Source organism: Streptomyces resistomycificus (assembly GCF_001514265.1).
Lineage (GTDB): Bacteria > Actinomycetota > Actinomycetes > Streptomycetales > Streptomycetaceae > Streptomyces > Streptomyces resistomycificus.
In genome coordinates, this window is record NZ_KQ949005.1 from 20,160 (window position 1) to 133,367 (window position 113,208).

Here is a 113,208-nt window from a genome sequence, read left to right on the forward strand (position 1 = left end):
CCCGCCGTGCGCGGGTGCGGGTACTCCCGGAGGGACGGTCGGCTGCCGTGTGGGGGTGGGGTTTTGGCCGACGGGGCGTTGGTAAAGGGGGGTGCGGGGCGGGCGTAGCGTGGGGGTATGACGACGTACGGAACCTTTCCCGGCACGCGGCCGAGGCGGCTGCGGACCACCCCCGTCATGCGGCGGATGGTTGCCGAGACCCGGCTGCACCCTGCCGACTTCATCCTTCCGGCCTTCGTGCGGGAGGGCGTGAGCGAGCCGGTGCCGATCGCGGCGATGCCGGGGGTCGTGCAGCACACCCGGGACACGCTGAAGAAGGCGGCCGCGGAGGCGGCTGCGGCCGGGATCTCCGGGATCATGCTGTTCGGTGTGCCGGAGGAGTCGAAGAAGGACGCGGTGGGGACGCCGGGGACCGACCCGGACGGGATCCTGCAGGTCGCGATCCGGGTCGTGCGGGCCGAGGTCGGCGACGAACTGCTCGTGATGTCCGACCTGTGCCTCGACGAGACCACTGACCACGGGCACTGTGGGGTGCTCGACGCCGAGGGACGGGTCGACAACGACGCGACGCTGGAGCGGTACGCCGAGATGGCGCAGGTCCAGGCCGACGCCGGGGCGCACGTGGTGGGGCCCAGCGGGATGATGGACGGGCAGATCGGCGTCATCCGCGACGCCCTTGACCAGATCGGGCGGGAGGACGTCGCCGTCCTCGCCTACACGGCCAAGTACGCGTCCGCGTTCTACGGGCCGTTCCGGGAGGCCGTCGGTTCGTCGTTGAAGGGTGACCGCAAGACGTACCAGCAGGATCCGGCGAACGTGCGGGAGTCCATGAGGGAGTTGGCGCTCGACCTCGAAGAGGGCGCCGACATGGTCATGGTGAAGCCGGCCGGGCCCTACCTGGACGTCCTGGCGCGGGTCGCCGACGCCGTGGACGTGCCGGTCGCCGCGTACCAGATCTCCGGCGAGTACTCGATGATCGAGGCCGCCGCCGAGAAGGGCTGGATCGAGCGGGACCGGGCCATCCTCGAGTCGCTGACCGGGATCAAGCGGGCGGGTGCGCAGAACATCCTCACCTACTGGGCCACCGAGGTCGCGCAGCGCCTGGTGTGACGGGACGCGAACGGGGCGGCTTCGGGTGCCTGCGGACGGCAACGGTTGGAACTCGGTCTGGCTACGGCTGGAACTCGCTCCGGGGTATGGCCGGTGGGTGATGCGTGGTCATCCGGTGCCGCGAGCGGTGGGCTTCTGTCGGTCTGTCCGGTAATCGACCCTCCGGGGTGGCGGGGTTTGGCCGTGTGCGCCAAGTTCTGGTCACGGAACTACGCCGATGTAACGAATTGACGAGTTCCCGTCAGCGTCCATATCTTCTGCGCCTGGCCTGATCCGTTCGGAGGGGTCTCACGTCGATCCCTGGGGGGACGCAATGAGCTGGTTCATCGAGGCACTCAAGAAGTACGCGGTATTCAGTGGGCGTGCGCGCCGCAAGGAATACTGGATGTACACGCTGTTCGTGTCGATCATCTACATCGTGCTGGCGATCGTCAGCGCCGCGGCCAAGCAGCCGCTGATCGCGGTCGTCTTCTACCTCGCGATCCTCCTGCCGAGCCTCGCGGTCACCGTTCGCCGGCTGCACGACACCAACCGCACGGGCTGGTGGGTGCTCATCGGCCTGGTCCCGCTGGTCGGCGCCATCGTGATGCTGGTCTTCCTGTGCAGCGACAGCGAGCCGGGTGCGAACAAGTACGGCCCGAACCCGAAGGAAGCGCCGGTTCTCGTCTGAGACCGATGTCGTTGAGGGCCGCCCGGCTGCTGCCGGGCGGCCTTTCGGCGTTCAGGGCGCCGACGCGGCGGGGGAGACGGTCGACGGGCCCTCGTCGCGCACGCCCGTGCCGTCCTTGCAGCCCGTCAGCACGAGCGCGAGGAGCGTGAGGGCGGTGGCCGCGAGGAGGCGGCGGCGGGTTCGGACGGACATGGGGGGCCGGCCTTCCGTGAGGGGTGGGGGTGACTCGGTACAGCTTGTGGGGTGGGGCGGAGGGTGGTCCACGGTTTGCCGGGGATTCGGGACGCCGGGAGCCCGGGATGGGGGCTGACCTGCGGGGACGTTCCGATTGAGGGATGCCGCGTGGGACGTCGTACCCGCGGATTCTGTGAAAAGTGGCCGTGGGCACCATCAAGTGCCGCCGGGAGTTAGGTTGTTGACCTCTCTGCCGCCGACTCCCCGAGGAGACGCCCATGTCCGGTGACGCCCTCAGCCAGGATCCCGCCGAGCTGAGAAGGAGGATCGACACCACCAAGGCGCACCCGGCCCGGGTCTACGACGTCTTCCTCGGCGGCAAGGACAACTACCCCGTCGACCGTGCGGCGGCCGCCGCCGCGCTCGCCGCCAACCCGCGCGGCTACCTCGACGTACGCCACAACCGCGACTTCCTGCGCCGGGCCGTGAACACGCTCGCCCGGGAGGACGGCATCCGGCAGTTCCTCGACATCGGCACCGGCCTGCCCACCGCGGAGAACGTGCACCAGATCGCCCAGCGCGTGGTGCCGGACGCGCGGGTGGTGTACGTCGACAACGACCCGGTCGTGCTCGCGCACGCGCGGGCCCTGCTGACCAGCGGCGCCGAGGGGCGAACCGACTACATCGACGCCGACTTCAGGAACCCGGCGCAGATCCTCGAACAGGCCGCGAAGACCCTCGACTTCGACCAGCCGGTCGCGCTGTGCCTGGTCGCCCTCCTGCACTTCGTCGAGGACGACGAGGCGTACCCGATCGTGCGCGGCCTCATCGACGCGCTGCCCTCCGGGAGCCGGCTGGTTCTCAGCCATCTCACCGAGGACCTCAACCCGGAGAACATCCGGGCGGTGCAACGGACGTACACCGAGCGCGGGTTCACCTTCGTGCTGCGGTCGAAGGCGGACGTCGAGCGCTTCTTCGGCGAGAACGCCCTGCGGCTCACCGAGCCTGGTGTCGTGCCCGCCCACCGGTGGCGCGCCGACGGGGCGGCACCGGTGCCCGAGCAGCCGGAGGCCTCGTACCTGGCGGGGCTCGACGACATCGAGAAGGTGCGCTACGCCGACATCAACGACGTGACGGACGCGGACATCAACGTCTACGCGGCCGTGGGGCAGAAGGCGTGAGCGGCGGCGGGCGTGGCTGATTCCGTCCGTATCGCGGAAACCTGCTTGTAGGCGGCACTTACTTCCTTAGGCTGCGCGGCACGAGTTGCGTCCGTCGCAGTCGAAGGAGCGTGCCATGACGGTTGTCGAGTCCGTATCCACGTCCGCCCCCGTGCCGCCGCCGGCGGCGCGGGCCCGCTCGGTCGGCGGTTCTCCCGTACGGGACATCCTCGCCGTCACCGCCCGACCCGAGGTCATCAACTTCGCCGGCGGGCTGCCGGCGCCGGAGCTGTTCGACGCGGACGGGATCGCGGAGGCCTACCGGGCGGTCCTCGCCGAGGAGCCCGCGAGGGCGCTGCAGTACTCCACGACCGAGGGCGAGCCGGGACTGCGGGGCGCGCTGGCCGTGCGGATGTCGGTGCGCGGACTGCCGACCGACGCCGACGACGTCCTCGTGACGACCGGCTCGCAGCAGGCCCTGTCCCTGCTCGCGACCGTGTTGCTGGAACCCGGGGACGTGGTCCTCGTCGAACGCCCCTGTTATCTCGCGGCACTTCAGGCCTTCGGTTTCGCGGGGGCGCGGGTCGTGGCGGTGCCGGGGGACGAGCGGGACGGGCTGGACCCCCAGGCGCTGGAGGAGCTGGTGGTGCGGGAGCGGCCCAAGCTGCTCTACACCGTGCCGACCTTCCAGAACCCGACCGGCCGAACGCTGCCGGGCGGGCACCGGGCCGCGATCGCGGCCGTGGCCGCCCGGCACGGGCTGTGGATCGTCGAGGACGACCCGTACGGCGAGCTGCGGTTCGAGGGCGAGCGGGTGCCGTGGATCGCCACCCACCCGGGCGCGGAGGACCGTACGGTCCTGCTCGGTTCCTTCTCCAAGGTCATGGCCCCCGGGCTGAGACTGGGGTGGCTGCGGGCGCCGGGTGAGCTGCGGCGGGCGTGCGCGGTCGCCAAGCAGGCCGCAGACCTGCACACACCGACCGTCAACCAACTCGCCGCGGCCCGGTATCTCGCCGACCGGGACCTGGACGCCCATGTCCGGCGGGTCGCCGCGGTGTACCGGGAGCGGCGGGACGCCATGCTCGCGGGGCTGTCGGACGCACTGCCGGAGGGGGCGTCCTGGAGCCGTCCCGAGGGTGGGATGTTCCTCTGGGCCCGGCTGCCGTCGGCGTACGACACGACGGAACTGCTGGCGCGAGTGGTCCGCCACGACGTGGCCTACGTGCCGGGGGCGCCCTTCTACGCCGGTGAGCCGGACCGCTCCACCCTGCGGCTGTGCTTCGTCACGCAGACGCCGGAGGAGATCGGGGAGGGGCTGCGGAGGCTTCGGGCGGGGCTGAGGGGCTGAGGGGCTCAGGGCGGGGCTGAGGGGCCGAAAGGGGCTGAAGGGCGGAGGCCCGCGTCTACGGTGAGGGGCATGTCCGACATCGAGCACAGCGAGCAGGGCGTGCGGGCCGGGGAGAGCGCGGAGTTCGAACTCGACGCGTATCTCGAGCGGATCCGGTGGGAAGGGGAGCGGCGGGCCGACGTGGGGACGCTGCGGGGCGTGCATCTGGCGCACATGCGCGGCATCCCCTTCGAGAACCTCGACGCCCTGCGCCGCCGGGCCCCCTCCCTCGAACCGCCCGACCTCATGGCCAAGCTGGTCCACAGCCGGCGGGGCGGCTACTGCTACGAGCACAACACGCTGTTCTCACTGGCCCTGGAGAGGCTGGGCTTCCAGGTGACCCGGCTGGCCGCCCGGGTCGTCGTGGGCGCCGACCGGATCGAGAGCCGGCCGCGTACGCACATGGCCCTGCTCGTCGACGTGCCGGGCGAGCCCGGGCCGTATCTGGCCGACGTCGGCTTCGGGGCCCTCGGGGCGCTGCTGGAGCCGGTGCCGCTGGTGGCCGGAGAGGAGTTCCGCGGCGCGGGGCGGCGGCACCGGCTGGTGCACGCCGCGCACCGGGGACCCCTGCGGATGTGGGTGCTCGAGGCGCACGCACCGCGGCAGGGCGAGGCGCGGGGACACTGGCAGGCGCAGTACGCGTTCACCCTGGAGCCGTTCGAGAAGCCCGACTTCGAGGTCGTCAACTGGCACGTCGGCACGAACCCGCGCTCCCCCTTCACCCAGCGCCTCTACGTGCAGCGGGTCACCCCCGACCGCCACCTCCTGCTCCACGGCCGACTCCTCACCGAGACGCGGGCCGACGGCACCGCCCGGGAGCGGGAGGTGACGGACGAGGCACAGGCACGCCGGATCCTGGAGGAGGAGTTCGAGGTCGAGGCTCCGGAGGGGATGACGCTGCTGCCGTGAGGGGCACGCAGGGTCAGTCCCACCAGAAGGCCCAACTGTTCTCGCCGATCAGCTCCTTGGCGTACGCGCGCAGGTCGTCCGGGCCGTTCTGCGTGATGTTGTCCGGGCAGAACGCGAAGTGCTCGGCGGCCACCGCCTCCGCCTCGGCGGGCGTGGTGGGCGGGGCCGCGACGGACACGACCAGCACGTCCGACGTCAGCGCCACCACCCGTATCCCGAACCGGTCCTCCCAGGAACGCAGGACCGCGCACAGCCGGGCCACGTCGTTGTCGTGGTTCAACGGGCCCATCCAGCCGATCGCCGCCGGAATGTCGGCGGAGCGGCGCGCCGGGACCAGGGCCAGACGCGGGTGGTCGAAGGCCGACTCCCGGCCGCCGCGCACCAGGTCGGCGACCTCGGCCGCCCGCACGTCCGGATCCGCGCCGTCCCGCCCGGCCGGGGCGAGGCCGGGCCAGTCCGGGCCGAAGGGGGCGATCGTGTCGTCGTACCCGGGCTGCTCGCCGAAGTGCTCCTCGACCGCCTCCCGGACGGAGGGGGCCGCTTCGGCGCCGAGTTCGTCCGCCGTGTACTCCTCCCAGAACTCCGCGAGCACCTCCTCGGCCTCGTGGTCCCCGGGGTACGACATCATCTCGGGCCGCAGCTCCCAGGTCTCCGGACCGCCGCCGTGAACGCCCTGGGTGTTCACGAGCACGGGCAGCAGGCCGAGCCGGGCGGCCGGTGCCGCCAGTGCCGCCCAGTCGCCGGGGGACGGCGGCCCATCGGCGTACCACAGCAGCGGTTCGTGGCGGCGCCCCTCGGGCGTCGCGTCGACCACCCTCCCGGGCGGGAGGCGGAGGCCGAGGGTCGCAATCCTCGGCAGCGGGTTGGGAAGTGTCGCCATGCCGGTGACTGTAGGGGTGGGCACTGACAGTCGGTTCGCGGTGGTCGGCGTGCCGGGCGCGGGCGGCCGATAACGTGTGGGCCGAGGACGACCCGGGCCGGCCGACGGGGGCGCGCGGGTGGGACAGGGGGAGGATCCGATGGCCGAGGGACCGGTGCTCGCGCGGCTTCACTTCGGGCGTGAGGACGCCGAACGGGACGTGACCGACGGGCTGTTGCTGCGCGGCGGGTTCCTGCCCAACGCCGCGTACCGGGGCGCTCTCAGCGGGCGCAAGATGCTGATCATCGGGCGCAAGGGGTCCGGGAAGAGCGCCGTCTGCATGCGGCTGATGGCGGCCGACGCGCACGCTCCCGGCGGCGGTCAGGTCCTGGTCACCCCGGACGAGACGGCCGGGGAGGAGATCCGGCGCTTCGAACTGCAGGGGCTGCCCGGGGACTCCGCCAAGGCACTGATCTGGCGGTTCGTGTTCGCCGTCCACGCGGCCCGCCATGTCGTGGCACACGCCAGGGACGGTCACGCCGGCGGACACCGACTCGACTCGGTGAAGGCGCTCGGCCGGTTCCTGAAACACAACGGCGAGTCGGCGGACGGGACCCCGGGCGGTGGCGGCCGGCTGGGAGAACGGCTGGCGCGCGGCGCCCGGGGTCTGCAGACCTCGCTGTCGCTGGAGGCGTTCGGCGTCAAGGCGGGCGTGGACCTCGCGCAGTCCCCGTCGGAAGGCGCCCGCGCCGCACGGCAGTTGGAGGTCGTCGAGCAGGGCGTCGCCCGGGCCTTCGCCGACCTGGGCTGCGGCGGCGAGGTCCACGCACCGCTGCTGCTGATGGTCGACCAGCTGGAGCAGGTGTGGTCGGCCGAGCCGGACAGCAACTCGATGGTGATCGGGCTGCTGCTGGCGGCGAAGCACGCGGCGAGTCTCTACGGGCGTTCCGTACGGCTGCTGCTGTTCCTGCGCGCCGACATCTACGACTCGCTCTCCTTCGGGGAGGGGGACAAGTTCCACGGCGACGAGCTGCGGATCGCCTGGACGGAACAGGCCCTGCGCGACCTCGCCCTGGCCCGCGCGCGGGCCTCCGCCGGTGCCGAGCTGACCGAGGAGCAGCTGTGGCGGGAGCTGTTCCCGGCGACGGTGGACGGGGAGGAGACCCCCGGGCACCTCTTCCGCCGCTGCCTGCCCCGGCCCCGCGACGCCATCCAGTTCCTCAACCTCTGCCAGGAGACGGCCTGGCTGCAGCACGGCCGGGACCGGATCACCGAGGCGGACGTGGAGCAGGCGGGCCGCCAGTTCTCCGCCTGGAAACTGAAGGACCTGACCTCGGAGTACCTGGTCGCCCACCCGTTCCTCAAGCACCTCTTCCCGCTGTTCCAGAACACCGGGTACGTCGTCACCCGCGCCGCGCTCGCGGGCCGCTTCGAGGCGGCCGCCGAGTCGATCCACCGCAACTTCCCCGCCTACGCCGACGCCCTGACGCTCCCCGGGATCATCGACGTCCTGTACGGGGTGGGCTTCCTCGGCGTGCGGCGCGGCAACGACGTGGTGTTCGCGGGCGACGACGACCTGCCGGTCCAGCCGCACGAGACGGAGTTCCACGTCCACCCCTGCTTCCGGGCGGCGCTGGGCGCGACCAGCGCCATCGAACTGCGGCGCTACCAACCGCAGCTCGCCGACGGACGGATCGCCTCGGGAGGCTTCGGCCCCGCCGTCACCGGGACCACCGCCCTCAACCGGGACGACCGGCTGCTCCAGCAGCTCGCGCGGTCCTGCCACTCCATCCTCGCCCAGGTCGGCCGGGCGGTGACGCTCACCCAGGACGCCCGGGACGAGATCACCCAGCAGGTCAACCGCGTCCTCGACGACGTCAACCGCATACCCCCGGGTGCCGGTTCGTCCGCCGGCGTGGACGCGGACGAACACGTCCTGGCCGCCGCCCACTACTTCACCACCCTCGCCGCCCAACTCCTCGCCAGCGGACTGGACGACACCACCGGCGCCGGAGGCGTCGCCCACCGCGTCGAGGAGGAGGCGCGGCGGCTGCGCCGCCTGGCAGGCGGGTCGTACGGCAGCTCCGGCGACTCGTCCGGGCCCTGACCGGACCGACGCAAAGGATGGGGGGAACAGGGGAGTTCGCCGCGCGACGGGAGGGCCATACTCGTAGCAGGGTTCCGGGCCAGACCGTCGTGCGACGGTGGAAGTGCGCCGACGGGAGAGGGAACCGGTGCTGAACGAGGTGCTCGCCGGGCGGTACCGGATCACGGACCTGCTGGGGTCCGGCGGCATGGGGCAGGTCTGGTCCGCGCAGGACGTGCGGATGCGGCGGGACGTGGCCGTCAAGGTCGTCCACCCGCAGCACGGCACGGCGACGGACGAGGAGACCCGGGCCAGGTTCGAGCGCGAGGTCCAGCTGGCGGGGCGGCTGGCCCACCAGAACATCGTCACCGTCCACGACTGGGGAGAGGTCCAGGTCGACGACCGGCGCACCACCCTCTTCCTCGTCATGGAACTGGTCCGGGGAGACTCCCTGCACAGGCTGCTCAAGGGGGCCGCGCCGACGCCCTGGCCGCTCGCCGTCGGCTGGGCGGCCCAGATCGCCCAGGCCCTCGAGGCGGCGCACGGTCAGAGCGTCGTCCACCGGGACATCAAGCCCGCCAACGTGCTGCTCACGGGGGAGGGGGCCGTCAAGGTCCTCGACTTCGGCGTCGCGAAGTTCATGGGCGAGACGCTCAACGCCCGCGACCTCACCGTCACCGGTGCCCCGCTCGGCTCCCCGATGTACATGTCCCCCGAACAGGCCGAAGGCGCCCGGCAGATCGACCACCGCAGCGATCTCTACTCCCTGGGCTGTCTCCTCTACCACGCGGTGACCGGCCGGCCGCCCTTCACGAGCGACGTCCAGTGGGCCGTCCTGCGCATGCAGATGCAGGACACCCCGACCGCGCCTGCCACCCACGTCGAGGGGCTTCCGGCCGCCCTGGACGACCTCGTCCTGAACCTGCTCGCCAAGCGCCCCGAGGACCGGCCGGCCGACGCCGCCGCCGTCCACGACAGCCTCACCACGATCCTGGCCGACCAGGCCGTCACGCTGTCCGGCGGACAGTTCCCGGACCTCGCCCGGCTGGGGCACGACGGCTCCGTCGCCGGGCGGATCCTGGGGAAGGCGCGGGAGCGGTGGCAGCGGACCGAGGCGGAGAGCCGGGCCCGGCACGAGGAGGCCACCCTCGCGATCACCACGGCCCGTGCGGAGGCCGACCGGCTGCTGGCCGAGGCACGTGAGCGGGCCGAGCGACGGTACGCCGACGCCGCGGCCCGGGCGGACCGGCTCGTCGGAGCGGCCGAGGAGGCCGCCGCCAGGTCCCTCGCGGACGCCGAGTCCGTCAACGAGCAGCGCACTCGGGCGGCCGAGGCACAGGCGGCCGCGATGGTCGACGAGGCCGCGCACGAGGTGGACACCCACAGGGCGCTGGCCGAGCGGATCGTGTCGGACGCCCGGAGCGAAGCCGCCCGGATCGTCGCCGACGCCCGGACCGAGGCCCGACGGATCACCGCCGAGGCCCCGCGGATCACCGTCGAGGCCCCGTGGATCGCGGACGCCGCCCCGCGGATCACGGGCGGCGCCGCGCTTCCCGCCCCGGTGTCAACTCCGGCTGAGGCCCCGGCCGGGGACTCAGCGGCCGGCCAGACCGATGCGCGTGCGGGTTCCCGTTTCGACGTGGTGCGGCAGGGCTACGACACGGGGCAGGTGGACCTGTACTTCCACGCCGCCGAGAACGCGCTGGCGACGGCCGAGACCCTCCTCGCCCAGCTGGAGCAGTACATCGTCGACACGTGGCTCAGGGAGGCCAGGACCACACAGTCCGCCATCCACCTGATCGCGATCCAGCACAAGGTCGTCATGGGCCGTATCGCCGATGCGTACGACGCGGCGGACCGGGGGGAGTTCCCCTCGAACACGGCGCCGACGCCCGCCGCTTCCCAGATGTTCGCGACCGTGCCGAGCGGCTACCACCGCAGGCGGGTCGACCGGCACCTCAAACAGCTCGGGGCGGACCAGCACCGCACCGGCGCCCGCATCTCGGCGCTGAGACAGCTCCTGGAGTCGATCCGCCCCCGCCCGGAGCTGCCTCAGCCCTGACAACGGACCGCTCAGAGGCGCTCGGGGGTCCTGATGCCCAGCAGGGCCATGCCCCGGTGCAGCGTCCGGGCCGTCACGTCGCACAGGAACAGACGGTTCTCCACCTGCTGCGGCGTCTCGGCCTTCAGGACCGGGCACTTGTCGTAGAAGGTCGTGTAGAGGGACGCCAGCTGGTAGAGGTACGCCGTCAGCTTGTGCGGGGCGTACTCCGCCGCCGCCTCCGTCACCGCCTCCGCGAACGCGTCCGCGTGCAGGCCCAGCGCCCGCTCCGCCTCGTGCAGGTCCAGCTCGGGGTGCGCGGCGGGGCGGACGTCTCCTGCCTTGCGCAGGATCGACTGGATACGGGCGTACGCGTACTGGAGGTAGACGGACGTGTCGCCGTTGAGCGAGACCATCTGGTCCAGGTCGAACTTGTAGTCCCGGTTCGCCGACGTCGACAGGTCCGCGTACTTCACCGCGCCGATGCCCACCTGGGCACCCCGCTCGGCGATCTCCTCCTCGGAGAGGTCCAGCGCCTTCTCGCGGACCACCGCCGAGGCCCGCTCGACCGCCTCGTCCAGCAGGTCCACCAGCCGGACCGTCTCGCCCTCACGCGTCTTGAACGGCTTGCCGTCCTTGCCGAGGACCGTGCCGAAGGCGAGTTGGACCGCGTGCACGTCCTCGCCCAGCCAGCCGGCCCGCCGCGCGGTCTCGAAGACCATCTTGAAGTGCAGGGACTGGCGGGCGTCGACGACGTACAGGAGGGTGTTCGCCTTCAGGTTGAAGACGCGGTCGCGGATGGCCGACAGGTCGGTCGCCGCGTAGCCGTAACCGCCGTCCGACTTCTGGACGATCAGCGGGACCGGGTTGCCGTCCGGGCCCTTGACGTCGTCGAAGAAGACGCACAGGGCGCCCTCGGAGCGGACCGCGACGCCGGACTCCTCCAGGAGGCGGCAGGTCTCCGCGAGCATGTCGTTGTAGCCGGACTCGCCGACGATGTCCGGGTCGCGGACCTCCATGTCCAGCTTCTCGAAGACGGAGAAGAAGTAGATCTTCGACTCGTCGACGAACCTCTGCCAGGTGGCGAGCGTGTGCGGGTCGCCTGCCTGGAGGTCCACCACCCGGCGGCGGGCCCGCGTCTTGAACTCCTCGTCGGAGTCGAAGAGCCGGCGCGCCGACTTGTAGAGGCGGTCGAGGTTCGACATCGCCTCCTCGCCGGAGACCTGCGCGTCCTGGGCGTCCTTGTGGTCCAGCTCGTGCGGGTGCTCGTCCAGGTACTGGATGAGCATGCCGAACTGGGTGCCCCAGTCGCCGATGTGGTGCCTGCGCACCACCGTCTCGCCGGTGAACTCCAGCAGGTGGACCGCCGCGTCGCCGATCACCGCGGACCGCAGGTGGCCGACGTGCATCTCCTTCGCCACGTTCGGCTGGGCGTAGTCGATGACCGTGGTGCCCGGGTTGTCGGCGTACGGCACGCCGAGCCGGTCCGGGTCCGCGTACCGCGCGGCCAGGTTCTCGGTGATCGCCTTGTCGGTGAGCGTGATGTTCAGGAAGCCGGGGCCGGAGACCTCGATGTCCTTGATCACGTCACCGGTGACCACCTGGGAGACGACACCGGTCGCCAGCTCTCTCGGGTTCGCCTTCGCCTTCTTGGCGAGGGCCAGGATCCCGTTGGCCTGGAAGTCGGCCCGGTCGCTACGTCGCAGCAGCGGGTCGGCGGAACCGGCCTCCGGCAGGGCAGCCGAGAGGGCGGACGCGAGACGCTCGGTGACGGAGGCGCTGAGGGACGTGACCGGGGCCATAGGAGTGGGTGCCGTTCTCCTCGTGGGAATGTGTGGGCCCGCCCAGTATCCCACGGGGCGTAAAGCGGTTTTCCTGGGCGCGAGGTGGTCTGGGAGAATGAGGAGTCAGCCGTGCGACCGTACCGGCTGCTCGTGTGGAACCTTCAGAAAAAGAGGACGTGCCGATCGTGGCTCAGAGCACCGAGACCACCGACTGGGTCTCCCGTTTCGCGGATGAGGTCATCGAGGAGTCGGAGCGTCGGGCCCCGGGCAAACCGGTCGTCGTCGCGTCCGGGCTGTCCCCGTCCGGCCCCATCCACCTGGGCAACCTCCGCGAGGTCATGACCCCGCACCTCGTCGCCGACGAGATCCGGCGGCGCGGTCACCAGGTGCGGCACCTGATCTCCTGGGACGACTACGACCGCTACCGCAAGGTGCCGGAGGGTATCGACGGGGTCGACAAGAAGGCCTGGGCCGAGCACATCGGCAAGCCGCTGACCTCCGTGCCCGCGCCGAAGGGGTCGTCCCACCCGAACTGGGCCGAGCACTTCAAGGCCGCCATGGTCGAGTCGCTGGCCGAGCTGGGCGTCGAGTTCGACGGCATCAGCCAGACCGCGCAGTACACCTCCGGGGTGTACCGCGAGCAGATCCTGCACGCCATCAGGCACCGCGCCGACATCGACGCGATCCTCGACCAGTACCGCACCAAGAAGGCCCCGGCCAAGAAGCAGCAGCAGAAGCCCCTCGACGAGGCCGAGCTGGAGGCCGCCGAGGGGTCGGGCGCGGCGAGTGAGGACGACGGCAGCTCCGGCTCCGCCGGGTACTTCCCGTACAAGCCGTACTGCGGCAACTGCGAGAAGGACCTGACGACGGTCACGTCGTACGACGACGACAGCACCGAGCTGACCTACACCTGCACCGCCTGCGCCTTCTCCGAGACCGTCCGGCTGAACGAGTTCAACCGCGGCAAGCTGGTCTGGAAGGTCGACTGGCCGATGCGCTGGGCGTACGAGGGCGTGATCTTCGAGCCGAGCGGTGTCGACCACTCGTCCCCGGGATCGTCCTTCCAGGTCGGCGGGCAGATCGTCGGGATCTTCGGCGGGAAGCAGCCGATCGGCCCGATGTACGCCTTCGTGGGCATCAGCGGCATGGCCAAGATGTCGTCGTCCCGCGGTGGCGTGCCGACCCCCGGCGACGCGCTGAAGATCATGGAGCCGCAGCTCCTGCGCTGGCTGTACGCCCGCCGCCGGCCCAACCAGTCCTTCAAGATCGCCTTCGACCAGGAGATCCAGCGGCTCTACGACGAGTGGGACAAGCTCGACGCGAAGGTCGCGGACGGCTCCGCGCTGCCGGCCGACGTGGCCGCGCACTCCCGCGCGGTGCGCACGGCCGGCGGCGAGCTGCCCAGGACGCCCCGCCCGCTGCCGTACCGGACCCTGGCCTCCGTAGCCGACATCACCGCCGGACACGAGGACCAGGCCCTGCGGATCCTGTCCGAGCTCGACCCGACGCACCCGATCGGCGCCCTCGACGAGGCCCGGCCGCGGTACGACAAGGCCGAGGCGTGGATCAACACCCACGTGCCCGCCGACCAGCGGACCATCGTGCGGGACGAACCCGACGCCGAGCTGCTGAAGTCCCTCGACGAGCAGGCGCTGGGCTCGCTGCGGCTGCTCCTGGACGGGCTGGCCTCGCACTGGTCGCTCGACGGACTGACCCACCTCGTGTACGGCGTGCCCAAGGTGCAGGCCGGGTTCCCCGCGGACGCCACGCCGAAGGAACTCCCGCCGGAGATCAAGACCGCCCAGCGGACGTTCTTCGCGCTGCTCTACCACCTGCTGGTGGGCCGTGACACCGGTCCGCGTCTGCCCACGCTGCTGCTCGCGGTGGGACAGGAGCGGGTGCGGGCTCTGCTCGGGGACTGACACGCCGCGGTACGACGGAGGGGGCGCCCGGTGTTTCGCCGGGCGCCCCCTCCGTCGTACGCGGACGGGTCAGGCGATGTGGTCCTCCTCCAGTTCCGCCGCGTGGCGGTTCTGGAAGCGCATGACCATGCGCTTGGCCTCGGCGTCCAGCACGGGGGCGCCGAAGGTCGCCTCCACGTCGTCGCTGAACTGGCTCGGCGTCGGATAGCCGCCGCTGCTTATCGACTGCTTGAAGACCTGGTAGTACGACTCCTCGTCCGGCTCGGCGACCGGGGTGCCGCCGCCCTCGCCCAGCTCGCGGCTGCGGCCCGGGCCCACCGGGATGGGGAAGGAACCCGTCTCCTCCGGGGAGGGCTCCTGGACGGGGGGCTCCTCCTGGTACTGGTCCTGGTACTGCTCGGCGTGCTGCTGCTGCGCGTACCACTCGGCGTACTGCTCCGACGGGTCGTACGTCGGGTCGTAGCCGCCCTGGTAGGCGATCTCGTGCGGCGACTGGAACCAGGGGTTCTGATCATCGTCGAGCGGTGGGCCGACCGGCTCCGCCTGCTGTTGCTGTTGCTGTTGCGGCTGAGGCTGCGGCTGTTGTCGCTGCTCCTGCTTCTGTGGCAGGGGGGCCGGTGGCAGCTCGTTCGGCTCCAGCCGGGAGGTCTGTGCCGGCGACGGGGTCCGTTCCTCGACCGGCACCGGGGGCAGCAGGACCGGCTCGATGCCCGCCGCGGCCAGGCCGGCCGGGGCCGTCTGCGCCAGCGGGACGCCGTACCGGGCCAGCCGCAGCGGCATCAGGCTCTCCACCGGGGCCTTCCTCTTCCACGCCCGGCCGAAGCGCGAACGCAGGCGGGCCTGGTAGACGAGACGTTCCTGCTCCAGCTTGATGACCTGCTCGTAGGAGCGCAGCTCCCACAGCTTCATACGGCGCCACAGCAGGAACGTGGGCACGGGGGACAGCACCCACCGGGTGAGGCGGACGCCCTCCATGTGCTTGTCGGCCGTGATGTCGGCGATCCGGCCGACCGCGTGCCGGGCCGCCTCGACGGAGACCACGAACAGGATCGGGATCACCGAGTGCATGCCCACGCCCAGCGGGTCCGGCCAGGCCGCCGCGCCGTTGAAGGCGATCGTCGCCGCCGTCAGCAGCCAGGCCGTCTGGCGCAGCAGGGGGAACGGGATGCGGATCCAGGTCAGCAGGAGGTCGAGGGCGAGCAGGACGCAGATACCCGCGTCGATGCCGATCGGGAAGACGTAACTGAAGTTCCCGAAGCCCTTCTTCAGGGCCAGCTCACGGACGGCCGCGTACGATCCGGCGAAGCCGATGCCGGCGATGACGACCGCACCGGCGACGACCACGCCGATCAGAATCCGGTGCATCCGTGTCAGCTGTAGTGGCGCGGCCACCCGTACTCCCCTCCCGATGCGTGTTGTTGCGCGCAACAGAGTGGCACATGTGTACGGCGCACGGGTGGCCGGTGCTCTTCGTCAGCTCTTCTTCGCAGCCGACTTGGTCGGGGACGCCGACTTCGACTCCGACTGCTCGGGGGACTGCGAGGGCGACTTGGACGCCGACTTGGACGGAGAGGGGCTGGTGCCGGAGCCCGAGCCGGTGCCCCCGCCGGAGCCCTCGCCGTTCGCCGACGACACCGAGGCCACCGCCTCCTTGGCCGCCTTCTCCGCCAGCTTCGTCAGCGTGGCCGCGCTCGGGGTCTTCTCGCCGGCCAGACCCGCGCCGTTGTAGTCGAGGCTGACCACGACGTTCTCGACGCGCGTGACGACCGTCTGCTGCTTGAAGGACCCTTCCTTCTTCTTCAGGTCGTACGTCACCGTCGTCGCCGCGTCGCCCGTCCCGGACAGCGGCTGCGACTTGGCGTTCTTCGCGCCCTCCGACGACTGGGCGTCCTGCACCTGCTTCTCGTAGTACGCCTGTGCCTGGTCCTCGCCCGAGCCGCGCGAGGTGTCCGACTCGAAGCGGAGCAGGGAGATGTTCAGCCAGCGGAACTGGGAGCCCTTCACGCCGTTGTTGTCGAGGCTGCTCCAGGAACAGCTGCCCCGCGTCGACGTGTCGTCCGACGTGCCCTCCTTGCCCGACTTCGAGGCCTTCGGCACCATTTCACCCAAGGTCTTCTTCGAAAGCACCCCACACGGCTCCGGAAGCGACTTGTACGCCGCCGCCTGCACCGTCGGCGAAGCGCTCGCGGACGCCGCCGCCTCCGGACTGCCCGAGCTCTTGGCGCCGGCGTCTTCGGAGCCGGAGTCCGAGGAGCAGCCGGCGGCGATCAGCATCACGGGTACCGCGGCCGCGCCGACAAGGACACGGTGCAACCGCTTCGCACGCCGGTCTCGCTCGTCACGCTGGTCTACCTGTGCTGGTCGCTGCATGGTTCCTTCACTCATGACGCTTGTGGTTCCTGACGTCGGATCTGGTCCGAGGGGCCACGGTACGCGGTGAGGGACTCGCGCGGCCTCGCTTCGGCCGCTTTGTGCGCGGGCGTGAGAAGCGTGTGAAGGGGTCCTACTCGGCCAGTGCGTCCGCCAGCTGAGCGGCCAGTTTCCGGGCCTTGTCCTGCATTTCTGTGCTGTCGGGCACCACGCCGACCGTCGTCGGCTGCTCCTCGTACGCGATCGTCACGATCACGTTGGACGTGCGGAACGCCACAGTCACCGTGCGCTGCTGGGCCGTCGAACCGGAACTGCTCAACGCGTCGTCCAGGAACGCCTCGTCGCCGAGATCGTCCAGCAGCCGGGGCTGCACGTCGGTCGGCGCCGCCGAGGCCGTGGCGGACGGCGAGGAGGTGCCCGAGGCGGAGGCGGAAGGGGCGGAGGACGCGGAGGTGGAGTCGGACGGGGCGGCCGTTGGGCTGCCGGTCTCGCTCTCGACGTCGGACACGGCGCTGGAACTCGCCGCCTCGGGAAGGTCCGCCGCCTCCTGCCTGGTCGCGAACAGCTCCTGCGCCTGGGCGTCGTCGCTCACCGACGTGTCGTACGAGACCACGCGCTCGAAGTCGACGAGCAGACGGTCGGTGGCGTCCGTGGACTCCACGTTCCAACGGCAGCCGTTCTTGCGGTCGGTGTCGTAGGTGATCGTGGCCTCACCCTCGTACGCCTTCTCCCGCTGCTCCTCGTCGGTGAGTTCCTGGATGCCGGGCAGGAGGGAGTCGAGGGTGCCCTGGCTGACAGCGCCGCAGGGTTCCGGGAGGGTGCGGTACTTGCCGGGCTGGGCCGCGGCGGAGGCCGTGCCGGCCTCGCCGGGGTTCGAGTCGTCCGTGGTGCCGCCGCTGTCCGAGCTGCCGGTGCAGCCGGCCAGCAGGGCCGCGAGGAGCGCGGCGACGCCGGGTACGTACGCCTTCCGGTGCACGGTCAGGCTCCTCTCGACGGTGGCTCGGTGGCCGGGTTCTTCAGTGTCCCCGCTGGTTAATCGCTTGCCGCACGGGGGCGGGCCCTGCAGACAATGTGTATCGCACGCATGGCCGTGGCCGCCGGTCCGTTGTCCCTTACGTCGACCTTGGCGCCGGTTTTTGCGATGTCAGACTTCTGTTGTGATTCCGGGGGAAAGAGGACGATATGTCGTACGTGGAAATGCCGGGTGCGAAGGTTCCGATCCGCATGTGGACCGATCCGGCGACCGTCGAGGAGGGCGCGCTCCAGCAGCTGCGGAACGTGGCGACCCTGCCGTGGATCAAGGGTCTGGCGGTCATGCCGGACGTCCACTACGGCAAGGGGGCGACGGTCGGTTCGGTCATCGCGATGCGGGGTGCGGTGTGTCCCGCGGCGGTCGGGGTGGACATCGGCTGCGGGATGTCGGCGGTGAGGACGTCGCTCACGGCGAACGACCTGCCGGGCGACCTCTCGCGGCTCCGGTCGAAGATCGAGCAGGCGATCCCCGTCGGGCGGGGAATGCACGACACCGCCGTCGAGCCGGGACGGTTCCACGGGCTGGCCACCGCCGGCTGGGACGACTTCTGGGGGCGGTTCGACGGGGTGGCGGAGGCGGTGAAGTTCCGGGCGGAGCGGGCCGCTCTGCAGATGGGGACGCTCGGCGGCGGCAATCACTTCTGTGAAGTATGTGTGGATACATCCGGTTCGGTGTGGCTCATGCTCCACTCCGGTTCCCGGAACATCGGCAAGGAACTGGCCGAGCACCACATCGGCATTGCCCAGAAGCTCCCGCACAACCAGGGGCTGGTCGACCGCGACCTCGCCGTGTTCATCGCGGACACCCCGCAGATGGCGGCGTACCGCAACGACCTGTTCTGGGCGCAGGAGTACGCCAAGTACAACCGCACGATCATGATGGCGCTCCTCAAGGACGTGATCCGCAAGGAGTTCAAGAAGGCGAAGCCGACCTTCGAGCCGGAGATCAGCGCACACCACAACTACGTCTCGGAGGAGCGGTACGACGGAATGGACCTGCTGGTCACTCGCAAGGGAGCGATCCGCGCGGGTTCAGGCGAGTACGGGATCATCCCGGGCTCGATGGGCACGGGGTCGTACATCGTGAAGGGCCTCGGGAACGAGAAGGCGTTCAACTCCGCGTCGCACGGCGCCGGTAGGCGGATGAGCCGTACCGCGGCCAAGCGCCGGTTCTCGACGAAGGACCTGGAGGAGCAGACGCAGGGCGTGGAGTGCCGTAAGGACTCCGGCGTCGTGGACGAGATCCCGGGTGCCTACAAGCCGATCGAGCAGGTCATCGACCAGCAGCGCGACCTCGTGGAGGTTGTCGCGAAGCTGAAGCAGGTCGTGTGTGTGAAGGGCTGACGCCCTGGTGGGAGGGCCCGAGGTGACTCGGGCCCTCTTTCGCGTCACACCAACCGCTTCTCCAGCAACGTCACCGCGTACGGGCTGCCCGAGCCGGTGTTCTTCGCCGGCTGTTCGCCCACGACCTGGTAGCCGGCCGACTCGTAGTACGTGCGCAGGCGGGGGTTGGTGGAGAGGCAGTCGAGGCGGGCGTAGGGGCGGCCGGTGGCGCGGATGCGGGATTCCGCCTCCCGCAGCAGGTGGCGGCCCGTGCCCGGTGGGGCGGTGTGCGGGGTGGTCATCAGGCGGTGGATGTAGCCCGCGTCCGGTGGGCGCGGGCCCCAGGCCGCGGGGTCGTCCCACCACAGTTCCCAGGCGCCGGACAGGTGGTCGCCGGCGTGGGCCAGCCAGACCTCGCCGTCGGTCATGCGGGCGCGGAAGTGGGTCTCGTCCTTCTCGCCGGGCAGCCACTGGGTGATGCCGCGGGCCAGTTGCCACAGGGCGGCCGTGTCGCGGAGGCGGACCAGGAGGGCGGCCTCGTCCGGGACGGCCTTGCGGTAGGTCAACGGCGGGTGGACGGTGGGGGGTTGTTCGAGGAGGTGGGCGCGGAGGGTCTCGGTGAGGGGAGCCGGCGAAAGGCCCAGGGCCTCGGAGACATACGCCTCCACCGAGCCGTGGCGGGCCGTCAGGGCCGCCAGGAACAGGCGCATCCCCGAGGCCGGCGCGCGGCCGAAGGCCGGCCAGGCCGGGGGGTGTCCGTCGTTGCGGGCGATCCAGTCGGCCAGGAGGGCCGGGGCCGCGAGCTCCGTGAGGCTGTAGTCCTCGACGATCGTCTGCTCCGGGACGCCGAGCAGGGACAGGACCAGGGCGGCCAGTTGGCCCGTGCGGTCCTTGCCGGAGGCGCAGTGGAAGACCAGGGGCGTCTCCGATTCCGCCGACCGCGCTATCAGCTCCAGCGCCCCGCGGATCTCCTTCGTGCCGTCCTCGGCGACCTCCATGTAGCGCTCGGCCAGGTACGGCCCGGGGTCCACGTCGGCGGTCAACGCGGCCTGGTTGTACGGGCGGTGCTCGATGCTGAGGTTGTGGTACGTGAAGGAGGGGTGCGAGGGGACGCGGCCCCCGGCGTCGGCCTCCCACGGGTGGCGCAGGTCGATGACCGTGCGGATGCCGAGGGACAGGAAGCGGTCCCAGTCGGGCGTGCCGGGGCTCAGCCTGCCGAGGGAGTCGGCGCGGTAGAGCCGGCCGGGGCGGACGCGGAGTCCGTCCGGGGTCCGGTAGCCGCCCAGGTCGCGGAAGTTGTGCAGCGCGGAGAAGGGTAGGTGTCTGTCCACGAGGTGGGACCCTACCGACGTTCCCGGCCGGGACTGTTCCTATTTCGGCGCATGCGTCACCGCGTAGATCATCACGAACGCCACGATGTGGATGCCGAAGAGGAAGTAGGCGAGCCACCACCACATCTGGCGTTCGTCGTGCGGTCCCTTGTCCGGCATCACAGGTCCCGGTGGACCTTGGTGTTGGAGGCCTGGGCGCGCGGGCGGACGACCAGGAGGTCGATGTTGACGTGGCTGGGGCGGGTGACCGTCCAGGCGATGGTGTCGGCGACGTCGTCGGCGGTGAGGGGCTCGGCGACGCCCTCGTAGACCTTCTCGGCCCTCTCCTTGTCGCCGCCGAAGCGGGTGAGGGCGAACTCGTCGGTCCTGACCATGCCGGGGGCGATCTCGATGACGCGGACCGGGCGGCCGACGATCTCCAGGCGAAGGGTCTCGGCGAGGACGTGGGCGCCGTGCTTGGCGGCGACATAGCCGGCGCCGCCCTCGTAGGTGCCGTGGCCGGCGGTCGAGGAGACGACGACCACGGTGCCGTCGCCGCTCGCGTCCAGCTTGGGGAGCAGGGCCTGGGTGAGGTTGAGGGTGCCGAGGACGTTCGTCTCGTACATCGTGCGCCAGTCGGCGGGGTCGCCGGTGGCCACCGGGTCGGCGCCGAGGGCGCCGCCCGCGTTGTTGACGAGGACGCCGACGGACGTGAAGGCGGTGGCGAACTCGTCGACCGCCGCCCGGTCGGTGACGTCGAGGGCGTAGGCCGTGGCCTGGTGGCCGGCCGCGTTGATCTCCTCCGCGAGCGCCTCGATGCGGTCCTTGCGGCGGGCGGTCAGCACGACGCGGTAGCCGGCCTCGGCGAGGCGGCGTGCCGTGGCGGCGCCGATTCCGCTGCTCGCACCGGTGACGACGGCGATGCGGGAGGCGGCGGACGGGGCTGCGGTGGCCATGGGTGCTCCTCGGACGTGGTCAGAAACCTGTTCGGCCAGGATAGGCAGGCCCGGCGCGCGGGCGGCCGGCCATCTCGTTCTCCGGTCTGCCCGTGCGGGGGAGCGGTGGGACAATGACAGGGGTGATCCCCTGGCTTCTTCCGGAGGTGGATCATGGGACAGGCGCGCGAGGTCATGGACCGGCTCACGGACGCGCTGACCGAGCATCAGGACATCAAGGTCATCGCCGACCTCTATGCCGACGACGCGGTCGCCTTCACTCCCGACGAGGGGGAGATCCGCGGCCGCGAGGGCATCGTCGAGTACTGGCGGCAGATGACGGAGGCGATGCCCGGGGCCAGGTTCGAGACGCTGCACGCGTACGAGGTCGGCGACACCGCCATCGACGAGGGGATCTTCAGCGGCAGGAACACCGGGCCGCTGCAGTTGCCCAACGGGGAGACCCTTCCCCCGACCCAGAGGGAGATCAGTATCCGGGGCGTGGACATCGCCACGGTGGCGGACGGCCGGATCGTCGACTACCGGTTGTACTTCGACGAGATGGACTTCCTGGGGCAGCTCGGCCTGCTGGACGAAGGGCCGTCGTCCTGAGTCGTTCAGTCGCCTCGCGGGGCGTACATGATCAAGGCCATCCCCGCGAGGCAGACCAGCGCGCCGGTGACGTCCCAGCGGTCGGGGCGGTAGCCGTCCGCGGCCATGCCCCAGGCCAGTGAGCCGGCGACGAAGACACCGCCGTACGCGGCGAGGACGCGGCCGAACTCGGCGTCGGGCTGGAGGGTGGCCACGAAGCCGTAGGCGCCGAGGGCCAGGACGCCCGTGCCGATCCACGACAGGCCGCGGTGCTCGCGCACGCCCTGCCAGACCAGCCACGCGCCGCCGATCTCGAGGAGGGCGGCGACGAGGAAGAGGGCGACGGACCGGAGGATGAGCATGCGGGCAGCTTCGCACGCCGGTTTCGTCACGCGGAGCGGCGCCGGGGGCAGGGGCCGGGGAGCGGGGGGTGTGCCGCGGGGCGTGTGCCGCGGTGTGCGTGCCGCGGTGTGTGTCACCTGTTGGGCTGCGCCTGTGGTGCGTCGCGTGTGGGATACATCCCGGTACGACCACGGCTGACGGCCGACTGAGGAGTGGTGGCATGCGGGAGCGGGTTCTGCGGGGGCTTGCGGTGTGGGGAGCGGCCGTGGTGGCGGTGGGCGGGGTCGTTCCGGTCGCTTCCGCCGACGACAGGCCCGAGGCGGACCTCGCCTATCACGGGTCCGCCACCATGAGAGCCGGTCTGGTGGACGTGCGGTTCACGCCGCTCAACCACGGGCCGTCCGCGGTGTCGGACGCGACGGTTCGGCTGCGCTGGTCGGAGGCGTTGGCCTACCGCCCGGAGTTGCCACAGGGGTGTGCGCGGTCCGGGCCGCGGGTGGTGGTGTGCCGGGTGGGGGCGCTGCCCGCGGACGGGCTGGGGGAGCGGGTCGAGCTGGCGGTACGGCTGCGGGGCGCGTCCTCGGAGGTGGTGCTGGAGATCGACACGGTGTGGAGCGGCGGGGCGGTGGACCGCAACCGGGCCAACGACCGGCAGCGGGTGCTGGTCCTGGACACGGGGGACGACTACTACTTCTGAGGCCTTCGCGTGGGCGTGGGCACTGTCCGCGTCGCGTCGCCGGGCCGGGACCCTCGTCGGCGGCGGCCCGCGTCGTACGATCTCTGCGTGGCGCAGAGGAGAGGTGGGCGGCATGGTCGGCGAGGCGACGGTCGACGAGGCGCGTGAGGGGCTGCTGGAGGAGCTGTCCACGGTCTCGCGCCGCTACATGGCGTCGTACGCCCTGTTCAACCAGGCGGTCGCCGACCACCTCCGGCTGCACCCCACCGATCTGCAGTGTCTGAACCTGCTCACGCTGGAGTCCGGGCCGGTGACCACCGGCCGGGTGGCCGAGCTGACCGGCCTGACGACCGGATCGGCGACGCGGCTGGTGGACCGGCTGGAGCGGGCCGGGTACGTCGTGCGTGAGCGCGACGCGTCCGACCGGCGGCGGGTGCTGGTGACGATGGTGCCGGAGCGGATCGCCGAGTTCGGGCAGGTGTGGAGGCGGCTGGGCAAGGGCTGGTCCGCCCTCTTCGACGACCTCGACGACTCCCAGCTCGGTCTGATCATCGACCACATGAGGCGTACGACGGAGTTCAGCGCGGCCCAGGTGGCGCGGCTGCGGGCCGGCGAGGTGTGAGGCCGGAGGCCGGGGCCGCGTCGTGCGGTTCCGGTGGCTCCGGACCTCACCTCCTCCGTGGAGGGCCGTGCCCGGTTCGGGTCAGGCGCCCACGTACGCGGCCAGGTGTTCCCCGGTGAGGGTGGGGCGGGTGGCGACGAGGTCGGCGGGGGTGCCCTCGAAGACGACGCGGCCGCCGTCGTGGCCGGCGCCGGGGCCGAGGTCGATGATCCAGTCGGCGTGGGCCATGACCGCCTGGTGGTGCTCGACGACGATGACCGACTTGCCGGCGTCGACGAGTCGGTCGAGCAGGCCCAGCAGCTGCTCGACGTCGGCGAGGTGGAGGCCCGCGGTCGGCTCGTCGAGGACGTAGACGCCGCCCTTCTCCGCCATGTGGGTGGCCAGCTTGAGCCGCTGGCGCTCGCCGCCGGACAGGGTGGTGAGGGGCTGGCCCAGACTGAGGTAGCCGAGCCCGACGTCGACGAGCCGTTGCAGGATGCGGTGTGCGGCGGGGGTGCGGGCCTCGCCTGCGCCGAAGAACGCCTCGGCCTCGGTCACCGACATCGCGAGCACCTCGCTGATGTCGCGGCCGCCGAAGTGGTACTCGAGCACCGACGCCTCGAACCGCTTGCCCTCGCACTCCTCGCAGGTGGTGGCGACGCCGGCCATCATCGCCAGGTCGGTGAAGACGACGCCGGCGCCGTTGCAGGTGGGGCAGGCGCCCTCGGAGTTGGCGCTGAAGAGGGCCGGCTTGACGCCGTTGGCCGTCGCGAACGCCTTGCGGATCGGGTCCAGCAGGCCGGTGTAGGTGGCCGGGTTGCTGCGCCGGGAGCCCTTGATGGGGCTCTGGTCGATCGACACCACGTTCTCGCCGGCCGGGATCGAACCGTGGACGAGGGAGCTCTTGCCGGAGCCCGCCACGCCGGTGACCACGCAGAGCACGCCGAGCGGGATGTCGACGTCGACGTCCCGCAGGTTGTGGGTGGAGGCGCCGCGGATCTCCAGGGCGCCGGTGGGCTTGCGTGCCGTGTCCTTGACCTTGGCCCGGTCGTCGAAGTGGCGGCCGGTGACGGTGCCGCCGGCCCGCAGCCCCTCGACGGTGCCCTCGAAGCAGACGGTGCCGCCGGCCGTACCGGCGCCGGGGCCGAGGTCGACGACGTGGTCGGCGATGGCGATCGTCTCCGGCTTGTGCTCCACGACCAGCACCGTGTTGCCCTTGTCCCGCAGCCGCAGCAGCAGGTCGTTCATCCGCTGGATGTCGTGGGGGTGCAGTCCGATGGTGGGCTCGTCGAAGACGTACGTCGTGTCGGTGAGCGAGGAGCCGAGGTGGCGGACCATCTTGACGCGCTGTGCCTCGCCGCCCGACAGGGTGCCCGCGGGACGGTCGAGGGAGAGGTAGCCGAGGCCGATCTCCGTGAACGAGTCGAGGGTCTGCCGCAGTGTGGTGAGCAGCGGTGCCACCGACGGCTCGTCGAGGCCGCGGACCCATTCGGCCAGGTCGCGGATCTCCATCGCGCAGGCGTCGGCGATGCTGACCTTCTTGATCTTCGACGACCGGGCGCCCTCGCTGAGCCGGGTGCCCTCGCACTCGGGGCAGGTGGTGAAGGTGACCGCCCGCTCCACGAACGCCCGGATGTGCGGCTGCATCGCCTCCTTGTCCTTGGACAGGAACGACTTCTGGATCTTGGGGATCAGCCCCTCGTAGGTGAGGTTGATGCCGTTGACCTTCACCTTGGTCGGCTCGCCGTAGAGGAAGTCGTGCATCTCCCGCTTGGTGAAGCTGCGGATGGGCTTGTTCGGGTCGAGGAAGCCCGACTGGGCGTAGAGCCCCACGGTCCACTGGCTGTCCGACTTCCAGCCGGGGATGGTGAACGCGCCCTCGGCGATCGACTTGGAGTCGTCGTAGAGCTGGGTGAGGTCGATGTCGGAGACCGAGCCCCGGCCTTCGCAGCGTGTGCACATGCCGCCGGTGCGCTCGAAGGTCGCCTTCTCGGCCTTGGTCTTGGAGCCGCGCTGGACGGTGATGGCCCCGCTCGCCCGCACCGAGGCGGTGTTGAAGGAGTACGCGCTGGGCGGGCCGATGTGCGGCTTGCCGAGCCGGCTGAAGAGGATGCGCAGCATGGCGTTGGTGTCGGTGGCGGTGCCGACGGTGGAGCGGGGGTCGGCACCCATCCGCTGCTGGTCGACGATGATCGCGGTGGTCAGTCCCTCGAGGACGTCGACCTCGGGCCGGGCCAGGGTCGGCATGAAGCCCTGGACGAAGGCGCTGTAGGTCTCGTTGATCAGCCGTTGCGACTCCGCGGCGATGGTGTTGAACACCAGTGAGGTCTTGCCCGAGCCGGAGACGCCGGTGAACACCGTCAGGCGGCGCTTGGGGATCTCGATGCTCACGTCCTTGAGGTTGTTCTCGCGCGCCCCGTGCACGCGGATCAGGTCGTGGCTGTCGGCGGCGTGCGGCGCGGGCGACCCCGTGTTCGTCCTCGGCGTCGTGCTCATCGTGTCTCCCTCTCTCGGGCGGGGCCGCCTTCGCGGTCTCCGGTGCGTCGCCTGGCAGAAGTGGCGGTACGGCGTGGCGATGTCGTCGGGTGAGCCGGTCGCCGGACGGCTCAGCGCACTTGCTGGATGCGGATCAGGTTGCCCGCGGGGTCGCGGACGGCGCAGTCACGGACGCCGTAGGGCTGGTCGGTCGGCTCCTGGACGATCTCGACGTCCGTGGCCTGCAGCCGGTCGAAGGTGGCGTTGACGTCGGCGGTGGCGAGGAGGATGCCGGCGTAGGTGCCCTTGGCCATCATCTCGACGATGGTGCGGCGCTCGTCGTCGGTGACGCCGGGGTCGGCGGCGGGCGGGTGCAGGACGACGGACGTGCCGGGCTGGTCGGCGGGGCCGACCGTGATCCAGCGCATCCCCGCGTATCCGACGTCCTTGCGGACCTCGAAGCCGAGGGCATCGCGGTAGAAGGCCAGGGCGGCGTCCGGGTCGTCCTGGGGCAGGAAGCTCGCGTGAATGGTGATGTCCATGGCTTCACGCTAGGTCTGGCCCTGGGTGGGCGCTTCTCGATTCCTGACCGGTCTGGTCACCTGTTTCGCGACGCAGGAGGGCATGCCCGCGGTCGCACTCGCGGACTGGCGCCGGTAGACGCTGGGGGGCACTCCGACCAGCTCGGTGAAGCGGGTGCTGAACGTGCCGAGCGACGAGCAGCCGACGGTGAAGCAGACCTCGGTGACGCTGAGGTCGCCGCGGCGCAGCAGTGCCATCGCGCGCTCGATGCGGCGGGTCATGAGGTAGCCGTAGGGGGATTCGCCGTAGGCGAGCCGGAACTGGCGGCTGAGGTGGCCGGCCGACATGTGCACGCCCCGGGCGAGTGCCTCGACGTCCAGCGGTTGTGCGAACTCCCGGTCGATGCGGTCGCGGACGCGGCGCAGCCGTGCGAGGTCGCTCAGGCGCTGCGCCGCGTCGGGTCTGCTGCTGGTCACACTCGCGATCGTGCCATGCGGCGCGGAAGGCGCGGGAGGTTTTGGGCGCAGCCGGTCTCCCACCCCGCTCGGCGCCTGCGTTTGCGCCCGCGCCCGTGCCTGTGGCTGTGGCTGTGCCTGCCGCTGTGCCTGTGGCTGTGCCTGCGGCGGAGGTGGCGTGCGGCGGGTGCGGGCCGGTGCGGAAGTGGTCATGACGACGCCGCCAGGGCCATCGCGGCGACTACCGGGGCGGCGTACACCAGCGGGTAGGGGAGGTGCGCGTACCAGCGTGCCCGGGCCACGGTGACGGCCGCCCCGGTGAAGTAGAGGATCAGGCCGATGCCGGCCGCGGTCCCGATGACCGGCGCGAACAGTCCGGCCAGGAGGCCCAGCGCCCCGGCGACCTTCGCTGCGCCGAGCCAGGGCCACCATGCCTCCGGTACGCGGTAGTCGGTCAGTGCCTTGACGATCCACTCCGCCCGGGTCAGCACGACCGCTCCGGAGTAGCCGGCCATGGCGGCGGCCAGCAGGGTGACGACGGTGTGGGCGACGGACATGCGGTGCTCCTCGGCGACGGGGTGGGGCGCGGCCGGTTCCGGCGCGCTCACCGGGTTGACGGGGAGCGGGGCGCGAGTGTGACAGGCCGGCCGAGGTTTTCCGGCGGCTGCGGCGGCTGCGGTGGCTGCCGTGGCCGTGGAGATGGCCGGACCGCCGCGGTCGGGCGCGGCGCGCCAGGGGGTGCGCCGCCTGGACCCCCGGCGCGCCCGGGGTGCGCCCGCCTGGGCTCCGGCGTTCATCGGGTTCCCCCGGGACACCTCTCCAGGGAGTGTCCAGGGTTCCCCCGGGACACCTCCGTGGCGTATCCGCAAGGTCCCGCCTGCCCCGCGACCCCCCGTACGCAGTCTCGCCGCACCGGGCGAACACCCGAGTACGACCAGTACGCGGGCGTCCGTCCGGCATGCCGTGAGCACGCACCGGACGCCGCAGGGCCCGCCCTCCGGGCGGACGACGTGATTCTGCGGGCACCCCCTAAGGTGCGGTCATGAAGATCATTGACCTGGAGCCCGGCGATCCGCGCCTGGCCGACGAGATACTCCCCGTCCTGCGCGAGCTGCGCCCGCACCTGACCGCGGAGCTCTTCGCTCAGGTGTACGCGGAGGGGCACGCACAGGGGCTGCGCTTCACCGCCGCCTACGGCGAGGACGGTTCCTGCGTGGGTGTCGCGGGCTGGCGGGTGGTCGTGAACACCAGCGCCCTGCGCAAGCTGTACGTCGACGACCTGGTCACCGCCGAGGCCGCCCGCTCCGGCGGGGTGGGCCACGCCCTCCTCGCATACCTGGAGGAGCGGGGCCGCGTGCTGGGCTGCCGCAAGATCAACCTGGACTCCGGTACCCAGCGCACCGACGCGCACCGCTTCTATCTGCGCGAGCGCATGGACATCAGCGGGTTCCACTTCGTGAAGCCGCTGGACTAGAGGCGGCGGAGTAGGCGGCGCAGTAGGCGGTGGGCGGGGCACCGACCGTCGCGGTGAAGTCGCGGACCAGGTGGGCCTGGTCCGCGTAACCGAGGTCGGCGGCCAGGGCAGCCCAGTCCACCGCCGCCTCCGCCTCGGCCCGCTCCAGGGCCTCGTGGATGCGGTGGCGCAGGACGACCCACTTGGGGCCGACGCCCACATACCCGGCGAACAGGCGCTGCAGCAGCCTCACGGACATGCCCTCGGCGCGCGCGAAGTCGGTGACGCGGCGGATGGAGCGGTCGGCGCCGATGCGCTCGACCAGGGCCGTGGCGAGGTCGGCCTGCGGGTCGGGTCGCGGGTCCAGGGCGAGCAGGAAGGCGTCCAGGGCGGCGACCCGGGCCGCGTCGTCGTCAGGGCCGAGGACCGTGGTGGGGTCGGTGTCCGGGAAGACCTCGGGGGAGCGGATCCGGCGGCCCGTCCACCGCGTCACCGGGTGCTCCGGCGCGAAGGGCCGGTAGCCGCCCGGCCGGAACTTGACGCCGCACACCCGGCCCCGTCCCTCCAGCTTCTGCGCGAAGAGGCCGTGCTGGACGCCCGCCACCTCGACGAACGGCTCCTGGCCCGCGAACCGCTGGAAGACGATGTTGACCGCCGGGTGCGGGACCACATGGGAGACGTACGGCTCGGAGAGGTCCCAGTCGATCAGCCAGTACTGCTCGACGTACCGGCGCAGCGGCTCGGCGGGCTCCACGCGGCGGAAGTCGACCTGCGTGAAGAGCTCCGCGGCGTCGACGATGCCTCGGGTGTCACGGCGTACGGGGGCCATACCGAAAGCGTAGGCCGGGGTACTGACAGCCGGGGGAATAGCGGCGGCGGGGAGTTCGTTCCAGAGGTATAGTTGAACGGTCAACAACTTTGGAGGTTGAGCGACCATGCAGTTCGGGATCTTCAGCGTCGGCGACGTCACGCCGGACCCCACCACGGGCCGTACGCCGACCGAGCGTGAGCGCATCAAGGCCATGGTCGCCATCGCGCTGAAGGCCGAGGAGGTCGGGCTCGACGTCTTCGCCACCGGCGAGCACCACAACCCGCCCTTCGTGCCCTCGTCGCCGACGACGATGCTCGGCTACGTCGCGGCGCGGACCGAGAAGCTGATCCTCTCCACCTCCACCACCCTCATCACCACCAACGACCCGGTGAAGATCGCCGAGGACTTCGCGATGCTCCAGCACCTCGCGGACGGCCGGGTGGACCTGATGATGGGGCGCGGCAACACCGGGCCGGTCTACCCGTGGTTCGGCAAGGACATCCGCGAGGGCATCAACCTCGCCATCGAGAACTACGCCCTGCTCCACCGGCTGTGGCGCGAGGACGTGGTGAACTGGGAGGGCAAGTTCCGCACCCCGCTCCAGGGCTTCACCTCCACGCCCCGCCCGCTGGACGGCGTGGCCCCGTTCGTCTGGCACGGCTCAATCCGCTCGCCGGAGATCGCCGAGCAGGCCGCCTACTACGGCGACGGGTTCTTCCACAACAACATCTTCTGGCCGGCCGACCACACCAAGCGGATGGTCGAGCTCTACCGCAGCCGGTACGCCCACTACGGGCACGGCACCCCCGAGCAGGCGATCGTCGGGCTCGGCGGCCAGGTGTTCATGCGCAGGAACTCCCAGGACGCGGTGCGCGAGTTCCGCCCCTACTTCGACGTCGCGCCCGTCTACGGGCACGGGCCGTCGCTGGAGGAGTTCACCGACCAGACCCCGCTGACCGTCGGCTCCCCGCAGCAGGTCATCGAGAAGACCCTGTCCTTCCGCGAGTACGCCGGTGACTACCAGCGCCAGCTGTTCCTGGTGGACCACGCCGGACTGCCCCTGAAGACCGTGCTGGAGCAGCTCGACATGCTCGGCGAGGAGGTCGTGCCGGTGCTGCGCGAGGAGTTCGCGAAGGGCCGGCCGGCCGAGGTGCCGCAAGCGCCCACGCACACGTCCCTGCTCAAGGCCAAGGAGGCCGCCGTATGAAGCTCGTCGTCGTCTCGGCCGGACTGAGCGTCCCCTCGTCCACCCGGCTGCTCGGGGACCGGCTGGCCGCCGCCGTCGGCCGGGACGTGCCGGCCGAGGTCCAGGTCGTCGAGCTGCGCGACCTCGCCGTGGAGATCGCGCACCACCTCACCAACGGGTTCCCCGGCAAGCGGCTGGCCGCCGCGATCGACGCGGTGACCGGCGCCGACGGACTGATCGTGGTCACGCCGGTGTTCTCCGCCTCGTACAGCGGGCTGTTCAAGTCGTTCTTCGACGTGATCGACAAGGACGCGCTGACCGGGAGGCCGGTGCTGGTCGCGGCGACCGGCGGCACGGCCAGGCACTCGCTGGTGCTGGAGCACGCGCTGCGCCCGCTCTTCGCCCACCTGCGGGCCGTGGTCGTCCCGACCGGCGTCTACGCGGCCTCGGAGGACTGGGGCGCGGAGGGTCTTGACGGGCGGATCGAGCGGGCGGCGGGGGAGCTGGCGGCCCTGATGAGGGGGCTGTCGACGGCCCGGGTGCCCGCCCGCGGGGCCGACGGGTTCGAGGTCGTGCCGTTCGAGGAGCGCCTCGCCGCGCTGCGGGCGTGAGGGTCCGGCGGGGCCGTGTGACGGTGAGATCCCAGTAAGAAGGGTGACCGTAAGACCGCTCGCCCGGCCCAACCGCCGAAGGTGTTGGCAGACTGAACGGGTGTCCCGAACTGTGCTGCTCGCCGAAGACGACCGCGCCATCCGTCACGCCCTGGAGCGCGCCCTGACCCTGGAGGGGTACCGGGTCACCGCGGTCGCCGACGGCGTCGAGGCGCTGGCGCACGCCCACAAGAACCCTCCGGACGTGCTCGTGCTGGACGTGATGATGCCCGGGATCGACGGGCTGCAGGTCTGCCGGGTGCTGCGCGCGGAGGGGGACCGCACGCCGATCCTGATGCTGACGGCGCTGGTGGAGACCCAGGACCGGATCGCCGGCCTGGACGCGGGCGCCGACGACTACGTGGTGAAGCCCTTCGACGTCGAGGAGGTCTTCGCCCGGCTGCGCGCGCTGCTGCGCCGCACCAGCCCGGTCGACGCGCTGACCGGCGCGGCGAAGACACAGCCGCAGCCGCCCCGGCAGTTGCCCGAGGGCCGGATCGAGGGGCGGATCGAGGCGGCCGGGCTGCGGATGGACGCACAGGCGCGGCGGGCCTGGCGCGGGGGGCGGGAGCTGGAGCTGACCCGTACCGAGTTCGAACTCCTCGAACTGCTGGTGCGCAACGCGGGGATCGTGCTCGACCACTCCACCATCTACGACCGCATCTGGGGCTACGACTTCGGGCCCGGCTCCAAGAACCTCGCCGTGTACGTCGGCTACCTGCGCCGCAAGCTCGACGAGCCGGGGGCGCCGCAGCTGATCCACACGGTCCGCGGTGTGGGTTACGTGCTGCGGGAGGACTGAGCGGTGGGCCGCCCCTGGCGGCAGCCGGTAGGCCGGCGGCTCCGGCTGGCCTCGCTGCGGACCACCTTCGCCGTGTCCTTCGCGGCCGTGACCGCCGCCGTCACCCTCCTGGTCGGCGTGCTGTCCTACAGCGCCGCCGCCCGGCTGGTGAGGGTCGACCAGGAGTCCGTGTTCGACGAGGTGGTGCAGGACCTGCGGGACGAGGTGCGCACACACCGGATGACACCCGACGACTTCTCCTCCTCGGCACCGGGCCACGACCTCGTCCGTCCCGCCCGCACGGACGTGCAGGTGCTCGCGCCGGACGGCTCCGTCGCCGACCCGGGCCGGCCCGGGCTGCCGGTCACCGCGGGTGACCGGCGGATCGCGGCCGACGCGGTGGCCGGGACGATGGTCGAGCACAAGGACGTCGACGTCGGCGACGACGTCTACCGCGTCGCGACCGTCGCGCTCGGCGGCGGGCGGGGCGCGGTGCAGGTGGCGCAGGAGTTCAGCGACACCGAGGACCTGCTCCGGGCCCTCCAGCAGCGGACCCTGATCCTGATGTCCGCGGTCGTGATCGCCGCCGGTCTGTTCGGCTGGTGGCTGGCCCGGCGCATCACCCGCCGCCTGGTGATCCTCACCTCGGCCGCCGAGGACGTGGCCCGCACCCGCCGCCTGGGCATCCAGGTGCCGGTCGCCGGCCACGACGAGGTCGGCCGCCTCGGCCGGGCCTTCGACCGGATGCTGGGCCGGCTCGCCCAGTCCGAGGAGGACCAGCGGCGACTGGTCCAGGACGCCGGGCACGAGCTGCGGACACCGCTGACCTCGCTGCGGACGAACATCTCCCTGCTGCGCCGCATCGACGAACTGCCCCCGGACACCCGGGCCGAACTGGTCGCCGACCTGGGCCAGGAGGCCCGCGAACTGACCGACCTCGTCAACGAGCTGGTCGACCTCGCGGCCGGGCAGTCCGACACCGAGCCGCCCCAGCGGGTCGACCTCGCCGACATCGCCGAGGAGGTCGCCGGGCTCGCCCGCCGCCGTACCGGGCGGAGCGTCTCGGTCCGGGCCAGCGGGGACACCACGACCGACGGACGGCCGGGCATGCTGACCCGCGCGCTGTCCAACCTCGTCGAGAACGCGGCCAAGTTCGACCGTGACGGCACCGGGCCCATCGAGATCAAGGTCAGCGGTCCGGCCCGGCCGGGGCCGGTGCGCGTCGAGGTCCTCGACCGGGGGCCCGGCATCGCCGAGCCCGATCTGATCCGCGTCTTCGACCGCTTCTACCGCGCCGCCGACGCCCGCTCGCTGCCGGGGTCGGGCCTCGGTCTGTCCATCGTGCGCGAGGTGGCGCTCGCGCACGGGGGGTCGCCGTTCGCCGTGCGGCGGGAGGGCGGCGGGACGGTCATCGGGTTCACGGTGGGCGGCGACTGAGACGGTCGGCGGACCGGGCCCGCCCTCCGGGGTTCGTTTGTGGTGCTTCAGTGTGTTCGGTCCGGGTTGACGTGTTCGACGGGTCGACCGGCGTAATGCCCCGATGCGGTGAGAGCCGCCTACATATCTGGCGCCCGGGTCACGTGTCAACCCGGCTCGGCGCATGCCTCGCCGAACGCATCCGTGCGCTTGGCGCGCGCCCCGTCATGTTCCCGCAGTGCGGGTTCCGGCACCCTTGCTGATCTTGAGGGGGCGGTGGGAGCTGGGTCAGGCTGGCTGAGGCCGCGCGACGGGCTGTGAACAGCACCGTACGGAGCGTGGCTCGCTCGGCCCACCCCACACCTCACCCAGAGAGGCAGTACCACCGTGCTTCGCCGTCTGCTGATTCCGGCCGCCGTCCTCGGGGCCGTCCTGCTCACCGCCGCGTCCGCGCAGGACCCCGACATCGGCTGGGACGCCGTTCGGGTCGGCGCGCCGACTGCCGCCTGAGGCCCTCGTCCGCGCCGACTGCCGTCCGGGGGCGTCGTCCGCGCCGACTGCCGTCTGAGGCCGTCTTCCGCGTCGGTCGTCCGAGGCCGTCGCCCGCGTCGGCGGGCGAGCCGCCGTTCGAGCCGGTCGTCCAGGGTCACCGCCTGAGGTGCCGCCCGCGGCCGTCCGTCGCCGCCGCCTCCGGGGCCGCCGCTCTGCGCCCGCCCCTCGCCCGCCGTCCTGTCCGTCGTCCGAGTACGTCGTACGTGTCCGTCGTACGTGTCCGTCGTACGTGTCCGTCGTCCGTGTCCGTCGTCCGTGTCCGTCGTCCGTGTCCGACGACCCATCCGTCGTCGAGTCCGTCGCCTGAGGGGGAGACCCGAATGACCACCACCGTTCAGCCCTACCTGCACATACCCGCCGCCGAGACGCTCGGTGCCCTGGCCGCTCACTCCGAGGAGGAGCTGAAGGCCTTCCGGGAGACCTGGGAGGACCTGCCCGTCGACGCCTACCTGAAGGGCGGCGCGGACTTCCGCCGCCGCCGGTACGGCTCGTTCCGCGGCGTCGACCGCATGGAGCCCGACGAACAGGGCGCCTTCCACCAGTCCGTCGAGGTCAACGCCCTGGCCGGCGGCATCGACCGGCACTTCCCGCCGCTCGCCGAGGAGTTCGCCACCTCCGCGGTGCTGCGCACCCTCGTCGCCGCGCTCGCCGACCGCCTGCCCGGGGCGTTCGACCGGGACAACGGGGGCGTCGGCCTCCACCAGATCCGCATCACCGCCACCCGCGACGCCGAGGGCCTGCCCGCCCCCGAGGGCGTCCACGAGGACGGCCACCACTTCGTCGCGCAGGTCTTCATGGGCCGCACCGGAGTCCAGGGCGGCGCCTCGCAGATCTACGACCGGGACATGCGGCCCCTGCTGCGCACCACGCTGACCGAGCCGTTCGAGACGATCATCATCGACGACCGGCGGGTCTTCCACGGCGTCGACGCCGTCGAACCCGCCGACGGCCACCGCGTCGGCGTCCGGGACATGCTGCTCGTCGACTTCTTCCCGCGCAATGACGGCTGACGTCTCGCCCCGCGCCGCGGCCGGTGTCCCGCAGGACTTCCTGCGGGAGCTGGCCGACCGGCTGCCCGCCGCCCGCACCGACGCGCTCACCCGGTCCGCCTACACCGCGGACGCGTCGATCTACCGGGTCGTGCCGGGCGCCGTCGTCGAACCCCGGGACGCCGAGGAGGCCGCCACCGCGGTGGCCGTCGCCGCCGCCCACGGGGTCGGTGTGACCTCGCGCGGCGGCGGCACCTCCATCGCCGGCAACGCCATCGGGCCCGGCCTGGTCCTGGACTTCTCCCGGCACATGAACGAGGTCGTGGCGATCGACCCGGACGCCCGTACGGCGACCGTGCAGCCCGGCGCGGTCCTCGGCACCGTCCGGGCCCGCGCCGCCGAGCACGGGCTCACCGTCGGCCCCGACCCGTCGACGTACTCGCGCTGCACCATCGGCGGGATGATCGGCAACCACGCCTGCGGGCCGCACTCCGTGGCCTGGGGCACCACCGCCGACATCACCGAACGCGTCGACGTGCTGCGCGCCGACGGGCGGCTGCTCAGCATGGGCGCGGGCACCACCGGCGACCAGGAACTCGACGCCCGGCTGCACGGCCTGCGCGACGCCAAGCTCGCCGAGATCCGCACCGAACTGGGCCGCTTCAGCCGCCAGGTCTCCGGCTACGGGCTGCACCGGCTGCTGCCCGAGAACGGCTTCCACGTGGCCCGCTCCCTCGTCGGCTCCGAGGGCACCTGCGGCATCGTCCTCGGCGCCACCATCAGCCTGGTCGAGGTGCCCGCCGCCCGCGCGCTGCTGGTCCTCGGCTTCCCCGACGTCTACGACGCCGCCTCCGCCGCCCCCGCTCTGGCGCGGGCCGGTGCGCTCACCGTCGAGGGCATGGACGCCGCCCTGGTCGACGCGCTGCGCGCCCGGCCAGGCCGTGCCGCGGGCGTCGACCTGCTGCCGCCCGGCGGAGCCTGGCTGTACTGCGAGATCGGCGGCACCGACCCGGCCGACGCCGAGGCCCGCGCCCGCCGCGTCGGACGGGAGACGGGCGCCCGCTGGGAGGTCTTCGCCGACCCGGCACGCACCGACGCCCTGTGGAGCATCCGCCGCAACGGCGCCGGCATCGCCACCCGCATGGCCGACGGACGCGAGGCCTGGCCCGGCTGGGAGGACTCGGCGGTGCCCGCCGAGAACCTCGCCGGATACCTGAAGGACCTGCACGCCCTGATGGCCGAGCGGAATCGGCAGGGCACCATCACCGGCCACTTCGGCGAGGGATGTCTGCATCTGCGCGTCGACTGGGACCTCACCTCCGACGCCGGCATCGCCGACTACCGCGCCTTCATCGAGGCGGCCGCGGACATCGCCGTCTCGCACGGCGGCTGCGCGTCCGGCGAGCACGGGGACGGGCGGGCCCGCTCCGAACTGCTCACCCGCACCTACTCACCCGAACTCCTCGCCGCGTTCCGTGAGTTCAAGAACATCTGGGACCCCGGCGGGCTGCTCAACCCGGGCATCCTGGTCGACCCGGCCCCGCTGGACGCCTCCGTGCGGCCGGGCCCCGGGCACGACCGGCACGCCCTGCCGCTGCTGACCCTGTCCGCCGACCGGGGCTCGATGGCGGGCGCGGTACGCCGCTGCATCGGCGTCGGCAGCTGCCGCAACGCCACCGGCGCGATGTGCCCGTCGTTCCAGGCCACCGGCGACGAGGTGCACTCCACCCGCGGCCGGGCCCGGGTGCTGGGCGAGATGCTGCGCGGCGAGACCCTGCCGGGCGCCTGGCGTTCGGACGAGGTCCGTGAGGCGCTCGACCTGTGCCTGTCCTGCAAGGCGTGCAAGAGCGAGTGCCCGGTCAACGTCGACATGGCCGCGTACAAGGCGGAGTTCCTGCACCAGCACTACAAGGGGCGGCTGCGGCCGCGCGCCCACTACGCGCTCGGCTGGCTGCCGCTGCTGGGCCGGATCGCCTCGCTCGCACCACGCGCCGTCACCGCGCTCACGAAACGGCCGCTGATCGCCCGGGGGTTGTTGCGGATCGCCGGTCTGGAGACCCGGCGCGACCTGCCGGAGCTCGCGCCGCGCACCTTCCGGCAGTGGTTCCGCGCACGCCGCACGTCGGCCACCGTCGGAAGGGCGCCGGCCGGCCGCGACGGCACGGTCGTCGAGAGGGAGACGGTCGTGCTGTGGCCCGACACCTTCTCCAACTATCTCGACCCGCAAGGCGCCCAGGACACCGTCGAGGTGCTGGAGGCGCTCGGCTACGACGTCGTCCTGCCCGACGGCCCCGTCTGCTGCGGCCTGACCTGGTACTCCACCGGTCAACTGGGCGTCGCCCGAGCCGTGCTGGACCGCTCCCTGAAGTCGCTGGAGCAGCACCTGGCGGCCGGCCGCACGGTCGTCGGCGTCGAGCCGTCCTGCACCCAGGCGCTGCGCGAGGAGTCCGTCGAGCTGCTGCCCGACTCCGACACCGCGCGCCGCCTCGCCGCCCAGACGACGACCCTCGCCGAACTCGTCGCCCGGCACGAGGGCGAGTGGCCCTTCGGTGCCCTCGACTCCGACGCCGTACTCCAGCCGCACTGTCACACCGAGGCGGGACCGGGGCACGGAGCCGAGCTGGAGGTGCTCGCGCGCCTCGGTGTCGACACCGACGTCGTCACCGCGGGCTGCTGCGGACTCGCCGGCAACTTCGGCTTCGAGCCCGGTCACTGGGAGGTCTCCCAGTCCTCGGCGGAGCGCGAGCTCTACCCGAAGGTACGGGCGGCGGACTCCGGCACCATGATCGTCGCGGACGGCTTCTCCTGCCGTACGCAGATCTCCCAGGGCACCGAGCGCGGGGCCACACATCTGGCGGGGCTGCTGCGCAGGGCGCTGACGACGGGCCGCGACACACCAGCACAGCGAAAGAACGGATGACGCATGCGCATCGTGAGGTACCAGGAGACGGAATCCGGGGAGGTGTCGTACGGCGTCCTCGGCGCCGACGAGCTGATCACCCCGCTCGACGGCGACCCGTACGGGGAGCGGCGGGCGTTCGACCGGCCCGCCCGTCCGCTCGCCGAGGTGACGTTGCTGGCCCCCGTCGAGCCCTCCAAGGTCATCGCGGTCGGCCGTAACTTCGCCGCCCACGCGGCCGAGTTGGGCAACCAGGTACCGGAACGGCCGCTGATCTTCCTCAAGCCGTCCACCAGTGTGGTCGGCCCCGGGGCGCGGATCGTCTTTCCCGAGTACACCGACGAGCTCCACCACGAGGCGGAGCTGGCGGCCGTGATCGGGGTCCGCTGCCGCGACCTGAAGCCCGACGAGGTGCCCGGGGTGCTGCTCGGCTACACCTGCGCCAACGACGTCACCGCCCGCGACCTGCAGAAACCGGACGGGCAGTGGTGGCGGGCCAAGGGCTCGGACACCTTCTGTCCGCTCGGCCCCTGGGTGGAGACCGAGTTGGACCCGGCCGGGCTGCGGATCACCGCCACCGTCAACGGCGAACTCCGGCAGGAGGGCGGCACCCACCAGATGGTCCGCCCGGTGAACGAGCTGATCGCCCACATCAGCGCGGCGATGACCCTGCTGCCCGGCGACGTCGTCCTCACCGGCACCCCGGCCGGCGTCTCGCGCATGAGTCCCGGCGACACGGTGACGATCGCGGTCGAGGGCGTCGGCGAACTCACCAACACCGTGGTGCGTGCGATATGACGGCCGCCGTCCTCGGAGTCTTCCTCGTCCTCACGCTCGCGTCCGTCATCCGTACCACCGCCGGCTTCGGGTTCTCCCTGGTCGCGGTGCCGCCACTGACACTGCTGCTCGACCCGGTGACCGCCGTGGTCGTCGCCGCGATCATGGCGGCGCCGCTCAGCCTGTGGATCGCCGTACGGGACTGGCGGCACGTCCACCAGCGGATCACCGCCGTCGCGCTGGGCGCGGGGCTCGCGGGCGTGCCGTTCGGGGTGTGGCTGCTGCACTCCCTGCCCGCGCGGGCGCTGTCGCTGGTCATCGCGGTCGTGGTGCTGATGTGCACGCTGATGGTGTGGCGCCGGGTCACCGTGCGCGGCGGGATGGGCGCGGTCGCCTGGATCAGCGCGTTCTCCGGTGCGTCCTTCGCCTCGACCGGCATCGACGGCCCGCCCATGGTCGCCGCGATGCAGAGCCTCAGCCTGCCGCCGCGCGTCCAACGAGCCACCCTGGGCGTCGTCTTCTCCGGCACCAGCCTCGCCTCCCTGGCCGGGTTCGGCATCAGCGGCCAACTCACCGCCGAGGTCGGCTGGGCCCTCCTGGCCGGTGTCCCCGCCCTGTTCATCGGCATCTTCGTGGGCGAACGCATCTTCGCCCGCTTCGACGCCGAACGCTTCCGCCGAGCGGTACTCGGACTGCTCGTCGTCAGCTCGGTCTCGGTGCTGGCCGGCGTGGTCGCGGGCTGAGGGTGCCGGGGGCGGGGAGCGGGGTGGGTCCGCCTGGCTTCCGTCGCCGAGCGGCCGCGCCCGGTCCCGCCCGAGTCCCCGGCCCCAAGCAGCCCCCACATCCCCCTACAGAAAGGAGCCCTCCCATGCGCCTGGCCGCAAGGGCGAACTCCGTGACCGGATCCAAGACGTCCGGTACTCGCAACAAGGCCGAGGCCCTCCGGGCCCAGGGCGTCGAGATCGTCAACTTCGCCGCGGGGGAGCTGGATCTCGCGCCGCCGGCCGAGGTGCTGCGGGCCCTGCACGCGGCTGCCGACTCCGACACCCACCGGTACACCGACACCGCCGGACTGCCCGCCCTGCGCGAGGCGTTGGCCGAGCGGATCAGTCGGCTGTCCGGGGTGTCGTACGGGCCCGCGGAGGTGATCGTCACCACCGGTGCCAAGCACGGCCTGCACCTGGCCGCCCTCGCGCTGCTCGACCCGGGCGACGAGGCGCTCGTCCCCAACCCGGGGTGGGGCACCTTCGCCGCGCAGATCAGGATCGCGGGCGGCGAACCCGTCGCCGTGGAGACCTCGGACACCGGGTTCGTGCCGGACGTGGACCGCCTGGAGGCGCTGCGCACCGACCGCACCCGCATGCTCGTCCTCAACACCCCGAACAACCCGACCGGCACGGTCTGCCCACCCGAGCAGCTGGCCAGGATCGCCGCCTGGGCGGTCGCCCACAGGGTGTGGATCGTCTTCGACGAGTGCTACGGCGAACTCGTGCTGCCCGGCGTCACCCACGCCCACCCCGCCGCCCTGGTCCCCGAGGCACGCCAACTCACCGTCGGCATCGGCTCGTTCTCCAAGAGCTTCGCCGTCACCGGCTGGCGGGCCGGCCATGTGCACGGACCCCGCGCGCTGATCGACGTACTGAAGAACCTGCAGAGCCACACCGCGTCCCACGCGACCAGCGTCGTGCAGCACGCCCTGCTGCCCGCCGCCCGCGGTGAACTCGACGGCTTCACCGCTCAGGCCCGCGACATCCTCGCCCACCGCCACGCCCGCGTCGCCGAGGCCCTCGCGACCGTCGACCACATCCGGCCGGCCGCCACCCCCGAGGGCGCCTTCTACTACTTCCTCGACGTTCGCGAGGTCCTCGGCCGCAAGGTCGGCGGCGTGCCGGTCCCGGACACCGACACCCTCACCGGGGTCCTCATGGAGCAGGCCCACATCGCCGTCACCCCGGGCACCGCCTTCGGCGCCGAGGGCTTCGTACGGCTGTCGTACGCGATCGCCGAGGACCGGATCGCCGCGGGGCTGCGGTCGCTGCGGGAGGTGATGTCCGGTGTCGAGTGACGCCCGGGCCGCCGAACGCCCCCTCGTCCTGTACTTCGGCGCAGTCCAGCGCCCGGAGTTCTACGCCGGGTTGCTCGACACGGACTCCGGCACCGACATCGCCCTCGGCCTGCTGCGGGACTCCGACAGCGTGCACACCCTCGAACCCGAGGAGTTCGACCTCGTCGAGCGGACCCGGTTCGCGGACGGCGCCGACGCCGTCGTACGGCACATCGAGGAGATCGGCCGGACCTGGCGGATCGACGCCGTGCTGAACGTCGACGAGACGCTCGTGCCGCTGTGGGCGGAGGTGTGCGGGCGGCTGGGGCTGCCCGCGATGAGCGGCGAGGCCGCGGCGGCCGTGCGCAGCAAGAGCGAGATGCGCCGACGGTTCGCCGACTACCTCGGAGAGCACGCCTCCGCCCGCTCGGCCGTCGTCACCGACGAGGAACAGCTGCTCGCCTTCGCCGCCACCACCGGCTACCCGGTGGTACTCAAGCCCGGCAACCTGTGGGGCAGTTACTTCGTCTCACGCTGTGAGAACCCCGCGGAGCTGACCGCCGCCTACCGCGAACTGGCCGCCACCCTGCCCGAGTTCAGCGCCGGGCAGCGTCTCACGGACACCCCGGTGGAGATCCTCGTCGAGGAGTTCCTCACCGGCACCAACCACTCCGTGGAGTGCCTCGTCCTCGAGGAGCGGGTGTGGACGACCCCGGTCGTCGACGTCGTCACCGGCACCGACCTCGGCGGCACCGACTTCCACCACTTCGCCCGCGTCACCGCCACCCGCCTCACGCCCTCGGAACGGGAGCGGATGCGCGCCCTGGCCGCCGACGCCGTCCGCGCCCTCGGCATCCGACGGGGCCTGGCCCACGTCGAGTTCGTGCACGGGCCCACCGGCCCCCGCCTCATCGAGGTGGCGGGCCGCCCCGGCGCCAACCGGGCACCCCTGCTGAGTGAGGCGTACGGCATCAACCTCATCGCCGGCTACCGCGACGTCCTGCGCGGAGTGGCCCCGCGGGTCGCGCCGGTGCGTGACGGTGCCGCCGCCGTCGTCACGCCCTACCCGGAGCACGCCGGGATTCTGGTGGAGTACGCCGGCCTGGACCTGGTCCGCGCCCTGCCCTCCACCGCCCAGATCGACGTCTACAAGCACCCCGGCGACCTGGTCCAGCCCCGCCACGAGGGCGCCGGGTCCCCGCTGCGGATCGAGCTGCGCGCCGACACCCCCGAGCAACTCCTCGCGGACCTCGCCGAGTTGCAGAAGCTCAGCGAGGAGCTGTTCGTCGTACGGGATCCGGAGGCCACACAAGATCCGAAGGCCACACGGGATCCGGAGGCCGCTCCATGACCGGCCGGCACGTCGTCTTCCTGGAGAGCAACCTCACCGGCAGCGGCTACGAGGCCCTCGCCGCCGCCCGCCGGGCCGGACACCGGGTCACCTTCCTCACCCGTGACCTGCCGATGTACCTGGCCCCGGGCCACGAACGCCTCGACCTCTCCCTCGTCGACGAGGTCGTCACCTGCGAGACCAACGACCCGGCCGCCGTCGTCGCCGCGGTACGGGCCCTGGACCGCCCCGCCGACGCGATCGTCGCCGTCGGCGAGTGGCACATGATCAGCGGCGCCGAGGCCTCTCGTGCCCTCGCCCTGCCCGGCCCCGACCCGGCCGGGGTGCGCGCGGCCCGCGACAAGTCCGCCACCCGGCGGCTGTGCGCGGCCGCCGGAGTGCCGGTGCCGGGCTTCGCCCGCGTCCGGGACCCGGAGGAGGTGTACGGCCTCGGCCTCGCCCACCCCTGGGTGGTCAAACCCCTCGACGACGGCGGCAGCAACGGCGTACGCCTGTGCCGGGATCCGGACGAGGCCGCCGACCACGTACGGCTGCTGCTCAAGGACACCCACAACGAGCGCGGCCAGCGCAAGATCCCGGCCGCACTCGTGGAGGAGTACGTCGACGGGCCCGAGGTCAGCGTCGAACTGCTGGTGCGCGGCGGCGAGGTCCGCGTGCTCGCGGTCACGGCCAAGCAGCTCGGCGAACTGCCGTACTTCTGCGAGACCGGCCACCAGGTGCCCGCCGCCCTCGGCTCGGGGCTCGACGAGCGCTGCGCGGAGGTCGCCGCCCGCTCGCTCGCCGCCGTCGGCTTCGACTTCGGCGCGGCCCACGTCGAACTGCGGCTGGCCGCCGACGGCCCCCGGCTGATCGAGATCAACTGCCGCCCCGCGGGCGACCGGATCACCCGGCTGGTCGCGCTCAGCACCGGCGTGGACCTCCCCGCCGAACTCGTCGCCCTGTACCTGGACCCCGCCCGCCCGCTGCCCGTCCCCGAGCACCGGCAGTCCGCCGCCATCGCCTTCCTCCCGGCGGCAGCGGGCGTCGTCTCGGCGGTCGCCGGGGCCGACACGGCCGCCCGGTTGCCCGGGGTCGTCGACGTGAGCCTGTACGTCGAGCCCGGCACCCGCGTCCCGGCGCTGCCCGACAGCACCGCCCGTCACGGCCATGTCGTCACCGTCGCCCCGACGGGGCCCCAGGCGCTGGCGCGGGCCCGCACAGCGGCGGACGCCGTCACCGTGACCACGTCCGCCTGAGCTTCCCCCCACCAAGGTTTCCCACCCCACCACCGAGGAGCACCGCCATGCTCAAGTCCGCTCTCCACCCGAGCTTCCGTTCCGTCCTCGCCGCACGGCGTGCCGCCGGGAGCGCGGTGCGGGTCGCCGGCGCGCACGACGCGCTGGGCGGCCGGCTCGCCGAGGCCGCCGGGTTCGACGCCGTGTGGGCGTCCAGCCTGGAGGTGTCCGCCGCCCGCTGCCTGCCCGACGCCAGCGTGCTGACCATGACCGAGTACCTCGAAGCGGCCGCCAACACCCAGAAGGCCCTCGGCATCCCGGTCGTCGCCGACGTCGACACCGGCTACGGCAACAACCTCAACGTGGCCCACATGGTCCGCGAGTACGAGGCCGCCGGGATCACCGCCGTCGCCATCGAGGACAAGCAATTCCCCAAGATGAACAGCTTCGTCGCGACCTCCCACACCCTCCTCGACACCGACACGTTCGCCTCCAAGCTGCGGGTCGCCAAGCAGGCCCAGCGCACCGAGGACTTCTTCGTCATCGCCCGCACCGAGGCGCTGATCGACGGCCTCGGCGTGGAGGTGGCCCTGGAACGCTGCCACGCGTACGTCGACGCGGGCGCCGACGGGGTCCTCGTGCACTCCAAGAAGCCCACCAACGAGCAGGTGCTGGCCTTCCTCGCCGAGTGGCAGGACCGGGCGCCGGTCGTGGTCGTCCCGACCACCTACCCCGACTGGCACATCGACGACGCCGTCAAGGCCGGGGTCTCCACGGTCATCTACGCCAACCAGGGACTGCGCGCCACCATCCGCGCCCTGCGCGAGACCTTCTCCACGATCGTCGACCAGGGCGCCACCACCGAACTCGAGGACCGAATCGCCTCCGTGAAGGACATCTTCGCGCTGCAGGGCCTGGCCGAGTGGCAGGAGCTGGAATCGGCATGACGGCCCTGCACGGCCCGTCCGCGCGGCCATCCGGAAACGGCCGGCGATCCGGAAACAGTCGACCATCCGGAAACGGCCGGCGGTCCGAGGACGGCCGGCGATCCAAGGGCGAACGGCGTCCGCTGCCGCCGGTGTTCTGGCTGCTGTTCGCCGGGACGCTGCTCAACCGGCTCGGCATCCTCGTCCCGGCGTTCCTCTCCCTGTTCCTGGCCGCGGAGACGGGGGTGGCGACCGGCACCATCGGTGTGCTGGTCGGCCTCTGGGGCGCCGGGTCGGTGGCGGGTTCGCTGGTGGGCGGGGCGCTGGCCGACCGGGTGGGGCCGCGGAGGGCCGTGCTGTTCTCGCAGGCGGTGTCCCTGGCCGCCTCCGTCACCCTGGTCTGCACGCAGCGCGTCACGGTGCTGGCCTGCGTGGTCCTGCTGTCGGGCTGCGCTTCCACGCTGCACAAGCCGGCCGGGGCGGTCGTGGTCTCCCGCGAGCTGCCCGAGGCCGGCCACGTGCGGGCGTTCGGCCTGCTCTACTGGGCGTCCAACATCGGCGCGGCGGTCTCGCCCGCGGTCTCCGGCGTCCTGCTGGAGTGGGATCCGCTGTGGCTGATCGCCCTCAACATCGCGACCGCCGTGGCCTACGGCGCCGTGGCGACACGGCTGCCCGGCCCATCCGGCCCGTCCGGCCCGTCCGGCAAGGGCGGGCCCGCCGGGGGGCGTTCCCCCGCGCGCGGTCTGCTCGCCCCCTTCCGCTCCGGCCCGGTGGCCCGTTTCCTGTTCCTGTCCTTCTGCCTGGCCCTGATCTACCTCCAGAAGCAGTCCACGCTGCCCCTGGACATGGCAGCCCACGGCCTCGCTCCGCACACCTACGGTCTGGTCGTCTCCCTCAACGGCCTGCTGATCATCGTCCTCCAGCCGTTCGTGTCACGGTCGGCCGAACGGCTCGGCATGGACACCCAGTTCGTCCTGGCCGGTCTGCTGGTGGCCGTCGGTTTCGGTGCCAACGCGGTCGCCGGGAGCGCGTGGTCGTACGCTCTCGCGCTCACCGTGTGGACCCTCGGCGAGATCCTGCTGGTGCCGCAGGCCTCGGCGTTCCTGGTGCGGCACGCGCCCGAGGGCGGCGCGGGCTCCTACCAGGGCGCCTACCAGTTCGTCTGGAACCTCGGCCTGGTGCTGGGCGCCCCGCTGGGCATGACCGTGCGCGAGCGGTACGGCGGGGACACGCTGTGGGCCGGGTGCCTGGTCCTGGGGCTGGGCGTGGTCACGGCGTACGCGCTGTCCGCCCGCCGGCCGGGCCGCTCGCGTCACTCCGCGCCGGACAGCGCGGGGACCGACGGCAGCGACGGGAGGGAGGAGAGCTGAACCGGACACGGCACCGGATCCGACCGCCGCACCTTCCCGGCCGCCGCCTTCACCGCGGGCCGCCCGGCGTCCCCCGGGCGCTGCTCGGCATCCCCGTCCAGCACACCCGACTTGGCGATGAGGTACCCCAGCTGCGCGCGGCTGCGGCTGCCGAACCGGGACGAGAGGCGGGCGATGTACTCCTGGCAGCGCCGGACGCTGATCCCGAGCTGCTGGGCGGTCACCGCGTCCTTGTCGCCGGCCACCACGTGCCGCAGGATGGCCAGTTCCAGTTCGTCGGTGATCTGGGCGGTCACCTTGTCCCGGCCGGGCGGGGTGAAGGGCACGGCACGGATCCAGGACCGTTCGAAGGCGACCGCGAGGAAGGCGACGACCGCAGGGATGCGCACCTCGACGGCCACCGTGCGGTCGGCGGTGCTCGGGATGAAGGCGACCTTGCGGTCGAAGATGATCAGCCGGTCGAAGTTCTCGTCCAGCGTGCGCACTTCGGCGCCGTGCTCCTCGATGGTGCGCACGAAGTCCCGGGTGGCGGCGCTGGTCCGCGCGTTGTGCTGGTAGATCGTCTTCATCCGCGCGCCGCGGCCCAGCATCGCGAGCGTCGGCGGCAGCGAGTCGGCGAGCACCTCCGGGGAGCGCGGACCGCCCGGCTGCGAGGTCAGTATCTCCTCGTGGCACTCCCGGGTGGCGATCTCGATGGCGGCGTTGATGTGCGCGAGGCCCGAGTGCACCTCGTACCCGCCGGAGTCCCGGTGCCGGCGGTAGGCCTCCACCGCCGGAGCCAGCCTCTCCTGGCTGCGCATCAGCCGACTGATCACCTCCTGGGCCTCTTCGAGGATCGCGGAAGCGCGCCGGCTGCACACATGGCCGGGATTCACCGCCATGTACGTGTCGCCGCTGCGGTGCAGCAGCCCGCTCGCCACGAGCCGCCGTACCGCTTCCGCGTCCGGCGCCGCCGCCTCGTCGATCGGTCCCGGCAGCAGGGGCAGCAGCGAGGCGTACACCTCGATGTCCTCCTGCCGCACCGGCCCCCCGTCCAGCTCGTCCACCCGCTCGCCCCGTTCCGTCACGACTCCCCCGAAGTGTGGCCATCAGCACGCCATCATCTTCAAAAGTTAACCGCACACTCCGGGCGTGACACTTGACGGTCCTGTGACAGCCGTCTCCTTGGCTCTTTTCTTTCGGTGCGGTCGACGGAGGCGGGGTTTCTCCGTGTGCGGTGGTGAACGCGAGCATGGTGAACGCGAGCCTGGCGAGAGCGAGCCTGGTGAACGCGTGCTCTACGAGGCCGTGCGTCCGAAGCAGCGCTCCAGGTCGGTGAGGTCGTAGAAGGCGCTGCCCCTGGCGACCGGCCGGCAGCCCGTCCTGAACGGCGTCCTCCCGTCATGCTGTGTGGGCAGGTGAACGCCGGATGGCTGGGGGCGGCAGCCCGCATGCCGGGAGGGCCAGCTACGGTCAGGTCCGGAGAGGTCGCCCCCTCTCCTCGATCGTTCTCACGGGGGAGAGCCGATGAGGCTGTCGTTGTTGCGCCGCTCCGGCCGGGCGCGCACCGCCGTCGTCCTGGCCGCGGCCGTCGGACTGCTGACGGGTACCGCCCTGGTCGTCACCGAGCTGAACTCACCCACCTTCGGGCTGGAGGCGGCACCACGGGGCGACGCCCCGGAGTGCGCCCGCGTCGCGAAGGACTCCCCGGACGGCGTCGGCGGACAACGCCGCGACGACGTCACCCTCCCCGGCGTCGCCGTCTGGGGCGACGGATCGGTCGTCCTGCGCTGCGGCCTGCGCCCGCCCGCCCCGACGGTCGACCACTGTCTGACCGTCGACGACGTCGACTGGGTCTGGCGCGAAGCGCGCTCCCGCGACGGCGAGAAGGTCCTCATCACCTACGGCCGCAACCCGGCCGTCGAACTCACCGTCTCCGACCGGGTCACCGCGATCGACGACGTCCTGGTGGAACTCAGCCACGCGGTCAGGCCGATCCGGCAGAAAAACGAGTGCGTCAGCGCGGCGGACGTACCGGCGACGGTGTCCTAGCTTCCGGGATCCGCAACCGCGCGGACAGCCGGGACAGGCCGTCCCCCCGGACCGCCTGCCCCCGGACCGCCTGCCCCCACCGGGCTTCCCGCCCACCGGGCTTCCCGCCCACCAGACGCCAAGCCTGCGGCGTTGTTCTAGCCGTCCGCGCGGTCCAGTGCCCGGGTGATGGCCTGTTCGTCCTGGCCGAGGACGGCCTTCTCGAGACTCTGGTCGTCCTTGCGGGAGAAGCGCTCGCCTCGGGCGACGTCCTCCTTGCTCAGGACCCGTCCGCACCATTCCCCCTGGTCGCCGGTCCGGTCGTCGAACGGGACGGCTGCGCCCTCCCCGAGGACGATCCACCCGTCGTCGCTCCAGCGGAGCGCGAGCAGGTAGGTGTGGCCGGTCTCCAGGCGAGGGGCGTTCGGCGCGGTCCGCTTGATGCGGTTGCCGCTCTCCCGGTACACCCGCCAGCCGGGGGCCACCATGTCGAACTCCTTGCCCATGGAGCGGGCGGGCCTGTCGGAGGACCAGAGGAGGTCGTCCGTGCGGAACGTGACCATGCGGTCGGTCTCGTACCGGAACACCCCCTGCGCGACATCACGGCCGTTGGTGTCCCGCTCCGCCGTCGGGGTGGCGACGACGACATGGTCGGCGTGGGTGACCCAGTCCTCCGCGGTCTGGGACGGGTGGTCGTCGTCGCCGATCCCGCAGCCGACCACCGTGGCCAGACCCGGTCGGCCGACCAGGACTCCCGCGACGACTCCGACGAGGGCCAGGGCGACGGTGAGGGGACGGCTCGCGATGCGGCCGCCGTGACGTATCCCTTCCACGACTACCGGCACCCCCGTGCCGCGGCTCGCGAAGTGGACTGGGCGTGTCTGTATGGCCGTTTCTGCGGCATGAAGAAGTGCTCCCCCGGTGAGCGACGGCGTCCCCGTCGCTGTGAGTGACGTGCGCGACGGCGGATTGGTCAAGATCCACCGAAAGCGGTGATCACCATAGACCGGCGAGGCCGAGCGTGCCGGTGGATTGCCCGGAATCCGCCGCTGCCCGACCTCGGCACCCCGGCCGCCCCCGGTGGAGGGTCAGGGCAGGGCGATGCCGTCCAGCCTGCCTGCCTTGGCGTCGTCGAGCAGGTGGGTGAACTGGTCGAGGCTCATCCGGACGCGCTGGCCGAAGTCGTCGGTCAGGATGATCCGTTGGTCGGCCGGGGCGCTGGGGTCGACGAAGAGCTGGGGGCAGCCGCAGTCGCAGTCGCCGCAGAACGTGGCGACGGGTTCCAGCCCGCTGGTGTCGGTCAAGGTGTTCCACCTCCGTGGGTGTGGGCCCGCGGCGCGCCGGCGTGTGGGCGACCGGCGGTCGCGGGGGACTGTCCGGGGGATACCCGGCGGAACCCGCACGGACGCGCGCGCTGAGTGCGGGCGGAGGCGCGTTGGGTGCCGGGCGCGCGCCGGTGCTCCGTCGGCCGCTTCGATTGCCTCGACCGCGGTGGCGGGCCGGGAACTCGACGGCATCCTCAGCCGACCTCTGGAGGGGGCCCGCCCACGTCGGCCGTACGTCTCTCCGCGTGGGCGGCCCCCGCCAACTCCGTCAGCTCTTGTCGAGGAGCTTGTTCATCTCGGTGATCTCGGCGGTCTGCGCGGTGACGATGTCGTCGGCCATGGACGTGGCGGGACCGTACCGGCCCTTGTCCTTCTCGGTGCCGGCCATGTCCACCGCACCCTCGTGGTGCTCGATCATCATGGTCAGGAACAGGGTGTCGAAGTCACCGCCGGAGGCCTTCTCCAGCTTCTCCATGTCCGAGCCGTCCATCATCCCGGGCATCTTGTGCGCCCCGGACCGTCCCGAGTGGTCCATGCCGGGCATCGACTCGGCCGAGCCGTCGGACGACGCCGGGACGTCCTCGCCCCAGGACGTCAGCCAGCCGCTCATGGTCCTGATCTCCGGGTCCTGCGCCTTCTCGATGCGTGCGGCGAGGTCCTTCACCTCGGGGGAGGACGCCCGCCCGGCCGCGAGTGCGGCCATCTCCAGGGCCTGCCGGTGGTGCGGGATCATGCCCTGCGCGAAGGAGACGTCCTGGGCGTTGTGCGCGCCGGTCGAGGCGGCGGAACGCGTCGGCGACGACGCGGAGGGGTGGCCGCCCGCGTGCCCGCTGCCGCTGTCGTCGCCGCCGTCGCCGCAGGCGGCGAGGACGAGCGCGGCGGTGACGGACGCGGCCGCGAGGACGGCGCGGTGGGTCAGGGTACGGGTGTTGCGCATGCTGTTACTCCTGCTGTGCTGTGCGAACAAGGATCCGGACGTGCCGAGGCGCACCGCGTCGTCGTGCCGGGGACGCGGTGCCGCGTGGTGTCTAGATCCGCAGGAGCTGGAGTTCCGCCAGGGAGGGCGGCGCGCGTGCGCTGTCCGGGGCGGCGACGGCGTACGAGCGGACGAAGCCCGCGCGAACGGTCGCGGCCACCGGGTCGGGAACGAGAGCGGGCAGGGTGGGCGCACCACTGACCGCGGCCGCCGCACAGGTCGCGTCGGCGTGTGCGAGGTGGCCGCCGCCGCAGCCTCCGCCATGGCCGCAGTCGTCCTGGACCTCGACCTGCGCCGTCCCATGCAGTGGCCCGGCGTGTTCGTGCACCACGCCACCGGGAGCCAGGCCGTGCATGGCCAACAGCCCGGCCCACAGCCCGAGCACGAGCAGCGCCCGCCACGACCGCGCGGGCGGCGGCGCGAGGAGCTGCTCGGGGCTGTTCATCGGCCTCATCCTAGGGGCGTCGTCATCCGCGCGCCGAGGACGGCAGGCATGTGGATGAGTCGGGGCTCGGCTGACCGGTCGTGGCTTCGGTCAGCCGGAGTGATCCTCAGCCCCGTGACCTCGGAGGTTCCTCGACGACCAGCCCCGCCGGTGCCGAGACCGACGCGATCCGGCCGTGGGCCCCGGCCGCCTGAGGCCCTCTCAGGCACCAAAAAGGGCGAGGCCCGAAGAGCCCGCCCGATCCGCAAGAAACCCCAGGTCAGGGCCACACCAGGCAATACGGCTGATGCCCGGCCTCATGCAACCGATGCGAGCAGTCCTGCCACTCGTGCAGCGATTGGGAGAGGCGGGGTGCTGACCTGGGGTTTCTTGGTGATATGTGGGCTGACCTGCGGAAACGGCTCTCGGTAGTTCTCGCGGGTCGGCGCTGTTTCCCAAACTCATGTGCCCTGGATGTGCCCTGGGCGCTCACTCGTGCGCTGGTCTCGGGAGCCGGAGCCGCTGAGCTGACCCGGCGGAGACGCCGAAGCCTCCGGCGCTGGCCTTCCTCAAGGGCCTCGGTGGAGGATCCGCCTGCGACACCCGCTTTAGGAGTGGGATCGAATCCTTGCCGGGTGGTACTTGACCGTGGCGTGTGGCGCTGTTCTGCAAGGCTCGCGGTCGACCGGCCGGACTCATGGCTGGATCCGTTTCAGCAGCCAGGAGGGGACGGCGCGGGCGGCGCCGGAGACGCTGATCCTGCGTATCCCGTCAACTGCTTGGTGATGTGCATCGTCCTGCCCTCGGGCTCTGCCGGCACGTGGCTGCCGGACCCACCGCAGACGAGGAGCACCGTACGCGACTCGAGTGACCGGCGCGTGCGATGCCCCTCCCCTTGCCGCCCGGTCAGCTGCGGCGGGGCCCCAAGGGCTGGGCGGTGCCAGCCGCCTGGGCGTTCTCGGCGGAGGCGTCCGGGTCGCCGTGCTGTGTCGCGTCGGCGGTCCGCGCCGCGCCGGTGCTGGTCTGCTGCTTGGGACGGCGCAGCAGGACGACCGCACAAACCGCGGCTATCAGGGCCAGGATGGCGGCCACGATGAGGCACAGGCGCATGCCGTCGAGGAGGGAGTCGCCCAGGGCGCCGTAGACCTGGTTGGCCGTGGAGCCGAGGTTCATCCCGGCGACCGCGCCCAGGCCGCCCTCCTTCGCCGTGGCGACGATGGTGTGGGCCTGGGTGCCGGTCACACCGGCGTCGGAGAGATGGCCGGGCAGGGAGTCCACGGCGCGGGTGGACAGCAGGGCGCCGAGGACGGCCGGGCCGAGCGCGCCGCCGACCTGGCGGAAGGCGTTGTTGGCGGCCGAGGCCATGCCCGCCAGATGGTGCGGCACGGCGGCGACGGCGGTGGCCGTCATCGGCGTGGTGACCAGGCCCAGGCCGACGCCCAGCACGATCAGTCGCCAGGCGATCGAGCCGTAGGAGGTGTCGGTGTCGAGGTTGGTCATGGCCAGCAGGGACCCGGCGATCAGGAGCAGACCGACGCTGATCATCCAGCGGGTCGGGACGCGGTGCATGAGCCGTCCGGCCGGGGCTCCGGCCACGATCGCGGCCACCGGGACCAGCAGCAGCCGCGCGCCCGCCTCCAGCGTGCCGAGCTGCTGCACCATGCCGAAGTACAGGCTGAGGACGAAGAAGAAGCCGATCAGCCCGAGGAAGGTGATCAGGGCGACCAGGGCGGTGGCGGTGAAGGCCGCGCTGCGGAACACCGCCAGGTCCAGCATCGGGCTGTCGCTGCGCTTCTCCGCCACGACGAACGCGATCAGCGCGACGATGCCCAGCGCCAGGGCGGCGATCACCTTGGAGGCGGTGAAGGAGTCGGCGCCGCCCTCGATCACGCCGTAGACCAGGGCGGTGACGGCGACGGCCGCGGTGATCTGGCCGGGCCAGTCGAGCTTGCGTCCGTGCGGGGCGCGCGAGTCGGTCAGCAGCGGGGCGGCGACGGCCATCGCGACCAGCGCGAGGGGGATGGACAGCAGGTAGATCCAGCGCCAGGAGAAGCGGTCGAGGATGACGCCGGCGATGACCGGGCCGACGGCCAGGGCCGCGAGCATGGCCATGGCCCACATGCCGATGAACTTCCCGCGCTCGCGGAAGTCGGGCACCGCGTGGCTGATCAGCGCCAGCGTGGTGGGCAGCAACGCGGCCGAGCCCAGACCGGCCAGGGCCTGCCCGGCCCACAGCATCTGGATGTTCTGCGCACACAGGGCGACCGCCGCCCCGGCGGCACAGCAGAACAGGCCCGCCTGGAAGACCTTCTTGCGGCCGTGGACGTCACCGAAGACGCCGGCGGTCATGATGAACGCGGCCATGGGCAGGACGAACGCGTCCTGGACCCAGGAGAGTTGGGCGGTCGAGGTGTGCAGTGCCCGCTGGATCGCGGGCAGACTGACGGCGACCGTGGTGATCGGCAGGTAGGCGACGAACACGCCGAGGCAGGCCATGACGATGGTGGCCGCCCGCCGGTCGGTCGGCCTGATCGCCGTTGTGGTGGCGTTCACGGAAATTCCGCTTTCTCCCGTGCGGCGTGGTGTGCCGCGGTCGGTTGGCAGGGGGTGGTGCACGGGGCTGCCGTGCCGGGTGCGGGCAGCCCTGACCCGCGGGATGTTGCCCATGGCGTCCCGCAGGCGTCGGTGGGTGGGGTTCTTCGCGGCTTACGCGGCCGGTCCGGACTCGGCCCGGTACGCGGCCAGGTGAGCGTGGAGCTCGGCGCGCGAACGGACGCGTTTGAAGGGGGCCTTGGCGACGGTGGCCCGGATGCGCTTGACCGGGTCGCCGGGATTACCCCAGACGACGTCGACCTGCGTGCCGATCTCGGCGTCGGCGACGTTCAGCACGGCCAGGGAGAGCATCTTGCGGAAGTAGTAGCTGTAGCCGCGCGAGGTGGCCGTGCCGGCGAGGATGCCGTCGCGCTCCACTCGGTCCATCCACAGGTGACCGCGCAGGTCGCGGGGCATGTCCATGAAGGTGTGGTGCGGGCCGTCACCGTACAGCGAGCGGTGCACGTCAAGGACGTCGTCGCTGTTCCACACCAGGGTGCGCAGCACCCGCGCGGGCTTGGCGAGCCGCTCCTTGAGGACGGCATCGCCGAGGAAGGTGTGGTCGAAGCTGATCTGCCTGGTCCAGCCGAGCTCGACCGGGCCACGGTAGTAGTCGCGCAGCGACTCGCCCTGGAAGCTGCCGGCGATGAACGCCCGCGGGATGTGCCAGGGCGAGCTGAGCAGGTGGGCAAGGAAGTCCGCCTCCTCGGGCTCGTACAGGGCGGGCAGGTAGTCCAGGTTCCGGGTGGGAACCGAGTTCTCCAGGTGGTTGACGGGCGCGGCCCGGTTGCCCAGGCGGCGGATGCCGTACTTCCGCCCGGCCTGAATGACCGCGTCGTACACGGCGCCGCCGATCTCGCGCGGGCCCTGCACCTCGAACCCGACCTCGCCGGCCATGCCCTGCCGCAGCGCCCAGACGCGGTGCCCGGCGAGGGTGGTGGGCACCGCGTGCATGTACGGGGTGTCCAGCAGTCGCTCGTCGCCGGTCAGATCCAGCAGCAGCGGGATCGAGGCGGGGCCGGAGACCTGGTACACGAACCAGTCCTCGTCCTCGGCGGTGGCCTTGAAGTCGCCGTGCTCCAGGTTGTACCGGGCCCAGTCGCCGCCCGGCCCGTGGAAAACGTAGTCCTCCTCGTCCAGCCGGGTCAGGATGCCCTCGCTCATGACATGGCCGTGCGTGTTGGTCTGCACGACGTGCTTGGAGGCGCCCGCCGGGAACCTCCGGAAGGAGTTGACCGAGATCCCCGAGAACAACTTGAGCACGTCGGGGCCGCGGAAGCGGGTCTGCGGCAGGAACGACCAGTCACCGATGTAGCAGGTCTGCTTCCACGACAGGCTCTCGTCGAGCCAGTCGGTGTGCTCCGGCTGCCCGAAGAGCTTGGCGAGGATGTCGAACGGGGGTGTCGAGCGGAAGGCGTCGACTGTGAAGTGCACGGGGACGGATGCCTCTCTGATGATCAGGCGCTGCTCGTGTGTCGTGATGCGGTCGGCTCGTCGGCACAGCGCCGCTTCATGGCCCGGAGCGCCCGGGGGGATGCGAGGAGGGCGCTCCGGGCCGGTCAGGGAGCGGCAGCGACACCCCGCCGGGCAGCCGACCCGCAGACGCCCACTAGCACAGCCGCCGGCACCGGAGCCACGTCACCGACAACCCGCTGGATGCGGGAGGCACCGGTGCGCGACGCCGCCTGGTGGGGTCGCCCCACACCCGCCGTGGTCAGGTGCATCAGCAGGACGAACGTGCCGAGGCAGACCACCGCCGGTACCAACCGCGTGCTCATGGGAGTCACGTCCTTTCTTTAAGGACACGCCCCAGCATCCGCCTCGCCGCCTCCGACCATGAACTTTGCAGCCCGAGACGAACAAAAACCTCTACTCTGGTCGCACTGGGTGGCAGACTCTCCCCGTGAACGACGATGTGGACAGGAAAATCCTCCACGCACTCCAATGCGCGCCCCGCGCCCCGTTCCGGCGCATCGGCGAGGTGACGGGAGTGTCGGAGCAGACCGCCGCCCGCCGCTACCACGCCCTGCGCCGCAGCGGGGTGATGCGGGTGATCGGCCTGGTCAACCCTGCGGTGTACGGGCAGGCCCATTGGGTGGCCCGCATCCGTTCCCGTCCCGATCGGGTCGGCCCCCTGGCGGACTCCCTGGCCAAGCGGCCGGACATCGCCTACGCCAACCTCGCCTCCGGTGGCTCGGAGATCATCTGCATGATCCGCTCCCCCGTCGAGGCTCAGCGCGACGACGTCCTGCTGCGCCAGCTGCCCCGCTCGGCCTCCGTCCTCGACGTCAGCATCGACCTGCTCCTGCACCCCTTCGGCGAGACCGGCACCAGTGAATGGACCGGCTACGGCGCCGGCCTCAACCCCGACCAGGTACGGCAGCTCACCGGTGACCGGCCACCCACCCCCGCGGGGCCGCCGCGGCCCTCTACGGACGAGGACACCCCGCTGCTGGACGCCCTCGCTGAGGACGGCCGCACCACCCACACCCGGATCGCCGAGCTCACCGGCTGGTCCAACGCGCGCGTCGCTCGTCGCCTGGAAGCCCTGGAGACTTCCGGCACGCTCTTCTACGACGTGGAACTGCTGCCCGAGCGCCTGGGCCACACCCTCAACGCCACCCTCTGGCTGCGCGTCGCCCCCGCCCGCCTCAGACAGGCCGGCGAGGAACTCGCCCGGCACGCCGAGGTTGCCTTCGCCGGCGCCATCAGCGGCCGGCACAACCTGATGGTCAGCGTCATCTGCCGCGACGCCGAGGACTTCTACCGCTACCTCACCACCCGCGTCGCTGCCATCGACGGCATCGACGCCTACGAGGTCAGCATCCGCGTCCGCCGCCTGAAACAGGCCGCCTCACTCATCCACCACGGCCGCCTCGTACATCCGACGCCCGCGTAGGAGCCCGCACAGCGGGTGGGGCGCACTCCCTCTGTGCGGCGCGAGCACCTCTGGGAGCCGGGCAAGCCCGTCCGAACGCGTCCCCCGTTACCCGTACCTAGCGTCTATAGGGCCCAGTCTCGGACGCGCGGGCTCGGCCGCCCGCTTCGCCATCCCCAACTTCCATGGGTTCCGCTCCACTACAGCAATCTCAAGAAACCCCAGGTCAGGGCCACACAAGGCAGTACGGCTGATGCCCCGCCTCATGCAGTCGGTGGCTGAAGTCCTGCCACTCGTGCAGCAGTTGGTACACGTTGAACGCGTCCCGCGGCCCGCCCCGGTCCGGCACCGTCGACCAGATGAACGCCGCCGCGCCCACCGCCTCCTCGCCTATGCCGCGAAGGGGGTCGACGACCGTCATCGGGAGCTTCACGACCGCGTAGTCGGGGTGGAGGACGACGAGTTCCAGGGGCGGGACCTTGTGGAGGGGGACGCCCTCTATGCCGGTGAGGACCATGGCCGCCATGGTCTCCGGCTTGATCTTCGTGAACATGCCGTTCATGCCGAGCTCGTCGCCGCCGAGTTCCTCGGGGCGCATCGAGATCGGGACACGGGCCGCCGTCGCGCCGTCGGGCGCGCCGAAGTACTTGTACGTCACCCCCACCCGACCACCATTCCTGCTCCCCGCCCTCAACCGATCGATCCGACGTTCGATACGTCGGTCGTCCGGCTCTGTCTCACTCGGTACGCCATGAGTCTGACGAGCCTCGGTGGCTTCCTCCGCCTCGCGCCGGTGCCTTCCCCGCCGGGCACGTCGAGGACCCAGGTCGTCAGTCCCCTCGCCCAGTCCGCCACCGCGATGCATATCTCCACCCGACTGCTTTTCTAGGACGCGTGGCCCCCGCCGCGCAACCCGATCATCGTGTCAGTGACCTCCCCCACGGCCGCCCGCCGAAACGTGCGTTGAAACACCTGTCCGCGGGATCTGCGCAGCTCCTGAACAAGGTGTTTCCCACCATGGTTCCCGTGAGCTGTGTGTATCAGGTCCCAGTCTCGCAGATCACGGGGGAGTGGCGACTGGTCGCCGGGTCGGTACCGCGCCGGCCGCCGCCCTGCCGCCGCCCGCCAGCGGGGCCCGCTGCCGTCGGTGCCCCCTGGCCTACCCTGAGGAGGTCACTGGCAAAACCGGAGTCCGAGCAGTCGGAGAAGGTCGGAGAAGTCGCAGGACATGAGCGAATTGCCCTATTCATACGAGGCGCCTGTCTCGCAGGCCCTGTTCGACCGTGCGTCCGCCGTCACGCCCGGCGGCGTGAACTCCCCGGTGCGCGCCTTCCGCGCCGTGGGCGGTACGCCCCGGTTCATGGTGTCCGGCACCGGTCCCTACCTGACCGACGCCGACGGGCGGGAGTACGTCGATCTTGTCTGTTCCTGGGGACCCATGATCCTCGGGCACGCGCACCCCGAGGTCATCGCCGCCGTGCAGGACGCCGTCTCGCGCGGCACCTCCTTCGGTACGCCCGGTGAGGGCGAGGTCGCGCTCGCCGAGGAGATGGTCGACCGGATCGGGCCGCTGGAGCAGGTGCGGCTGGTGTCCAGCGGGACCGAGGCCACCATGTCGGCCATCCGGCTCGCCCGCGGGTTCACGCAGCGCACCAAGGTGATCAAGTTCGCCGGGTGTTACCACGGTCACGTCGACTCGCTGCTCGCCGCGGCCGGCAGCGGCGTGGCGACCTTCGCCCTCCCGGACACCCCCGGCGTCACCGGCGCCCAGGCCGGCGACACCATCGTCCTGCCCTACAACGACCTCGAGGCCGTGCAGGCCGCCTTCCGGGCCCACCCCGGCGAGATCGCCTGTGTGATCACCGAGGCCTCCCCGGGCAACATGGGCGTCGTCCCGCCGATGCCCGGCTTCAACCAGGGACTGAAGGACGCGTGCGCGCTAAACGGCGCGCTCTACATCTCCGACGAGGTCATGACCGGCTTCCGTACCAGCCGCAGCGGCTGGTACGGCGTCGACGGGGTCGAGCCCGACCTGATGACCTTCGGCAAGGTGATGGGCGGCGGGTTCCCGGCCGCGGCCTTCGGCGGTCGCGCCGACGTCATGGCGCACCTCGCGCCGGCCGGTCCGGTCTACCAGGCCGGCACCCTCTCCGGTAACCCGATCGCCACCGCCGCCGGGCTCGCCCAGCTGCGGCTCCTGGACGACGCGGCCTACGCCAAGGTCGACGACGTGTCGGCGCGGATCCAGGCGCTGGTCTCCGACTCCCTCGCCAAGGAGGGCGTCGCGCACACCGTGCAGAACGCCTCCAACATGTTCTCCGTCTTCTTCACGGACCGGCCGGTCCGCAACTACGAGGACGCCAGGGCGCAGGAGTCGTACCGCTACACCGCGTTCTTCCACTCCCTGCTGGCGAACGGCGTCTACCTGCCGCCGTCCTCCTTCGAGTCCTGGTTCGTGTCCACGGCCCACGACGAGCAGGCCGTCCAGCGGATCGCCGACGCCCTCCCGGCGGCGGCCCGAGCGGCTGCGGAGGCCACCGGAACATGAGCAGCGCCGACCAGACCAAGGACATCACCGTCGTCCACCTCATGCGGCACGGCGAGGTCGCCAACCCGGACGGCGTCCTCTACGGCCGTCTCGCCGGCTACCACCTCTCCGAGCTCGGCCGGCAGATGGCCGACCGGGTCGCCGAGCACCTCGCCCCGCGGGACGTGACGCACGTCGTCGCCTCCCCGCTGGAGCGGGCGCAGGAGACCGCTACGCCGATCGCCAAGGCGCACGGCCTGGACATCGCCACCGACGAACGGCTGATCGAGGCCGAGAACGTCTTCCAGGGCAAGACCTTCGGGGTCGGCGACGGGGCGCTGCGCCGACCGGAGAACTGGAAGCACCTGGTCAACCCGTTCAGGCCGTCCTGGGGTGAGCCGTACGTCGACCAGGTCATCCGCATGATGGGCGCGCTGAACGCGGCGAAGGACCAGGCGCGGGGGCACGAGGCCGTGCTCGTCAGCCACCAGCTGCCGATCTGGATCGTGCGGTCGTACGTCGAGAAGCGGAGGCTGTGGCACGACCCGCGCCAGCGGCAGTGCACGCTCGCGTCCCTGACGACCTTCACGTACCAGGGCGACAAGATCGTCTCCGTCGGCTACAGCGAGCCGGCCCGCGATCTGGTCCCGGCCCATCTCCTCGCCGGTGCCAAGCCGGTGAAGGGGAAGGGCAAGGCCTTCGGGGCCTGACGGGCCGTACGGGAGAGGCGCGGGGCGTAAGCCCTTTCTGTGCGCCTCTGTTACGGAATCCGGAAGTATCGGCGCAACCTCCCCGTTCGTCACCACCTCTGACTGGGTGACCACCAGAGAACGTGACGAACGGGGATGCAATGCGCACTCTCACCCGCAGGGGAGCACTCGGACTCGGCGCGGGCGCCGCGGCCACCGTCGGACTGGCGGGCTGCGGCTCCCTCACGTCCTCGGACGGGTCGAGCCATGCCGGAGGTTCCGGGAAGGGCCGGACGGGAAGCCCGAAGCCCACCGCCAGCCCCCTCGGTGACGGCTCCACCTCGTTCACCGGAAAGCAGCCCCACCAGCCCGCGAAGCCCGAGCCGTTGGAGCCGGGGCAGACCCCGCCGCAGTTCGTGATCTTCTCCTGGGACGGGGCGGGTGAGGTCGGCAACGGCCTCTTCCCGCGCTTCCTGGACCTCGCCAAGGAGCACGAGGCGGGCATGACCTTCTTCCTCTCCGGGCTGTATCTGCTGCCCGAGTCGAAGAAGCGTCTCTACGACCCGCCGAACAACCCGCGCGGCGCCTCCGACATCGGCTACCTCACCGACGAGCACGTCAAGGCGACGCTCACCAACGTGCGCCGCGCGTGGTTGGAGGGCCACGAGATAGGCACCCACTTCAACGGCCACTTCTGCGGCGGCACCGGCACCGTCGGCAACTGGACGCCCCGGCAGTGGCGCAGCGAGATCGACCAGGCCAAGTCCTTCGTCAAGGAGTGGCGGACCAACACGGGGTGGACCGACCTGCCGGCCCTGCCCTTCGACTACGACAAGGAACTCGTCGGCGGCCGCACCCCCTGCCTGCTCGGCCAGGACAACCTGCTGCCCACCGCCCGCGACCTCGGCTGGCGCTACGACGCCTCCTCGCCCGGCGGTCGTCAGGTCTGGCCGCAGAAGCGGCAGGGCATATGGGACCTGCCGCTGCAGGCGATACCTTTCCCCGGCCGTCGGTTCGAGGTCCTCTCGATGGACTACAACATGCTCGCCAACCAGTCCGTCAACTCCACCAACGCGCCCTCCCACAACTACCCGGCCTGGCGTGAGCAGTCCGCCGGCGCCTACATCGAGGGATTCAAGCGGGCGTACGAGACGAACCGGGCCCCCTTCTTCGTCGGCAACCACTTCGAGCAGTGGAACGGCGGCATCTACATGGACGCCGTCGAGGAGGCCCTGAAGCACATCGCGCGGGAGAAGGAGAAGGGCGAGGACGTGCGCATGGTCTCCTTCCGGCAGTTCGTCGACTGGCTGGACGTGCAGAAGCCGGAGGTGCTCGCCAAGCTGCGCACCCTCGACGTCGGAACGCAGCCGGCCGGTGGCTGGAAGGAGTTCCTGAAGGACACCGCCTCGACCCCCTCGGGAACCTCCTCGAACGCCGCCTGAAATGCGGTTTTCCGCCCGCAAGGGGGGTGCGCAAGATCCCCGGAACGGGCATGCGAAACTTTTCACATGAGTGCCGCCAGCCGTAGTCGCACCCGTAGCCGTGCCGTCCTGCTCGCCGCCGTCGCCGCGGCTGCCGCGCTGACCCTGTCCGCGTGCGGTTCGGGCGGCGTGTCCGGCGGAGGCGGCAACACCAACTTCGTGACCGGCAACAACGGCATCGACACCGTCAAGCAGGGCGAGCGGACCGACGCCCCCGACCTCTCCGGCAAGACCATCGACGGCAAGACCCTCGACGTCGCCGACTACAAGGGCCAGGTCGTCGTCGTGAACATCTGGGGCTCCTGGTGCGGTCCGTGCCGCGCGGAGGCCAAGTACTTCGCCAAGGTCTCCAAGGAGTACGACGGCAAGGGCGTCCAGTTCGTCGGCATCAACACCCGGGACGCCAGCACCTCTCTCGCGGTCGCCTTCGAGAAGGACTTCCAGATCACCTACCCGAGCCTGTACGACCCGACGGGCAAGCTGATGCTCCGCTTCAAGAAGGGCACGCTCAACCCGCAGCTGATCCCCTCCACGCTCGTCATCGACAAGGACGGGAAGATCGCCGCCCGGGCCCTGCAGGCCCTCGGCGAGGAGAACCTGCTCAGCATGTTCAAGCCCGTCCTCGCGGAGAAGTGACGTGAGCGCGCTCCTGACCCTCGCCGAGGCGACGGGCCGCAACGAGACCGTGTTCAGCGGCGCCCTGCCCATCGCGCTGCCCATCGCCCTGCTCGGCGGACTCGTCTCCTTCTTCTCGCCGTGCGTCCTGCCCCTCGTGCCCGGCTACCTCTCCTATGTCACCGGGATCACCGGCACCGACCTGGCCGAGGCCAGGCGCGGGCGGATGGTGGCCGGCGCCTCGCTGTTCGTGCTCGGCTTCACCGTGGTGTTCGTCTCCGGCGGAGCCCTGTTCGGGTACTTCGGGGAGACGCTGCAGGAGGAGAAGAGCATCCTCACCAAGGTGCTCGGCGCGCTCATGATCCTCATGGGCGCCTTCTTCATGGGCCTGATGCCCTGGCTCACCCAGCGCGAGTTCCGCTTCCACCGCAGGCCGACCGCCGGCCTGATCGGCGCCCCTCTCCTCGGCGCCCTCTTCGGCATCGGCTGGGCGCCCTGCATCGGCCCCACCCTCGCCTCCGTACAGGCGCTCTCCTTCAGCGAGGCGAGCGCGGGCCGCGGGGCCATACTGACGGTCGCGTACTGCCTGGGTCTGGGCGTACCGTTCGTGCTCGCCGCGGTCGCCTTCCGCAAGGCGCTCGGCGCCTTCGACTGGGTCAAGCGCCACTACGTGTGGGTGATGCGCCTCGGCGGCACCATGATGATCGTGACCGGTCTGCTGCTGCTGACCGGCGCGTGGGACCACATCGTCTCCGAGATGCAGAACTGGTCCAACGGCTTCACTGTGGGGATCTGACCGATGAGCAAGACGACGACCGGCACACCCTCCGAGGCGACCGGGGACGACCAGGACCTCGGCGCGGCCGGCTCCCAGCTGTCCACCGCGCCCGCGGAGGAGCCGCCCAACCTGCCCTCCCTGGGCGTCGTCGGCTGGATCCGCTGGTTCTGGCGGCAGCTCACCTCCATGCGGGTCGCGCTGCTGCTGCTTCTGCTGCTGTCGCTCGGCGCGATCCCCGGCTCGCTGATCCCGCAGTCCGGGACCGACGAGACGAAGGTCGCCGACTTCCGTGACGCCCACCCCACCCTCGGGGACGTCTACGACAAGCTCGGCCTCTTCCACGTCTACAGCTCGGTGTGGTTCTCCGCGATCTACATCCTGCTGTTCGTCTCCCTCATCGGCTGCATCGTGCCCCGCACCTGGCAGTTCGTGGGCCAGCTGCGCGGCCGCCCGCCGGGCGCGCCCCGGCGCCTGACCCGGCTGCCCGCCTACACCACGTGGCGCACCGAGGCCGAGCCCGAGCAGGTCCGCGAGGCCGCGCTCGCCCTGCTGCGAAAGCGCCGCTTCCGTGCCCACCTCGCCGGGGACAACGTCGCCGCCGAGAAGGGCTATCTGCGGGAGGTCGGCAACCTCGCCTTCCACATCGCCCTGATCGTGATGCTGATCGCCTTCGCCTGGGGTCAGCTCTTCAAGATGGAGGGCAACAAGCTGGTCGTCGAGGGCGACGGGTTCTCCAACACCATCACGCAGTACGACGACTTCAAGTCCGGCAACCTCTTCAGCCAGGACGACCTGGACCCCTTCAGCTTCAACCTGGAGGACTTCAAGGGCACGTACGAGACGAGCGGCCCGAACAAGGGCACCCCGCGCACCTACCAGGCGTCCGTCGACTACAGCGTCGGCGCCTACGGCAAGGACCGAAAGACCGTCATCAAGGTCAACGAGCCGCTGGAGATCGGCGACTCGAAGGTCTACCTCACCGCCCACGGCTACGCGCCCGTCATCACCGTGCGCGACGGCAAGGGTGACGTGGTCTACAACCAGGCCGTGCCGCTCCTCCCGCTCGACTCCAACGTCACCTCCTCCGGCGCGATCAAGGTCATGGACGGCTACCGCAACGCCAAGGGCGTCAAGGAACAGCTCGGCTTCCAGGCCTTCTTCCTGCCGAGCTACGGCGGCGAGGGTTCCGCGGTGGTCTCGCAGTTCCCGGCGCTGCTCAACCCGGTGCTGAACCTCGAGGCCTACCACGGCGACCTCGGTGTGGACGCGGGCATCCCGCAGAGCGTGTACCAGCTCGACAAGAGCCACCTCAAGGACTTCAAGAACGCCAAGGGCGAGCTGCTGCGGGAGAACCTCAAGCCCGGCGAGACCATGAAGCTCCCCGGCGGCGCCGGCTCGGTGACCTACGAGGGCACCAAGGAGTGGGCGAACTTCCAGATCACCCGGCAGCCCGGCAGCGGCTGGGCGCTCGGCGGCGCGATCGCCGCGATCTTCGGCCTGGCCGGCTCCCTGTTCATCCAGCGCCGCCGCGTGTGGGTACGAGCCGTCAAGGGCGCCGACGGCGTCACCGTGGTCGAGATGGCCGGCCTCGGCCGCAGCGAGTCCGCCAAGGTGCCCGAGGAACTCGGCGACCTCGCCGGAATCCTGTACGACCGGGCACCGGGCGCCCCGGACCCCGAAGACTCCTCCGACGCCACCCCCACCACCCCCGACCCCCAAGTCGTACCTGCCGAAGGGGCTGAGAAGTGACTCTCGCCGCCGCAACCGATCTGGCCGCCGCCACCAACGAGAACCTCGCGAACATCAGCAACACGCTGATCTACTCGTCGATGGCCGTCTACACCCTCGCCTTCTTCGCCTACATCGCCGAGTGGCTGCTCGGCAGCCGCAGCAAGGTCGGCCGCACGGCCGCCGCGCTGACCGAGAGCAAGACGGCGGCCGCCCCCGCGGTCACCGTGAACAAGGCCGGCGGGACCGCCGTACTGGAGCGGCCGCAGGTCGTGGTGCGGTCGGCGGCCGGTGCCCGGGACGTGCCGGACGGGCCCGGGGCGCACGGCGGGGACGCGCAGGGCGACCTCTACGGGCGTATCGCCATCTCGCTCACGGTGCTCGCCTTCCTGGTCGAGTTCGGCGGTGTGCTCACCCGGGCGCTCTCGGTGGAGCGGGCGCCGTGGGGCAACATGTACGAGTTCAACATCACCTTCTCCACGGTGGCCGTCGGCGTGTACCTGTCGCTGCTGGCGCTGCGGAAGAACGTGCGCTGGCTCGGGCTGTTCCTGATCACCACGGTCCTGCTCGACCTCGGTCTCGCCGTCACCGTCCTGTACACCGCCAGTGACCAGCTGGTCCCCGCCCTGCACTCGTACTGGCTGTACATCCACGTCTCCACCGCGATCTTCTGCGGAGCGGTGTTCTACGTCGGCGCGGTCGCCACGATCCTGTACCTCTTCAAGGACTCCTACGAGAACAAGCTCGCGAGCGGCGGCACGCCCGGCCGCTTCGCGAACTCGGTGCTGGACCGGCTGCCCGCCTCCGCCTCGCTCGACAAGTTCGCCTACCGGGTCAACGCGGCCGTCTTCCCGCTGTGGACGTTCACGATCATCGCGGGCGCGATCTGGGCGGGCGACGCCTGGGGCCGCTACTGGGGCTGGGACCCCAAGGAGACCTGGTCCTTCATCACCTGGGTCGCCTACGCCTGCTACCTGCACGCGCGGGCCACGGCCGGCTGGAAGGGCCGCAAGGCCGCCTACCTCGCGCTGCTCGCGTTCGGCTGCTGGCTGTTCAACTACTACGGCGTGAACATCTTCGTCTCCGGCAAGCACTCATACGCGGGCGTGTAGCCGCCTCCCGCCCGGCTCTCACACGAAGGCCGGTTCCTTGTGACCTGCGTCACGGGAACCGGCCTTCGGTGTACGGACAGACAAGAAACGTGGATACGAATCTGCGGAAACGGATTCGCGCGGGGGACCACGACGCCTTCGGCGACCTCTTCGACGCGTACGCACGCTCCGTCTACAACCACGCCTACCGGCTGACCGGCGAGTGGACCCTCGCCGAGGAGGTCGTCTCGCTGACCTTCCTCGACGCCTGGCGGCTCAGGGAGAGGGTCGACGAGGAGGGCGGCTCGCTGCGCCCCTGGCTGCTGGGCATCGCCACCAACGTCACGCGCAACACCCGCCGCGCCGCCCGAAGACACAGTGCCGCCGTCGCCCGCCTGCCCCGCGACGAGGCGGTGCGCGACTTCGCCGACGAGGTCGCCGGGCGCCTCGACGACGCCGCCCGGCTGACCGTCGTACGGACCGCGCTGGCGAAGCTGCGGCGGGGCGAGCGGGAGGTGCTGGCGCTCTGCGTGTGGTCCGGGCTGGACTACCGGGCCGCCGCCGAGGCACTGGGGGTGCCGGTGGGGACCGTACGGTCACGGCTCTCACGGGCGAGGACGAAACTCGCGAAACATCTGGAACCACCCGCGGCGCGCGGACAGACGAGTGGTGACCGCGGCACCGCGGTCGGGCCCCTGAGGGAGCGAAACCGATGAACCAGCTTCCCGAGCTTCCCGAGAGAGACCTTCCGCCGGGCCGTCACCGACTCCTCAAGGAGCATCTGATGACCGAGATCCGGCACGAACCCCCGAAGACGTCCGCGCGCCGCCCCTGGCTGCGTCCCGCCCTGGCCGCGGGGGCCGTGGCGGCCGTCTCCGCCGTCGTCGTCACGTTCGCCGTGCCGTCCGGGCCGTCCGAGCGGTCCCGGCCGGCCGCCTCGGAGGTCGCCGCGCTGTGGGAGGACATTGCGCTCGCCGCCGAGCACACGGACCTGCCGTCCGGCATCCGCGACGACCAGTTCGTCTACATCAAGAGCAAGGTCGGCTGGAGCGTCCAGTCCGACGACCAGCCCGCGAGGCTCGAACCGATCCGCGGACGCGAGGTGTGGCTGTCGGTCGACGGCAGCCGGGACGGCATGCTCCAGGAGGGCGACGCCGGGTCCCCGAGCGAACCGCTGGAGAAGGAGACCCCCGGAAACCCCTCCAACACCAACTACCGCCACCTCCAGACCCTGCCGACCGACCCCGCCAGGATGTTCGAGTGGCTGAACAAGGTCAGCGAGGGCAGCAGCAGCAAGGACGAGGCCAACTTCGTCCTCGTCGGCGACCTGGCCCGGGAGTCCCTGATGCCGCCCGCGCAGGCCGCCGCCCTCTACCGGGCAGCGGCCGAGATCTCCGGTGTCTTCGTGATCGACGACGCGGTGGACGCGGCCGGCCGGCACGGCGTCGCGATGGCCCGCGTCGACGACGGGGTGCGCCACGAGCTGATCTTCGACAGGAGGACCAAGGATTACCTGGGCGAGCGCGAGGTCGCCGTCGAGGACCTTCCCTGGGGCTTCAGGAAGGGGGAGGTGACCGGCCGGACCGCGATCCTGGAGCGCACGGTGGTCGACAGGAGGGGCGAGCGTCCGCGTCCGTGACGTGCCGTGCCGTGAGCGAAGGCGTGCGCATCCCTCCGCCACGGGTCACGCTGGTGTCATGACCGGATCCGTCGAACAGGGCACCAGCCAGACCCACGGGAACACGCACATCCTGCACTTCCTGGTGCGGCTCCCGCGGCCTGTGGAGACGGTCTGGCCCGCGCTGGCCACCGCGGACGGGCTCGCCTCCTGGTTAACCCCGGCCGACGTCCTCGAACCCCGCCTCGGCGGTGCGGTCACCCTGCGCGGCCTGGGCGCCGGGCAGGTCACCGCATGGGACGTGGAGCGGGTCGCCGAGTACACGGTGGAGGGCGGCGGCCGGGTCAGGTTCCTGCTGGAGCGGGGCGGGGACACCGGGTCGGCCCTGCGCCTGACCCACGAGTTCCAGGGGGACCGGGAGCCCGAGCAGGACTGGCGGGCCGGCTTCGAGCGGCTGATCCACGCGCTCGCGGACACCCCCTAGGACGGCGGCAGGCACTCCTTCGCCGGCGGCCTCCCCTCCGGCCAGGCGATCTTCACGAAGCGGTTGGTGCCCTGCGGGGTCACCTCCACCACGGGGACGGCCTTGTCGTACGGATTGCCGTGCACGTCCAGACAGATCCAGCCGCTCGCCCCGCTCACCTTCAGCGAGCCCTTGACCTGCGGCCACTGGAGACCGACGTCGGCGAGCGGCGGGACCACCCTGCCGTCGGGGGTGGCCTCGCGGATGCCCTTGACGGCCAGCTGCATGGCGTCGTACGCGATGATCAGCTGGCCGTCCTGGAGGGTGATCGGGCCGATCGGGCCGACCGGCCCGCGCTTGCTGCTCGCCAGCAGCCCGTTCAGGACCTCCGCGTCCTTCGCCGAGCCGCCGGTCTTCACGGGGTCCTTCGTCCAGGCGTCCGGGTGGGCGAGAGCGGTGTAGCGCACGGACAGGTTGTGGTCGAGGGCGCTGCGGTCGAGTTCCCTGTCGCCGGTGAGGTAGGAGCCCTCGTCGCCGGTCAGCAGGGTGAACCTGCGGTCCTGGCAGCCGCGCCCGCCCAGCGCGTTGATGAACTGCCGCAGCTGGGTGTGGCGTCCGGCGAACAGGATGGTGTCGGTACCCGGCGCGGTGTCGCACACCAGGTGGGTGATCTGCCGGAACGTGTTGGCGGTGGTGCCCTCCTGACTACGGTCGTCCGGCGGGGTGAAGGGCTGCGGTTCGTACGGCGAGCCCTCGATGAGGTCCGCGAACGACTTCTGCAGGGTGGTCGTGTACGGGTCGCCCGGCTTGTCGTAGACCAGCAGCGCCTTGCCGGCGGTGACCTTGGCGAACGAGGCGAGCGCGCGGGCCTCGTCGGTGTTGGTGGGGGAGACCCGGGCCAGCCCCGGGAACGGGTCGGTGCCGTCCTGTCCGTTGGCGAGGTCGTCGGCGGTGATGGAGGTGCCGATGACCGGGATCCCGCGCCGGGTCAGCTCGGCGACGGCCCTCTTGTTGTTCTCGGTGCTCAGCCCGACCCCGGTCACCGCCCGCAGCCGGTCCGGGCCCTTCGTCATCGCCTCCAGCTGGTCGACCGTGTGCTCCCAATGCGCGCCGGTCGCCCCGGGGTTGGCCAGCACCAGCCGGACCGCCGGCGTCTGCCCGGCCGACTTGTGGTTGGCCTGGTACTGCGCCAGGTACGCGCCCTGCAACTCGTGCAGGACGTCACCGAGGTTGTCGGCGTCCGTCGCGGTGAACGGTTCGAGGAGGGCGACGGTGACATAGCTGCCGGCCTTCAGCGACCTGTTCTCCCGCGCGATCGCCTGGACCGTCTCCCTGAGCTGGGGCCGTCCGAAGTAGTAGTCCGTCGCCGACACGCCCACGCACTCGTCGCTGCCCTCGGGCCGGACCACCCCGGCGGCGCACGACCGGTCGTCGTGCGCGAGTGCCCGGACGCCGAGGACCAGCCCGGCCACCACCGCCGCGGCGACCAGCAGGGCGAGATAGCGGCGCAGGGGGATCTCCCAGACGCCCTCCCGCAACCGTGCAGCGAACCCCGCCATCACGCCTCCCCGTCCGGTTCGTCCTCGTCGTCGTCCGGGACGCGCAACGACCGCCCGGCGAGCGCGTCCTCGGGCCAGTCCCGCGAGGCCCGCCACAGCAGCGCGTTGCCCGCGGGACGCAGGTTGGACAGCTGCTCCAGCTCGAACCGCAGCCGGTCGCACACCTTCGGGTCGGGCAGCGCGAGCGGGTCGGTCAGCTGCCACACGGCGTGCAGCAACCGCCGTACGCGCAGGTGCAGTACGGGGTCCACGCCCTCCGGCACGCCGTACTGGGCGTCCGTGCGGCCGAGCGCGACCGCCGCCCGCCGGTCGTCCCGTCCCGCGAAGTCGTGGCCCTCCTCGTCGTGCGCGTGGAAGTAGGGCGCCGAGGCGATGAACCGCAGCGACCGCAGCCAGACGCGGATGTCCAGGGTCGGAAAGGTGTCGCGCAGATACGCCACCGCCGACTCCGCCCCGTCCACGGCGAGTTCGTGATGCAGCCGGTAGCGGGCCCGGGAGGGGTCGTCGTCGGCGGTGAGCGGCGCGTAGTGGCGGATCAGCGTCTCGTGCGCCCGGCGCCACTGCCCGTGGTCCGCGTCCCGGTGGTGCAGCCGCAGCAACAGCAGGGTCCGTACGAAGGAGTCCCCGACGAACCGGCCCGGCACCTGCGGCAGCCCCTCCGCCAGGAGCCGGGTCTCCAGCGCCCGTACGTCCGCCGGGCCGAAGTCGTCCGGCAGCAGTGCCTCGGCGAGCGCGCGGGCCGAGTCGTGGTCGTGCGAGGCGGCCAGCACGGTCAGCTCGTCCAGCCGGTCGGAGGGCACCAGCCGGTCGAGGAGTTCCAGGTAGGCCGCCCGGCCGTCGCGGTCGTCGTGCAGCCGTACGTCCGCGGTCAGCAGCTCACCGAGGGAGGCGGCACCCGGCAGGTTCTGCGCGGCGGACTCGGCGAGCAGCACGATCCCCAACGGGTTGCCCCGGGTCAACCGATAGGTGGCGTACGGCAGTTGGGGTGGCAGTGGGGTGTCGGCGCAGGCCGCGCCCACCAGGTGCAGGGTGTCGTCGGGGCTCAGTGGCGGCAGCGTCACCAGCAGAACCCGGGAGGACGGGGCCGCCGGGTCCGGCGTCCAGTCGCTGCGCCGCGCGACCTCGGCCAGCGTCCTGCGTACGGCACTGCGCAGTGCGGGGTGCCCGGTGCCGCGCAGGCCGGAGACGAACACGACCTGGTCGGCGACGCCCTCGGCCCGGTCGCGCAGCACGGCGTCCGCCAGGCCCGGCCCGGGCGCGGTCTGCGCGTTGTCGACGAGCACGACGGGCCGCCCCAGCCGCTGCATCCTCGGCAGCACCCCCGCGTACGCGTCGTTCAGGTCGGCGAGCAGCGCCCGTACGAGATACCGCTCGGCGTGCTCCCGGGAGGCGCCGCCGGCCCGGAAGTGCCCGGACAGCAGGATCAGGCCGCGCCGGGCGTCGCGGCCCGCGTTCGGGTAGTCGTGCCACCAGGCGGAGGCCCGCTGCTGGCGCCGGTTGACGAAGCTGTCGGAGAAGGACTCCAGGGTCGCCTCGATCGCCGACGCGACGAGCGGCCCGGTGCCGCTCACCGCCGCGACGACGTTGGCGGTGACCCGGCCGGCCATCCGCCCCGCGAACCCGGCGATCCACGACCCGCCCTCGTTCAGCAGCAGGATCCGCTCCACCTCGCGCCGGACCCGTTCGGAGTCGGCGTCGCCCCAGCCGCCCGCCGCGACCGCGACCAGCCCCGACATCAGCCGCGGGAACGTGATCCGTCCGGCGCCGGTCACCGGCTCGGCGAGCTGCTCGGCCACGACCAGCAGCGCCTGCGACACCGGCGACCAGGCCTCGGCGGGCCGCCCGCCGGACGGGCCCGCGAACTGGACGTCCTCGCAGTCGATCAACGCGACCGGGGTGTGCCCCTTGTAGGCGTCCCGCAGCTCGCCGAGCACCGCGCTCTTGCCGAGCCCGCGTCCGCCGGCGAGCAGGACGTAGGGCAGCTCCCTCGGATGCTCGACGGGAGTGGCCCGGTGCTGGTGCGGGCGCAGGCCCACGAGTCGCGGAACAAGACCGGCCGGATCCGTGTCGAACAGCGCCCCGCGCCCGTGCAACCGTCTGCCCACCGCATCTCTCCCCCCAGAGACTCCAACATCAGAGTAAGGAGGGGGAGTTGGTGCGTGCCAGACCCCGTGGTGTCCGTTGCGTTACGAAACTCTCGCGTCAGTCACCGATGTCCTCGTTCCACAGGGCCGGTTGGTCCCTGATGAAGTCGCGCATCATCCCCACGCATCCGGGGTCGTCCAGCAGCACGATCTCCACGCCGTGTTCGGCCAGCCAGTCGTGGCCGCCGTCGAAGGTGACCGCCTCGCCGACCACGACCCGCGAGATGCCGAACTGACGGACCAGCCCGGAGCAGTACCAACACGGCGAGAGGGTGGTCACCATCGTCGTCCCGCGGTACGACCGCTGCCGACCCGCCGCCCGGAAGGCGGCCGTCTCCGCGTGCGTCGAGGGGTCGTCGTCCTGGACGCGGCGGTTGTGGCCGCGGCCCAGGAGAGCGCCGTCGGCGCCGTACAACGCGGCGCCGATCGGGATGCCGCCCTCGGCGAGCCCGGCCCGGGCCTCCTCGACGGCGGTGCCGAGCCAGGCGCGCGCGGTTGCCAGATCCACACTGTCCATGACCTCACTCTCCCCGACGATCCGCCCTAAGGCAGGTCCTGACGCAAGGTCACCTCGCTCGTGCCGTTGTACTGCGCCATGCACAGCACGGTCCGCGGGGTGCGCAGGACGTCGTCCTCGGCGAACAGCTGCCGGACGGCGTCGAAGGGCACGTCGCCGCAGGTGATCAGGGCGGCACGGTCGTACGGGACGCGGGCGGACTTCGACAGCGGCCGGCCCGGCTCCACGCCCTCCTCCTCGCTCCAGACGTCCCACAGCAGGGTCTCCACCTTGTTGAGGGCCGCGAGGTCGAGCCGGACGTTGCCGGCCACGAACCGTTCGCCGAAGAAGGGGCCCTCCTGCGGCGGATGCAGCCCGAAGGTGGCCGGGTCCGCCCCGCGCTCGCGGATGGCCCGCCAGGCCTCGCCCGCGACGAGGAAGCGGTCGCGGGGGACGTCCATCAGGTCGAAGTCGACGTCCCAGCCGCCGTGCAGCGCGGGTTCGGCGAGCTGGGCGTCGGCCAGGAGCCAGGTGCCGCGCCTGTCGTCCCAGTACTCGGTGACGACGTGGTCGCAGTGGAAGCCGTCGGCGCGGAAGTAGTCGGCGAAGCCGGACCGCAGCCGGGCCGGGACACCCCGGTGGCGCAGGAACGAGCAGTGCAGCAGCGCGAAGTCGCGGCAGACCCCGACGAAACGGTCCTGGAGCGGGCGCCGCCTGGCGAGCGGGGCGTCGTCGCGCTCGACGAGCAGGCGCAGGATGTCGTCGGCGTACCTCGTCTCGGCGTCGTGGTGGAGGCGGTCCTGCGGGATGTCGTACCCGAAGGCCTCGCCCTCCCCTCGGTGGATCAGCAGGTCCCGTGCCACGCGGGCCAGTTCGGCGGGGTCGTCCGGGAGGCCGGCGTAGTGGGGGGTGAGGGCGCCGGGATCGGTGAAGGGGCTCTGGGCGGTGTAGAAGTCGAGGGACACGGCGGGCCTTCCGTGGGGTTGCATCGATCGCGTGTTCGAATACGGATCGGTGCGTCACACCGTGTCAAAAACGCCCGGCAAATGTCCAGGAGCAGGGCGGGTAACCTGTCCCGACCACCGCCGTGTCCGCGGCAGTTGGGCCCCCTGGGAGGACGTTCATGGTTGCCGCGCCGGTTCTGGAGGAGCTGCGGGAGGTCTGCCAGCCGCATGCCAAGCTGGCGAGCCGCAACGGCGAGCACTGGGCGGGCCGGCTCTACATGCGCCGCCTCTCACTGCGGTTCACCCGGCAGCTGGTGCGCACGCCCGTCACCCCCGACCAGCTGACCTGGACGATGGTGGTGTGCGGGGTGGCCTCCGGTGCCGCGCTGATGATCCCGGGTCTGACGGGCGCCGTCCTGGCCGTCGTCCTCATGCAGCTGTTCCTCCTCTTCGACTGCGTGGACGGCGAAGTCGCCCGCTGGAAGGGCCAGAACAGCGCGGCCGGCATATACGTCGACCGGCTCGGCGCCTACCTGGCCGACGCCGCGCTGCTGGCGGGCGCGGGATACCGGGCCGCCGAGTCCGGCGTCGGCGGCTGGCTGTCGGTCGGCATCGCCACCGCGCTCGGCGTCGTCCTGCTGAAGGCGTCGACCGACCTCGTGGACGTCGCCCGCGCCCGCCGGGGCCTCGGCGTCGTCGACGACGAGTCGACCCGGCCGCGTTCGCAGGGCGTGGCCACGGTCCGCCGCCTGGCCGCCGCCTTCAAGATCCACCGCGTGACGAACGGCATCGAGGCGTCCCTGGTGCTGCTGGTCGCGGCGGTGGCCGACCAGGTCACCGGCGGCATCGAACCCACCCGCTGGGCGCTGGGCGCCCTCGCCGTCATCACGTGGGTGATGGTCCCGGCCCACCTGCTGTCGATCCTGTCGTCGTCGCGGCTGCGCTGAGGCGGTCCGATCCGCCCCGACGCCGAACGCCGGCGCCCCTTGTGGCGTCGTACCCCCACTGCTCACCGCGAAGATCGCCGTAACGGCCTCCGCCTGCCCGGCGGTCGCGACGGGCGTGGACCGGCAGGTCCACGGCCACCGCACCGGCGCGGTACAGGTCCTCGGCGTCCCGCTGATCGTGGCGGCGAGCCTCGAGGACACACCGGCACGGCCTGCTCGGACACCAGCCCCCGTGCCTGTGCGGCGAACAGCCGGACCTGCGCCGGAATCCGCTTCCCCGAACGCCACGCCGGCGGCGTGCCAAGCGTGAACGGCGGCCGCCAGGTCAGCCGTACGGGCGTCCCCCGCGCGTTCCGCGGCGACCGTCACCTCGGACGGCGACGAGATGCGCGGATCCCAGCCCGGCCGCCGCCCCGGTGAGGCTCAGCGCGGTGGCGGCCTTCCCGAAAGGGGCGAGCAGCCGCGGCTCCTTCAGCCGGCCCCGGGGCCCTCGTCGCGCCTCTTGCGCTCCTCGTCCCCGTCGCCGTCCTCGTCCTTGAGCGACTTGAGGAACTCCGGGTTGTCGTCGGGCGCCACCCACCGCTGCCCGCCGCCCCGGCTCCACGGAGCGCCGCCGGGGCCCGCCGGGCCGGCCGGGTGCCGCTTCTTGCCGGCGATGAGCCAGGAGATCGAACCGGCGAGCGGGAACACCAGCACGAGGATGGCCCACAGCGGCTTGGGCATGTGGCGGACGTCCTCGTCCTTCGTGCTGATGCAGTCGATGAACGCGTAGACGCTGAGCGCCAGGGGGACGAGGAACATCAGTACCCGGAGCATGGGGCCTCTCCAGTCGGAACGGTCATGGGGCCACGGGCAGGGACCCCAGGTACGGGGCCAGGGTAGCGGCTCGGGGATACTTGACCCCATGGCTTACGACGATCTTCGTTCCCTGCTCAGGGCTCTGGAGCGCGAGGGTGACCTCAAGCGCGTCAAGGCCGAGGTGGACCCGTATCTGGAGGTCGGGGAGATCGTCGACCGGGTACAGAAGTCCGGCGGCCCGGCGCTGCTCTTCGAGAACGTGAAGGGCTCCGACATGCCCCTCGCGATGAACGTCTTCGGGACCGACCGGCGCCTGCTGAAGGCGCTGGGGCTGAAGTCGTACGGCGAGATCTCCGAGAAGATCGGCGGGCTGCTGCGGCCGGAGCTGCCGCAGGGCTTCGTGGGTGTCCGCGAGGCCTTCGGGAAGCTCGGCGCGATGACGCACGTACCACCCAAGAAGGTGAAGGCCGGGGACGCGCCCGTGCAGGAGGTGGTGCTGCACGGCGACGACGTCGACCTCGACCGGCTGCCCGCCCTGTTCACCTGGCCGCAGGACGGCGGCTCCTTCTTCAACCTGGGGCTCACCCACACCAAGGACCCGGAGAGCGGGATCCGCAACCTCGGCCTGTACCGGCTCCAGCGGCACGACAAGCGCACCATCGGCATGCACTGGCAGATCCACAAGGACAGCCGCAACCACTACCAGGTGGCGGCCCGCAGGGGAGAGCGCCTGCCCGTCGCGATCGCCTTCGGCTGCCCCCCGGCCGTCACCTACGCCTCCACCGCCCCGCTCCCCGGTGACATCGACGAGTACCTCTTCGCCGGGTTCATCGCCGGCAAGCGGATCGAGATGGTCGACTGCAAGACCGTCCCGCTCCAGGTCCCGGCGCAGGCGGAGGTCGTGATCGAGGGCTGGCTGGAGCCGGGGGAGATGCTCCCGGAGGGCCCCTTCGGGGACCACACCGGGTTCTACACCCCTCAGGAGCCGTTCCCCGCGCTGAGGATCGACTGCGTGACGATGCGGAAGCGGCCGCTGCTGCAGTCGATCGTCGTGGGCCGGCCTCCCACGGAGGACGGACCCCTCGGCCGCGCCACCGAACGCTTCTTCCTCCCCCTCCTGAAGATCATCGTCCCGGACATCGTGGACTACCACCTGCCCGAGGCCGGCGGCTTCCACAACTGCGCGATCGTCTCGATCGACAAGAAGTACCCCAAGCACGCGCAGAAGGTGATGCACGCGGTCTGGGGGGCACACATGATGTCCCTGACCAAGCTGATCGTGGTCGTCGACGCCGACTGCGACGTCCACGACCTGCACGAGGTCGCCTGGCGGGCCCTCGGCAACACCGACTACGCCCGTGACCTCTCGGTCGTGGAGGGTCCCGTCGACCATCTCGACCACGCCAGCTACCAGCAGTTCTGGGGTGGCAAGGCGGGCATCGACGCGACGAGGAAGTGGCCCGAGGAGGGCTACACGCGAGACGGCGGCTGGCCCGAGATGGTGCTGTCCGACCCCGAGACGGCGGCGAAGGTCGACCGCCGCTGGAAGGAGTACGGACTGTGAGCAGCGCGTCAGCCGCGATCCCGCAGCCGGGGCGCACGAAGGCCTTCCTGCGCCTGGTGATGATCGAGCACTCGGTCTTCGCCCTGCCCTTCGCCTACATCGCCGCCCTCACCGCGATGTTCCAGTGGGACCGCAACATCCACTGGGGCCGTCTCCTCCTGGTCACGGTCTGCATGGTCGGCCTGCGCACCTTCGCGATGGCGGTCAACCGGATCATCGACCGCGAGATCGACGCCCGTAACCCGCGCACGGCCCACCGTGAACTGGTCACCGGGGCCATGTCGGTGAAGCACGCCTGGACGGGCGCGCTGATCGCGCTGGTGGTCTTCCTCGGCTCGGCGGCCCTGCTGAACCCCCTGTGCCTGGCCCTCGCCCCCATCGCGGTGATCCCGATGGTGGTCTACCCCTACGGCAAACGGTTCACGAACTTCCCGCAGGCCATCCTCGGGCTCGCGCAGGCGATGGGCCCGGTCGGCGGCTGGCTGGCGATCACGGGTGAGTGGTCCTGGGACGCGGTGATCCTCGGCCTCGCCGTCGGCATCTGGATCGGCGGCTTCGACCTGATCTACGCCTGCCAGGACATCGACACCGACCGCGAGACCGGCGTCATGTCGGTCCCGGCCCGCTTCGGCGCCCCGGCGGCGATCCACGGCGCCCGGGTCTGCCACGTGCTCACCACGGTGCTGCTGGTCTGGTATGCGGTGGCGACGGACGCGGGCACCTTCTTCTGGCTCGGCCTGATGATCGTCGCCGGCGCGTTCGTCTACGAGCACTCCATCGTGCGCCCGCACGATCTGTCCCGGCTGAACAGGGCGTTCTTCAGCGTCAACGGCTTCATCGGCATTGCCCTGTTCGTGTGCGCCCTGCTCGATCTCCTGGTTCGGGGACTGACGGTGTGAGCGGCCGCGCCGGAGCTGAGCGGGGCGCCTGACCTTCCACACCGCCGCCCGGCCCGGCGCCCCGGACTCCTGACGCACCTCACCAAGGTCCCCGCCGGTAGGCTCAAGGTGTGAACGCAGGGGAAACGCAGCGCAGGCCTTGGATCGTGGGGGTGTCGGGGGCGTCCGGCACGCCGTACGCGGCTGCCGTGCTCCGTGCGCTCCTGGAGGCGGGGGAGAGCGTCGACCTGGTGGTCAGCCGGGCTTCCCGGCTGACCCTGCTCGACGAGACCCAGATCTCCTTCCGGGACGCCCACTGGCAGGACGACCTGCGGGAATGGCTGTCCAGGGGGGCCGACGGGAAGCCGGGGACCTTCGAGACCGACGTCGACGGCGTACGGCACTGGAGTGCCGGGGACCTCGCGGCGGGGCCGTCGTCCGGGTCGTACCCCTCGAAGGGCATGCTGATCGTGCCCGCGTCGACGGCGTGCGTCGCCGGAGTCGCCCTCGGGCTCTCCAAGGACCTGCTGCAGCGGGCCGCCGGCGTCACCCTCAAGGAGCGGCGGCCGCTGGTCGTCGCCGTGCGGGAGACCCCGCTGAACGGGCAGACCCTGCGGCACCTGGTCACCCTCGACGACGCCGGTGCGAGCGTCGTACCGGCCTCGCCCGCCTTCTACGCGGGCGCCACGCACATCCAGGACCTGGTGGACTTCGTCGCCGGACGGGTTCTCGACGCGGCGGGCGTCGAACACGGTCTGTACCGCCGCTGGAAGGGCGAGCTCGGCGGAGGCGACGCAACCCGTACGACCTGAGCGCCATCTGAGCAAGTCGCAGTACCTCTCATCACTCCGGAACTTTCAGTGGAAGGCTTCGATCGCATGGACGCGGTGGACAGGCAGCTCATCCAGGCCCTGAGGGAGAACGGCCGGGCCTCGTACGCGGAGCTGGGGCGCCTCGTCGGTCTGTCGGGACCCAGCGTCACCGACCGCATCAACCGGCTGGAGGCGGCCGGCGTCATCACCGGCTACCGCGCCACGGTGGACTCCGCCTCGCTCGGCCTCGGCGTGACCGCCCTGATCGGAATCTCCCTCTCCGACGCCGCCGACCACGAGGACGTGGCGGCCCGGATGAAGGACCTCGGCGAGATCGAGGACTGCTGGTTCATCGCCGGCGACGACTCCTTCATGCTCAAGGTGCGGGCGAACGACGTCGACGGCCTGGAGAAGATCATCCGCCGGCTGAGCGGGACCAAGGGTGTCTCCCGGACCCGTACCACCATCGTGCTCTCCACGAAGTGGGAGAACCGGGTGGGCGAGCTGCCGGAAGAGGCGTAGGCGCGAAGCGCCGTACGGGGGCACCGCCCACCCGGAGGGTGGGGAGTAGCGTTGGCCGAGTTGTCGTAGAGAGGTGTGAGCATGGATGTCGGGCTCAAGCGCGAGCTGGAGGAAAAGGTCCGGGCCGGTGAGCGGCTGACCCGTGAGGACGGCATCGCGCTGTACGAGTCCGACGACCTGGCGTGGCTCGGCGGTCTCGCGCACGAGGTGCGGACACGGAAGAACGGCGACGTCGTCCACTTCAACGTCAACCGCCACCTCAACATGACCAACGTGTGCACCGCGTCGTGCGCCTACTGCTCCTTCCAGCGCAAGCCGGGCGAGAAGGACGCGTACACGATGCGCATCGAGGAGGCGGTGAAGCTCGCCAAGGCGATGGAGGGCGAGAACCTCACCGAGCTGCACATCGTCAACGGCCTGCACCCCAACCTGCCGTGGCGCTACTACCCGCGCTCGCTCAGCGAGCTGAAGAAGGCCCTGCCGAACGTCTCCCTCAAGGCCTTCACCGCCACCGAGATCCACCACTTCGAGACCATCTCCGGCCTGTCCGCGTCCGAGATCCTCGACGAGCTGATCGACGCCGGTCTGGAGTCCCTCACCGGCGGCGGCGCGGAGATCTTCGACTGGGAGGTCCGGCAGCACATCGTCGACCACCGCACCCACTGGGAGGACTGGTCGCGCATCCACCGCCTGGCGCACGAGAAGGGTCTGAAGACCCCGGCCACCATGCTGTACGGCCACATCGAGGAGCCGAGGCACCGGGTGGACCACGTGCTGCGGCTGCGTGAGCTCCAGGACGAGACCGGCGGCTTCCAGGTCTTCATCCCGCTGCGCTACCAGCACGACTTCGTGGACATGCAGGACGGCAAGGTGCGCAACCGCCTCCAGGCCCGTACCCAGATGGCCACCGGTGCCGAGGCGCTGAAGACCTTCGCGGTCTCCCGGCTGCTCTTCGACAACGTCCCGCACGTCAAGGTCTTCTGGGTCATGCACGGCGTCCAGACCGCCCAGCTGGCCCTCCAGCACGGCGCCGACGACATGGACGGATCGGTCGTCGAGTACAAGATCACGCACGACGCCGACAACTACGGCACGCCCAACAAGCTGACCCGCGAGGACCTCCTCGACCTCATCCGCGACGCGGGCTTCCGGCCGGTGGAGCGGAACACGCGGTACGAGATCATCCGCGAGTACGAGGGTCCCGACGCGGCGCGCCGGGAGACTCCGCAGCCGATGCGGGTGTGAGTGGCGTTCCCGGCCGAGGGCGCGTGGGGGCTGGTCGCACGGTTCCCCCGCGCCCCTTTGCGTGGGTGACGTACGTGACGTGAGAACGCACTTGAGGCCCGCAGCGTGTAATGGCTAGTCTCCAGACATGTCCCTTACCTTCACCTTCGAGCCCGCCGTGACGCCCGACCTGCGGGACGGCCTTCTCGATCTGTGGACGGACGTCTCCAACGCCGGCGGTGCCGTCGGGTTCGTGCCGCCGGTGGACCGGGAGATGGTCCGGCCGTCGCTGGTGGGCCACTTCGCCGCGATGTCGGAGGGGCGCACCCGACTGCTTGTCGGGCACGACGAGGCCTCTCGGGTCGCCGCCGCGGCCTTCGTCACCCTCAACACCCACCGGCTGATGACCCACTGGGTCTGGCTGTACACGGTGATGGTGCACCCGCGGCACCAGGGCAAGGGGTACGGCCGGGACCTGCTGGCCGCCGCCGCGGACGCGGCCCGCACCCTCGACGGCATCGAGGCGATCCGCCTCACCTGCCGCGGCGGCCTCGGCCTGGAGCGGTTCTACGGCTCCTGTGGCTACAAGGAGGTCGGCCGGATACCCGGCGCGATACGCGTCGCGCCCGGCGACGACCGCGACGACGTCTTCATGTTGCTGCCCCTCCTCTGAGCGCCCCGCCGGCCCCGCACCCCCCTGCAAGATCGGGTGCCGGACATGCTTCACTGGACGGTGCCCCTTTGGGGACATCCGGACAGTTCGAAACGTTTCGAAACGGAAGAGTGGATTGAGATGCTCCGCTACACACTGATGCGCCTCGGAATCTTCGTGGGCTGCCTCGTGGTCGTCTGGGGCCTGGTCTACTCCGGTGTCGTCCCGCGCGGCCTCGGCCAGTCCAACGGCATGTGGGTCGTCCTGCTCGCCCTGGTGATCTCCGCCCCGATCAGCTTCGTCGCGCTGCGCAAGGAGCGGGACCGCGCCTCGGTCCAGGTCGTCCGGAAGGTCGACCGCGTGAAGGCCAACCTGGACGCCAACCGCAGCCAGGAGGACATGGCCGACGACTCCGCGCGGGCGCAGGGCTCGGCTTCCTGAGGGACCGCTGCGAGGCGTTGCCCACAGCCGGACGCAACTACCCTTGCCCCATGGGTGCCGTGAAGAGCAAGCGGATGCCGCGGGCCGTCCGGGAGCAGCAGATGCTGGACGCCGCCGTGCGAACCTTCGGGCAGCGGGGGTACATGGCCGCGTCGATGGACGAGATCGCCGAACTCGCGGGCGTGTCCAAGCCGTTGGTGTACCTGTACCTGAACTCCAAGGAAGACCTCTTCACCGCCTGCATCCGCCGTGAGGCCAAAGCCCTCACCGAGGCGGTGCGGGCCGGCGTCCACCGTGACCTGCCCGCCGACCGCCGGCTCTGGGAGGGCCTGCGGGCGTTCTTCACGCACACCGCGCGGCACCCGGACGCCTGGTCGGTCCTGCATCTCCAGGCCCGCACCCACGGTGAGCCGTTCGCCGCCGAGGTCACCGCGATGCGCGAGGAGATCGTCGCCTTCGTGACCCAGCTGATCGCCGCCACGGCCCGCGAGGCCCACCGCGACCCCGACCTTCCCGAAGGCGAGGTGGCCGGCCTCGCCGAGGCCCTGGTGGGCGCCGCCGAGTCACTCGCCGCCTGGGCCAACGCCACGCCGGGCACCACGGCCAGGCAGGCCGCGGCGACCCTGATGAACTTCGCGTGGGCGGGGCTGGGCAACCTGATGGACGGCCGTCCGTGGTCGCCCCCCGACGCGGCTCACGACCCGAGCGGTCCCAGTCGCCCGAGCGACCCGAGCGACCCGAGCGGGGAGACCGTCCCGGTCACGTGAACGCGGTCCCCGTCGCGCAGCTCGAACCCCCCGTCCCGCGCCGCGTACGTCACGGTGCCCGGCAGCAGCACCGGCGCACGGAACTCCGCCCGTACCCGTACCGCCGGTGGTGTGCCGTGCGCGGCCAGGCAGCGGGCGACCGTCCACATGCCGTGCGCGATGGCCCGTGGGAAGCCGAACAGGCGGGCGGTGAGCGGGTGCAGGTGGATCGGGTTGCGGTCCCCGGAGGCCGCGCCGTAGCGCCGCCCGACGTCCGCGGCGACCCGCCACTCGCCGACGGCGGGCAACGGCGTCCGCTCCACCGTCTCCGACGCCTCCGGGGCCCTCGGGCCGTCCGTCCGGTGCCGTGCCAGATAGGTGCTCCTGGACTCCCACACCACCTCGTCCCCGGCCCGCATCTCGGTGACCACCGCGGCCTCGGTCCCCCGCCGGTGCGGCGCCAACCCGTCGACGTACACGCCGAGTTCGTAGGTCCCCGTGGCGGTCAGGTCCCGGTGCCGGGTGATCTCGATCGACGTGTGGACGAGTCCGAGGAGCGGCAGCGGGAAGCTCCGGTGGCTCATCAGCCGCATGGCCGCCGGGAAGCCGAGGACGTGCGGGTAGGTCAACGGCAGCGCGTCGTCGCCCGTGGGAAAGCCGCACACCCGCTCGTACGCCGCCAGCCGCGCGAGGTCGACGCGCAGGCCCGGCAGGACGAGCCGGGTGCGGGGGAAGCCGGCGTCCGGGCGGGGGCGTTTGAAGGGGGAGAGCAGGGCGCCGCGGGCCAGCAGGGGAGCCAGGGCGGGCGAGCCGGGCAGGGCGACGACGGTAGGGGCGGTCGTCACTAGGCCCCCAGCAGGCTCTGGCCGCAGACCCGCACGACCTGTCCGTTGACCGCGCCGGAGGCCGGATGGGCGAGCCAGGCGGTGGTCTCGGCGACGTCGACGGGCAGGCCGCCCTGGGCGAGCGAGTTCATCCGGCGGCCCGCCTCGCGGATGAACAGGGGGACGGCCGCGGTCATCCTCGTCTCGATGAATCCCGGCGCGACCGCGTTAACCGTCACCCCGTGCTCGGCGAGTGCCCGGGGCGCGAGCGAGCGGACCAGTCCGACGACGCCCGCCTTGCTCGCGCCGTAGTTGGTCTGCCCCGCGTTGCCCGCGAGCCCGGCGATCGAGGCCGTCGCCACGATCCGTCCGCCCTGATTCAGCGCCCCTGCCGCGAGCAGCGCGTCCGTCGTGCGCAGCACACTCGCCAGGTTCACCTCCAGTACCGAACTCCATCTGTCGGCAGGCATGTTGACCAGCCGCCGGTCGCGGGTGACGCCGGCGTTGTGGACGAGCACGTCCACGCCCGCGGGCAGCCCGGCCGCGATCCGCTCGCCCGCGTCGGCGGCGGTGATGTCGAGGGCCAGGGCGCTGCCACCGAGCCGTTCGGCGACCCGCCGGGCGTCCTCCTCGGCCTGCGGCACGTCCAGTACGACGACCCGCGCCCCGTCCCTCGCCAGTGTCGCGGCGACGGCCTCGCCGATCCCGCGCGCGCCGCCGGTGACCAGGGCGGTCTGGCCGGCCAGGGGCAGATCCCAGTCGGCGGGGGCGGTGACGTGCCGGTCGCCGACCTCGATCACCTGCCCGCTGACGTAGGCCGACTTGGGCGACAGCAGGAAACGCAGCGTCGACTCGGCGGCGATCGCGTCGGTCACCCGCACGAGGTTCACGGTCCGCCCCCGGCCGATCTCCTTGCCGAGCGAGCGCGTGAAGCCCTCCAGGGCCTGCTGGGCGGCGGACTGGTGGTGGTCGGCGGGGTCGAGGGGGGCGCCGAGCACGACGACCCGGCCGCTCGCGGCGACCGACCGCACGACGGGATGCAGGGCGGCGTGGACGTCGCCGAGACCGTCGACGTCCCTGACGCCGGTGGCGTCGAGCAGGACGGCGGCGGGCCGCTCGGTCGCACGGGTCAGGGGGAGGCCGGTGCCGTCGAGGCCGAGGTCGGACTTGCCGGCCGTGACATGGAGCAGGTCGCCTTCGAGGGAAGGGTGCTGTGGTGACCAGCGCCGTAGGGCCGCCGGTTGCGGAAGCCCCAGCCGCCGGGTGAGGAAGCGGCCTGGTGCGGTGCCGGTGAAGCTCAGATAGCGGTCGGCCATGGTGTCTCCCCGCTCGTCGACTGTCTCGCTCCGGATCTCGCTCCGGATCCCCTTGCTCCGGATCTGCTGCTCCGGCCTTTCCGCTCCGGATCTGCTGCTCCGGCCTTCTTGCTCCAGCTTTCTTACTCTGGAGTAAGGTTACCGAAGGTAAGCCTACGTCACGGGTGAGGAGCCGGTCGAGATGAGCCCCCTGGAACCCCGCACCACACGCCGCGTCGCCGTCGTCGCCGGCGCCCGCGTCCCCTTCGCCCGCTCCGACGGCCCGTACGCCACCGCCTCCAACCGGGAGATGCTGACGGCGGCGCTCGACGGCCTGGTGGAGCGGCACTCGCTCCAGGCGCCGGGCGCGGTGGGCGAGTTCGTCGCCGGAGCCGTCCTCAAGCACAGCCGCGACTTCAACCTCGCCCGCGAGACGGTCCTCGGCTCGAAGCTGGACGCCCGGACCCCGGCGTACGACATCCAGCAGGCCTGCGGCACCGGTCTGCAGGCCGTCATCGCCGCCGCCAACAAGATCGCCCTCGGGCAGACCGACTCGGCGATCGCGGGCGGCGCCGACACGGCGAGCGACGCACCGCTGGGCGTCAACGACGACCTGCGGCGCCTGTTGCTGGAGGCGCGGCGGGCCAAGTCCCTCGGCGGACGCCTGAAAGCACTCGCCGGGCTGCGTCCCGGCCACCTCGTCCCCGACATCCCGCGCAACGCCGAACCGCGCACCGGCCTGTCGATGGGCGAGCACGCGGCCGTCACCGCCCGGGCCTGGGGCATCCCGCGCGAGGCCCAGGACGAACTGGCGGCGGCCAGCCACCAGCGGCTCGCGGCGGCCTACGAACGCGGCTTCTTCGAGGACCTGGTCGTCCCCTTCCGGGGCCTGGCCCGCGACCAGAACCTGCGACCCGGCTCGACGGTGGAGAAACTGGCGGCCCTGAAGCCGGTGTTCGGGCTGGACGCCCCCGAGCCGACCATGACGGCGGGCAACTCGACACCGCTGACCGACGGCGCGGCGGTCGTCCTCCTGGCGAGCGAGGACTGGGCCGAGGCACGCGGACTGGAGCCCCTGGCGTATCTCACCGCCTACGAGACGGCGGCCGTGGACTTCGTGGCGGGAGACGTCGCGGGCGGCGAGGACGGTCTGCTGATGGCCCCGGCCCACGCCGTCCCGCGCATGCTGGAGCGGGCCGGCCTCGGGTTGGAGGACTTCGAACTCCTGGAGATCCACGAGGCGTTCGCCTCGCAGGTGCTGGCGACGCTCGCCGCGTGGGAGAAGCGGGGCCTGGCCCCCGTGGACCGCGACCGGCTGAACGTCGCCGGGTCCTCGCTCGCCACCGGGCATCCCTTCGCGGCGACCGGTGCACGGATCGTGGCGACGCTGGCGAAGCTGCTGTCCGAGCGGGGCGGGAGCGGCGGCGGACGGGGCCTGATCTCCGTGTGCGCGGCCGGCGGACAGGGGGTGACGGCAGTGCTGGAGCGGGCGTAACCACTCTCACCCGCAGGAACCTGAGCTTCCCTCACGTAACCTCCGAGGTTGCACATCCCCGGCTCCGGACCACCCCCGAACCCGCACGAACCTTCCACGCGGGCACCGTACGATCACCGTCCTAACCCGGGGTAACAGCGGCGGCATGCCCTCAGGCGCGCACCGCCGGTGAACGCCCGGGTACGCACCGCGCGTACCACATGCAGCAGAGCGGAACCTTGCTGCACGCCACTGGAGCTGCCCATGTCCCTCTCCTACACGTCCGGCCACGACTACGACGGCGCGCCCGTACTCGTGGAACCGGAGATCCGGCGGTTGGACGGAGAGGTACGGGAGGTCTCCGTGCCGCCGCTCGCCCCGCCGCTGACCCACGGCTCGCTCGCCGACCTGCCCTTCGACAACGCGGACGCGGCGCCCGAGCACCGGGTCCTCAGCCGCCGCACGGAGGAGGGCGACTGGGCGGACGTCACGGCGGCGGAGTTCGCCGGGCAGGTGCTGGCCCTGGCGAAGGGGATGATCGCCGAGGGCCTGATGCCGGGCGACCGGATCGCGATCATGGCGCGTACGACCTACGAGTGGACCCTCCTCGACTTCGCCGCGTGGGCCGCCGGCCTGGTCACCGTCCCGGTCTACCCGACCTCCTCCGTCTTCCAGACCCGGTGGATCCTCCAGGACTCGGGCGCGGTGGCCCTGGTGACGGAGACGGTCGCCCAGGCGTCGGCGCTGGGCCCCGAACTCAACCGCCTGCCCGACCTGCGCCACATGTGGATCCTGGAGAAGGGCCACCTGGAGCGCGTGGCCGAGCTGGGCGAGGGGGTCCCGGACCAGGAGATCGCCGTACGGCGGGGGGTGCTGAGCCCGGAGACACTCGCCACCGTCGTCTACACCTCGGGCACCACGGGCCGCCCGAAGGGCTGTGCGCTCACACACGGCAACTTCCTCGCCGAGGTGGACAACGCGATCGAACTCCTCCACCCCGTCTTCCGGTCCAAGACGGCCGACGCGGATCTCGCCACCCTCCTCTTCCTGCCCATGTCCCACGTCTTCGGGCGGATGGTGGCCGTCGCCTGCATCCGCGCACGGGTCCGCCTGGGCCACGCGCCGAGCCTGAAGTCGGAGGACCTGCTCGCGGACCTCGCCGGCTTCAGGCCGACGTTCCTGCTGGTCATCCCGTACATGCTGGAGAAGGTCTTCAACAACGCGCGGGCCAGGGCGGAGAGCGGCGGCCGGGTCACGGCCTTCGACCGCGCGACGAACGTGGCCCGCCGCTACGCCGAGGCGGTCGAGGCCCGCCAGTCCGGCACCGGTTCCGGCCCGAGCGCGGCCCTCAAGGCGGCCCGCGCCTTCTACGACCCCCTCGTCTACCGCCGCATCCGCAACGCCATGGGCGGCCGGATCCGCCACATCATCTCCGGCGGCTCCCCCCTCGCCCCGCGCCTCGCGGCGTTCTTCGCGGGCGCGGGCATGGAGATCTACGAGGGCTACGGCCTCACGGAGTCCACCGGCGCGGCCACGGTCACGCCCCCGCTCAAGCCCCGCCTGGGCACGGTCGGCTGGCCGCTGCCCGGCACCAGGGTGCGCATCGCCGCGGACGGCGAGATCCTCCTCAGCGGCGGCCAGGTCTTCCGCGGTTACTGGGACCCGCACGGCAGCGGGCTGATCCCCTCCTCCTCCGACGGCTGGTTCCCCACCGGTGACATCGGCCGGCTCGACGACGAGGGCTACCTCACCATCACGGGCCGCAAGAAGGAGATCCTGATCACCGCGGGCGGCAAGAACGTGGCCCCGGCCCCCCTGGAGAACTGGCTCCGCTCCCACCCCCTGATCTCCCAGTGCATGGTGGTCGGCGACACCCGCCCCTACATCTCCGCCCTCATCACCCTCGACAGGGACGGCGTCACGCACTGGCGCCAGATGAACGGCAAACACTCGGTGCCGCCTGAGTTCCTCGTCGAGGACGAGGAACTCAGAGCCGTCCTCCAGAGAGCGGTGGACGAGGCCAACAAGCTGGTCTCCCGCCCGGAGTCCATCCGTCGCTTCGCCATCCTCCCCACGGACTTCACCGAGTCGTCGGGCCATCTGACCCCGTCGATGAAACTGCGCCGGGAGGCGGTGATGAAGGACTTCGCGCGGGAGGTGGAGGGGCTGTACGAGCGGTGAGTGCGGCGAGGGCGCCCGCCGCACCCGGCCCGGTCAGCTCGCTTCCAGCACCTCCGTGTTCTGGCAGGCGGTGAGCAGCCACTCGCCGTTCTCCTTGGACATCACGTACATCGGGCTGTTGGGGTTGCCGACCGGGTCGCCGTCCGGGGTCCGGTACTGGGCGCGGACCTTCACGGCGGCGACGTCGGGCCGGATGAACAGCACCTGTTCCACCTCGTACGTCACCGTCGACTCGCGCATGGCCCCGGGCAGGACCCGGTGCGTGAAGGCGGCGATCTCCTCGCGTCCGAACAGTCGTCGCCCGTGTGCCGTCGTCCAGATCGCGTCGGCACGGAACAGCCCGACGAACTCGTCCGGGAGTTCGTTCCGCTGGGCGTGCTCCACCCTGGCCACCACCCGGGTGATGGCCTCGATCTCCACCGCTGCGTCAGTCCGCTCTGTTGTCGTCATGCGACGATGTTCGTACCTCAAGTGGGGTTGGGGTCAAGTGAGTTGTGTGCGGCGCACGGCTCTTGACTTCCCAAGACCCCCGCGCGACATTCCGGTCCCCTCACCCCTTTCATTCGTTCCCGGCGGGCTGGAGTGGCCATGACCACGAGCGCGGATTCTGCGAGACACCCCGGACGCACCGGTCGCACCGAAGGCCCTTCCCGGAGACACCTCCTGGCAGGCGCCGCCGGTGCCGGCCTCGCGGTCGCGGCCGGGGTGCAGCAAGGCGCCCGCGCCGCCGAACTGCCTGCCCTCGGCACGTACGACGTCGTCGTCATCGGCTCCGGTGCCGCCGGCATGACCGCCGCCCTCACGGCCGCCAGGCGGGGGCTGAGCTGTGTCGTGGTCGAGAAGGCGGCCACCTTCGGCGGATCGGCCGCCCGTTCGGGGGCCGGGATCTGGATACCCAACAACCCCGTGATCCTTGCCGCCGGTGTCCCCGACACTCCCGCCAAGGCCGCCGCCTACCTCGCCGCCGTGGTGGGGGCGGACGTCCCTGCCGACCGGCAGCGTGCCTTCCTCGCCCACGGGCCCGCGATGCTCTCGTCCGTCATGGCCCACACCCCGCTGCGCTTCCGCTGGATGGAGGGGTACAGCGACTACTACCCCGAACTCCCCGGCGGCCTCCCGAACGGCCGCTCCATCGAACCCGACCAGCTCGACGGCAACCTCCTCGGAGCCGAACTCGCCCGTCTCAACCCGCCGTACCTCGAGGTTCCCGCCGGAATGGTGGTCTTCAGCGCCGACTACAAGTGGCTCGCCCTGACCGCCGTCAGCGCCCAGGGCGTCGCCGTCGCCGCGGCCTGCCTGGCCCGCGGCACGAAGGCCGCCGCCCTGGGACAGAGGCCGCTCACCATGGGGCAGTCCCTGGCGGCGGGGCTGCGTATCGGCCTCCGGTCGGCAGGCGTGCCGGTCTGGCTGGGCACCCCGCTCACCGAGCTGTACGTCGAGGGCGGGGCCGTCGCCGGTGCCGTGGTCAGCCGGGACGGCGTCCCGGGGCTCGTCCGGGCCCGGCGCGGGGTCGTGGTCGGCTCCGGAGGGTTCGAGCACAACGCGGCCATGCGGGCGCGGTACCAGCGGCAGCCGATCGGCACCGAGTGGACCGTCGGCGCGAAGGAGAACACCGGGGACGGAATCCGGGCGGGCCGGCACATCGGCGCCGACCTCGCCCTCATGGACGACGCCTGGTGGGGCCCCGCCATCCCGCTCCCCGGCCAGCCGTACTTCTGCCTCGCCGAACGCACCCTCCCCGGCGGTCTGCTGGTCAACGCCGCCGGACGCCGGTTCGTCAACGAGGCCGCGCCCTACGGCGACGTCGTTCACACCATGTACGAGCGCAACCCCACCGACCCCGACATCCCGGCCTGGCTGATCACCGACCAGAACCACCGCAACCGCTACCTCTTCAAGGACGTGGCCCCGGCCTTACCGTTCCCGGACGACTGGTACACCTCCGGCGCGGCACACAAGGCCTGGACCCTGGACGCCCTGGCCACCGCGATCAACGTTCCCGCGCCCGCCCTGCGCGCCACCGTCGACCGATTCAACGCCCTGGCCCGCAAAGGGGACGACACCGACTTCGGGCGCGGCGACAGCGCGTACGACCACTACTACACGGACCCCGCCATCCTCCCCGACTCCTGCCTCGCGCCGCTGTGGCTGCCCCCGTACCACGCCTTCCGCATCGTCCCCGGCGATCTCGGCACCAAGGGCGGCCTGCGCACCGATGCCCGTGCCCGCGTCCTGCGCCCCGACGGCTCGGTCATCCCCGGCCTGTACGCCGCCGGGAACGCCAGCGCCGCCGTCATGGGCCACAGCTACGCGGGGGCGGGTTCGACCATCGGCCCGGCGATGACCTTCGGGTACATCGCGGCGCTGGACCTTGCGGGCGCGCTCTAGCCGGCGGTCTGTGCCGGCTTCCGCGCGATCAGGAAGGCGTGCGGGGTGGTTTCCTCGAGGCCGACGTCCGGTTCGCGGACCGTCCGCGCGACCATGTCGAAGCCGGCCGCCGACAGCAGCTCGGTGACGGCCTCCGGCCGCCTCCGCTGGAAGTCGAGCGACACCGGGCGGCCGAACGGCCGGTCGTGGTGCCGGGGCTCGTCGCCGACCTGGAAGGCGACGAGGAGGTGTCCGCCGGGGGCCAGGACGCGGTGGAACTCGGCGAAGAGGCCGGGCAGCCGGTCCACAGGGGTGTGGATGGACGAGTAGTAGGACACGACTCCCGCGAGCGCCCCGTCGGCCATCCCCAGCTCCAGCATCGAGCCCTGCTCGAAACGCAGGTCGGGGTTCTCCCGGCGGGCGATGGCGAGCATCGACTCGGACAGGTCGAGCCCGACCACGGACAGCCCGAGGGAAGCGAGATACCCGGTCGTCCGGCCCGGCCCGCACCCCAGGTCCGCCACCGCGCCGCCGTCACCGACGAGCTCGGCGAACGCGGTGAGCACAGCCCGGTCCAGCGGCCTGGGGGCGAGCGCGTCGCGGAAACGGTCGGCGTAGTCCTCGGCCACGGCGTCGTAGAAGGTGCGGGTGGCGGTCAGGAAGTCGGTGTCGGTCATGGGCGCGGACGTTAGCGGCAGCCACCGACAGTCCTGGGCGGCCACCGCCGCTTTCAGGCCACCCCCCTGGGCGACCGGCCCGTCGCCCCCGGCCCTGAGCGTGTGCGGGCAAAGGCAGGAGCCCCGTCGCCTTGCGGCACGGGGCTCCTTGGGTACTGCTAGTCGTTCTGGATCAGAGCTTTGGGCTCATGAACTCAGACGGGGGTGACGTTCTCCGCCTGCGGGCCCTTCGGGCCCTGAGTCACGTCGAAGGAGACCTGCTGGTTCTCCTCCAGCGAACGGAAGCCGTTCGCATTGATCGCGGAGTAGTGGACGAAGACGTCGGGGCCGCCGCCTTCTTGGGCGATGAAGCCAAAGCCCTTTTCGGCGTTGAACCACTTCACGGTTCCGGTAGCCATAAGCCCTCCTTGGGCCCAAAGGGTTGCCCTGCTCCAGAACCCTGCAAGTGTGAAAACAAAATGCCGCACAACTGCATACGTCTGAAAACGACGAGAGCCCGCGGTTACATGCTCCGCAGGCTCTGTACTGCAAGGGAAACCAAACTGCAACTTGCGGCGAGCCTAGCACGTGGGCAGCCGAAAGCAATAGAGGTCAAGATCACGTCACTCGGACGTATGAAGGGGCCTGCCCCGGGGTTGACGGGGTGGAAGTGAAGCGGGGGCGACAGGCGAGTCACACCTTGGCCACACTCGAGGCGCACCCTGAGGTCTGCACCGTACCGCATGGGGTCTAGTCTCGCGATGTGGACATTTCTCGCACCCGGCCGCGCGTCGGCCACATCCAGTTCCTCAACTGCCTGCCCCTGTACTGGGGGCTCGCGAGAACCGGCACCCTCCTCGACTTCGAGCTGACCAAGGACACCCCCGAGAAGCTCAGCGAGCAGCTGGTGCGCGGGAGCCTGGACATCGGGCCCGTCACCCTGGTCGAGTTCCTCAGGAACGCCGACGACCTGGTCGCCTTCCCGGACATCGCGGTGGGCTGCGACGGCCCGGTGATGTCCTGCGTGATCGTCTCGAAGGTCCCGCTGGACGAGCTGGACGGCGCCCGGGTCGCGCTCGGCTCGACCTCGCGCACCTCCGTCCGCCTCGCCCAGCTCCTGCTGGCCGACCGCTACGGCGTCCGGCCCGACTACTACACCTGCCCGCCGGACCTCAGCCTGATGATGCAGGAGGCCGAGGCCGCCGTCCTCATCGGGGACGCGGCGCTGCGGGCCAACCTGCTCGACGGACCCAGGTTCGGGCTCGAGGTCCACGACCTCGGTGCGCTCTGGAAGGAGTGGACCGGGCTGCCCTTCGTCTTCGCGGTGTGGGCCGCCCGCCGGGACTACCTGGAGCGCGAGCCCGTCATCACCCGCAAGGTCCACGAGGCCTTCCTCGCCTCCCGCAACCTCTCCCTGGAGGAGGTCGGCAAGGTCGCCGAGCAGGCGGCCCGCTGGGAGGCCTTCGACGAGGATGTCCTGGAGCGCTACTTCACCACCCTCGACTTCCGCTTCGGCGGCCCGCAGCTCGCGGCGGTCGCCGAGTTCGCCCGCCGGGTCGGGCCGACGACCGGCTTCCCGGCGGACGTGAAGGTCGATCTGCTCCAGCCGTGAGCCTGGGAGGACTTCGGGACTACGCTGCTGGGACTTGAGGCGTACGGGGGAGGAGCGACGCCATGCAGCCGCTCGGAGTCGACGAACCCACCGTCGTGGGGCCCTACCGGCTGCTCGGCCGGCTCGGCTCCGGCGGTATGGGCCGGGTCTACCTCGGCCGCAGTACCGGCGGCCGCACGGTCGCCGTGAAGATCGTGCACCCGCACTTCGCGCTCGACGAGGAGTTCCGCGCCCGCTTCCGCCGCGAGGTCGACGCGGCGCGACGGGTCGGCGGCGTCTGGACCGCGTCGGTCCTGGACGCGGACCCGGAGGCCGCGGTGCCGTGGGTGGCGACCGCCTACGCGGCGGGGCCGTCGCTGTCGGCGGCGGTCGCGGACGTCGGTGCGCTGCCCGCCCGTTCGGTACGGGCGCTGGGGGCCGGCCTCGCGGAAGCGCTGACGGCGGTGCACGAGCTGGGACTGGTGCACCGGGACGTGAAGCCCTCCAACGTGCTGCTGACCCTGGACGGACCGCTCCTCATCGACTTCGGCATCGCCCGGGCCACCGACGGCACGGCGTCCCTCACGTCCAGCGGTGTCTCGATCGGCTCGCCCGGCTACATGTCGCCCGAACAGATCCTCGGCGAGTCGGCGACCGGGGCAGCCGACGTCTTCTCACTGGGCGCGGTGCTGGCGTACGCGGCGACCGGGGAGGCACCCTTCCGCGGCGACTCCTCGGCGGCGCTGCTCTACCGGGTCGTCCACGAGCAGCCCGAACTCGGCCCGCTCGACGGTGATCTGCGGTCCCTGGTGGAGGCCTGCCTCGCCAAGGACCCGGGTGCACGGCCGACGCCGGGTGAAGTGGCCCGGCGGCTGGCCCCCGAGGGGGCGGCCCGCCTGGTCGCGGGCGGATGGCTGCCGGGCGCCCTGGTGGAGCAGGTCAGCCGTGGCGCCGTACGCCTGCTGAACCTGGAGACGGCACAGGACGTGACGTCCGGGCCGGTCGACTTCAGCCGGACCTCGGAGGCGGGACCGGTGCCCGGCTCGGTGGCGGGATCCGTAGCGGGCGCCGGGGCGGTGGCACTGGGCAAGGGCTCGGAGGCACCGCCGGTGGGGGAGGCCCCCGTCGGCTCGGCCGCACCGGCCGCTCCCGTCTCGCCGGCCGGTGCGGCTGCGGCGGCCGGCTCGGCCGCCCCGGTCGGGGTGTTCGGGCCGCCGCCGGTCATGGTGCCGGTGGACAGGCCGGTCGCGTCGGCTCCCGCCGACGCCGTTCCCGGCCCCGTACCCGCGCACGCCCCCACCCCCACCTCCGTCCCCGAGCCGCGGGACGCGTCCGACACGTCGGCCTCCGACCGCCGTCCCGGCAAGCTCTCCGTCTCCCTCTCCGCCACGGCCGTCCCCGGGCCCGCCGGCCGGGGACGTCGGCTCAGTTGCACGGTGGCTCTCGCGGTCGCGGGTGCGCTGGCGGCGGTGACGGTCGGGTCGGTGCTCGTGTTCGACCTGCTGCCAGACAACGCGCGGGGCCCGTCGAGCGATGCCGGCAGTGGCGCCCACTCACCGTCGCCGACCGCCGGAAGCGAGGCGGAGGCGGTCCCGGCCCGCTATGTCGGCACCTGGGAGGGCCAGGCCGTCGCCCTCGACGGCACGCTCCCCATGGGCACCTTCCGGCTGACCGTGAAATCCGTCGGCGTGGGCGGGAAGTTGGGCACGCTCCGGCACACGGACGTGCTCGGCGGCGTCTGCGACGACGTACTGACCCTGAAGAAGGTGACGAAGAAGCAGATCACGGCGACCACCGTCGGCGCCGGGTCCAACCGAGGCGTGTGCAGCCAGGCCGCCCACACGGTCCGCATCACTCCGGTCGGCGACGACCTGCGGTACGACTCGGACAGCGAGGACTCCGGCAGGCCCAGGGCGCGGCTGTCGAAGGTCGAGCCCGGATGACGGGTCTGTTGATCGCCGTCGCCGCGTTGTGGGGGGCGGTGACGGGAACGCTCGTGCCGCGCGCCGCCTACCGGTTCTCGGTCCCGCCGGAGGAGACCTGGCGGGAACGGTGTCCCGGCGGGCACCCCATCAGGGGATGGATCGGGTGGGCGCGTTGCCGGGAGTGCCACTCCGGCGACAGCCCCTGCACCCCCTTCACCTCCTACAGCGTCTACGGCCCCCGCACCTCCCTCGTCGCCCTGGTCACCGCGCTCGTCTGTGCCGCACTCGCCGCCGCCACCGACACCCGGCCGGAGATCGCCGTCTGGCTGCTGCTCGCGCCCGTCGGGGTGCTGCTGGCCGTCGTCGACTTCCGGGTGAAGCGGCTGCCCGACGTGCTGACCCTGCCGCTCGCCGCCGCCGCGCTGGTGCTGCTCGGGCTGGTCACGCTGGTGCCCGAGCACGTCGGTGACTGGCGGTCCGCCGCGCTGGGTGCCCTCGCGCTCGGGACCGGCTACTTCGTGCTGTGGCTGGTCAACCCCGGCGGCATGGGCTTCGGCGACGTGAAGCTGGCGATCGGGATCGGGGCCGTGCTCGGCTGGTACGGCTGGGGGACCGTGCTGGTCGGCACCTTCGCCGGGTTCCTGCTGGGGGCGGTGTACGGCGGCGCGCTGGTCGTGGCGCGGCGGGCCGGACGCCGGACGGCGATCCCGTTCGGGCCGTTCCTGATCACGGGGGCGTACCTCGGTCTGCTGGCCGGCGCCTGCGCGGCCTGAGGTCGGCCGGGAAAACCGCCTGACGTAGGCTGGTTCAGTCCGCCCACAACCCTTGACGAAAGGGACGCCCCCGGTGACCGAGAAGGCCGACCTTCAGTCCGTCCTCGACCGTGCCGCCGAAGGCGGGCGCATCTCCCCTGAGGAAGCACTCGACCTCTACCGCGACGCCCCGCTGCACGCGTTGGGCGCCGCCGCCGACGCCGTACGGCGTCGGCGGTACGCCGGGACCGAGCACATCGCCACGTACATCATCGAGCGCAACATCAACTACACGAACGTGTGCGTCACGGCGTGCAGGTTCTGCGCCTTCTACGCGGCTCCCAAGGACGAGGCCAAGGGCTGGACCCGCGACCTGGACGACATCCTGCGCCGGTGCGCGGAGACCGTCGAGCTCGGCGGTACGCAGATCATGTTCCAGGGCGGGCACCACCCGGACTACGGCGTCGAGTACTACGAGAAGCACTTCTCCGCCATCAAGCAGGCCTTCCCGCAGCTGGTCATCCACAGCCTGGGGGCGTCCGAGGTCGAGCACATGGCCCGGATCTCGAAGGTGTCGGTCGAGGAGGCGATCCAGCGCATCCACGCCGCCGGACTCGACTCCTTCGCCGGCGCGGGCGCCGAGCTGCTGCCCGAGCGGCCCCGCAAGGCCATCGCCCCGCTGAAGGAGAGCGGCGAGCGCTGGCTGGAGATCATGGAGATCGCGCACGGGCTGGGCGTGGAGTCCACGTCCACCATGCTGATGGGCACCGGCGAGACCAACGCCGAGCGCATCGAGCACCTGCGGATGATCCGTGACGTACAGGACCGTACGGGCGGATTCCGTGCCTTCATCCCGTACACCTACCAGCCCGAGAACAACCACCTGAAGGGCCGCACGCAGGCCACGCTCTTCGAGTACCTGCGGATGATCGCCATCGCGCGGCTGTTCATGGACAACATCGCCCACATCCAGGGCTCCTGGCTGACCACGGGCAAGGAGGTCGGCCAGCTGTCCCTGCACTACGGCGCCGACGACCTCGGCTCGATCATGCTGGAGGAGAACGTCGTCTCCTCGGCCGGCGCCAAGCACCGCTCCAACCGCATGGAGATCATCGACCTCATCCGCAAGGCGGGGCGGGTCCCGGCCCAGCGGGCGACGACGTACGAGCACCTCGTCGTCCACGACGACCCGGCGAACGACCCCGTCGACGAGCGCGTGATGTCCCACATCTCCTCCACGGCGATCGCGGGCGGGACGGCTCACCCCGAGCTGAAGCTGCTGGCTTCCAACTGAGCTGACCAGAGGGCACGTTGGAGACGATTCACGCGGCGGACGAGGTCCGGGTCACCTGGGACGCGGAGCCGATCAGGGACGGTGCCGTCGTGGTGGGGCGGGACCGGATCGGTGCCGTCGGGAGTTTCGAGGAGCTGCGCGAGCGGTTTCCGGGGGCGCGGGTGCGCAGGTGGCACGGTGTGCTGGGGCCCGCGCGCGTCCACGAGGGCCCGCTCCCTCACGCGCCGACGCCGCGTGAGCGCATCCACGCGGTGCTGAAGTCCGGCGCGGTGGTGATCCTCGGGGACTACGCCGACGCACCCGGCCTGCGGGCGGCGGCCGAGCGGAACGACGTCGTGGTGTGGCCCGGCGTGACGCCCTCATGGCAGCCGTCCATCCGTCAGACCGGCCGCGCCGACCTCGCCGTGTTCGACGAGAGGGGCGTGTGCGTCGCGACGGTGTGCGCGGGACGCCTCGTCCACCGCAGACGCTGATCGGCCCGAGAACGCCTTCGCGAACGCACCCGAACCCTGCTCCACACCGCTGCAGTCGGTCGCCGGGTCGTCCTCCCCCGAAGTGCCCTCCTCGCACTGTTGGTCGCGGGCGGTCGACCACATCGACACCCAGGCGATCTCCTTCTCCTCGGCGAACGCCCGCACCTGGGCCGCGTCGGAGAGGGTGAACGTCTCGCCCTCGACGTCGTTGACGCCGATCATCGAGGTCAGCGCCATCCCCCGCCAGGCGGCCGAGGAGGAGAGTCCGAAGACGTCCGCGAGCTGGGTGTGGGCGGCCTTGTTGGCGGACCCCAGGAGGGCGAGGCCGTCGTCGTCGAGGCCGGAGGGCATGACCGGGAGCGTGAAGGAGACGCTGAGGCCGGTGCGTTCCTTCTGCAACCGCGCGATCGCCGCCGACCGCAGATCCACCGAGTCGGAGTCGGTCAGTTCGTCGCCCTCGATGTCGAAGTCGGCCTGGGCGGAGCCGGCCGCGTCCAGCGCCCTGCCGTACGCCTCGGCCAGTTCGGACGCGCTCTCGCAGGTCGCCGCGAGTTCCTCGCCCGAGGCGCCGCCGAAGGAGACGCGGACCGTGGCGCCGGCCTCCTTGAGCCGAGCCACCCGGGACTTCACCGACGCGTCGCCGATCGCGTGCGTCCCGTTCCACGTCGGCGTGCAGCCGTCGCCGTCGGAGATGACGAAGGCGAGGTTGTACGTCGCGGGGGAGCCGTTGGAGTCGAGTCCGGACGCGGTGGTGGCGCTCAGGTAGGGGGCGTACGAGGTGGTCGACGCCGGCTCCTCGGCGGGGGCCGCGCTGGACTGTCCTGTTGTGGCCGACGCCGCGTCCGACGTGTCGTCGGAATCCGCGGAGCACCCCGCGGTGGCCAGCGCGAACAGGCACGTGAGCCCGGCCGCCGGCTTCAGGAAACTCCACATCGAGTAAGCACCCGCTCTCGTGATTTCTGTCTCGGGACGGAAACAAAGCGCGTCTTCCGGGTGGGAATGTCTCATGCGGAGCTGAGTTTCGCGTGGACAGTGGCCACACAGACACCCCACGGGCAGAAGTAGTCAAAGGTGGCCTAACGGGCACGTATTTCCGGCATTCAACTCCTTTCTCTCGGGTCGGAGTTGCGCAGGATTTCCGGGAACCTCTCAGTGAAAGGACAGGTTTCACTGTTCCCATGGGTCTCTCACATGGGAGCCCGAGTTCATGCCACATAACGGGTCCCTAATGTCCGGAGAATGCATTCCGAGTCTGCCATCGAAAACGACGCCGTCGCAGTCCCTGCGCGTGGTCGCCGCCGCAAACGCGGCAACGGGTCCGCGGAGGGCCCCGTGTTCGTTGACAACTCCGGGCGCCGGTCCAGGCTGCTGCGCCGGATCGGCGTCCTCGTCGGTGTCGTGTGCGTCGGCTAGCGGTCGTCCTGGGCATGGCGTTCCTGGGCATCGGCACCTCGACCACCCCGTCCTCCCTGGTGCCGTTCGGCGGCGGGGCCGGCCCGAACGGCCAGGGCGGCGGCGGACCGGCCGGCTACGCGCCCCAGGGCGGCCTCGGCACCCCGCCCGCCCTGCCCGGCGGCACGCCGTCCGCGCCTCCCACGGCCACGGCCACGGCCACCCCCACGACCACGAACTGATCGGGACGCAGCCACCCCCTGACTACGACGACGCCCTCCCGCGGCCGCCGGCGTGCCCCCCTCCCGGATCGAACGGGCGGCGGGCAGGGCCGCGGCACTGCAGAAACCCCGGGTCATCCTCGCGGGCCTGCTCCTGCTCGCCCTGAGCAGCATGCCTGCGCTGGCAGAAGCTGAAGCGCACCGGCGAGGTCGGAACCCCGGCGGGGGCGGCCGGCTTCGTCACGCTCCTGATGTGGGTCAAGGCGTACTTCCGGATCGACTTCGCGGGGCTCACGCGCCTGCGCCGGCTCGACCGGACCGTGACGGTCTTCAACGCGCGAGCGGTGACGATCTACCTCTGGCACGAGATCGCGCTGATCCTGGCCGTCCCGCTGATCGACCGGTTCTGGGACGTCCCGGCCTTCGAGAAGTACCTGCCGCCGGAGAGTCAGTGGTTCATGTTCGGCGTCGGGTGGGTGCTCATCGCGGTGTTCGTCCTGCTGTGCGGATGGGTGGAGGACGTGGCGGCGAAGAGGAGACCGCGGCTGCTCCCCTGAGCCGCAGCCGACCGCCGTACTGCAAGAATGGGCCCGTGACCCGCGCCTCCCTGAACAAGCAGCCGCACGAAGTCGCCTCGATGTTCGACGACGTGGCGGAACGGTACGACCTGACGAACGACGTGCTCTCGCTCGGCCAGGACCGGGTGTGGCGCAAGGAGGTGGCCAAGGCCGTCGACGCCCGCCCCGCGCAGAAGGTCCTGGACCTGGCCGCCGGCACGGCCACGTCCTCGCTGCCCTTCGCCCGCACCGGTGCCTACGTCGTGCCCTGCGACTTCTCCCTCGGCATGCTCCAGGTCGGCAAGCGCAAGCACACCTGGCTGCCCTTCACCGCGGGCGACGCGACGAAGCTGCCGTTCAGGGACGACACCTTCGACGCCGTCACCATCTCCTTCGGGCTGCGCAACGTGCAGGACACCGACGCCGCCCTGCGCGAGATGTACCGGGTGACCAAGCCCGGCGGCCGGGTCGTGATCTGCGAGTTCTCGCACCCGACCTGGGCGCCCTTCCGGACCGTCTACACCGAGTACCTGATGCGTGCCCTGCCGCCGGTCGCCCGCACGGTGTCCTCGAACCCCGACGCGTACGTCTACCTCGCCGAGTCCATCCGCGCCTGGCCCGACCAGCCCGCGCTGGCCGAGCGTCTGAGGAAGGCCGGCTGGTCCAAGGTGGCCTGGCGCAACCTGAGCGGCGGCATCGTGGCCATGCACCGCGGCTTCAAGCCCGCGGATCAGTAGGGCGAGCTGAACTGGGCCACCGCACAGGGGTCGCCCGGCTCGTCGAGTTCGCGCTGCATGCCGCCGCCGCCCGGGGGCGGCAGCCGCGGCTCGTGCACGCCCGCGCCGCCGCCGCCCTCACCCTCGCCGAACTCGAACCACACGGTGACCACGGCCCCGCGCGGCACCTCGGCGCCGGGTGGCGGGTACTGCCGTACGACATAGTCCACGACGGTGCGACGGAAGTCGGGCCGGTCGGGAGCCGCGAGCAGAACGCCGCCCGACTCGGCGGCCGCGCGCGCGTCCATGGCCATCAGTCCGACCAGCCTGGGCACTCGCACCTCGGGCGATTTGGGTGTTATTCGCACAGATGTCACCCCCAGCGATACTGGAAGGGTAACCCCGGTCACACATCACCCGGAAGCGCCAAGTGTCTTTCTGTGACAGTCGATTACCGTCTGTGACGGTCGCTTCGGAGATCGAGCCGGTAGCAGTGCCCCTCGCGCTGCGACGTCGGCGTCCGGAACACCTCGGCGAGGCGCATGCCCAGCCGCCGGGTCACCGCGACGGACCGGGTGTTGCGGGCGTCGACCATCGCGACCACACCCGGCACCCCGGCCGCCCGCAGCCTTTCCAGCGTCATCTGCGCGGCCGCGGTGACGTATCCCCGGCCCCACTGCTCGCGCCCGAGCCGCCAGCCGATCTCGATCTCACCGCTCGGCCCCCAGTCCCGCTCCCACGGCTGAGCGCCGGTGAAGCCGATGACGTGCCCCGACTCGTCGAGCATGGTCCACAGGCAGAAACCGCGCTCGGCGTCGTGCCGGCGCTGGCGGGCGGTGAGCTCCTCGTAGACGGACAGCTCCGCGGCCCTGCCGCCGTGGAACTCCATGACGTCCGGGTGGGCGAAGGTCCGGTGCCAGGCGACGGCGTCCTCGTCGGTGGGCACCCGCAGTCGCACTACGGGGAGAGCTCGGTTCACTGGGCAGCCCTTCAGCCGGGTGATCAATCCTGCTGAATAGACTGCCCATGTCCAGTGCCGGTCGGCACGCAGATTCAGAACTTGGGGAGATCCCGCCGTGACCGAGCCCCTCTCCGAAAACACCGCCGATGTGATCGTCGTCGGCGCGGGGCCAGCCGGCTCCACCACCGCCTACCACCTCGCCAAGGCCGGACTCGACGTACTCCTGCTGGAGAAGACCGAGTTCCCGCGTGAGAAGGTCTGCGGCGACGGACTCACCCCGCGCGCCGTCAAGCAGCTCGTCGCGATGGGCATCGACATCTCGGAGGAGGCCGGCTGGCTGCGCAACAAGGGTCTGCGCATCATCGGCGGCGGTGTCCGCCTCCAGCTCGACTGGCCGGATCTCGCCTCCTTCCCCGACTACGGCCTCGTCCGCAAGCGCGACGACTTCGACGAGCAGCTCGCCCGCCAGGCCCAGAAGGCGGGGGCGCGGCTGTACGAGCGCTGCAACGTGGGCGCGCCGATCGTCGACGACCGCACGGGCCGGATCACCGGCGTGCACGCCAAACTCGGTGACGAGAAGCGGGAGGTGACCTTCCACGCCCCGCTGGTCGTGGCGGCCGACGGCAACTCCACCCGCCTCTCCCTGGCGATGGGCCTGCACCGCCGCGAGGACCGCCCGATGGGCGTGGCGGTCCGTACGTACTTCACCTCGCCGCGCCACGAGGACGACTACCTCGAGTCCTGGCTGGAGCTGTGGGACCGGCGCGGCCCGGGCGAGGACCGTCTGCTCCCCGGCTACGGCTGGATCTTCGGCATGGGCGACGGCACCTCGAACGTCGGCCTCGGTGTGCTCAACACCTCCGACTCCTTCAAGGAGCTGGACTGGCGCGAGGTCCTCAAGGCCTGGTGCGCCTCGATGCCGGAGGACTGGGGCTACACCCCCGACAACATGACCGGGCCCATCCGCGGCGCCGCGCTCCCCATGGCCTTCAACCGCCAGCCCCACTACACCAAGGGGCTGCTGCTGGTCGGCGACGCCGGCGGCCTGGTGAACCCCTTCAACGGCGAGGGCATCGCCTACGCCATGGAGTCCGGCCAGATCGCCGCAGAGGTCATCGTGCAGGCCCACGCCCGTGCCACGCCTGCCCAGCGCGAGACGGCCCTGCAGCACTACCCGCGCATCCTCAAGGACACCTACGGCGGCTACTACACGCTGGGCCGCGCCTTCGTGAAGCTCATCGGCAACCCGAAGGTCATGAAGATCGCGGCCCAGCGCGGCCTGACGCACCCCGTGCTGATGAAGTTCACGCTGAAGATGCTCGCGAACCTCACCGACCCGAGCGGCGGCGACGCGATGGACCGCATCATCAACGGCCTGAGCAAGGTGGCGCCGAAGGCGTGATCCGCGGCCTCAGCCGCTGAGCGCGGCCGTCTTGGCGGCCCGGCGCGCGAAGACCTCTTCCCGCCGGTCCGCCACCTGCCGCAGCGCGTCCTTGCGCTCCCGCTTGGAGAGCCGGTCCAGATAGACGTGCCCGTTCACATGGTCGGTCTCGTGGGCCAGGCAACGGGCGAAGTACCCGGTGCCCTCGATGACGACCGGCTCGCCGTCCTTGTCGAGCCCGCGCACCACGGCCAGGTCCGGGCGCGGTACGGCCATGGTCGCGCCGGGCACCGACAGGCAGCCCTCGCTCTCGTCGAGCAGCCGCCGCCCGGCCGGGTCGAGCTGCTCCAGCACCGGATTGACGATGTGTCCGACATGTCGGACACCGTCGTCGTCGGGGCAGTCGTAGACGAACAGCCGCAGACCGACGCCGACTTGGTTCGCCGCGAGTCCCGCGCCGTCGGCGACGTACATCGTCAGGAACATGTCGTCGATGAGCGCGGCGAGGTCGGGCCCGAACTCGGTGACGTCCCGGCACGGCTTGTGCAGGACCTCTTCACCCACCTCGGTGATTCGCCGCACCGACCCGCGCCGGGCCTCGGGCGCCAGCGGGGGATACGAGTCGACGGGCCTGCCCTGCAGGAAGACGCTCGGCATGGCTGTTTCTCCTGTTCTGTGCGGATGTGTGGGTGGCGGGCCGTCAGGCTCCGGCCTCCGGAGCCCTGCCCACCCTCCGTTACTCACGACAACAGAACACCCACAGCACTGCCAGGACCAGACCGGCCACACTCGCGGTCCGCAAAGGACAGCGGACAGCCGGAAGGGACAGCGGACAGCCGGAAGGGGCAGCGGACAGCCGGAAAGGGCCGCAGCCCCCGAGCGGCTGCGGCCCTTTCCGTGCGACTGGTGGGTCAGAGCACCCGCACCGCTCCGGTGGGCGGGTCGTACGACAGAGACTTCTCGGCGACGCCCGTGGACGGGTTCTGCGCGCCGACGAACATGCCGTCGCCGACGTAGACCGCCACGTGGTAGGCGCTGCCGGCGCTGCCCCAGTACAGGATGTCGCCCGGCTGCAGGTTGCTCAGCGAGACCTGGGTGCCGGCGGTCGACTGGTCCTGGGAGACGCGCGGCAGGCTGACGCCGATCTGGTTGAAGGCGGCCTGGACGAGGCCGGAGCAGTCCCACGAGTTGGGGCCGGTGCCGCCGGAGACGTAGGCGTCGCCGACCTGCGCCCTGACGAAGTCGATGACCGCGGCGGCCGAACCGGTGGCCGTGGACGTGCTGGTGGAGGCGCCGACGCTCGCGGAGGCCGACAGGGTGGCCCGCTCGCTGCTGCGGGTCGCGCGCTCGGCAGCGGCCTTGCGGGCGGCCTCCTCGGCGGCCTTCTTCTTCGCCTCGGCCTTCTTCTTGGCCTCGGCGAGGTCCGCCTTGGCCTGCTTCGCGGCCTTTGCGGCGGCCGCGTCACGCTCGGCCTGCAGCTGGTAGTTCGCCGCAGCCTGCTGTGTGGCGTCGGCGGACTCGGCGGCGACCTGGGTGCTGCCCAGGTCGGCCGTCAGGGTGGGCAGTTCGAGGGTCTGCGTCACCGGCTCGGCGGCGTTGGCCGCGCCGGACGCCCCGGCAACTGCCAGGGTGCTGAGGACGCCACCGGCAACTCCGGCCCGCATCGCGATTTTCGACGCGCTGCGGCGGGGTTTCCGGTGGCTGCGTATGTGAGCGGTGTGGGACATGAGAACAACCGGTATCAGGGGCTCCTCCATACCTTCAAGAAACGTGTGGTGCGCCACAGTTGTTCAATCGGCGTCCGAACCCGAGGCGTGGCGCTCCTTATTGACGCCGTAACGGACATTGCGGGCGCGGGTCGCCAAGCCTGTGATCATGGGTTTTCGTTGTTACGCCCGAATTGCCCGCGACCTACCACTGGTTGGGACCGGTGGCCAACCCCCGTTCTCGGGGACCTCTCGTGGGTGTGGCGGAGGTCACGCAACGGTTACGAGTCCGGTCGCGTCCGGCGCCCGGAATCCGTCGCGCCGCGCTCGTGAATGTGTGCACGCGTCCACACCGTGCATCACGGCTCCCCCTGATGTGTGAACGCGGTCCTCTACCAAGCCGTCCCGTCCAGCACCAATTTGCATGCAGAGGAAGTCTCTTGATATGGAGACTCCCCTCGCGACCTGCGTCGACGAGCGAAAATGTCACCTCTGGTGATCACTCGGACGCTTCTCGTACGAAGATCGACACTCATCCGACTTCATGATCCTTCGTCAGGTGGTGGAGATCACAAAGCTTGTGCAATACCCCGTGTCGCAGATCACAGACCGGCAGGCATAGGATGCGGGTCAGTTGGGCTTGTGACCTGCTTCACATGTTCGCGATCTTCGCCGGGACGAGCGGGGCTCGTGGGGCGTGTGGGGCGGAAGTGAGTCCGATGTGCCATCGCCAGCAGTCAGTGCCGACTGAGAGGAGCGAGGAGCGGTGAACGCGTATGCGCCCATCCTCGTACTGGGAGCCCTCGGGGCAGGCTTTGCGATCTTCTCCGTGGTCATGGCCACGCTGATCGGTCCGAAGCGGTACAACCGGGCCAAGCTCGAGGCCTACGAGTGCGGAATCGAGCCGACCCCCACGCCGGCCGGCGGCGGGCGCTTCCCCATCAAGTACTACCTGACGGCGATGCTCTTCATCGTCTTCGACATCGAGATCGTCTTCCTCTACCCCTGGGCCGTCACCTTCGACGCCCTGGGGATCTTCGGGCTCGTGGAGATGCTGCTCTTCGTGCTCACCGTCTTCGTCGCGTACGCGTACGTATGGCGGCGCGGCGGCCTGGAATGGGACTGAGGGGCCTTTAGACATGGGACTCGAAGAAAAACTGCCGAGCGGCTTCCTGCTGACCACCGTCGAGCAGGCCGCGGGCTGGGTGCGCAAGTCGTCCGTCTTCCCCGCCACCTTCGGCCTGGCCTGCTGCGCCATCGAGATGATGACCACCGGCGCCGGCCGCTACGACCTGGCGCGCTTCGGCATGGAGGTCTTCCGCGGCTCACCGCGGCAGGCCGACCTGATGATCGTCGCCGGCCGGGTCAGCCAGAAGATGGCGCCGGTGCTTAGGCAGGTCTACGACCAGATGCCGAACCCGAAGTGGGTGATCTCCATGGGGGTCTGCGCCTCCTCGGGCGGCATGTTCAACAACTACGCCATCGTCCAGGGCGTCGACCACATCGTTCCGGTCGACATCTATCTCCCGGGCTGCCCGCCGCGGCCCGAGATGCTGATGGACGCCATCCTCAAGCTCCACCAGAAGATCCAGTCCTCCAAGCTCGGCGTGAACGCCGAGGAGGCGGCCCGGGAGGCGGAGGAAGCGGCGCTCAAGGCCCTGCCCACGATCGAGATGAAGGGGCTGCTGCGGTGAGCGACGCGAACGGCACCAACGGCGCGCCGAACGGGGTGAACCCCGAAAAGGCCCTCGGCGCCGACAACCTCCCCGGCCAGCGCGGCGACGGCGGCGAGGAGATCCGCGTCCAGCGCGGCATGTTCGGCGCCAACAACGGCGGCGACACCTCCGGCTACGGCGGCCTGGTCCGCTCGGTCCGGCTCCCCGGACCGGCGAGCCGGCCCTACGGCGGCTGGTTCGACGAGGTCGCCGACGAGCTGGAGGGAGCGCTGGAGGAGCAGGGACTCCTGCCCGACAACGCCATCGAGAAGACGGTCGTGGACCGGGACGAGCTCACCTTCCACATCGAGCGCGAGCACCTGCTGCGCGTCGCCCGCACCCTGCGCGACGACCCGGCCCTGCGCTTCGAGCTCTGCACCGGCGTGAGCGGGGTCCACTACCCGCACGACAAGGGCCGCGAGCTGCACGCCGTCTACCACCTGCGCTCGATCACCCACAACCGGCTGATCCGCCTGGAGGTCAGCGCTCCGGACACCGACCGGCACATCCCGTCGCTGGTCGCCGTGTATCCGACCAACGACTGGCACGAGCGCGAGACCTACGACTTCTTCGGCATCGTCTTCGACGGTCACCCGGCCCTGACGCGGATCATGATGCCGGACGACTGGCAGGGACATCCGCAGCGCAAGGACTACCCCCTCGGCGGCATCCCCGTCGAGTACAAGGGCGCCCAGATCCCGGCTCCGGACCAGCGGAGGTCGTACTCGTGAGCGCCCACCCGTCGCCCGGCCACCACCCCTCAACGACTCCCTTCGGGAGGCTGTGATGACTGCATCCGCCGCTTCGGCGCGCGAGACCACCGAGGGCACCGTCTACACGGTCACCGGCGGCGACTGGGACGAGGTCGTCCAGTCCGCTGCCCGCGCCGACGACGAGCGCATCGTCGTCAACATGGGCCCCCAGCACCCCTCCACCCACGGAGTGCTCCGCCTCATCCTGGAGATCGACGGCGAGACGGTCACCGAGGCCCGCTGCGGCATCGGCTACCTCCACACCGGCATCGAGAAGAACACCGAGTTCCGCACGTGGACGCAGGGCACCACGTTCGTGACGCGCATGGACTACCTGACGTCCTTCTTCAACGAGACCGCCTACTGTCTCGCCGTCGAGAAGCTCCTCGGCATCGAGGACCAGATCCCCGACCGCGCCACCCTCATCCGGGTGCTCCTGATGGAGCTGAACCGGCTGTCCTCGCACCTGGTGTGCATCGCCACCGGCGGCATGGAACTCGGCGCCACCACGATCATGATCTACGGATTCCGTGATCGTGAAATGATTCTCGACATCTACGAGCTCATCACGGGCCTCAGGATGAACCACGCGTACATCCGCCCCGGCGGCCTCGCGCAGGACCTGCCGCCCGGCGCGGTGGACCACATCCGCGAGTTCGTGAAGAAGATGAAGAAGAACCTCCCGGAGTACGACAAGCTCGCCACCGGGAACCCCATCTTCAAGGCCCGCATGCAGGACGTCGGCTATCTCGACCTGGCCGGCTGCATGGCCCTCGGCGCCACCGGCCCGATCCTGCGCTCCACCGGCCTGCCGCACGACCTGCGCAAGTCGCAGCCGTACTGCGGCTACGAGACGTTCGACTTCGACGTCCCCACCGCCGACACCTGCGACTCCTACGGCCGCTTCCTGATCCGGCTGGAGGAGATGCGCCAGTCCCTCAGGATCGTCGAGCAGTGCCTGGACCGGCTGCAGCCCGGCCCGGTCATGGTCGCCGACAAGAAGATCGCCTGGCCCGCCCAGCTCGCCCTGGGCCCCGACGGCCTGGGCAACTCCCTCGACCACATCAAGAAGATCATGGGCACCTCCATGGAGGCCCTGATCCACCACTTCAAGCTGGTCACCGAGGGCTTCCGCGTGCCGCCGGGACAGGTGTACGCGGCCGTCGAGTCGCCCAAGGGCGAGCTCGGGGTGCACGCCGTCTCCGACGGAGGCACCCGCCCCTACCGGGTCCACTTCCGGGACCCGTCCTTCACCAACCTGCAGGCCATGGCGGCGATGTGCGAGGGCGGCCAGGTCGCCGACGTCATCGTCGCCGTCGCGTCCATCGACCCCGTGATGGGAGGCGTCGACCGGTGACCACCTCATCTTCCGAGCGGGGCGTCAGCCTGGGCATGCCCCAGCTGCCCGCGCCCGCCTACCCGGACGACGTCCGAGCCCGGCTGGAGACGGACGCGCGCGAGATCATCGCCCGCTACCCCGACTCCCGCTCGGCCCTGCTGCCGTTGCTGCACCTCGTGCAGTCGCAGGAGGGCCATGTCACGCGCACCGGGATGCAGTTCTGCGCGGACGTACTCGGCCTGACCACGGCCGAGGTCACCGCGGTGGCCACCTTCTACACCATGTACCGGCGCCGGCCGAGCGGCGACTACCAGGTCGGCGTCTGCACCAACACCCTGTGCGCGGTGATGGGCGGCGACGCGATCTTCGAGTCCCTCCAGGAGCACCTGGGTGTCGGCAACGGCGGGACCACCGAGGACGGCAAGGTCACCCTGGAGCACATCGAGTGCAACGCGGCCTGCGACTTCGCGCCGGTGGTGATGGTCAACTGGGAGTTCTTCGACAACCAGACCCCCCAGAGCGCCAAGGACCTCGTCGACGACCTGCGCGCGGGACGGCCGGTCGAGCCCACGCGCGGGGCACCGCTGTGCACCTTCAAGGAGACCGCCCGGATCCTGGCCGGGTTCCCCGACGAGCGGCCCGGGGCCGTCGAGGCGAGCGGCGGAGCGGGACCCGCTTCGCTGGTGGGCCTTCGCCTGGCAAGGGGAGAGGCCGCACCCGCGCGCGTGGTCCATCCGCGCGACGGCGGTCCGCACGACGAGCCGCAGGACAAGGCGGCGCACCACCCGTCACCGAAGGAACACCTGAGCTCGCACGACGCGCCGCAGGACACGTCGGCCTCCGACCCGGCCCACCCGGCAGGGCCTACCGCCGAGGAGGGGGAGTGATGACCTTGGCACCCGAGATCAAAGACACCAGCCCCGAGAAGCTGCTCGCACCCGTGCTGTCGTCCTTCTGGGACGAGGACAGGTCCTGGACGCTGGACGTCTACCGAAGGCACGAAGGGTACGAGGGGCTCCGCAAGGCGCTCGCCATGTCTCCGGACGACCTGATCGCCTACGTCAAGGACTCCGGACTGCGCGGCCGCGGTGGTGCGGGATTCCCCACCGGGATGAAGTGGCAGTTCATTCCGCAGGGGGATGGAAAGCCGCACTATCTAGTTGTCAACGCCGACGAGTCGGAGCCCGGAACGTGCAAGGACATTCCGCTCCTCTTCGCGAACCCGCACAGCCTCATCGAGGGCATTGTCATCGCGTGTTATGCCATCAGGTCTTCGCATGCCTTCATCTATCTGCGTGGTGAGGTCGTCCCGGTGCTGCGGCGGTTGCACGAGGCCGTGCGTGAGGCCTACGCGGCGGGCTACCTCGGCGAGAACGTCCTGGGCAGCGGGCTCGACCTCCAGCTCACCGTGCACGCGGGCGCGGGCGCGTACATCTGTGGTGAGGAGACCGCACTGCTCGACTCGCTCGAAGGCCGCCGGGGTCAACCGCGGCTCCGCCCCCCTTTCCCTGCGGTCGCGGGCCTCTACGCGTGCCCGACTGTTGTGAACAACGTCGAGTCGATCGCGTCGGTTCCCGCGATTCTCCACAAGGGAAAAGACTGGTTCAGGTCGATGGGCAGCGAGAAGTCCCCGGGCTTCACGCTCTACTCCCTCAGCGGACATGTCGCCAGCCCCGGCCAGTACGAGGCCCCGCTCGGCATCACCCTGCGCCAACTCCTCGAGATGAGCGGCGGGATGCGGCCGGGCCACCGGCTCAAGTTCTGGACACCGGGCGGTTCCTCGACGCCGATGTTCACCGAGGAGCACCTCGACGTCCCTCTCGACTACGAAGGAGTGGGCGCCGCGGGTTCCATGCTCGGCACGAAGGCTCTGCAGTGCTTCGACGAGACGACCTGCGTCGTGCGTGCCGTGACCCGCTGGACCGAGTTCTACGCCCACGAGTCCTGCGGCAAGTGCACGCCGTGCCGCGAGGGCACGTACTGGCTCGTGCAGCTGCTGCGTGACATCGAGGCCGGCAAGGGCGTCATGTCCGACCTCGACAAGCTGAACGACATCGCCGACAACATCAACGGCAAGTCCTTCTGCGCCCTCGGCGACGGCGCCGCCTCGCCGATCTTCTCCTCGCTCAAGTACTTCCGCGAGGAGTACGAGCAGCACATCACGGGCCGCGGCTGCCCCTTCGACCCGGCCAAGTCGACGGCCTGGGCAGACCGCACGGAGGTGAACGCATGACTGTGACCACCAGCGCTCCCTCGGGCGGGGGAGAGGCGGCACTCCCGCCGGAGGACCTCGTCTCGCTGACGATCGACGGCGCCGAGATCAGCGTGCCCAAGGGCACCCTGGTCATCCGGGCCGCCGAGCAACTCGGCATCGAGATCCCCCGGTTCTGCGACCACCCCCTCCTCGACCCGGCCGGCGCCTGCCGCCAGTGCATCGTCGAGGTCGAGGGCCAGCGCAAGCCCATGGCGTCGTGCACCATCACCTGCACCGACGGGATGGTGGTGAAGACCCACCTCACCTCGCCGGTCGCCGAGAAGGCCCAGCACGGTGTGATGGAGCTGCTCCTCATCAACCACCCGCTGGACTGCCCGGTCTGCGACAAGGGAGGCGAGTGCCCCCTGCAGAACCAGGCCATGTCGCACGGCCAGGCCGAGTCCCGCTTCGAGGGAAAGAAGCGGACGTACGAGAAGCCGGTGCCGATCTCCACACAGGTACTGCTCGACCGCGAGCGGTGCGTGCTGTGCGCCCGGTGCACCCGGTTCTCCAACCAGGTCGCGGGCGACCCGATGATCGAGCTGATCGAGCGGGGCGCGCTCCAGCAGGTCGGAACCGGCGAGGGCGACCCCTTCGAGTCGTACTTCTCCGGCAACACCATCCAGATCTGCCCGGTGGGCGCGCTGACCTCGGCGGCGTACCGATTCCGCTCCCGTCCCTTCGACCTGGTGTCCTCGCCCTCCGTGTGCGAGCACTGCTCCGGCGGCTGCGCGACGCGCACCGACCACCGGCGCGGCAAGGTCATGCGGCGGCTCGCGGCGAACGACCCCGAGGTCAACGAGGAGTGGATCTGCGACAAGGGGCGCTTCGCGTTCCGGTACGCGCAGCAGCGGGACCGGCTGCAGACGCCGCTGGTACGCAACCCCGAGGGCGAGCTCGTGCCGGCCTCCTGGCCGGAGGCCCTGCAGATCGCCGCGCAGGGGCTGCTCGCCTCGCGGAGCAGGACCGGTGTCCTGACCGGCGGCCGGCTGACCGTCGAGGACGCCTACGCGTACAGCAAGTTCGCGCGGGTGGCGCTCGACACCAACGACATCGACTTCCGGGCGCGCGTGCACAGCGGTGAGGAGGCCGACTTCCTGGCCGCCCAGGTCGCCGGACGCGGACGGGACCTCGACGGTACGGGCGTCACCTACAGCGCTCTGGAGAAGGCACCCGCCGTTCTCCTGGTCGGGTTCGAGGCCGAGGAGGAGGCGCCCGGCGTCTTCCTGCGGCTGCGCAAGGCCTGGCGCAAGCACGGCCAGAGGGTGTTCTCCCTGGCCACGCACGCCACGCGTGGCCTGGAGAAGGCGGGCGGCACACTGCTGCCGGCCGCTCCCGGCACCGAGACCGAGTGGCTGGACGCGCTCGCGGCCGGGGTCGGCCTGGAGGAGGACGGCGCGAAGGCCTCGGAGGCGCTGCGCGCCGAGGGCGCGGTGATCGTCGTCGGCGAACGGCTGGCCGCCGTGGCCGGCGGGCTCACCGCCGCCGTACGGGCCGCGTCCGCGACCGGCGCGCGGCTGGTGTGGATCCCGCGCCGGTCCGGGGAGCGCGGCGCCGTCGAGGCGGGTGCGCTGCCCTCGCTGCTGCCGGGCGGGCGCCCGGCCACCGACCCGCGCGCGCGGGACGAGGTCGCCGCCGCCTGGGGCCTGGCCGAACTCCCGCACCGCTACGGCCGCGACACCGGCCAGATCGTCGAGGCCGCCGCGGGCGGCGAACTCCAGGCGCTGCTGGTCGCGGGCGTCGAGGTCGCCGACCTGCCGGATCCGGCACGCACGCGTGAGGCGCTGCGTGAGGTCGGCTTCCTGGTGTCGCTGGAACTGCGGCCCAGCGAGGTCACCGAACTCGCGGACGTCGTCCTGCCGGTGGCCGCGGTCGCCGAGAAGGCCGGCACCTTCCTCAACTGGGAGGGCCGGGTGCGCTTCTTCGAGACCGCGCTCAAGCCCGACCAGATGACCCGTCGCCTGGCGCCCACCGACGCGCGCGTGCTGCAGATGCTGGCCGACGCCATGGACGTACACCTGGGGCTGCCGGATCTGCGGACCGCGCGCGCGGAGCTGGACCGGCTCGGCGCCTGGGACGGGCCGCGGGCCACCGAGCCCCTGGAGACCGCCGCCCAACTGCCGCGGCCGGCCGCCGGGGAGGCCGTACTGGCCGGCCACCGGCTGCTGCTCGACCAGGGCCGTCTCCAGGAGGGCGACGAGGCGCTCGCCGGGACCCGGCACGCCGCCCACGCGCGCGTGTCGCCCGCCACGGCGGCCGAAGCCGGCGTCAAGGACGGCGACCTGCTCGCCGTGACCGGCACCGCCGGAACGGTCGAACTTCCCCTCCGGATCGCCGAGATGCCCGACCGGGTGGTCTGGCTTCCGCTGAACTCCGTGGGCGGGGGCGTCGCCTCCGACACCGGGGCACGGCCCGGCTCGCTCGTCCGCATCGGCCCGGCGACGCTCGCCGCCGAAGCCACCGAGGAGGTGGAGGCATGAGCCCGTACCTCGCCGCAGAAGACCTCTCGATGTTCGGCACCGACCCCTGGTGGCTGGTCCTCATCAAGGCGGTGTTCTGCTTCGCCTTCCTGATGCTGACCGTGCTGTTCTCCATCGTCTGGGAGCGCAAGGTCGTCGCCTGGATGCAGCTGCGCATCGGCCCCAACCGGCACGGCCCCTGGGGCATGCTCCAGTCGCTCGCCGACGGCATGAAGCTGATGCTCAAGGAAGACGTCATCGTCAAGCGCGCGGACAAGGTGGTCTACGTCCTCGCGCCGATCATCGCGGCCATCCCGGCCTTCATGGCGATCGCGGTGATCCCCTTCGGTCCGGCCGGCAACGAGATCTCGATCTTCGGCCACCGCACCGCGATGCAGCTCACCGACCTGCCGATCGCGATGCTCTACATCCTCGCGGTCGCCTCGGTCGGCATCTACGGCATCGTGCTGGCGGGCTGGAGCTCCGGCTCCACGTACCCGCTCCTCGGCGGCCTGCGCTCCTGCGCGCAGATGATCTCGTACGAGATCGCCATGGGCGCCGCGTTCGCCTCGGTGTTCCTCTACTCGGGGTCGATGTCGACCTCGACCATCGTGGAACAGCAGCACGACCGCTGGTACATCATCCTGCTGCCGGTCTCCTTCGTGATCTACATCGTGACGATGGTGGGCGAGACCAACCGCGCCCCCTTCGACATGCCGGAGTCCGAGGGTGACCTGGTCGGCGGCTTCAACACCGAGTACTCGTCGATCAAGTTCGCGATGTTCATGCTCGCCGAGTACGTGAACATGGTGACGGTCTCGGCCGTGTCGGTGACGCTCTTCCTGGGCGGCTGGCGGGCCCCGTGGCCGGTCAGCACCTTCTGGGAGGGCGCCAACCACGGCTGGTGGCCGCTGCTCTGGTTCGTGATCAAGGTGCAGCTGCTGCTGTTCTTCTTCATCTGGCTGCGCGGCACGCTGCCCCGAGTCCGCTACGACCAGCTGATGAAGCTCGGCTGGAAGGTCCTGATCCCGGTCTCGCTGGTCTGGCTGATGCTCGTCGCCACCGTGCGGACCCTCAGGAACGAGAACTACGACTTCGCCGACATCGCCCTCTACATCGGCGGCGGCGTCCTCGCCCTGCTGCTGCTCTCCTTCGTCGTCGACATGTTCCGCGAGAAGACGAAGGCGGCCGAGCGGCCGGTCGAGGAACCGGCCGGCTTCGACCCGATGGCGGGCGGGTTCCCCGTACCGCCGCTGCCGGGACAGGAGCTTGCTCCGGTGCCGCGGCGCCGCTCCCGCCGCGAGCGGGAGTTGATTGTCAGTGGTGGACCGGATACTGCGAGTGACGGATCTTCGGATGGAAAGGAGGCGTCCGATGGCTGAGGAGCCCAAGGAGACCGCACCCGGTTTCCAGAATCCCGTGGCCGGCTTCGGCGTGACCTTCAAGGCCATGTTCAAGAAGCGGCTGACCGAGCAGTACCCGGAGCAGCAGAAGACCACTGCCCCGCGGTTCCACGGACGGCACCAGCTCAACCGCCATCCGGACGGCCTGGAGAAGTGCGTCGGCTGCGAGCTGTGCGCCTGGGCCTGCCCCGCCGACGCCATCTACGTGGAGGGCGCCGACAACACGGACGAGGAGCGCTACTCGCCGGGTGAGCGGTACGGCCGCGTCTACCAGATCAACTACGCCCGCTGCATCCTGTGCGGCCTGTGCATCGAGGCGTGCCCCACGCGGGCGCTCACGATGACCAACGAGTTCGAGCTGGCGGACAGCAGCCGCGCCAACCTCATCTACACCAAGGAGCAGCTGCTCGCCGGCCTCGACGAGGGCATGGTCGACAGCCCGCACGCCATCTACCCCGGGACCGACGAGCAGGACTACTACCGGGGCCTGGTGACGGAGGCCGCGCCCGGCACCGAACAGCAGGTGGCTCTCTCCAAGGGCGAGGTCCCGCAGGAGGCCGCCTCGACCTTCGGCGAGGACGAGCCGACGACCGGGAAGGTGGTGGGCCGATGAGCGCGCAGCTCGCCGCCTACTCCACCTCCACCGGAGAGGCCTTCCAGTTCTGGATCCTCGGCACCGTCGCCGTGATCGGCGCCCTGTGCACCGTCTTCATGAGGCGGGCCGTGCACAGCGCGCTCTGCCTCGCCGGCACCATGATCATCCTGGCGGTGTTCTACCTCGCCAACGGCGCCTACTTCCTGGGCGTCGTCCAGATCGTCGTCTACACCGGCGCGATCATGATGCTGTTCCTGTTCGTGGTGATGCTCGTCGGCGTCACCGCGGCGGACTCCCTGAAGGAGACCATCAGGGGGCAGCGCTGGCTGGCCCTGCTCTGCGGCCTCGGCTTCGGCATCCTCCTGGTCGCGGGCATCGGCAACGCCTCCCTCACGGAGTTCAACGGCCTCGCCCAGGCCAACGCGAACGGCAACGTGGAGGGCCTCGCCGCCCTCATCTTCACGAAGTACGTCTTCGCCTTCGAGATCACCGGCGCCCTGCTGATCACGGCCGCCGTCGGCGCCATGGTGCTCACCCACCGCGAGCGCACCGAGCGCGCCAAGACCCAGCGCGAGCTGGCGGAGGAGCGTGTGCGCGAGGGCAAGCACCTGCCGCCGCTGCCGGCACCCGGTGTCTACGCCCGGCACAACGCGGTGGACATCGCGGGCCTGCTGCCCGACGGCACGCCGTCCGACCTCACCGTCAGCAAGACGCTGCGGGACCGCGGTCAGATCCGTGACGTGTCCCAGGAGGCGCTGAACGACCTGCGGGCCCTGGAGCAGCGCGCCGAGGACCGCCTCGAGCGCTCCGCGGTCGAGCCCGTGAACCGCAAGCGGGCCGAGGAGGCGTC

107 protein-coding genes and 1 pseudogene (1 of these 108 cut by a window edge) are annotated in these 113,208 nt (G+C 71.3%); 70 read left to right on the top strand and 38 right to left on the bottom strand.

The window, feature by feature from the left end:
- Positions 1-117: 117 nt before the first annotated feature.
- Both hemB and AQJ84_RS36775 read left to right on the top strand, forming a co-directional pair.
- Positions 118-1,110: a porphobilinogen synthase gene (gene hemB / locus AQJ84_RS36770; protein WP_030038672.1), complete on the top strand. Its 993-nt coding sequence runs from the start codon at positions 118-120 to the stop codon at positions 1,108-1,110.
- 313 nt (positions 1,111-1,423) lie between these two features.
- A complete protein-coding gene (locus AQJ84_RS36775; RefSeq protein ID WP_030038673.1) occupies positions 1,424-1,780 on the top strand; it encodes a DUF805 domain-containing protein in 357 nt (118 codons plus the stop codon).
- A gap of 51 nt (positions 1,781-1,831) precedes the next feature.
- Here the strand turns inward: AQJ84_RS36775 and AQJ84_RS43655 are convergent, their stop codons facing one another.
- Positions 1,832-1,972 carry a hypothetical protein gene (locus AQJ84_RS43655; RefSeq protein WP_164873005.1) on the bottom strand — a complete coding sequence of 47 codons (141 nt, stop codon included), beginning with the start codon at positions 1,970-1,972 and terminating at the stop codon, positions 1,832-1,834.
- Between the two features lie 260 nt (positions 1,973-2,232).
- Here AQJ84_RS43655 and AQJ84_RS36780 point away from each other — a divergent pair, with 260 nt between their 5' ends.
- From AQJ84_RS36780 to AQJ84_RS36790, 3 genes are all read left to right on the top strand, one after another.
- Positions 2,233-3,135, top strand: coding sequence for an SAM-dependent methyltransferase (locus AQJ84_RS36780; RefSeq protein WP_030038674.1), 903 nt, complete (start codon positions 2,233-2,235; stop codon positions 3,133-3,135).
- Positions 3,136-3,250: 115 nt separating this feature from the next.
- Complete coding sequence (locus tag AQJ84_RS36785; protein ID WP_030038675.1) at positions 3,251-4,462, top strand: aminotransferase-like domain-containing protein; 1,212 nt, start codon at positions 3,251-3,253, stop codon at positions 4,460-4,462.
- Positions 4,463-4,531: 69 nt separating this feature from the next.
- Positions 4,532-5,410: an arylamine N-acetyltransferase family protein gene (locus tag AQJ84_RS36790; protein ID WP_037802374.1), complete on the top strand. Its 879-nt coding sequence runs from the start codon at positions 4,532-4,534 to the stop codon at positions 5,408-5,410.
- A gap of 13 nt (positions 5,411-5,423) precedes the next feature.
- Here AQJ84_RS36790 and AQJ84_RS36795 read toward each other — a convergent pair whose 3' ends face one another.
- Entirely contained in the window at positions 5,424-6,290 is an 867-nt protein-coding gene (locus AQJ84_RS36795) for a DUF4253 domain-containing protein (protein WP_030038677.1), read from the bottom strand.
- A 139-nt stretch (positions 6,291-6,429) separates the two neighbouring features.
- Between AQJ84_RS36795 and AQJ84_RS36800 the strand changes: the two genes are divergently transcribed.
- Together AQJ84_RS36800 and AQJ84_RS44845 are read left to right on the top strand one after the other, a co-directional pair.
- Positions 6,430-8,376 (top strand): P-loop ATPase, Sll1717 family, encoded by a 1,947-nt coding sequence (locus AQJ84_RS36800; RefSeq protein WP_053193768.1) that lies wholly within the window; start codon positions 6,430-6,432, stop codon positions 8,374-8,376.
- 127 nt (positions 8,377-8,503) lie between these two features.
- Entirely contained in the window at positions 8,504-10,417 is a 1,914-nt protein-coding gene (locus AQJ84_RS44845) for a serine/threonine-protein kinase (protein WP_051869607.1), read from the top strand.
- A gap of 11 nt (positions 10,418-10,428) precedes the next feature.
- Here the strand turns inward: AQJ84_RS44845 and argS are convergent, their stop codons facing one another.
- The gene (argS, locus tag AQJ84_RS36810; protein WP_030038681.1) at positions 10,429-12,198 is read right to left on the bottom strand and encodes an arginine--tRNA ligase; all 1,770 of its coding nucleotides are present in this window, start codon (positions 12,196-12,198) and stop codon (positions 10,429-10,431) included.
- Between the two features lie 158 nt (positions 12,199-12,356).
- On the opposite strand from argS, the gene lysS reads away from it, so the two are divergent.
- Complete coding sequence (lysS, locus tag AQJ84_RS36815; RefSeq protein WP_030038682.1) at positions 12,357-14,102, top strand: lysine--tRNA ligase; 1,746 nt, start codon at positions 12,357-12,359, stop codon at positions 14,100-14,102.
- Between the two features lie 69 nt (positions 14,103-14,171).
- On the opposite strand, the gene AQJ84_RS36820 is transcribed toward lysS, so the two are convergent.
- The 3 genes from AQJ84_RS36820 to AQJ84_RS36830 form a co-directional block, all read right to left on the bottom strand.
- Positions 14,172-15,494 (bottom strand): DUF2637 domain-containing protein, encoded by a 1,323-nt coding sequence (locus AQJ84_RS36820; protein ID WP_053193766.1) that lies wholly within the window; start codon positions 15,492-15,494, stop codon positions 14,172-14,174.
- Positions 15,495-15,575: 81 nt separating this feature from the next.
- Positions 15,576-16,472 carry a DUF3558 family protein gene (locus tag AQJ84_RS36825; RefSeq protein ID WP_051869609.1) on the bottom strand — a complete coding sequence of 299 codons (897 nt, stop codon included), beginning with the start codon at positions 16,470-16,472 and terminating at the stop codon, positions 15,576-15,578.
- Between the two features lie 133 nt (positions 16,473-16,605).
- The gene (locus tag AQJ84_RS36830; RefSeq protein WP_053193763.1) at positions 16,606-17,448 is read right to left on the bottom strand and encodes a hypothetical protein; all 843 of its coding nucleotides are present in this window, start codon (positions 17,446-17,448) and stop codon (positions 16,606-16,608) included.
- Positions 17,449-17,654: 206 nt separating this feature from the next.
- Here AQJ84_RS36830 and AQJ84_RS36835 point away from each other — a divergent pair, with 206 nt between their 5' ends.
- Positions 17,655-18,848 carry an RtcB family protein gene (locus AQJ84_RS36835; protein WP_030038687.1) on the top strand — a complete coding sequence of 398 codons (1,194 nt, stop codon included), beginning with the start codon at positions 17,655-17,657 and terminating at the stop codon, positions 18,846-18,848.
- Between the two features lie 44 nt (positions 18,849-18,892).
- Here the strand turns inward: AQJ84_RS36835 and AQJ84_RS36840 are convergent, their stop codons facing one another.
- The gene (locus AQJ84_RS36840) at positions 18,893-20,158 is read right to left on the bottom strand and encodes a GNAT family N-acetyltransferase (protein ID WP_030038688.1); all 1,266 of its coding nucleotides are present in this window, start codon (positions 20,156-20,158) and stop codon (positions 18,893-18,895) included.
- A 158-nt stretch (positions 20,159-20,316) separates the two neighbouring features.
- The gene (locus tag AQJ84_RS36845; RefSeq protein WP_030038689.1) at positions 20,317-21,093 is read right to left on the bottom strand and encodes an SDR family NAD(P)-dependent oxidoreductase; all 777 of its coding nucleotides are present in this window, start codon (positions 21,091-21,093) and stop codon (positions 20,317-20,319) included.
- Between the two features lie 153 nt (positions 21,094-21,246).
- On the opposite strand from AQJ84_RS36845, the gene AQJ84_RS36850 reads away from it, so the two are divergent.
- Positions 21,247-21,684 (top strand): ester cyclase, encoded by a 438-nt coding sequence (locus AQJ84_RS36850; protein WP_030038690.1) that lies wholly within the window; start codon positions 21,247-21,249, stop codon positions 21,682-21,684.
- 5 nt (positions 21,685-21,689) lie between these two features.
- Here AQJ84_RS36850 and AQJ84_RS36855 read toward each other — a convergent pair whose 3' ends face one another.
- Positions 21,690-22,025: a YnfA family protein gene (locus AQJ84_RS36855; RefSeq protein WP_030038691.1), complete on the bottom strand. Its 336-nt coding sequence runs from the start codon at positions 22,023-22,025 to the stop codon at positions 21,690-21,692.
- Positions 22,026-22,225: 200 nt separating this feature from the next.
- Between AQJ84_RS36855 and AQJ84_RS36860 the strand changes: the two genes are divergently transcribed.
- The gene (locus AQJ84_RS36860) at positions 22,226-22,702 is read left to right on the top strand and encodes a hypothetical protein (RefSeq protein WP_030038692.1); all 477 of its coding nucleotides are present in this window, start codon (positions 22,226-22,228) and stop codon (positions 22,700-22,702) included.
- A 112-nt stretch (positions 22,703-22,814) separates the two neighbouring features.
- Complete coding sequence (locus tag AQJ84_RS36865) at positions 22,815-23,303, top strand: MarR family winged helix-turn-helix transcriptional regulator (RefSeq protein WP_030038693.1); 489 nt, start codon at positions 22,815-22,817, stop codon at positions 23,301-23,303.
- A gap of 81 nt (positions 23,304-23,384) precedes the next feature.
- Here AQJ84_RS36865 and AQJ84_RS36870 read toward each other — a convergent pair whose 3' ends face one another.
- From AQJ84_RS36870 to AQJ84_RS36885, 4 genes are all read right to left on the bottom strand, one after another.
- Positions 23,385-25,778 (bottom strand): ATP-binding cassette domain-containing protein, encoded by a 2,394-nt coding sequence (locus AQJ84_RS36870; protein WP_030038694.1) that lies wholly within the window; start codon positions 25,776-25,778, stop codon positions 23,385-23,387.
- 110 nt (positions 25,779-25,888) lie between these two features.
- Positions 25,889-26,299, bottom strand: coding sequence for a VOC family protein (locus AQJ84_RS36875; protein WP_030038695.1), 411 nt, complete (start codon positions 26,297-26,299; stop codon positions 25,889-25,891).
- Positions 26,300-26,308: 9 nt separating this feature from the next.
- The gene (locus AQJ84_RS36880; protein WP_053193760.1) at positions 26,309-26,755 is read right to left on the bottom strand and encodes a helix-turn-helix transcriptional regulator; all 447 of its coding nucleotides are present in this window, start codon (positions 26,753-26,755) and stop codon (positions 26,309-26,311) included.
- 188 nt (positions 26,756-26,943) lie between these two features.
- Positions 26,944-27,291 (bottom strand): DoxX family protein, encoded by a 348-nt coding sequence (locus AQJ84_RS36885; protein WP_030038698.1) that lies wholly within the window; start codon positions 27,289-27,291, stop codon positions 26,944-26,946.
- Positions 27,292-27,776: 485 nt separating this feature from the next.
- Here AQJ84_RS36885 and AQJ84_RS36890 point away from each other — a divergent pair, with 485 nt between their 5' ends.
- Positions 27,777-28,208 carry a GNAT family N-acetyltransferase gene (locus AQJ84_RS36890; RefSeq protein WP_030038699.1) on the top strand — a complete coding sequence of 144 codons (432 nt, stop codon included), beginning with the start codon at positions 27,777-27,779 and terminating at the stop codon, positions 28,206-28,208.
- Here the strand turns inward: AQJ84_RS36890 and AQJ84_RS36895 are convergent.
- Positions 28,174-29,016: an AraC family transcriptional regulator gene (locus tag AQJ84_RS36895; RefSeq protein ID WP_030038700.1), complete on the bottom strand. Its 843-nt coding sequence runs from the start codon at positions 29,014-29,016 to the stop codon at positions 28,174-28,176. The genes AQJ84_RS36890 and AQJ84_RS36895 overlap by 35 nt on opposite strands.
- Positions 29,017-29,122: 106 nt before the next feature.
- Here AQJ84_RS36895 and AQJ84_RS36900 point away from each other — a divergent pair, with 106 nt between their 5' ends.
- The 14 genes from AQJ84_RS36900 (at position 29,123) to AQJ84_RS36960 (ending at position 45,153) form a co-directional block, all read left to right on the top strand.
- Positions 29,123-30,205 carry an LLM class flavin-dependent oxidoreductase gene (locus AQJ84_RS36900; protein ID WP_030038701.1) on the top strand — a complete coding sequence of 361 codons (1,083 nt, stop codon included), beginning with the start codon at positions 29,123-29,125 and terminating at the stop codon, positions 30,203-30,205.
- A complete protein-coding gene (locus tag AQJ84_RS36905; RefSeq protein ID WP_030038702.1) occupies positions 30,202-30,795 on the top strand; it encodes an FMN reductase in 594 nt (197 codons plus the stop codon). The genes AQJ84_RS36900 and AQJ84_RS36905 overlap by 4 nt, the downstream gene beginning before the upstream one ends.
- A 112-nt stretch (positions 30,796-30,907) precedes the next feature.
- Complete coding sequence (locus tag AQJ84_RS36910) at positions 30,908-31,636, top strand: response regulator transcription factor (protein ID WP_053193757.1); 729 nt, start codon at positions 30,908-30,910, stop codon at positions 31,634-31,636.
- A gap of 3 nt (positions 31,637-31,639) precedes the next feature.
- Positions 31,640-33,052 carry a sensor histidine kinase gene (locus AQJ84_RS36915; RefSeq protein WP_053193754.1) on the top strand — a complete coding sequence of 471 codons (1,413 nt, stop codon included), beginning with the start codon at positions 31,640-31,642 and terminating at the stop codon, positions 33,050-33,052.
- A gap of 366 nt (positions 33,053-33,418) precedes the next feature.
- A complete protein-coding gene (locus AQJ84_RS44850; RefSeq protein ID WP_259294380.1) occupies positions 33,419-33,541 on the top strand; it encodes a hypothetical protein in 123 nt (40 codons plus the stop codon).
- Between the two features lie 362 nt (positions 33,542-33,903).
- Entirely contained in the window at positions 33,904-34,593 is a 690-nt protein-coding gene (locus tag AQJ84_RS36920) for a 2OG-Fe dioxygenase family protein (RefSeq protein WP_053193752.1), read from the top strand.
- Positions 34,583-37,492, top strand: coding sequence for an FAD-binding and (Fe-S)-binding domain-containing protein (locus AQJ84_RS36925; protein ID WP_079022784.1), 2,910 nt, complete (start codon positions 34,583-34,585; stop codon positions 37,490-37,492). Before AQJ84_RS36920 ends, AQJ84_RS36925 begins: the two co-directional genes overlap by 11 nt.
- A gap of 3 nt (positions 37,493-37,495) precedes the next feature.
- Entirely contained in the window at positions 37,496-38,269 is a 774-nt protein-coding gene (locus tag AQJ84_RS36930) for a fumarylacetoacetate hydrolase family protein (RefSeq protein ID WP_030038708.1), read from the top strand.
- Positions 38,266-38,991 carry a sulfite exporter TauE/SafE family protein gene (locus AQJ84_RS36935; RefSeq protein ID WP_030038709.1) on the top strand — a complete coding sequence of 242 codons (726 nt, stop codon included), beginning with the start codon at positions 38,266-38,268 and terminating at the stop codon, positions 38,989-38,991. The genes AQJ84_RS36930 and AQJ84_RS36935 overlap by 4 nt, the downstream gene beginning before the upstream one ends.
- A gap of 125 nt (positions 38,992-39,116) precedes the next feature.
- The gene (locus AQJ84_RS36940) at positions 39,117-40,313 is read left to right on the top strand and encodes an aminotransferase class I/II-fold pyridoxal phosphate-dependent enzyme (RefSeq protein WP_037802378.1); all 1,197 of its coding nucleotides are present in this window, start codon (positions 39,117-39,119) and stop codon (positions 40,311-40,313) included.
- On the top strand, positions 40,303-41,643 hold the full coding sequence (locus tag AQJ84_RS36945) for an ATP-grasp domain-containing protein (RefSeq protein ID WP_030038711.1): 1,341 nt from the start codon (positions 40,303-40,305) through the stop codon (positions 41,641-41,643). The genes AQJ84_RS36940 and AQJ84_RS36945 overlap by 11 nt, the downstream gene beginning before the upstream one ends.
- Positions 41,640-42,878, top strand: coding sequence for an ATP-grasp domain-containing protein (locus AQJ84_RS36950; protein WP_053193749.1), 1,239 nt, complete (start codon positions 41,640-41,642; stop codon positions 42,876-42,878). The genes AQJ84_RS36945 and AQJ84_RS36950 overlap by 4 nt, the downstream gene beginning before the upstream one ends.
- 47 nt (positions 42,879-42,925) lie before the next feature.
- Positions 42,926-43,804 carry an isocitrate lyase/phosphoenolpyruvate mutase family protein gene (locus AQJ84_RS36955; RefSeq protein WP_030038712.1) on the top strand — a complete coding sequence of 293 codons (879 nt, stop codon included), beginning with the start codon at positions 42,926-42,928 and terminating at the stop codon, positions 43,802-43,804.
- Positions 43,805-43,935: 131 nt separating this feature from the next.
- Positions 43,936-45,153: an MFS transporter gene (locus AQJ84_RS36960; RefSeq protein ID WP_053193746.1), complete on the top strand. Its 1,218-nt coding sequence runs from the start codon at positions 43,936-43,938 to the stop codon at positions 45,151-45,153.
- On the opposite strand, the gene AQJ84_RS36965 is transcribed toward AQJ84_RS36960, so the two are convergent.
- Positions 45,096-46,220 (bottom strand): hypothetical protein, encoded by a 1,125-nt coding sequence (locus AQJ84_RS36965; protein WP_053193743.1) that lies wholly within the window; start codon positions 46,218-46,220, stop codon positions 45,096-45,098. The genes AQJ84_RS36960 and AQJ84_RS36965 overlap by 58 nt on opposite strands.
- A gap of 439 nt (positions 46,221-46,659) precedes the next feature.
- Here AQJ84_RS36965 and AQJ84_RS36970 point away from each other — a divergent pair, with 439 nt between their 5' ends.
- Positions 46,660-47,184 (top strand): DUF3515 family protein, encoded by a 525-nt coding sequence (locus tag AQJ84_RS36970; protein WP_037802380.1) that lies wholly within the window; start codon positions 46,660-46,662, stop codon positions 47,182-47,184.
- 137 nt (positions 47,185-47,321) lie between these two features.
- On the opposite strand, the gene AQJ84_RS36975 is transcribed toward AQJ84_RS36970, so the two are convergent.
- The 7 genes from AQJ84_RS36975 to AQJ84_RS37005 form a co-directional block, all read right to left on the bottom strand.
- Entirely contained in the window at positions 47,322-47,996 is a 675-nt protein-coding gene (locus AQJ84_RS36975; protein WP_030038716.1) for a hypothetical protein, read from the bottom strand.
- 255 nt (positions 47,997-48,251) lie between these two features.
- A complete protein-coding gene (locus AQJ84_RS36980) occupies positions 48,252-48,467 on the bottom strand; it encodes a hypothetical protein (protein ID WP_030038717.1) in 216 nt (71 codons plus the stop codon).
- Positions 48,468-48,756: 289 nt separating this feature from the next.
- Positions 48,757-49,425 carry a DUF305 domain-containing protein gene (locus AQJ84_RS36985; protein ID WP_053193739.1) on the bottom strand — a complete coding sequence of 223 codons (669 nt, stop codon included), beginning with the start codon at positions 49,423-49,425 and terminating at the stop codon, positions 48,757-48,759.
- A 91-nt stretch (positions 49,426-49,516) separates the two neighbouring features.
- Complete coding sequence (locus AQJ84_RS36990; RefSeq protein ID WP_030038719.1) at positions 49,517-49,909, bottom strand: DUF6153 family protein; 393 nt, start codon at positions 49,907-49,909, stop codon at positions 49,517-49,519.
- A gap of 885 nt (positions 49,910-50,794) precedes the next feature.
- A complete protein-coding gene (locus AQJ84_RS36995; protein ID WP_374935447.1) occupies positions 50,795-52,441 on the bottom strand; it encodes an MFS transporter in 1,647 nt (548 codons plus the stop codon).
- A gap of 153 nt (positions 52,442-52,594) precedes the next feature.
- Positions 52,595-53,914 (bottom strand): aminomethyltransferase family protein, encoded by a 1,320-nt coding sequence (locus tag AQJ84_RS37000; protein WP_078631640.1) that lies wholly within the window; start codon positions 53,912-53,914, stop codon positions 52,595-52,597.
- A 125-nt stretch (positions 53,915-54,039) separates the two neighbouring features.
- A complete protein-coding gene (locus tag AQJ84_RS37005; protein WP_030038722.1) occupies positions 54,040-54,258 on the bottom strand; it encodes a hypothetical protein in 219 nt (72 codons plus the stop codon).
- A 125-nt stretch (positions 54,259-54,383) separates the two neighbouring features.
- Between AQJ84_RS37005 and AQJ84_RS37010 the strand changes: the two genes are divergently transcribed.
- Positions 54,384-55,379, top strand: coding sequence for an Lrp/AsnC family transcriptional regulator (locus AQJ84_RS37010; RefSeq protein WP_030038723.1), 996 nt, complete (start codon positions 54,384-54,386; stop codon positions 55,377-55,379).
- Between the two features lie 205 nt (positions 55,380-55,584).
- Here the strand turns inward: AQJ84_RS37010 and AQJ84_RS37015 are convergent, their stop codons facing one another.
- Positions 55,585-56,022 carry a hypothetical protein gene (locus AQJ84_RS37015; RefSeq protein WP_003974483.1) on the bottom strand — a complete coding sequence of 146 codons (438 nt, stop codon included), beginning with the start codon at positions 56,020-56,022 and terminating at the stop codon, positions 55,585-55,587.
- A 564-nt stretch (positions 56,023-56,586) separates the two neighbouring features.
- Here AQJ84_RS37015 and hemL point away from each other — a divergent pair.
- From hemL to AQJ84_RS37065, 10 genes are all read left to right on the top strand, one after another.
- Positions 56,587-57,906 carry a glutamate-1-semialdehyde 2,1-aminomutase gene (gene hemL / locus AQJ84_RS37020; protein WP_053193736.1) on the top strand — a complete coding sequence of 440 codons (1,320 nt, stop codon included), beginning with the start codon at positions 56,587-56,589 and terminating at the stop codon, positions 57,904-57,906.
- On the top strand, positions 57,903-58,595 hold the full coding sequence (locus AQJ84_RS37025; protein WP_030038726.1) for a histidine phosphatase family protein: 693 nt from the start codon (positions 57,903-57,905) through the stop codon (positions 58,593-58,595). The genes hemL and AQJ84_RS37025 overlap by 4 nt, the downstream gene beginning before the upstream one ends.
- A gap of 140 nt (positions 58,596-58,735) precedes the next feature.
- Positions 58,736-60,016: a polysaccharide deacetylase family protein gene (locus AQJ84_RS37030; protein WP_053193734.1), complete on the top strand. Its 1,281-nt coding sequence runs from the start codon at positions 58,736-58,738 to the stop codon at positions 60,014-60,016.
- Positions 60,017-60,082: 66 nt separating this feature from the next.
- Positions 60,083-60,691 (top strand): TlpA family protein disulfide reductase, encoded by a 609-nt coding sequence (locus tag AQJ84_RS37035; RefSeq protein WP_053193731.1) that lies wholly within the window; start codon positions 60,083-60,085, stop codon positions 60,689-60,691.
- Between the two features lies 1 nt (position 60,692).
- On the top strand, positions 60,693-61,466 hold the full coding sequence (locus AQJ84_RS37040; protein WP_030038730.1) for a cytochrome c biogenesis CcdA family protein: 774 nt from the start codon (positions 60,693-60,695) through the stop codon (positions 61,464-61,466).
- Positions 61,467-61,469: 3 nt separating this feature from the next.
- On the top strand, positions 61,470-63,197 hold the full coding sequence (resB, locus tag AQJ84_RS37045) for a cytochrome c biogenesis protein ResB (RefSeq protein WP_030038731.1): 1,728 nt from the start codon (positions 61,470-61,472) through the stop codon (positions 63,195-63,197).
- The gene (gene ccsB, locus AQJ84_RS37050) at positions 63,194-64,288 is read left to right on the top strand and encodes a c-type cytochrome biogenesis protein CcsB (protein ID WP_053193728.1); all 1,095 of its coding nucleotides are present in this window, start codon (positions 63,194-63,196) and stop codon (positions 64,286-64,288) included. The genes resB and ccsB overlap by 4 nt, the downstream gene beginning before the upstream one ends.
- 89 nt (positions 64,289-64,377) lie before the next feature.
- Positions 64,378-64,983 (top strand): RNA polymerase sigma factor, encoded by a 606-nt coding sequence (locus tag AQJ84_RS37055; RefSeq protein WP_051869620.1) that lies wholly within the window; start codon positions 64,378-64,380, stop codon positions 64,981-64,983.
- Positions 64,980-65,906, top strand: a complete 927-nt coding sequence (locus AQJ84_RS37060; protein ID WP_030038735.1) for a CU044_5270 family protein — start codon at positions 64,980-64,982, stop codon at positions 65,904-65,906. The genes AQJ84_RS37055 and AQJ84_RS37060 overlap by 4 nt, the downstream gene beginning before the upstream one ends.
- A 58-nt stretch (positions 65,907-65,964) precedes the next feature.
- Positions 65,965-66,369 (top strand): SRPBCC domain-containing protein, encoded by a 405-nt coding sequence (locus tag AQJ84_RS37065; protein ID WP_030038736.1) that lies wholly within the window; start codon positions 65,965-65,967, stop codon positions 66,367-66,369.
- Here AQJ84_RS37065 and AQJ84_RS37070 read toward each other — a convergent pair.
- The 4 genes from AQJ84_RS37070 to AQJ84_RS37085 all read right to left on the bottom strand — a co-directional run bounded on the left by AQJ84_RS37070 (position 66,366) and on the right by AQJ84_RS37085 (position 71,512).
- Entirely contained in the window at positions 66,366-67,907 is a 1,542-nt protein-coding gene (locus AQJ84_RS37070; RefSeq protein ID WP_053193726.1) for a type 1 periplasmic-binding domain-containing protein, read from the bottom strand. The genes AQJ84_RS37065 and AQJ84_RS37070 overlap by 4 nt on opposite strands.
- Positions 67,907-70,012, bottom strand: a complete 2,106-nt coding sequence (locus AQJ84_RS37075; RefSeq protein ID WP_030038738.1) for a hypothetical protein — start codon at positions 70,010-70,012, stop codon at positions 67,907-67,909. The genes AQJ84_RS37070 and AQJ84_RS37075 overlap by 1 nt, the downstream gene beginning before the upstream one ends.
- 97 nt (positions 70,013-70,109) lie before the next feature.
- Positions 70,110-70,568: a nucleoside deaminase gene (locus tag AQJ84_RS37080; RefSeq protein ID WP_030038739.1), complete on the bottom strand. Its 459-nt coding sequence runs from the start codon at positions 70,566-70,568 to the stop codon at positions 70,110-70,112.
- A 26-nt stretch (positions 70,569-70,594) separates the two neighbouring features.
- Complete coding sequence (locus tag AQJ84_RS37085) at positions 70,595-71,512, bottom strand: transglutaminase-like domain-containing protein (protein WP_225889246.1); 918 nt, start codon at positions 71,510-71,512, stop codon at positions 70,595-70,597.
- A 158-nt stretch (positions 71,513-71,670) separates the two neighbouring features.
- Between AQJ84_RS37085 and AQJ84_RS37090 the strand changes: the two genes are divergently transcribed.
- Positions 71,671-72,438, top strand: a complete 768-nt coding sequence (locus AQJ84_RS37090; RefSeq protein WP_053193724.1) for a CDP-alcohol phosphatidyltransferase family protein — start codon at positions 71,671-71,673, stop codon at positions 72,436-72,438.
- Between the two features lie 471 nt (positions 72,439-72,909).
- On the opposite strand, the gene AQJ84_RS37095 is transcribed toward AQJ84_RS37090, so the two are convergent.
- Positions 72,910-73,254: a PLD nuclease N-terminal domain-containing protein gene (locus tag AQJ84_RS37095; protein WP_030038742.1), complete on the bottom strand. Its 345-nt coding sequence runs from the start codon at positions 73,252-73,254 to the stop codon at positions 72,910-72,912.
- An 88-nt stretch (positions 73,255-73,342) separates the two neighbouring features.
- Here AQJ84_RS37095 and AQJ84_RS37100 point away from each other — a divergent pair, with 88 nt between their 5' ends.
- From AQJ84_RS37100 to AQJ84_RS37135, 8 genes are all read left to right on the top strand, one after another.
- On the top strand, positions 73,343-74,800 hold the full coding sequence (locus tag AQJ84_RS37100) for a menaquinone biosynthesis decarboxylase (RefSeq protein WP_030038743.1): 1,458 nt from the start codon (positions 73,343-73,345) through the stop codon (positions 74,798-74,800).
- On the top strand, positions 74,797-75,699 hold the full coding sequence (gene mqnP / locus AQJ84_RS37105; protein WP_030038744.1) for a menaquinone biosynthesis prenyltransferase MqnP: 903 nt from the start codon (positions 74,797-74,799) through the stop codon (positions 75,697-75,699). The genes AQJ84_RS37100 and mqnP overlap by 4 nt, the downstream gene beginning before the upstream one ends.
- A gap of 110 nt (positions 75,700-75,809) precedes the next feature.
- Positions 75,810-76,490, top strand: a complete 681-nt coding sequence (locus AQJ84_RS37110; RefSeq protein ID WP_053193721.1) for a UbiX family flavin prenyltransferase — start codon at positions 75,810-75,812, stop codon at positions 76,488-76,490.
- 66 nt (positions 76,491-76,556) lie between these two features.
- Positions 76,557-77,012 (top strand): Lrp/AsnC family transcriptional regulator, encoded by a 456-nt coding sequence (locus AQJ84_RS37115; RefSeq protein ID WP_030038746.1) that lies wholly within the window; start codon positions 76,557-76,559, stop codon positions 77,010-77,012.
- An 81-nt stretch (positions 77,013-77,093) separates the two neighbouring features.
- On the top strand, positions 77,094-78,257 hold the full coding sequence (mqnE, locus tag AQJ84_RS37120) for an aminofutalosine synthase MqnE (RefSeq protein WP_030038747.1): 1,164 nt from the start codon (positions 77,094-77,096) through the stop codon (positions 78,255-78,257).
- Between the two features lie 127 nt (positions 78,258-78,384).
- A complete protein-coding gene (locus AQJ84_RS37125; protein ID WP_030038748.1) occupies positions 78,385-78,909 on the top strand; it encodes a GNAT family N-acetyltransferase in 525 nt (174 codons plus the stop codon).
- A gap of 120 nt (positions 78,910-79,029) precedes the next feature.
- On the top strand, positions 79,030-79,329 hold the full coding sequence (locus AQJ84_RS37130; RefSeq protein WP_030038749.1) for a DUF4229 domain-containing protein: 300 nt from the start codon (positions 79,030-79,032) through the stop codon (positions 79,327-79,329).
- A gap of 50 nt (positions 79,330-79,379) precedes the next feature.
- Complete coding sequence (locus AQJ84_RS37135; protein WP_030038750.1) at positions 79,380-80,096, top strand: TetR/AcrR family transcriptional regulator; 717 nt, start codon at positions 79,380-79,382, stop codon at positions 80,094-80,096.
- Here the strand turns inward: AQJ84_RS37135 and AQJ84_RS37140 are convergent.
- Positions 80,024-80,920, bottom strand: a complete 897-nt coding sequence (locus tag AQJ84_RS37140) for a MaoC family dehydratase (RefSeq protein WP_107082882.1) — start codon at positions 80,918-80,920, stop codon at positions 80,024-80,026. The genes AQJ84_RS37135 and AQJ84_RS37140 overlap by 73 nt on opposite strands.
- A complete protein-coding gene (locus tag AQJ84_RS37145) occupies positions 80,920-82,215 on the bottom strand; it encodes a 3-oxoacyl-ACP reductase (protein ID WP_053193718.1) in 1,296 nt (431 codons plus the stop codon). The genes AQJ84_RS37140 and AQJ84_RS37145 overlap by 1 nt, the downstream gene beginning before the upstream one ends.
- Positions 82,216-82,396: 181 nt before the next feature.
- On the opposite strand from AQJ84_RS37145, the gene AQJ84_RS37150 reads away from it, so the two are divergent.
- Both AQJ84_RS37150 and AQJ84_RS37155 read left to right on the top strand, forming a co-directional pair.
- On the top strand, positions 82,397-83,689 hold the full coding sequence (locus AQJ84_RS37150; RefSeq protein WP_053193716.1) for an acetyl-CoA C-acetyltransferase: 1,293 nt from the start codon (positions 82,397-82,399) through the stop codon (positions 83,687-83,689).
- A 243-nt stretch (positions 83,690-83,932) separates the two neighbouring features.
- The gene (locus AQJ84_RS37155) at positions 83,933-85,849 is read left to right on the top strand and encodes an AMP-dependent synthetase/ligase (protein ID WP_053193711.1); all 1,917 of its coding nucleotides are present in this window, start codon (positions 83,933-83,935) and stop codon (positions 85,847-85,849) included.
- A 33-nt stretch (positions 85,850-85,882) separates the two neighbouring features.
- On the opposite strand, the gene AQJ84_RS37160 is transcribed toward AQJ84_RS37155, so the two are convergent.
- Positions 85,883-86,299, bottom strand: coding sequence for an SgcJ/EcaC family oxidoreductase (locus AQJ84_RS37160; protein ID WP_030038758.1), 417 nt, complete (start codon positions 86,297-86,299; stop codon positions 85,883-85,885).
- Positions 86,300-86,437: 138 nt separating this feature from the next.
- On the opposite strand from AQJ84_RS37160, the gene kstD reads away from it, so the two are divergent.
- A complete protein-coding gene (gene kstD / locus AQJ84_RS37165) occupies positions 86,438-88,237 on the top strand; it encodes a 3-oxosteroid 1-dehydrogenase (protein WP_051869626.1) in 1,800 nt (599 codons plus the stop codon).
- Here kstD and AQJ84_RS37170 read toward each other — a convergent pair.
- Both AQJ84_RS37170 and AQJ84_RS37175 read right to left on the bottom strand, forming a co-directional pair.
- Positions 88,234-88,893 (bottom strand): class I SAM-dependent methyltransferase, encoded by a 660-nt coding sequence (locus AQJ84_RS37170; RefSeq protein ID WP_030038760.1) that lies wholly within the window; start codon positions 88,891-88,893, stop codon positions 88,234-88,236. The two genes, kstD and AQJ84_RS37170, sit on opposite strands and share 4 nt — an antisense overlap.
- A gap of 194 nt (positions 88,894-89,087) precedes the next feature.
- Complete coding sequence (locus AQJ84_RS37175) at positions 89,088-89,291, bottom strand: cold-shock protein (protein WP_007490911.1); 204 nt, start codon at positions 89,289-89,291, stop codon at positions 89,088-89,090.
- A gap of 344 nt (positions 89,292-89,635) precedes the next feature.
- Between AQJ84_RS37175 and AQJ84_RS37180 the strand changes: the two genes are divergently transcribed.
- The 5 genes from AQJ84_RS37180 to AQJ84_RS41705 all read left to right on the top strand — a co-directional run bounded on the left by AQJ84_RS37180 (position 89,636) and on the right by AQJ84_RS41705 (position 94,907).
- On the top strand, positions 89,636-90,484 hold the full coding sequence (locus AQJ84_RS37180; RefSeq protein WP_030038761.1) for a menaquinone biosynthetic enzyme MqnA/MqnD family protein: 849 nt from the start codon (positions 89,636-89,638) through the stop codon (positions 90,482-90,484).
- 62 nt (positions 90,485-90,546) lie between these two features.
- Entirely contained in the window at positions 90,547-92,406 is a 1,860-nt protein-coding gene (locus AQJ84_RS37185; protein WP_053193708.1) for a serine/threonine-protein kinase, read from the top strand.
- Complete coding sequence (locus AQJ84_RS37190; protein WP_053193705.1) at positions 92,403-93,161, top strand: prepilin peptidase; 759 nt, start codon at positions 92,403-92,405, stop codon at positions 93,159-93,161. Before AQJ84_RS37185 ends, AQJ84_RS37190 begins: the two co-directional genes overlap by 4 nt.
- A gap of 73 nt (positions 93,162-93,234) precedes the next feature.
- Positions 93,235-94,434, top strand: a complete 1,200-nt coding sequence (gene mqnC / locus AQJ84_RS37195; RefSeq protein WP_030038764.1) for a cyclic dehypoxanthinyl futalosine synthase — start codon at positions 93,235-93,237, stop codon at positions 94,432-94,434.
- Positions 94,435-94,451: 17 nt separating this feature from the next.
- Positions 94,452-94,907: an imidazolonepropionase-like domain-containing protein gene (locus AQJ84_RS41705; protein ID WP_030038765.1), complete on the top strand. Its 456-nt coding sequence runs from the start codon at positions 94,452-94,454 to the stop codon at positions 94,905-94,907.
- Here the strand turns inward: AQJ84_RS41705 and AQJ84_RS37205 are convergent.
- A complete protein-coding gene (locus tag AQJ84_RS37205; RefSeq protein WP_063753062.1) occupies positions 94,794-95,840 on the bottom strand; it encodes a glycoside hydrolase family 18 protein in 1,047 nt (348 codons plus the stop codon). The two genes, AQJ84_RS41705 and AQJ84_RS37205, sit on opposite strands and share 114 nt — an antisense overlap.
- Before the next feature lie 467 nt (positions 95,841-96,307).
- Between AQJ84_RS37205 and AQJ84_RS37210 the strand changes: the two genes are divergently transcribed.
- The 3 genes and pseudogenes from AQJ84_RS37210 to AQJ84_RS37220 all read left to right on the top strand — a co-directional run bounded on the left by AQJ84_RS37210 (position 96,308) and on the right by AQJ84_RS37220 (position 97,814).
- Positions 96,308-96,541 carry a hypothetical protein gene (locus AQJ84_RS37210; protein WP_225877145.1) on the top strand — a complete coding sequence of 78 codons (234 nt, stop codon included), beginning with the start codon at positions 96,308-96,310 and terminating at the stop codon, positions 96,539-96,541.
- Positions 96,542-96,747: 206 nt separating this feature from the next.
- A pseudogene (locus AQJ84_RS37215) lies at positions 96,748-97,077 on the top strand (acyltransferase family protein); the annotation flags it as partial.
- Between the two features lie 35 nt (positions 97,078-97,112).
- Entirely contained in the window at positions 97,113-97,814 is a 702-nt protein-coding gene (locus AQJ84_RS37220) for a demethylmenaquinone methyltransferase (RefSeq protein ID WP_030038768.1), read from the top strand.
- On the opposite strand, the gene AQJ84_RS37225 is transcribed toward AQJ84_RS37220, so the two are convergent.
- Positions 97,808-98,134: a PASTA domain-containing protein gene (locus AQJ84_RS37225; protein ID WP_053193703.1), complete on the bottom strand. Its 327-nt coding sequence runs from the start codon at positions 98,132-98,134 to the stop codon at positions 97,808-97,810. The two genes, AQJ84_RS37220 and AQJ84_RS37225, sit on opposite strands and share 7 nt — an antisense overlap.
- A gap of 110 nt (positions 98,135-98,244) precedes the next feature.
- Positions 98,245-98,799, bottom strand: coding sequence for a GNAT family N-acetyltransferase (locus AQJ84_RS37230; protein WP_078631648.1), 555 nt, complete (start codon positions 98,797-98,799; stop codon positions 98,245-98,247).
- A 70-nt stretch (positions 98,800-98,869) separates the two neighbouring features.
- On the opposite strand from AQJ84_RS37230, the gene AQJ84_RS37235 reads away from it, so the two are divergent.
- Complete coding sequence (locus AQJ84_RS37235; protein ID WP_053193700.1) at positions 98,870-100,156, top strand: geranylgeranyl reductase family protein; 1,287 nt, start codon at positions 98,870-98,872, stop codon at positions 100,154-100,156.
- 9 nt (positions 100,157-100,165) lie between these two features.
- Here AQJ84_RS37235 and def read toward each other — a convergent pair whose 3' ends face one another.
- Complete coding sequence (gene def / locus AQJ84_RS37240; protein ID WP_053193697.1) at positions 100,166-100,792, bottom strand: peptide deformylase; 627 nt, start codon at positions 100,790-100,792, stop codon at positions 100,166-100,168.
- A 254-nt stretch (positions 100,793-101,046) separates the two neighbouring features.
- On the bottom strand, positions 101,047-101,862 hold the full coding sequence (locus tag AQJ84_RS37245) for a C40 family peptidase (protein ID WP_030038774.1): 816 nt from the start codon (positions 101,860-101,862) through the stop codon (positions 101,047-101,049).
- A 745-nt stretch (positions 101,863-102,607) separates the two neighbouring features.
- On the opposite strand from AQJ84_RS37245, the gene AQJ84_RS37250 reads away from it, so the two are divergent.
- The 10 genes in view from AQJ84_RS37250 to AQJ84_RS37295 are tightly spaced (at most 55 nt apart) and all read left to right on the top strand, a layout consistent with a single transcriptional unit that may run on beyond the window.
- Positions 102,608-102,967, top strand: a complete 360-nt coding sequence (locus AQJ84_RS37250) for an NADH-quinone oxidoreductase subunit A (protein WP_003992243.1) — start codon at positions 102,608-102,610, stop codon at positions 102,965-102,967.
- A gap of 13 nt (positions 102,968-102,980) precedes the next feature.
- Complete coding sequence (locus AQJ84_RS37255) at positions 102,981-103,535, top strand: NuoB/complex I 20 kDa subunit family protein (RefSeq protein WP_018528252.1); 555 nt, start codon at positions 102,981-102,983, stop codon at positions 103,533-103,535.
- Positions 103,532-104,287, top strand: coding sequence for an NADH-quinone oxidoreductase subunit C (locus AQJ84_RS37260; protein ID WP_053193694.1), 756 nt, complete (start codon positions 103,532-103,534; stop codon positions 104,285-104,287). The genes AQJ84_RS37255 and AQJ84_RS37260 overlap by 4 nt, the downstream gene beginning before the upstream one ends.
- Positions 104,288-104,342: 55 nt before the next feature.
- On the top strand, positions 104,343-105,665 hold the full coding sequence (locus AQJ84_RS37265) for an NADH-quinone oxidoreductase subunit D (protein WP_053193690.1): 1,323 nt from the start codon (positions 104,343-104,345) through the stop codon (positions 105,663-105,665).
- Positions 105,662-106,534: an NADH-quinone oxidoreductase subunit NuoE gene (nuoE, locus tag AQJ84_RS37270; RefSeq protein WP_030038775.1), complete on the top strand. Its 873-nt coding sequence runs from the start codon at positions 105,662-105,664 to the stop codon at positions 106,532-106,534. Before AQJ84_RS37265 ends, nuoE begins: the two co-directional genes overlap by 4 nt.
- Entirely contained in the window at positions 106,531-107,880 is a 1,350-nt protein-coding gene (gene nuoF, locus AQJ84_RS37275) for an NADH-quinone oxidoreductase subunit NuoF (protein ID WP_198536419.1), read from the top strand. Before nuoE ends, nuoF begins: the two co-directional genes overlap by 4 nt.
- Complete coding sequence (locus AQJ84_RS37280; RefSeq protein WP_053193688.1) at positions 107,877-110,381, top strand: NADH-quinone oxidoreductase subunit G; 2,505 nt, start codon at positions 107,877-107,879, stop codon at positions 110,379-110,381. Before nuoF ends, AQJ84_RS37280 begins: the two co-directional genes overlap by 4 nt.
- Entirely contained in the window at positions 110,378-111,742 is a 1,365-nt protein-coding gene (gene nuoH / locus AQJ84_RS37285) for an NADH-quinone oxidoreductase subunit NuoH (RefSeq protein ID WP_030038780.1), read from the top strand. Before AQJ84_RS37280 ends, nuoH begins: the two co-directional genes overlap by 4 nt.
- Complete coding sequence (gene nuoI, locus AQJ84_RS37290) at positions 111,735-112,376, top strand: NADH-quinone oxidoreductase subunit NuoI (protein ID WP_030038781.1); 642 nt, start codon at positions 111,735-111,737, stop codon at positions 112,374-112,376. The genes nuoH and nuoI overlap by 8 nt, the downstream gene beginning before the upstream one ends.
- A protein-coding gene (locus AQJ84_RS37295) for an NADH-quinone oxidoreductase subunit J (RefSeq protein ID WP_030038782.1) crosses the window boundary here: on the top strand, positions 112,373-113,208 show its 5' portion. It continues 7 nt past the right edge of the window; 836 of the gene's 843 nt are visible here — the first part of the coding sequence; its start codon is at positions 112,373-112,375; its stop codon lies beyond the right edge, outside the window. The genes nuoI and AQJ84_RS37295 overlap by 4 nt, the downstream gene beginning before the upstream one ends.

Excerpts from the sequence above, each read along its gene's own strand:
- hemB (WP_030038672.1), top strand. The coding sequence starts at position 118 with ATGACGACGTACGGAACCTTTCCCGGCACGCGGCCGAGGCGGCTGCGG.
- AQJ84_RS36775 (WP_030038673.1), top strand. The coding sequence starts at position 1,424 with ATGAGCTGGTTCATCGAGGCACTCAAGAAGTACGCGGTATTCAGTGGG.
- AQJ84_RS43655 (WP_164873005.1), bottom strand. The coding sequence starts at position 1,972 with ATGTCCGTCCGAACCCGCCGCCGCCTCCTCGCGGCCACCGCCCTCACG.
- AQJ84_RS36780 (WP_030038674.1), top strand. The coding sequence starts at position 2,233 with ATGTCCGGTGACGCCCTCAGCCAGGATCCCGCCGAGCTGAGAAGGAGG.
- AQJ84_RS36785 (WP_030038675.1), top strand. The coding sequence starts at position 3,251 with ATGACGGTTGTCGAGTCCGTATCCACGTCCGCCCCCGTGCCGCCGCCG.
- AQJ84_RS36790 (WP_037802374.1), top strand. The coding sequence starts at position 4,532 with ATGTCCGACATCGAGCACAGCGAGCAGGGCGTGCGGGCCGGGGAGAGC.
- AQJ84_RS36795 (WP_030038677.1), bottom strand. The coding sequence starts at position 6,290 with ATGGCGACACTTCCCAACCCGCTGCCGAGGATTGCGACCCTCGGCCTC.
- AQJ84_RS36800 (WP_053193768.1), top strand. The coding sequence starts at position 6,430 with ATGGCCGAGGGACCGGTGCTCGCGCGGCTTCACTTCGGGCGTGAGGAC.
- argS (WP_030038681.1), bottom strand. The coding sequence starts at position 12,198 with ATGGCCCCGGTCACGTCCCTCAGCGCCTCCGTCACCGAGCGTCTCGCG.
- AQJ84_RS36825 (WP_051869609.1), bottom strand. The coding sequence starts at position 16,472 with ATGCAGCGACCAGCACAGGTAGACCAGCGTGACGAGCGAGACCGGCGT.
- AQJ84_RS36835 (WP_030038687.1), top strand. The coding sequence starts at position 17,655 with ATGTCGTACGTGGAAATGCCGGGTGCGAAGGTTCCGATCCGCATGTGG.
- AQJ84_RS36845 (WP_030038689.1), bottom strand. The coding sequence starts at position 21,093 with ATGGCCACCGCAGCCCCGTCCGCCGCCTCCCGCATCGCCGTCGTCACC.
- AQJ84_RS36850 (WP_030038690.1), top strand. The coding sequence starts at position 21,247 with ATGGGACAGGCGCGCGAGGTCATGGACCGGCTCACGGACGCGCTGACC.
- AQJ84_RS36855 (WP_030038691.1), bottom strand. The coding sequence starts at position 22,025 with ATGCTCATCCTCCGGTCCGTCGCCCTCTTCCTCGTCGCCGCCCTCCTC.
- AQJ84_RS36860 (WP_030038692.1), top strand. The coding sequence starts at position 22,226 with ATGCGGGAGCGGGTTCTGCGGGGGCTTGCGGTGTGGGGAGCGGCCGTG.
- AQJ84_RS36865 (WP_030038693.1), top strand. The coding sequence starts at position 22,815 with ATGGTCGGCGAGGCGACGGTCGACGAGGCGCGTGAGGGGCTGCTGGAG.
- AQJ84_RS36870 (WP_030038694.1), bottom strand. The coding sequence starts at position 25,778 with ATGAGCACGACGCCGAGGACGAACACGGGGTCGCCCGCGCCGCACGCC.
- AQJ84_RS36875 (WP_030038695.1), bottom strand. The coding sequence starts at position 26,299 with ATGGACATCACCATTCACGCGAGCTTCCTGCCCCAGGACGACCCGGAC.
- AQJ84_RS36885 (WP_030038698.1), bottom strand. The coding sequence starts at position 27,291 with ATGTCCGTCGCCCACACCGTCGTCACCCTGCTGGCCGCCGCCATGGCC.
- AQJ84_RS36890 (WP_030038699.1), top strand. The coding sequence starts at position 27,777 with ATGAAGATCATTGACCTGGAGCCCGGCGATCCGCGCCTGGCCGACGAG.
- AQJ84_RS36895 (WP_030038700.1), bottom strand. The coding sequence starts at position 29,016 with ATGGCCCCCGTACGCCGTGACACCCGAGGCATCGTCGACGCCGCGGAG.
- AQJ84_RS36900 (WP_030038701.1), top strand. The coding sequence starts at position 29,123 with ATGCAGTTCGGGATCTTCAGCGTCGGCGACGTCACGCCGGACCCCACC.
- AQJ84_RS36905 (WP_030038702.1), top strand. The coding sequence starts at position 30,202 with ATGAAGCTCGTCGTCGTCTCGGCCGGACTGAGCGTCCCCTCGTCCACC.
- AQJ84_RS36920 (WP_053193752.1), top strand. The coding sequence starts at position 33,904 with ATGACCACCACCGTTCAGCCCTACCTGCACATACCCGCCGCCGAGACG.
- AQJ84_RS36925 (WP_079022784.1), top strand. The coding sequence starts at position 34,583 with ATGACGGCTGACGTCTCGCCCCGCGCCGCGGCCGGTGTCCCGCAGGAC.
- AQJ84_RS36930 (WP_030038708.1), top strand. The coding sequence starts at position 37,496 with ATGCGCATCGTGAGGTACCAGGAGACGGAATCCGGGGAGGTGTCGTAC.
- AQJ84_RS36935 (WP_030038709.1), top strand. The coding sequence starts at position 38,266 with ATGACGGCCGCCGTCCTCGGAGTCTTCCTCGTCCTCACGCTCGCGTCC.
- AQJ84_RS36940 (WP_037802378.1), top strand. The coding sequence starts at position 39,117 with ATGCGCCTGGCCGCAAGGGCGAACTCCGTGACCGGATCCAAGACGTCC.
- AQJ84_RS36950 (WP_053193749.1), top strand. The coding sequence starts at position 41,640 with ATGACCGGCCGGCACGTCGTCTTCCTGGAGAGCAACCTCACCGGCAGC.
- AQJ84_RS36955 (WP_030038712.1), top strand. The coding sequence starts at position 42,926 with ATGCTCAAGTCCGCTCTCCACCCGAGCTTCCGTTCCGTCCTCGCCGCA.
- AQJ84_RS36970 (WP_037802380.1), top strand. The coding sequence starts at position 46,660 with ATGAGGCTGTCGTTGTTGCGCCGCTCCGGCCGGGCGCGCACCGCCGTC.
- AQJ84_RS36985 (WP_053193739.1), bottom strand. The coding sequence starts at position 49,425 with ATGCGCAACACCCGTACCCTGACCCACCGCGCCGTCCTCGCGGCCGCG.
- AQJ84_RS36990 (WP_030038719.1), bottom strand. The coding sequence starts at position 49,909 with ATGAACAGCCCCGAGCAGCTCCTCGCGCCGCCGCCCGCGCGGTCGTGG.
- AQJ84_RS37005 (WP_030038722.1), bottom strand. The coding sequence starts at position 54,258 with ATGAGCACGCGGTTGGTACCGGCGGTGGTCTGCCTCGGCACGTTCGTC.
- hemL (WP_053193736.1), top strand. The coding sequence starts at position 56,587 with ATGAGCGAATTGCCCTATTCATACGAGGCGCCTGTCTCGCAGGCCCTG.
- AQJ84_RS37025 (WP_030038726.1), top strand. The coding sequence starts at position 57,903 with ATGAGCAGCGCCGACCAGACCAAGGACATCACCGTCGTCCACCTCATG.
- AQJ84_RS37030 (WP_053193734.1), top strand. The coding sequence starts at position 58,736 with ATGCGCACTCTCACCCGCAGGGGAGCACTCGGACTCGGCGCGGGCGCC.
- AQJ84_RS37035 (WP_053193731.1), top strand. The coding sequence starts at position 60,083 with ATGAGTGCCGCCAGCCGTAGTCGCACCCGTAGCCGTGCCGTCCTGCTC.
- resB (WP_030038731.1), top strand. The coding sequence starts at position 61,470 with ATGAGCAAGACGACGACCGGCACACCCTCCGAGGCGACCGGGGACGAC.
- AQJ84_RS37060 (WP_030038735.1), top strand. The coding sequence starts at position 64,980 with ATGAACCAGCTTCCCGAGCTTCCCGAGAGAGACCTTCCGCCGGGCCGT.
- AQJ84_RS37065 (WP_030038736.1), top strand. The coding sequence starts at position 65,965 with ATGACCGGATCCGTCGAACAGGGCACCAGCCAGACCCACGGGAACACG.
- AQJ84_RS37070 (WP_053193726.1), bottom strand. The coding sequence starts at position 67,907 with ATGGCGGGGTTCGCTGCACGGTTGCGGGAGGGCGTCTGGGAGATCCCC.
- AQJ84_RS37080 (WP_030038739.1), bottom strand. The coding sequence starts at position 70,568 with ATGGACAGTGTGGATCTGGCAACCGCGCGCGCCTGGCTCGGCACCGCC.
- AQJ84_RS37090 (WP_053193724.1), top strand. The coding sequence starts at position 71,671 with ATGGTTGCCGCGCCGGTTCTGGAGGAGCTGCGGGAGGTCTGCCAGCCG.
- AQJ84_RS37095 (WP_030038742.1), bottom strand. The coding sequence starts at position 73,254 with ATGCTCCGGGTACTGATGTTCCTCGTCCCCCTGGCGCTCAGCGTCTAC.
- AQJ84_RS37100 (WP_030038743.1), top strand. The coding sequence starts at position 73,343 with ATGGCTTACGACGATCTTCGTTCCCTGCTCAGGGCTCTGGAGCGCGAG.
- AQJ84_RS37115 (WP_030038746.1), top strand. The coding sequence starts at position 76,557 with ATGGACGCGGTGGACAGGCAGCTCATCCAGGCCCTGAGGGAGAACGGC.
- mqnE (WP_030038747.1), top strand. The coding sequence starts at position 77,094 with ATGGATGTCGGGCTCAAGCGCGAGCTGGAGGAAAAGGTCCGGGCCGGT.
- AQJ84_RS37125 (WP_030038748.1), top strand. The coding sequence starts at position 78,385 with ATGTCCCTTACCTTCACCTTCGAGCCCGCCGTGACGCCCGACCTGCGG.
- AQJ84_RS37130 (WP_030038749.1), top strand. The coding sequence starts at position 79,030 with ATGCTCCGCTACACACTGATGCGCCTCGGAATCTTCGTGGGCTGCCTC.
- AQJ84_RS37135 (WP_030038750.1), top strand. The coding sequence starts at position 79,380 with ATGGGTGCCGTGAAGAGCAAGCGGATGCCGCGGGCCGTCCGGGAGCAG.
- AQJ84_RS37145 (WP_053193718.1), bottom strand. The coding sequence starts at position 82,215 with ATGGCCGACCGCTATCTGAGCTTCACCGGCACCGCACCAGGCCGCTTC.
- AQJ84_RS37150 (WP_053193716.1), top strand. The coding sequence starts at position 82,397 with ATGAGCCCCCTGGAACCCCGCACCACACGCCGCGTCGCCGTCGTCGCC.
- AQJ84_RS37155 (WP_053193711.1), top strand. The coding sequence starts at position 83,933 with ATGTCCCTCTCCTACACGTCCGGCCACGACTACGACGGCGCGCCCGTA.
- AQJ84_RS37160 (WP_030038758.1), bottom strand. The coding sequence starts at position 86,299 with ATGACGACAACAGAGCGGACTGACGCAGCGGTGGAGATCGAGGCCATC.
- kstD (WP_051869626.1), top strand. The coding sequence starts at position 86,438 with ATGACCACGAGCGCGGATTCTGCGAGACACCCCGGACGCACCGGTCGC.
- AQJ84_RS37170 (WP_030038760.1), bottom strand. The coding sequence starts at position 88,893 with ATGACCGACACCGACTTCCTGACCGCCACCCGCACCTTCTACGACGCC.
- AQJ84_RS37175 (WP_007490911.1), bottom strand. The coding sequence starts at position 89,291 with ATGGCTACCGGAACCGTGAAGTGGTTCAACGCCGAAAAGGGCTTTGGC.
- AQJ84_RS37185 (WP_053193708.1), top strand. The coding sequence starts at position 90,547 with ATGCAGCCGCTCGGAGTCGACGAACCCACCGTCGTGGGGCCCTACCGG.
- AQJ84_RS37190 (WP_053193705.1), top strand. The coding sequence starts at position 92,403 with ATGACGGGTCTGTTGATCGCCGTCGCCGCGTTGTGGGGGGCGGTGACG.
- AQJ84_RS37205 (WP_063753062.1), bottom strand. The coding sequence starts at position 95,840 with ATGTGGAGTTTCCTGAAGCCGGCGGCCGGGCTCACGTGCCTGTTCGCG.
- def (WP_053193697.1), bottom strand. The coding sequence starts at position 100,792 with ATGCCGAGCGTCTTCCTGCAGGGCAGGCCCGTCGACTCGTATCCCCCG.
- AQJ84_RS37245 (WP_030038774.1), bottom strand. The coding sequence starts at position 101,862 with ATGTCCCACACCGCTCACATACGCAGCCACCGGAAACCCCGCCGCAGC.
- AQJ84_RS37255 (WP_018528252.1), top strand. The coding sequence starts at position 102,981 with ATGGGACTCGAAGAAAAACTGCCGAGCGGCTTCCTGCTGACCACCGTC.
- AQJ84_RS37265 (WP_053193690.1), top strand. The coding sequence starts at position 104,343 with ATGACTGCATCCGCCGCTTCGGCGCGCGAGACCACCGAGGGCACCGTC.
- AQJ84_RS37280 (WP_053193688.1), top strand. The coding sequence starts at position 107,877 with ATGACTGTGACCACCAGCGCTCCCTCGGGCGGGGGAGAGGCGGCACTC.
- nuoH (WP_030038780.1), top strand. The coding sequence starts at position 110,378 with ATGAGCCCGTACCTCGCCGCAGAAGACCTCTCGATGTTCGGCACCGAC.
- nuoI (WP_030038781.1), top strand. The coding sequence starts at position 111,735 with ATGGCTGAGGAGCCCAAGGAGACCGCACCCGGTTTCCAGAATCCCGTG.